This window comes from Paenibacillus sp. FSL E2-0190 (assembly GCF_037992965.1).
Lineage (GTDB): Bacteria > Bacillota > Bacilli > Paenibacillales > Paenibacillaceae > Paenibacillus_AQ > Paenibacillus_AQ odorifer.
This window is the reverse complement of sequence record NZ_CP150306.1, coordinates 1,037,590-1,152,932: the sequence shown is the minus strand read 5'-3', so window position 1 is coordinate 1,152,932 and position 115,343 is coordinate 1,037,590. Positions and strand designations below refer to the sequence as shown.

Sequence of the window (115,343 nt, the reverse complement as noted above, 5' to 3'; positions counted from 1 at the left end):
TGCGACTACTGTTCTGAAGATGTTAGGTAACCCCGTAAGCGAAGCAACTGAAATCAGAGGCTCTAGAGCGCAAGCACGTAATGAAGAACCTGTATGTATTACACCTTAAAGAATAAGCAGGTAGTCAGGGAATTTCCCCCGGCTACCTGCTTTTTTTAATATAAATCGGATTGGTTTAAATTTCTACACTCTCACCAGCTTTAAGTGGGAAACCTTCCACTCCCTCTTGGTGCAGGCGATCGCAGAAATCAGCACCATCCTGAGCAATATCCGGAAATGTATTGTAATGTAGCGGGATCACCTTATCCGCCCGCAGCCAGCGTGCGGCCAGCAAGGCGTCATCCGGTCCCATGGTAAGCATATCGCCTATAGGCAGAGCTGCCAGGGCAATCGCATTCCTTTCTCCAATGAGGCGCAGATCACTGAATAGCGCGGTATCCCCCGCATGGAAAATCGTCTTGCCCTCAATCGTCAATAAAATCCCCGCGGGTTGTCCAGCATAAATCCAAGAGTCGCCCTCCTGAATGGATGAGGAATGAAATGCCTGCGTAAATTTCACAGTCATCCCGGCATAGGTATGACTACCACCTATATTCATGTGCTTTACCTGTGCACCCTTCACCCGGCAATATTCGGCAAGCTCAAACACCGCAAAGATCGGACAATCATTCTGCTTGGCAATTTCGACAGCATCTCCAAAATGGTCAGAGTGGCCGTGAGTAAGCAGAACGGCATCAACGGAAATATCGGCAGGTGAAATACCGGAGTTCGGATTGCCTGACAAAAAAGGGTCAATAATAACCTTCACGTTCCCCGTCTCTACCAGCAGAGCTGAATGTCCATAATAAGTGATTTTCATGGTTATCTTCCACCTCCAGATTCATATAGTTTAGTTTACCCTATATAGCGCTGAGGTTCATAGATCCACCAAATTTATTTATAAAAAGTATGATTGCCAATGGTTTTAACATAAGTCTGTGTATGATGTACGGTCAGATCCTGTGCAAGTTTTAGCGACAAGAAAAAGTAAGTATTATCGGGAACTTCCTTTACTCCGGAGAGTGCAGCATTCACCGCTTTTATACTATCATCGTTAGGCTTCACACGGTTAAGACGCCCGTTAGCTACAGGGCTGAACTGGCTCTTCTGATAAATAACCTTATATATCGTGTCGGGGAAATTGGCTGACCGCAGCCTATTCAGAACAACGTTGGCAACTGCCACCTTGCCCTTGTACGGTTCACCTTCCGCCTCTGCCATTACAATTTTTTGTAGCAGAAGCAGTTCTTCTTCGGATACAGCGTAGCGCCGGGTTGCTTTACTTTGCTGCTCCTGGCTTAATAGCTCTGTCCGAGAGAAGTACAATGTTGTGAGGGGATGTTTCTGAGAAGCCGAGACTGTCTTCGCTGTCGCCTGACTACTCTTTGTTGCTGTTTCCGCCAATTGCGACGCTTTTTGCGCAGCTGACTTGGATTGTACTACATCAGCCTTCACCCGAATAATGGAAACGTTCGATGTGTTTTTTGTGTTTTTTTGTTTTAATTTTTTTACACTAAGCCATTCCACACCCTTCGCCGGTTTCCAAGCGGAACTTAAAAGACTGAATGTGTTATTAAGCTTATTGGCTTGTGTAACTTCAGTAATGCCCCTCGTAATGCTACTCGTTATACTAGACTTCGATTCATCTTGCAAAAGAGAAAGTACGGATGCACGGCTAGTGGATTGCAACTTATCCATCTGCACCCTGTCCACCTTCCCTTCCGCAACTTGTTCGGGTTGCAATAAGCTTATGGCAGAGAAACACACTAGTATAACGCCAACGAGCAACGCAATATAGCGGTTTTGTTTAAAAATTAACATGATATTCCTCCTATTTCACGGCACATTCCTATTGTATGTAACCGAAAACGGAAGCTTTGAAAACTTTATTATCGATTTTAAACTGTAAACTTTTCAATAATTTCATACATAGGAATGGCATACATTCTGGTAGCATACAACACAAAACTATCAATCGTCCAGTCTCTCTGATAGTTTTTTAGGTTCCAATCATCATCCAATTTCAGTAAATTTTCCAGCAATTTATCATCATATGAATTTTTTCCCCGGTACTTTCGAGCCACGGTAAGATGCGGTTTATAGGCCCTGGATTCGCCTGAAAAACCTAGTGGAAACTTCGCTGAATGCACTCTGGCAGCTAATTGATTTAATGCCTCTATTTCGCCGGAAACCCCTATCCACAGGACTCTTGGGGAAGCTGGAAGACCAAATGTGTCCCATTTGTCCAAAGAGAGATTGAAGGGTCTGCCTTGCCCCGCAGTCTGCCTCAAGGATTTCACTAAATCTGGAATTTTGGCCTTTGGGGTATCTCCTAAAAATTGCAGGGTAATATGATAATCTTGCGGATTTGTCCATTTAGCAAAATCAAAATTTTCAGATAGCTTTGAACATGCCTGCGCCACTATTTCTTGCAGCTCAGAAGGTAATTTCACAGCTAAAAAAAGCCGTTCTAATTCGTTCTCTGATGCTTTAGCATCCATGGTCAATTTCACCTTCTCCAATAGATTTGGTATTCTTAACCTATAACATGATCCATATCCATTAAACCACAAAGTAGGAGGAACTCATCATGACTAAGTCTATAGTATGTCTACAACCACTTACATCTCAGCAGCAGGAAAGGATCAAAGCGGCTGCCCCAGGCTATACATTTACACAAGGAGACGCAAAAAATCCGGATTTGCAGCTGCTTGCAGAAGCAGAAATTGTAATTGGCTGGGCAAAAGGTATTTCGGATACACTCCTTCGCCCCGAGTCCTCCCTTCGCTGGGTTCAGTCCTGGTCTGCTGGTATTGAGAAGCTTCCACTCGATCGTCTTAAGCAACAAGGAATCCTGCTCACCAGTGGGAGCGGAGTTCATGCCGAACCTATTTCTGCGGTAATCTTCGGGTTCATACTTCTCTTCACCCGTAATTTGCATACAGCTGTACGCAATCAGCAGAACCGGATTTGGAAATCTGATGGCAGTGAAAGCGAGCTGTTCGGTAAAACAGCCGTAATAGCTGGAACTGGAGCGATCGGCAGTGAAACCGCCAGAATTGCTAAAGCCTTCCGGATGAAGACTATCGGTGTCAGCCGTTCCGGTAAGCCAGTCGCAGACTTTGATCAAATCTATACAACAGATCGTTTATCCGAAGCTGTAAGTCAAGGCGATTTCATCATCAATACCCTTCCTATTACCGATGAGACCAAGCATTTATTTAATGCCACCAGCTTCTCCGCGTTTAAAGAAGGCTCCTATTACATTAACATTGGCCGGGGCGCAACTACCGATACAGAGGCGCTGATCGACGCATTGAATCGCGGACAACTCCGTGGCGCTGGGTTGGATGTTTTTGAGACCGAACCCCTTCCGCAGGATCATCCGCTTTGGTCTATGGAGCAGGTTATCATCACTCCACACTCCGCTGGAATTACAGATCAATATGCTGACCGGATCGTTAATATTTTTACCGAAAATGTGAAGTCTTACTTATCATCAGGCACGCCTTCTCTAAACCTTGTTGATTATGACCGGCAATATTAATAATAAGCTTTACAAAACAGGAACATCTGTTCTATAATAAGAAAATCCAAAGTTATCCATAAAGAGAGGGTTAGTGCAATGAAGGTCACGGTCACAGAATTTAACGAACAATGGAGTCTAATGTTCAACGAAGAAGCTCAGAAGATTAAAGATATCTTTGCTGATGCCCTCGTTGATATTCACCATATCGGCAGCACTTCTGTTCCCGGACTCAAAGCGAAACCAATCATAGATATAATGCCAGTAGTACGAAATATCGAAGCTGTAGATGAGTTCAACCAGCAAATGACAGCACTTGGTTATGAATGTATGGGTGAGTTCGGTATCAGTGGCAGAAGATATTTCAGAAAAGGCGGAAATAGCAGAACCCATCATGTTCATGTCTTCCAAATGGATAATAAGATAGATATCGGTCGTCATCTGGCTGTAAGAGACTACCTTCGATCACATCCGGAGGCGGTTAAACAGTACGGAGATTTAAAAGATACTCTTGCCAAACAATTCCCAGAGGATATTGGAGCTTATATAGACGGGAAAGAAGAATTTGTGGTTAATCTTGAAAAAACTGCATATGAGTGGTATTTAAATCAATAATCCTTATAAAAATAGCCCCTGCTGTTCATTTAGATGATCTAAATGAACAGCAGGGACTACTTGTCTAAGAGCCTCTAATCCAAATCATAAATCGAGCCGACTTTCAGTCCGTACAGCTCATTATATATTTTCTCTGCAAAAGCATCAGTCATCCCTGCGATATAATCAATCACCATATGCTCCCAAGTCCAAATCGGCTTTGCCTGCTTCTGATCTTTCTCAAAGCGCTGCAGCCAATCCGATGGAATAATGGCTTTAGATGTCTGTGGATCCAGAAATGCTCCCCATAGTCGGCGCAAAATCCACTCACTACGTTTCTGCAGCCGCTGCACACGCAAATCACGGATCATAGTGACCCATGCGAAGCTTTTCAACACACTGACGGTCCGCAGCATATCTTCATCTTCTTTTCCTTCCTTTATAAAGGTGACCTTCTTCCAGTCTCCATCTTGGATCACTCCCAAGCTTGCGACAAAGGTACTTACCCAATAAGCCTTAACTTCACGTCGAGTGCGGGAATAGTCGTTTTCACAGGTTGGCATTTTTTCCTTCCAAACCCGAAGAAATGAACTGAGCACTTCCTCGACCTTCGCGCGAATGCCTTCCTCTTCCCAGCCCTTCCAGAAGAAATCCTCGAGCGTGGTGATTTTCTCCACGATTAACCGTTGGATATAAGAATCATGCATAAAGTGTTCATGCACTTCAATTTTTCCGGCTTTAATCCCATCCTCCAGATCATGTGCAGAATAAGCGATATCGTCACAAAGGTCCATAAGCTGAGCCTCCAACGTTTTCTTACCTGCTGGTATTCCCCACTCTTTGCGGATCTCCGAAATATATCCCCATTCGTGCAGGTACATCCCCTTCTTCAGCGAGGTGCCGGGAAAAGGATACTTATTTATGCCTAGCAGCACAGCATCCGACAGATTTAGGCCATCAATATTTTCACGCTTCTCCAGAAACATAATCAGCCGATAATTGTGGGCATTGCCTTCGAAATGCTCATAACGTTGCTTCATCTGCTCATGGATCAGCAGCCGATCCACACCCGTTGCGCCTGATTGCAGCGCAGCTTCGTTAGTTTTCTTTTCAATAAGCTGTTCCAAAATATTATCCAGCACTTCTTCCCCTTTATGTCCAAAGGGAGGATGGCCAAAATCATGAGCGATAGCTGCGCATTCCACTACCTCTGGATCGATAACAAGACCCGGATTCTCCGCCTTAGTGGTTTCCACTTCTGGATACGATCGCAGCAGACTTTTCGCCGCCTCACGGGCAATCTGCGCAACTTCAAGTGAGTGAGTCAGACGCGTACGGTAATAATCACCCGTCCCTGCTCCGAATACTTGTGATTTACCTTGTAGCCTACGGAAAGTAGGCGAATGAATCAGGCGTGAATAATCACGCTCATAAGCAGCTCTCGACGTTTCAAGGCGGGTAATCTCCGGATATTGCCGGTGTTCTCTTTTTTCAATAAGTGTCATATTCCCACCCCTAACCAAATGTCTGTATATAGTACTTCATTATAAGGCATTTTCATAACTATTTTCACATCAAAATACAAAGCTAATTTAATTATAAACGGGCATGTCGATAACTATGTAATCATCAGAAGCCAAAATGAATCTCATAACCTGTACATGAAGGATAGTAGAAAGAAGAAAGAGCACCAAAAAAGACTGGTTGTCTATACAAAACTTAAACTATGAATATACCGACCCCCAAAAGGAGCACTCTAAAATAAAAAAAACAGGTGAAATGATGAAAACTCGCAGCAAAATTATGATGATCACCCTTACACTCTTTTTATGCTTCACGAACTCTGCTCTAGGCAGTCCAAGCAAAAACCGCGACTACTACGAAAAAAGAGGAGACATGATTTGGGAAGTACATACTAACCAAAAAGTGATTGCATTGACGTTCGATGACGGTCCTGACCCTACTGAAACCGATCAAATCTTAAAGGTATTGAATCAATACCATGCGAAATGCACCTTTTTTGCGATAGGAAAAAGAATTGCAGCCTATCCAGAGGTAGCGAAACGAGTGATTGCTGAGGGGCATGAATTAGCTAACCATACCTACAATCACGTTTATTTTAAAAGACCTATTAATGAAGCCCAATTTGAGCAGGAGCTAAAATTGACCGAAGAAGAGATTATAAAAGTCTCCGGTAAACATAGTTCACTGTTCAGACCACCAGGCGGCATGTATGACGAGACCTTAGTAGATCTGTCTAACAATATGGGCTTGAAGCCAATATTATGGTCCTGGCATCAAGATACACGTGACTGGAATCGCCCAGGGGTATACAGTATTTCGAACAAGGTCATTCGAAATGCACGAAATGGAGACATCGTTCTGTTTCATGATCATGTGCACGGGCAGTCACAAACTAGAGAAGCGCTTAAAATTATTTTGCCCGAATTAGAAAAGAAAGGCTTTCGATTTGTCACTGTCTCTGAGTTGATCAAATTATCCAGTACACAGCAGGCTGGGAAACAACAATAGCCTAATTGCACAGGACTTCAAAATAGGGTAGTCTTGTCCTAATATGAAGTTCTGGAGGCTTTTGTGATGTCCGATAATACATCCTATACGACAGAGGAAATTGCCCGCTTATTAAAAATATCAAAATTAAAAGTATATGATCTAATTAAAAAAGGGGAGCTCCCCTCCTACCGTGTAGGAAAACAAATGCGCGTGGATCAATCCGATTTGGAGGCCTACAAACAAAATACACGGAGTGGGGTGTCTACCGCTAACCCTACTACTATAATGGGCCAGACTCCACCAGCAATACCCTTGGCCTTTTCCGGTACAAATCCAGCTCAAATGCCAGCACAATCTCCTCACCTTAAAGCTGTAGGACACAGCTTGGTGATTACAGGTCAGGATATGTCACTGGATATTCTAGCTACCTATTTAGAACGGGCTCTGCCTACTGAACGTCCTCTTCGTTCTTATGCCGGGAGTCTAGACAGCCTGATTGCCATGTATAAAGGGGAATCGGACATTGTCAGCACACATTTACTCGACGGGGATACTGGAGAATACAACCTACCCTATATCCGTAAAATACTCGTCGGATGTTCTTATGTTGTAGTTCGCCTGCTAACCCGAAGTGCTGGTTTATACGTACAAAAAGGGAATCCCAGAGGTATTCAGGAATGGTCTCACTTAGAGCAGGATGGACTCACGCTGATCAATAGAGAACGAGGCTCAGGTGCACGCGTATTATTGGATGAACAGCTTCGATTGCATGGCATTCCAGCAGCCAGCCTATCAGGCTATAAGAACGAGGAGAACAGCCATTTGGCAGTTGCCGGTAAAGTGGCCCGGGGAGAAGCTGATGTAGCTATCGGCACTGAGAAAGCCGCCAAGATTGTCGACGGCGTTGATTTTATTCCTATGATTCAGGAGTGCTACGACCTGGTGATGATTAAAAAACCGGAGCATGAGCAATGGATCGCTGCCGTGATTGAGATTTTGCGTTCACCAGCCTTCCAGAATGAGCTTAGATCCATTCACGGATATGATCTCACGGAAACTGGGACGATTATTTATGAGACTTAATGGTCGCAGACAGAAGAAGGAAGCAATCTGCAGAAGCGTTTAACTGCATTTCGTACAACTATATTTCTTTGAACAACTCGCAAATTAGATATAACTGTATTTGGTACACCTATTTCTTTTGATTTACTACCTCATAGGTGATTTTTCGCGTTTTAGTTGTATAGAATACAATTAAAGTTAGAACGTTCCCTTATGCAGACCGAATAACTGTATAGAATGCAGTTAACCTCACAGACTCCATCAAAATTTGGCGGCGCTAAAAGCTGACATCAAAGTCGCCGGGTTTCCACTTGCTCAGCATCTGCTCCACCGCCCGCTTCAAACCCAAAACACCAGACAGCAACTCTCCCATAACCGGAGAATCGCTGTCTGGTGTTTTTTTAAGAACGCCGATTCACAAACATCAGCATAGCGGCTGAAATAACAATAATTGAGCATACCCACATCCACGCGAGCGTCATATTGCCTCCATCTACCGCAACATAGATCGCTGTGGGTAAGGTTTGCGTACGGCCCGGAATATTGCCAGCTACCATGATGGTAGCGCCAAACTCCCCAAGACCGCGGGCAAAGCCAAGAACATAACCGGCTGCCAGCGACCGGCCCGCAAGCGGCATCGTGACATAGCGCAGTACCTGCAGTTCACTTGCCCCTTGTGCCCGCGCTGCATCTTCAAGATCTGCTTCTATCCCTTCGAAACCCGCCTTCACTGTGCGGTATACGAGTGGAAAAGCTACGACTACAGCGGCGATAACAGCCGCCCCCCATGTGAACAGGATCGTCTGCTCCGTCATCTGTTCATACCATCTGCCGATCCAGCTTCGTCGGCCTAAAATAACTAAAAGTACAAATCCTACGACCGTCGGCGGCAAAACGAGCGGAAGCAGCATTATAGTCTCTACCAGGCTGTGGCCGGGAAACTTCCGGCCTGCCATGGCCTTCGCAGCAGCTGTTGCCAAAATGAATACAATAATGCTGGTAATCACAGATATTTTTACGGAAAGCCATACCGGGGCGAAGAAATCAGTCCAGTTTATTTCCAACCTTATTCCACCCGCTTCTACTCGTAATTTCTATTTAAGGAAGCAGGAAGCCATAACTTACAAAGATATCATTAGCTTCCTTGCTCTGAAGGTAACTATACAACTCCTTAGCTGCCTTTTGATTCTTCGAGCTCTTCACGATGCCTGCCGGATAATTAATGGCTTTGTGTACATGGGGACCGACCGTCAAAGCGATTTTAGTTTTCTTTGAAGTAAGCGCATCTGTCTTATAGACAAAACCGGCATCGGCATTTCCTGTTTCTACATAAGAGAGAACCTGACGCACATCCTTGGCGAATACGAGTTTGCTTTGCAGCGGATCCCATACCTTTTTCGCTGCCAGCGATTGCTGAGCATATTGACCCGCCGGCACAGATTCAGGCTGCCCCACTGCCACCTTCTTAAAAGCTTTATCCGTAAGCTGAGTAATCGTAGTTAATTTGACCTTTGAATCTGAGGGTACAACTACAACCAATTGATTCTTAAGCAGAACCTTATGATCGGAGATAAGTCCACCTTCCACCAGTGCATTCATCTGTTTATCACCTGCAGAGAAGAACAGGTCCGCCGGGGCCCCTTGCTCAATCTGCTTTTGCAGAGTGCCGGATGCTGCATAATTAAAAACCAAATCAATATCGGGATGTTTCTTTTCATAAAGGAGAGCAATCTTATCCAGGCTGTCTTGCAAACTAGCCGCTGCGGAAACAATAATTTCGGTCTTCTTGGTGGCTGCTTGCACCTCTACACCTGAACCTGCAGATAAATTCACAACCAGAAGGATTGCCAATATCCCCATCACGGAGAGTGCCCATTTCTTAAACATTTCCATTCCTCCCAATTTCGTATGTATATATTTAGATGCTATTCTAGCATACAGTTTTTCGTTTTTCTATAAGTACAGTTGTGTTTGTATATGTTTAGTTATATATTGTTATAATTAGACAATATACAACGATGATTTTGGCTTTTTGCACACAAAAAAGATGCCTCTGACACCCCTAAATAGGGCTGCAAAGACACCTAACACGAATGATATTAATTCTTCACGTTAAAGCCCAGTACATTCAACATAATGGATAATCCACTCCCCCAGAAACCTCACCCGGATTAATATATTCATTTTTAAGAATCAAATGAATCTTGAGAATACTTTTCTTCTATATAAAATTGAACAAAGGTCAAATTCGAGGATAAAAATAACCCTGTAAATTATAATTATGTTATTTAATGTATGATGATATTATAAAAAGACTCACCAAACAAGAGAAATATTCTATAATTTTTGATTTGTAACAATATATGTAAACGAATATTTCATTTGAAGGTGAGAATCCATCTTATTTATATTGTGATATCCATTTCTCCAACTGCTGCCTGAGCACTTCACGATAATATAACGGCTCTATGATTTCAGCATCCTCTTCGAATCTCTTAATCCAGCGGACAAACGCAATATCTTGTTCCAACGCGACTTTAAAATAACAACACCGAGCTTGACGGTCTACTTTATTCGGCTTATAGGGCAGATCCTCTCTCTTAAGCCCTTCCATGATTCGCTCCGAAAATTTCACTTTAAACTCTACCTGCAAACTGTCGCGGTCAAGTGACCATTTTTGCTTCATAAAAGCTTGCAAATCAAATGATTCCTTTGAGAAGCAGCGGTTTAGTGGCTTCACGTTTGAAAAATCGTTGATATGATATGTACGAATAACACCCTGATGATGGCAAAATCCAATGAGATGATAACGATTTTCCAGTGGGACTAAACAATAAGGATCGATGGTTATTTCTTTCTCCTCCACTGCATTCTCACAATAATTCGCTTGAATACTCCTCTGCTTTAATAAAGCCTCCAATATAGGTGTTAAAAAAGATTGATGCTCCATCTGTGCACCGCTTCTTTCCAACCAGCTTGTACCTGCTTCTCTTCTTGCACGTTCTATCGTTTCTTCCCGCTCCGCCTTTCGCTTGTATTCAGCTGCAACTACTTTTTCATAAGCGCCTTCAAAATCGATAGGCAGAACGGGTTTAATATCTTCCATAATATAGCGTAGTTGCGAAAACGCAGACGCCTCTTCTTCCGACCAATCCAAAGGATAAAGTGCAAAATTGCCAATAAAAGCATAGCCTTTTCCATGTCCAAGGTGGGTTATAGGAATATGCATGGCGCTAAGCGCGTCCATATCCCGGTATATCGTTCTCTCGCTGTTGCCGCAGCGTTCCGCCAATTCACGGGCTAATATCCCTGGCTTGGCTTGAACAAGTGTAATAATGCGCATCAGTCGGATTAATCGGTCTGTCATATTCAGTTCCCCTTGATTTATGGTTAAATAGACCCATTATTTTATGAAAAAAAGTAATAGTGTGATAGAACTTTTTTACTATGTTACCACATTTTATATTACAATTCTTCTGATTATTTTCCGCCGAACCCGCTGACAAAACAAATTTATGTATAGGTCTTTTTTCGTCAATATGCATCTTCTAGTTGTATGTCCTATATCAATTTCCAGTAGCAGTTTTCCCCCGCTTCTGATACTCGAATCCAATCTGTTTATACAACATTTCGGCCTCTTTAAGTAGTAAAGGATCTCCAGAACGCACGGCTAGTAATAGTAATTTATCTGCGTGACGGCAAAGCATTTCATGAGCTTGACTATGTTGTCCTTCATTTTGCAACGTGGTTGCCTCCTCAATCGTTTCAGCTGTTTTTAACAATTCCAGATGTTTCTCTACGTGAAAGCAGCAGGTTTCACTCAGAACCTGAGTATGATGCGTGTATTCTAGCTCAAGAACCTTTACTGGAAGCTCTTGAACACGCTCTACGGTTGGCTTTTTATATTTCCACTGTAAGGAAAGAGCTTCATATCTACCTGCAATAGTAGTAGAGATATTGAATTCCAAAGCAATAAACTTTCGTTGCCCCGTTTTTATTTTGCCAAGCTTAAGAAGTAGCGATCTGCCCTCACCGACTTCAAACTCACACCCATACGAACGCTTAAAAGTTACATGGGGTTCAAGCCAAACCCGCAGCTCAATTTCACGCGCAACCACTTTATAACTGCTGGGTCGGCTGTGCTCTGCAGGTATACTCCCTTTCCATTCGACAAGCAAAATAACCTTACGATTGCCGCCTGCAAAAATACGATTTTGACTCCATGTGAATACGGGATGAATACTTTCTATCATTATTTCCACCTCTTTCTTTTTTTGGGTCTTCTATTAATGTACCAATAATGGCGGACAACTCCATGTCATGGAATGTATGTTCGGTTCTATATTATCGACAAAAAAAGAGTCATTCTACATGCTTAGTAGACTGACTCTTGTAAAAACAACTCCTTTTGTCTATTTATGACGAAAATTTTATGTTTTTTTCTCATCGACTCCCTAATTTAGTCTGCATTCGCTCTCGCTTGAAAAATAGTCCCAGTGCCCATTTGGCACACAACAGAGAAAATATAAAAAACAGTGTGGCCCAAAATATAGCGGGTATGGGAGTCATTCTTGCCAGATTGCTGGCATCTCCTGCACGGGACGGTGATACAGCAGCCGCGTATACCAAAAACAAACTTCCCATTACAGACTCCTCCAAGGTTAAAAAGGCCAATAACAAATAATAATATTTGCTGGCCTTCTTCCAAACCACCAGCATTAGAATATTTAGCGCAATAAATCCGCCCAACCACATCATGCCAAAGCTTCCTCGCACGTATAGCAGGAGCATAATCAACGCCACACCCGTAGCTAAGATAAGGCCCCAATCATGGCGTCCCTTACTGTATAAATAGAAGAGCAGAAGTGCAAATAAGGAGGCTAGCAAATAACCCGAGAGGGAAACTAATATTGCCTTGCCCCCTTCTTGAATAGCTGAATAGGTTACACCGCTATGATCTGCGTATAATTCAATCCTCAGCACACTACCCGACAGTAGTAAGGTCATCAGAGCATGACCAAATTCATGAATCATCGTGTCTAAATTCCGAAACAAAGATGAAAATGGGATCAATCTAGTCAAAAAAGCAGATCCGATCAGAAGCAATATTGTTTTAAGCCATTTGTTCAATCGACAGCAGCCCCTTTCGTCCAAAGTATACGATAAATAGTACCTCTTCTCAATCGAGATAATCACGGACTGATCGTGTTTAATAATGAGTAAACGAAAACCTTAAGGAGGTAAAAATTACTTTCATTATAAGCATTACCAGTCCCATGGCGTACGCTGTCAGAAGCTGTCAAGCTGTGTTAAAATAAAAGAACTACAAGCCTAAATTGGGTGGTGATTATATAGATGAAACAACATAAATCCCGAGCATATCTACAGCTGTTATATTCGCTCCTGTTCTTGCTGACGCTTACTGTATGCCTGCCAGCTCCTGTAGCAAAAGCTAATATATTCAGTGATATCTATAATGGAGTTAAAAATTTCTCCGAGCTGCCAAACGAAGTGAATGAATTAAAGGAAGGTTTTCAGCAAACCGCTGAAGAGCTTCAGCAGGCAAAGGATAAGCTCGCAAATACCACGCAGGAGATAGAAGCTTACCGGATACAGAACGAAAGCCTACAAGAGCAGAATCGCCAACTAACGCAGATGGTTGATGAATTAAAAAATGACAGGACGGCACGCGAAGAATATTATCACAAAATCAAAGTGACTATTTTTACAGGGATTGGACTAATCCTAGGTTATTTTATACTGATCCGTTTTATTCGTTTCAGCATGCTTTACCGTTCGCGAAAAGGCGACCGTCTGCGTTAGTCTTATGTATTCATTGAAGATCACAGTCACAGCATGAGGGAGATGAACTATGAACATCGATATCCAAGATGAAAGCGACAGTGGAAGCGGACAAGCCGTAGCCTTCTCCCTTGAGGAGAAGGAAGAGGTTCATGTACTCCATCCACAACAAATTATCGCTTATCAAGGTCCTTCCTCAGGACGAGCGGACAGATTTATGGATGTGAAGGGCATATACCGCAAGCGAAAGTTGATTCGTTCCGATATGGCAGGTCCTTGCCATTTCGTCGCCGCCCTTCCACCAGGCTATCGCATAAAAATCCTGCAGCTCGATGGCAAAAGCGATCTGCTGTACGACTTTAAGCATCTCTTCTTCTACAGTATAGGTATTACACTGGAGACCCGGGTGCTAAGCATGAAGAATGTGCTCGTTACACGGGACATTGTAAAAGTGAAATTCTCGGGCAATGGCATGATTGGCATACTGACGGAGGGTACGGTCTGTGAAGCTGTACTGCACCCGACCAACCCCCTTTATGTCGATGCAGGCAGCATTATTGCCTACCCTGAGAATGCCAAGCTGGAGCTCACCGTTTACGGCAACCATTTGGCTAGCCAGCATATGAGCTATCACTGGAAGATGACAGGTCACGGGCCTGTGCTGTTTCAGGCAGGACGTCAGAACCGCCGATTCGAAAGAGATAACAACGATGATGGAATTGTTAAACGATTTCTACGCGAGGTAGTTCCCTTCGGGGGTGTGTTTATTAAATAGTTGTGTTCAGCAGTAAAACAACAAAACAAAGAGCGCCATGCGTATCCTATACGCAGGTGCTCTTTGTGGTTCTATCCTTTATAAGAATGTTGTCTTAGGCGATAAAAGCATTCAACATCCAAGCATGTTTCTCAATGCTGCTTCTAATACCAATCAGCAGATCCGCAGTGGGTTGATCAGCCAGTTCTTCTGCAGTAGCAATCGCAGCCTGCAGTTCTTTAGAAACAGTTGTAAAGTCTCTAACCAGCTCCATTACCATACCCTTGGCATCTTCGCCGCCACGAGCTTCCTGTAAATCGGAAAGCTCCAGATATTGTTTCATAGAGGAGGCAGGTTGTCCACCAATAGCAAGCAGGCGCTCAGCCAAATCATCTGCATAACCAGCAGCTTCATTGTAGAGTTCTTCAAACTTCTCATGCAGCGTGAAGAATTGGGATCCGCTAACATACCAGTGATAATGATGAAGCTTTACCCCAAGCAGGAACCAGTTCGCGGTCTGGCGGTTCAAAGCAGCGTGCAGTTCAGTTTGGCTCTTTAGTTGTGTAGTCATTAATAAAACCTCCTATGGTTAATTTATTATATTGTATTTAGACTCGTTCTAAATCTATATACAATTTAACACATCCTTTTGCTTTTTGCAACCAACTCTGAAGATTTGCATGTTGCCGATTCTAGCATAACTTTTGTTATAACGCCTATTATCTCTGTCACACTCTGGATAACGTCCTCTTTCTAGACTTAAATCAAAGATATATTTTCCTCCGCCGTCTTCCCTTTCTGACTCCGGAAAAAAGCCCTCATCTCATCGCGTTTGCTCTTTGGACTTAAGACATATACAGTATCCCCTGGCTCAATGACGGTACTGCCATGGGGGGTGACAATGCTTTTATTCCGGATAATAGCAGTAAATAAGATATCATCTGGCAGTCCGATATCGGAGATTTTCTGCCCGGCAATGGGCATGTAAGGTTCAATTCCTATGTGGTTGAACTCGGAATCCGTCTTGCCAAGGGCGACCAGCTCCATCAGGGATGGCTGTGCTGAATCCTCTTGCCCCACCAGCTTCAACCGGGAAGCCAGCGGTGAAATGCTTGTTCCTTGAATCACTGCTGAGGTCAGCACGACGAAGAATACCACATTGAAGAACAGTCGGCCGTGGGGAAGATTAGCTAGCAGCGGATAGGTTGCCAGCACAATTGGAACGGCTCCGCGCAGGCCGGCCCAAGAAATTAGTGTTTTTTCACGAATAGAGAATCTGGAAAAGAGCAAGCTTATAAACACTCCTATTGGCCTTGCCACAACCATCAGAATGACGGACAGCAATATACCTTGCCAAGCCACCTCTGCCAGCTCCTGTGGAAATACCAGTAGACCCAGCAATATAAACATAAATATTTGCATCATCCAAGCAAAGCCATGACTAAAATTCATAATGGTTCGATGATACATCAGCTCGGAATTGCCAAGGGTAAGACCCATTACATAGACAGCCAGCAAGCCGCTGCTATGAACGAGTGCAGATAAGCCGTAGGTTAGGACAGCAAATCCAATTGCCAATACCGGGTAAAGTCCCGTAGAATCCAGGTTAATTCGATTGATAAGATATACTGCGACTTTACCAAGTACAATCCCTATCACCAAACCAACTGCCATCTCCCATATAAAGGACAGCACAAGTCCCCATATCGCCATATCCGGATGCTGAATCCATTCGATCAGCGATACTGTCAAAAATACCGCCATAGGATCGTTGCTGCCTGATTCCGCTTCGAGTGTCGAGGTCAGTCGTTTGTCAATATTCTTACCGCCTAATACCGAAAAGACCGCAGCCGCATCAGTCGAACCCACGATAGCTCCGAACAGAAAACTTTCTGCCCATGACACCTCAAGAATCAGCTTAGCGAACACCCCAACGATAGCTGTCGTTAACAATACGCCTACCGTGGATAAGGATAATGCCGGCCGAATAATAGGCTTGATATCCTTAATACTGGTCTGCATCCCACCTTCGAACAAGATAACAACCAGCGCAAAAATCCCGGCCATTTGTGTTAAGGAAGCATTGTTAAAAAAGATAAATTGACTCAGTACCATCCCCGCAGCAAGGAAAAGCACTAGAGCTGGCATTCCAAATTTAGTGGAGAATTTGGTGGAAAACACACCTACAAGTAAGAGAGCTGCCAGCAATAATATGATATTATCTGCAAGTTGGGTCACCGTTTATTCACTTCCCTTTCGCTTCTAGCTTAAAATATAAGCTTCCTTATTTATGTACGTTATTACCCTTATCCACCTCCTTTTGAGACATTGAATAATATAAGCAGGATTGAAGATTTCATCCGCTGGGGCTTATACTTAAAATAATTCCTTTCTACCCTACTCGTATTTACATATAAGGAGGCTGACTGTATATGCAATTGAGATTAATTAAACCTGCGGAGCTGGAGCAAGCCGCTCTTCTAGCCCATTCCATCTTTCGTAAAGCTGGCGACACTTCTATGAAAGAGCTGTTTCCGCTGATTTTTAGCCCTGGTTACACTCACTCTTATGCAGCCGTTGCCGAGGACGGTAACATCGCTGCTTTTATGGGATTGGTGCCCTCCACGATCCGCACTGGAGAAGCTCTCCTGAACGTGTTCTCCATCGGCGCGGTTTGCACAGATCCTGCTTATCGCGGCCAAGGACTAGCCGGTCAGCTTCTACAGCTATGCCAGACCCATGCTGCGAATGCCGGCGCATCGCTTATCTTTGTCTCGGGTGACCGCTCGCTGTATACCCGAGCGGGATGCGTACCGTTCGGCGGTACGCAATTTGCCGAGCTGAACGCAAGCTCGGCTGACGCACTTGCTGCCGCAGCAGGGGAAGAATGGACGCTGCGGCCCATGCAGCCGGGCGACTTCTTCGCCGTCAACCGGCTGCTGAATGAACGCGAAGCCGGACAGGTGTACAGTCCGGGTGAGCTGGCGCTGCTGCTGGGTGCCGAGGCTTACGCGGGTGTGCTGGGCTTGTCCCAGCGCACACTCGTAGCCGTGCGGAACGGCAGCATCGAGGGGTTCGCCGCGATGGCTGTGCCCGCGGCGGATGTGCCGGCGCCGAGCCCAGCGACGGCGGTGGAATGGGCCGGCCAGCCGCAAGCGGTAGCGGCGTTGCTGGCCAAGGCGGCTCTGTGCGGCGGCGTTGGCACGCTGCAAGTGCCTGTGCCGTGGCAGGAGCGCAGCCTGCTCGCGCTTCTGCGGGACGCCGGCGCCTCCTTAAGCGCCGGCGCGAACAGCGGGACGGTCTGCATCGCAGACCGGGAAGCGCTTTTGCGGCAGACGGAAGTATGCCGCAAGCGTAGCCTCGACTTGTCGTCTGTGGACGACAAGGAGCTGATCTCGCTGCTGTTTGATCCAGCGAGCCCGCTTCGCACCTCTGATTCCTTGGGGGAATCAGAGGCAATCCCTTTACCTTATATGTCAGGCCTCCATTTTATTTAAAGCACAAAAATAACCTCAGCGGGAGAACGATCCCGCTGAGGTTATTTAGTATGCTCTATTAACAGTTATATAAATTCAAATAATTGCTTATTCTCTGGAGTACACCTGTAGCTCTTGAATAGACCAATAATTCCCGCCGGCTCCGTTCTGTACAATTTTGACATACCTCGTCTTCACTTTAGAAAAGGATATCTTAGTAAGCTCTTTCGTACCTTTTCCAGACGTGAGTTTTTTCCAGTTTTGAGCATCGTCAGAAATATAGACTACATAGTCTCTTGGATAATCAAACGGTGATAACGTGCTATCCAAATCTATTCTTTCAATTTCATGTGCTTCACCCAGATCAATCTGAAAATACTCTCCGGATACCTGATGTTTTCCCGTATCCCAGCGCGTGCGCCGATCCCCATCGATAGCCAGACTAGGAGCTGATGCTGCCGTATTCACATTTGAGGATACCTTCCATTTAGTACGATCCAGAGGAACCAGTCCGGTGGCTGTAATCTGAACTTTATCGGACAGTAAATTAGAGCCGGATACCCTTACCGCGTAGGTATATAACGTCCCTTCACGTAAATTATGATCCGTATATTCTGTAAGCTTCACATCGGTGGCCACCACCTTCATTTCCCCGCCGCTACCTTCAGCGCGAAGCAGCTCATAGCTTGCTCCTAGGGCCTCCAACCAATTTAATTTTACAGCTAAACCTTTTGTTGCTGCGGCTTTGAATCCTTTAGGTGCCGACGGCTTTACTTCAGAGGAAGGCTGCAAAATATACTGCACAGCCTCTCCTGGAGCAAGGGTCTCCGTAAAGGTTAACGTAGGAGTAGCCTTTTTACCTGTTACATAACTTCTTGCTTTTTCATACGTATCCCCGTTTCCAAAACGTTCCCCTTCATACACCCCGTTTTTCGGCATAGTCACATTTACACTCACAGTTTGTGGAGTTGACTCAAAGTTAACGAAATTAACCAGCACCTTATTTGAGGTCGCTCCGCTTCCCGCAAGAGGCTTCAATGTAGAAGTATCCACGGCCCGAACATATACCAGCTTGTCGGCTAACACATCTTTGTTGGCAATTTGATAAGTTAGCGGAGCTCCATGTGTAGCATAGGCAAGACTGAGCCTTCTCATGATGCTGACACGTGAATCCTCATTTTCTTTTGTATAATAAATCTCTGTGGTCGCCGGATCATGCTCTTCTAAATTAAACCCGTATTTGAATAAACTGAAATCCTTAAAAAAAGCAGCATGCTGCACAAACATATCCGCATAACCAATATGTGCACGCATGATCCGGTCGAATACAGCCGCTGTCCGCTCCGTTGCCCCGTATTGATAGGCATCCACATGACTGTCCGAGGTACCAAATTCAGTGGTCAGCATTTTTTTGCCGAGTCCATTGTCTGCGCCAGTGAAGGTCTTCAAATTCTCAGTAAAGCTTCCTCCATTACTAAAAATATAAGAGTCACCGTAGGAATGTCCATTGGTCAAATCCGTAACCTTCTCCAGCTCCATACGTTGCTCTGGATCACGTTCCCAGCCATCCGGATCTCCACATTCCTTCCCAGCTCCCTTCTGATTACCACAGGAATCCTCACTGTAGCTCGGCCAATATGCCCAGCCCGGAGCAACAGTTTGTAAATGGGGCGCGATTTGCTTGCCCTTTTTATTCAGCCAGTCCGCAATTGCCAGGTTCACTGCCTTAGAACGATTGAATAATCCCGGCTCATTATCTACCTCATAATATTGAAAATAGGGGCTATATTGCTCAAAATAATCTGTCAGCTTTTTCTCCGCGTCAGCAGGCAACGATCCATCTGCCTTAAGCTTAATATCACCAGTATGCAAATACAAAGCAACCGCCTGCATGTTGTAATCCTGCAATACCTTGTAATATTCCATCATATCCGAGCAGGATCTCCCGACATCACTGGCACAGCTAGTACGCATCACATTCCCGCTATAAGCCATCCCTAGCCATTTGATAACATAAGGCAAGTGCGTAACTGCACCTTCATCGAAATAAAATTGTTTATTATTCACTACTGTTCCCGTCAGTGTATAGCTGCCATGGATAGGCTCAGAAATTGGAGCGTTAAGAGATTCTAAACGGAGATTATCCCAAGTCCACCAGGAATATTCGTCTTCTTTGTCACTGCAATATAAACAGCGAACCGTTTGCAGCTTCAATTCATTCGTTCCTATCTTCAATTGCTCCTTGGGAATATATAATTCATAGGTCTTTTGAAAGTTATATTCGCTTTCTGTGCCAGCAACGCCCGCAATTTGAATGATCCCCGACAATTGATGATTGGAGAACACACTCATTTGCGGCACGGATTTATAAGCATCCAGAATACCTACGCTAAATAAGACCCCATTCTCCGGGATCTTATTTAGCTGATAGGTGATCGTTAATTCCGGCTGGGTCTTTCCATTCAAGCCTGCAGGCAAGCTCTGAAGAGCCGATGATTTGAGCACCGAAGAAGTAACATTAAATTCCTTCTTGCTGCCAGAAGTGCCACTCGCAGCGAATTCAGCTGCTGAGCCATCATGTTGTCCCAGATTCCAGATCACAGTACCATCCGGTATTTCTGCTGCAGCATCAGTTCCTGCAGATAGTCTCGGTATATTGGCACCTACCTTATAATCGTTTGTCCTATTCGTTCCGAAGACAGAGACAGACAACAGAAACAAGACGGTTAATGCGGCGAATTTTAGTAATAACAGTAATGGTTTGTTTGCAGATATCTTATTTTTTCTATTAGATATTCTCCTCGTTATTCCCATCCATAGGTCCTCTCTTTCTTCCGGAATGTCTTACCCTATCATTTCATTAGATTAAGGAAGGAACAATGCCCCTTGTGGAATTACCTGCAGCTTCTGGCTGGAACTCTCCCATAGCAAACGAAGATTGGCATCTCCTTCATTCTCATAATATTCAATTTGGATATCATAAAGCGTTCCGGCTGTGAGTGGGATACTTCCTTTATGAAGGGTTGCACTTTGATTTTTCCAATTGTCGATGATCAGCTTTCCGTCAATCCAGACACGGACTCCATCATCAGAGGATGCCGAAATCGTATATTTTTCACTGAATTTGGGTTTGAGTTTCCCTTTCCAGCGTACAGAAAAGTGATCTTCATTTATCTCTGAGGCAGGAGACCCACCATGCCAATTAAAATCAATCTTACGGTCATTGCGGATAAGTACCGCTTCTCCCTCTAAATCAGTATTGTTATAGTATTCTCCAGTTAAACCCGTTAGGGTTACCGGAGTTACGGGTGCTATCGAAGGATCTCCTGTTGTGAGAACATAGTCCTCTCTTGATACTATAAACGAGTCTTTCATAAAGCTTTTAATTGACTGTAGTGTATTATTTTCTGTCAGTAATTTTCCCCAGGTCATCATATAGACCCATTTATTTTGTTTCTCAGTTAATACATCCGGGTTCGGCAGTTGCCCACTCTCCCCGATTCCGATAGGTTTACCCTCGGCCAATGCGAGCAGATCCTCATAGTAGGACTGTTTATAATCGTTATTGTAGATATCCGCAGCCAGAACATCGAGTTTATCCCCACCGGGATAATATGCAGCATATGGATCTGACCATTCATTCGGCGCATTCGGATTCCACACCCACAGTAGATTATTTAGCTTGTGTGTGTTTACAAAACGATCATAGACAATACTCCACAGCTCTGAAAAATTGTCCTTTTTCCCCCACCAAAACCAACCACCATTCATTTCATGGTAAGGTCGCCATAAGACCGGAACTCCGGCATCACGCAGCTGACCCAAATATCCAGCAACCTCGTCTAGATCTGAGATTAGCCTCTTATACTGAGCTGTCCCAGGTGTAACATAAGCATTAAATTTCTCTTGACTGAGACTTCTGTTTACATTGGACCACTCTGGAGAGGTTCCCGGTAAGCTCTGATGGAAGGTCATCGCTACAATGCCACCCTCTTGATGCCATTCAATTGCACTGTCTATAACAGCTTGCCGCTGTTCTGCGATCGTCTCTTCGGATTGATTATTAATCGCCCCTAATTCATAACCATGTAGAACAGCATTTTGTCCCGAAGTATTCTTCAGCTTATGAACCAGTTCATCTGGACTTTCTAGATAATCATGCTGGCCGGACAAGAGCCCTTTGCCACGTAGATTTACCAAATTACTTAGCAGTTGCTTGGCTTCTTCAGAAGCCGAAGGATTACTTGGTATAGCCGGAGGTAGGGAGGAAGAAACACTCATAGCCTTCGGAAGACTTTTAACCTCTCCCCAAGGCAGCAAGGAAAAAATAATAAAGACCGGTAACATAGTAAACAACAATCTGTTTTTCTTATAATATTTACGCAAATAAATCCTCCTTTCGGTAGCTGTACTGCCTCCACAGGTGTTAAAAACATACCTGTTATCGGACAATCGTCTTCTGACCTAATGAGGACTATAGCTTAGTAGCTCTGCAATAACGCAGAGCCACTAAGGATCGACCTTTAATTTTCATCAATCAGGAGACATCCGGAAGAAAAAGTGCACTTGCTGGAACTGTCTCTTTAGCTTGACTAGCACTTTCCCACATCAAGCGGACTCTCGCATCGCCTTCATTCTCGTAATACTCCACCTTGATATCATATAGCTGGCCAGCCTTCAGCGTTATAGTGCCCTTACGCTCAGTACCACTTTGCTTAGTCCAACTATCAATCACGGATTCCCCATTCACCCAGACACGGATACCATCATCTGAGGTAGTGTAAAATGTATATTGCTCATTATATAATGGCTTAATTTTACCGCTCCAACGTATGGAGAACCGATCAATCCCGAGGGCGGCATCCGGGGAGCCTTGCCGCCAATTGAAATCGATTATTGCATCAGTTCTGTTAAGAGTTGCTGCTCCCGACAATTGCATGTTGTTGTAATACTCTCCTGCAAGCCCCTTCGCGAGAGGAATTGCTGCCTCCCCCTCTTCTTCAGAAGGTGCCGGCGCTGGTGCGGCGCTAGGTGTCGGTGCCAGACCAGTATTTAATTTATCTCTGGTCAGGGTATAGTTGCTATTCATAAATGTTTTGATTGTGTCTGCACTGTTATTCTCGTAGAGCATTTTTCCCCAGCTCATCATATACGTCCATTTACTTTGCGATTGCTGAAGCTTCTCCAGATTAGGCATTTCACCATTTTCCCCGATCGCAATCGGTTTGCCTGCGGCTAGACTCAATAAGCTGTCATAGTATTTTTGCTGGTAATCATTTTCGTATATATCTGCTGCCAGAATATCTACTTTATCAGCACCTGGATAAGTTAGCGCATAAGGATCTGACCAAACATTGGGAGCATTCGGACTCCATACCCATAACAAATTATTTAATTTATGAACGTTAACAAAACGGTCATACATAATATTCCATAGTTTAGAAAAGTTATTTTTCTTCCCCCACCAGAACCAGTTCCCGTTCATTTCATGATAGGGTCTCCAAAGCACCGGAACGTTGGCATCGCGCAAGCTTTTTAAAGAGACGGCCACCTTATCAAGCTCAGCGATCAGATTGTTATATTGCTTGGTACCCGGTGTAACGTAACTATCGAACTCACTCTGGCTAAGTGTTTTTTTCACATTATCCCAGTCATAAGAGGTGCCCGGCAGGTTAGCATGAAAAGTCATAGCTACGATCCCGCCCGCTTTATTCCAGTTGATGGCGCTGTTCACCACATTTTGACGTTGCCAAGCCATCGTTGCTTCGGACTGGCCACTGATCGCACCCATTTCATAACCGTGAAGAGCCGCATATTGTCCGCTGGTTCCCTTCAGCATATTGTTAATTTCATCTGGACTTTCTAAATAGTCATGTTGACCGGCAATAATACCTTTTCCTGAGATCGAGTAAAAATAGTTAAGCAGCTTTACGGCTTCAGGTGAGGCACCTGGGGTAACTGGCGTTCCAGAATTTGAAGCAGCTATGACAACAGACGGCGAAATTCCAACAGCAAGCGGAAGTGCAGTCAGAAACAGGACGAGTGACAGAAATGCACCAAACAATCGATACGTACGGTAAGCTTTCAAAATAATCTCCCTTTCGGTAGCCAGGCTGCCACTCTTTCGAAGGCCCTATAGCTTTGCGTCCCTACCTTTCGATAGGTTTGCCTTTTCAATTTAAGAGAAATAATCTCTCTTACCGTAAGTATCGACGACAATTAATGATATATTTAGTGTTTTTATGACTTTTTTTGATAATTGAGTCAATTTACCTGTTTCAAGAAATTTTGAATTGGTTAAATAGATAGGTTAGACCTATGAAATGAATTGTTGTAGTTCTATATCATTCCAGTCTAAAGTAATACGTATGTTATCTTCTTCTACTAATTCAGACCCCGTCTGTACCTCTATAAACTCAACATCCGTCAAAGCAAGGATCGCGTGCTTCGTTCCTTCCGGTATACGTACCACGTCCCCAGCCTTCACATTATGTTTTTTCTCATTCAGCACAATACTTGCTTCGCCGCTGACGATTGTCCAAATTTCACTACGCTTGCGATGTAATTGATAGCTGATATTATTCCCCTCGGATATAAAAATCCGTTTGGTCAGCACTTCATTGCCTTCATCATATTTCACATAATCAATAACTTTGTAATGACCCCAACGGCGTTCCTCGTACATCGGTCTTTGTTCAAAGGTCTTCAGCACTTCTTTAATCCGTGGGCTCTCAGCTTTATGGGTAACTAGAATCCCATCCGGGCTAGCCGCAATGATCAGATCCTTCGCACCAATTACCGTAATCGGAATGTCCAGCTCATTAATCAAGCAAGTCCCCTCAGAATCCGCCGTCACAAAACCTTTTCCTACATGCTTGCTGCTCATTTCCTCTGTCAGCGTATTCCACGTTCCAAGATCCTTCCAGAATCCATCATACGGCTGCACCACAATATGTTCTTCTTTCTCCACCACTTCATAATCAAAACTGATGGAAGACAATAGCTTATACTGCTTCTGCAATTCTTCATATCCTAAAGGCAACCCTTTACGCTGCAAAATATCTAACAAGTACCCTAAGCGGAAGGCAAACACTCCGCAATTCCACAAGGCATTTTGCTCGATGAGCTGTTCTGCTTGTATGCGGTCAGGTTTCTCTTGAAAGTGACTCACCTTCATAAAACCATTTTCCCCCGCCTCTTCGGTGGTAGGAATAATATATCCGTATTTCTCTGAGGCATGTTCAGGAACAACACCCATTAGAGCCAGATTTGCTCCACTTTCCAGCATGGTCCCCTCAAGCATAGCTATGGTATCGAAAAAAGATGCTTCTACATAAGGGTCAACAGGCAATATTGCTACCGTCTCCGCTGGAGAAACACCTGCCACTGAATAAAGATAGGTAGCTGTTAAGGCGATAGCCGGAAAAGTATCCCGACGCTCCGGTTCAACGATAATCGGCACATGACTTCCCAGTTGGCTTTGTATCATTTCTACTTGGCCACGGCCGGTGGCCAGATAAGATGATTCTGCCATCCCTGCTTCCTCCAGCTGTCTCCAGACACGTTGTACCATGGATTCTGGTTCACCTTGAGGGCTTTCAAGTACCTTTAGAAATTGCTTTGAACGTGAGTCGTTGGACAACGGCCATAACCGTTTACCTGAACCGCCTGATAGAAGTACCATTTTCATAGAATGAACCCTCCTTGAATTATGGAAATCGAGCATATTTGAATTGTTATCAAAACGTCAGCTTCCACTTAGCCTTATTTCGAGCGGATGCACTAAAAAAATTTGTTAGGTAGAAACCACTCCAAGGGATTTTGGACTTCCGATCGCTGTTATCCTCAGATTTCCTGATTGAACCGCTTCTCGCGGTAGAAATCCGAGGATAGCATATGCTTTCGAAGCTAGCTTTCCTACGGAAATCTTTCGGGCGAACACTCCGTTTCTACAGTTCCAAATTCCCTTTCCGTTCTTAACCTAACCAACTTCTTCTTAATACTTGATCCGTGCGTACCGGGCTGTACCAGCCGGAAGCAAGCACGTTTTTCTAAAGATTTGTTTCTGCTCCGGGGGAGGCAGCTGCAACTGCAACAACTGTAAGAACAACTGCAACTACAAGAGCAAGACTAGTTGCCACCACAGAGACAATGACAACTACAAATGCTACTGCTACTGCGGTATATAATCAGAGTACCTAACTTTATAAATTGCTTAGAAACTTAAGATAAGGGAATGGAGTGACGGAGGGGGATTTTGGAACTGTAAGAGCGATAGCGTCCGCCTTTGTCTGCGGATTTCTACCGCTATCAGCGGTAAAATCAGGAAATCTGCAGACAACAGCGGCTGGAAGTCCAAACATTCTCTGGAGTCACGGCTCATCCCTAAATAGAAAAAACACAAGTTCAATCAATATAACTTAGATTAAACCGCTCCAGCCACACTAGCAGAATAACCGCTCAATCCACCCATCTGCGGGCGGCCGACAGAATGATAAACGAGGCCGGTACCCTCAATTTGCTCCTTGGAATACACATTGCGTCCATCGATCAGCACCCCATTGCGCATGCTTTTCGCCAGCTGATGCAGATCAATATCCTTGAGTAGGCTCCAATCGGTCAAGAGGCATACGGCATCGCTGCCCTCAGCCGCTTCCTCAGGCAGATTGCACCAGCGAAGCTGCGGATGATCATATTGCTGCCTGAAATTTGTAGCTGCGATTGGATCATATAGTTTGACTGTTGCCCCTTCAGCCACCAGTGCCTCAACAATCTCTCTGGCGGGAGCTTCGCGGACATCATCAGTATTAGGCTTAAAGGCAAGCCCCCATATCCCAATCGTCGAACCGCGCAGGCTGCCAAGTGATTCATGCAGCTTGGAGATGATCATAAACCGTTGTCCCTTGTTCACTTCGACTACAGATTTCAATAATTTGAATTCGTAATCGACGTTGCCCGCAATTTGAATGAGCGCATTAGTGTCTTTCGGGAAACAGGAGCCTCCATAACCGATACCAGCCTGCAGGAAGGATGACCCGATTCTTTGGTCCATACCCATTCCTTGTGCTACCTCGGTTACATCAGCTCCCACTTTTTCACAAATATTGGCGATCTCATTAATAAAGGAAATCTTCGTGGCCAAAAATGCATTCGAAGCATATTTGATCATTTCAGCACTGCGTATATCTGTTACAAATACATTTTCTGTGAAACCCTTATGAAGCTCGCGCATTGTTGGTTCCAGCTCTGGATTATCAAGGCCAATGATAATTCTATCAGGATGGAGGGTATCGCGAATCGCTGACCCTTCACGTAAAAACTCAGGTGCAGACACGATATCAAAAGAATGTTGGGTATACTTAGAGATCATTTGAGAGATTTTTTCATTTGTTCCTACTGGAACTGTAGATTTAGTCATTATAATTTTGTGCCCTTCCATCGCTTTGGCGATTTCAGCGGCTGCACCCTCAATGTAGGTTAAGTCTGCTTCACCGTTAGGCAATGATGGCGTACCTACAGCAAGAATGATAATATCTGAACGGCGCACCGACGCTTGGAGATCTGCAGAAAAAGATAACCGTTCCTCACGAAGATTCAGTTCAATCAGTTCCTCGATTCCCGGCTCATAGATGGGCGATTCCATCTGTTTCAGCTTCTTAATCTTTTCCTCGTCCTTATCCACACAGATGACATGATGTCCGCCCAGTGCAAAGCACACGCCAGATACAAGACCCACATACCCAGTACCGATTACTGTCAGCTTCATATAATCATCCTCCTTTTAGAAAATTGACGTACGCCTGCTCAACATACTGCTTGAACTTAACCATAAACGCCTGCTCATCGAATTTACGTGCATGCTCCATAATTTGATCGATATCCCAAGCGTAGGACTCTACCTCATAAATAGCCTTAAGTAGATCCTCCACTTCTTGATGCTGAAAGAACACACCATTTACATAAGGAATAATAGTATCTAGTGCCCCACCTGCTTGATAAGCAATTACCGGTCTTCCTGCAGCGTTCGCTTCCAGCGGTGTAATTCCAAAGTCCTCTTCTCCTGGAAAAATAAATGCTCTGCACTGTGCCATCATTCCAGTTACTTGTTCATCTTCTAGCCGGCCCAGAAACGATACATTATCCTTAGCCATGCCTTCGAGACGCTTGCGATCCGGTCCATCCCCTACGATATAAAGCTTAAGACCGTTACGATTGAAAGCCTCTACTGCCAGATCAATCCGCTTGTAGGAAACAAGCCGGGAGACAATTAAATAGTAGTCACCAATGGTAGAAGAGCTTGTAAACCGGGCTGTATTAATCGGTGGAAATATGACATCTGCATCCCGGTGATAATAATTCTGAATTCTCGTCTTCACTACTGAAGAATTGGCTACGAACTGATTCACATTTTTGGAAGTCCGTTGGTCCCACGTTTTGAGCTGCTGCATGTATACCTTAAGCATTTTTTTGAACAGCCCGGAATTCGACTGACGTTCCATGTAGGTGTCATAATCCCATGCGAAGCGCATAGGCGTATGGCAGTAACAAAGATGAAACGTATGTTTAGGAACTTGAATACTTTTCATAAAAGCACTGCTGGAACTCAGGACGATATCGAAACCGCGAAAGTCCAAATCACGGATGGCCATTGGATAAAGTGGCAGCACCCCTTTAAAATTGGTCTTTACCCCCGGAATCTTTTGCAGCCAGGAGGCACGGATATCCGCATCTTTGAGATTGTCAGTAAGGCGGCTTCCGTTAAAAACCGTTGTGTAGATTGGAGCCTCGGGATACATGTGATGAAAGACTTCCACCACTCTTTCCGCGCCGCCCATTTGGATTAAGTAATCGTGCGCTATCGCAATTTTCATGTGAATCATCCTCAAAGTTTTATGGAGCATCATCTTCAGAATTACCGCGTCATCTCATCTGTCAGGTGCCCGCCAACAAACCTTTATAGTAGTCAACGATGTCCTTGACCGTATTCTCGATAACAAAATGCTCTTTCACTCGTTTCATCCCATTGTCCGCCATCCGCCGTCTTTCCTCTGGGTGATCCAGCATCCATTTAATGGAGTCTGCCAGTATCGCCGCGTCACCAGGCTCTATCAGTAGCCCTGTCTCACCTTGAACTACAATTTCTACCGGCCCGCCTTCATTGGAGGCGATCACCGGCAATCCCGCTGCCATTCCTTCAACGATAACTTGGCCAAAAGGCTCAGGAGTTACCGAAGTGTGAATCAGTAAATCAGCAGTATTCATAAGGCCTTGGATATCATCCACATGCCCTAGCATGCTTACATTAGTAAGCTCGTCGTTTTTTATCTTTTGCAGCAATTCCTGCTTATAGGCCTCTTCTCCAAACAGAGCGTCTCCGGCCAGCCAGAATTTCACACGAGGTTCATTCTTAAAGCTTTTTGCGGCTTCCAGCACAATATGCTGACCTTTCCAATGCGCCAATCGACCAACTAGCAGTACGTTAAAATCCTTCTGGTCCCGCATACCGATCCCATTACCAATCGCTTTAGCGAAAGCGGAGTATACGACCAGCGTTTTTTTGGAACGCGGCAACTCCAAAGCATTCAGCGTAGAATGTGAATTTGCGATGACTCCATTGGGGAGCAGACGCGACAGCAAACGAATGCCTTTGGCAACGATTGGCTTTAAATAAGGAGCTCCAATATGATCCCGGATGTGCCAGATCAATGGAACGCCCGCTATTTTTGCAGCGATGGCTCCGTATAATGCAGATTTTAGGGAATTGGTGTGCACGCAATCTACCTTCTCCGCTTTTAAAAGCGGCGCAAGCTTGCGACCATAAGCCAACAGCTTGAAGGCTGCAGCAGGTGCTCCCAAGTTGACTGCATTTCTACCACGACTTCTGATGCTCTCATCCAGCGGAATAATACGGACATCCATTCCTTTTTCACGTAGCCGTTCAGCCAGGGCACCATCCTCAGCCAGGATTACCAGGGGATCGATCTGTTCTCCAATATGGGTAAGGATGTTAAACAGGGCAACTTCTCCACCACTCCATTTAGCAGTGTGATCTATATAGGCCACTCTAAGCATTACGTGGTCACCTCCTCTCCTAAAGCTTGTAGGAACACGGATTCTACTTGATCCGTAACATGCTCCCAGGTATATCTCTCCAGTACATGCTCCCTACATTCATCCCGGCTCGGAAGCAGTTTTCGATTGCTAAGCATATGGATCATGCCTTCAGCCATGTGGTCGCTACTTGAACTCTTAAATAGCAACTCCGGCCGGAAGCCTTGCAAAATTTCCTTATTGCCGCCAATCGGTGTAGCCATCACTGGCAATCCTGAAGATAAGGCTTCAACGGTAATCAAACCAAAGCCCTCCAATGCCTGTGAGGGAACCACGAACATGTCCGCTGCCTGATAATAAGAGGCCAGTTCATGATCAGGAATGTAGCCTAGCAGCCTTACCTTGTTGCTTAAGCCATAGTCGGCGATCTTTTCTTCCAGTTCCCCCCGCAACGGCCCTTTACCACCAATCAGCAGAATTGCATTTGGGAATCGCTCCGCAACTTGCTTCCAGGCTTCAAGCAGCTGGAGTAGTCCCATCCGATTGACCAACCGCCGGACAGTCAGCACGGTTGTTGCTCCCTCAGGTAAATTCAAGGTTCGGCGAATCGCCAATCGATTCGTAGCGGGGATAAAACGTTCCACATTAGCTGCGCCTGGAATCACAATAATTTTGTGTAGTGGCACTCCGTGCAGCTTATGGAGAATATCGCGGAACGTCTCACTAAGCACGATGAACTTATCCGCTAGCTTATAGGCTCTATGTTCAATGGATTTGGCGATGGTTGTTTTGACCCGGTGCTTAATGCCTTGGCCTTCGATTTTCATTTCTTCATTCCATGGGCCATGAAAAGTCATCACTACAGGAATCCCACGTTTCTTTGCTTCCAGGGCTGGACCAATACCATAAGGAGCAAAGTGAGTGTATAAAATATCTATACGGCCACTGCCCTCTCCCATCAGATCGGCCGCCTTACGCTGGAAAGCATCCTTACGTTTCCAGATCCCATCTTTTGGATCTCCGGCATTGTGAATAATCAATTCCTCAGGGGTAGCAGGCGTCTCTTGACTGCAAATCAGCGCATGCACCCGATTACGTGAGGAGAGTTGCTCGCAAACGGATTTGAAATACGTGTTAAGCCCACCCGGCTGTAGCGACGGCCAGCTAAGGCCTGTCGTCATAATGTTCAATCCGTCACTGTACGGCATAGCTTCTCTCTCCTTTATTCTCCTTCTCGGTCTGACTCGTCTTCGCATTGTGCTGAGTCAGCTTTCCCGATCTAATTAATTCGTAATGCTTGAAGCCGACCATGAATTCATACATGACCCAGAATACGGATACTCCGAAACCTGACATTCCCTTCTTGAACAACCCGTGTAAGAAATACTTTTGCAGGAAACGGGCTGGTGGTCTTAACAGCAGATGACTGACCCGAAATCGTTTGCCCTTGGCATACGCACTTTCAGCTTCCAAGTCAGTGTACTTATTGAAACGTGCCACATGATCGTTAATACTGCGGTAACCATAATGCCAGAGGGTTCCTGTCAAACGTATGGTTCGCTCTTCAGAGACCTCGGGCATCTCGTGCACCAAGCTATTTCGAATGCCATACGCTTTGCGGTTGTAGAGGCGCACTAGATATTCGCCACGATCCAGCCATCTGCCCATAAAATCACCGATCCGGTAGATAGAATAGGCAACCGATTGATCCATAAGCCCCGGTTTCAGTTCAAGAATACTCGCGGCCAACTCGTCGCTGACCACTTCGTCAGTATCAATAAGGAAGACCCAATCATGAACCGCGCGTTCTACTCCGAACTCCCTCTGTTTCGCATATCCGGGCCAAGGGTTGACGTATACACGACAATTCAAGCTTTCAGAAAGCTGTACTGTCCCGTCTTTGCTGCCTCCGTCAATCACAACCACCTCGTCGGCGAATAACCTGCAGGATTGTATGGCCTTAGATATTCGAACTTCGTCATCCTGAGCGATGATGACAGCCGATATTGGATAATTGCCTTGGCCGCCTACCACGCTTTTTACTGAATCCATGAAGGTTTCCTCCTTTATCTTTCGCATTATCCATTCATATCCATAGGTTTCTTGCGAATGTAAGAATTCATCGTCGTCTTCATCCACTGAATGTCCTCCCGGGTAATGAGCAGCCGCGGAAGTTTAACTTTTAAGGTGTACTTTATATTGAGAACAATGAAGAAAAATCGCAGGATTGCTGATGACAACATCGCTATCCCTGCTCCGAGTAAGCCAAATTTAGGGATGAGCAGGAACAACATTGGGATAACCAAAAGTAAGCCGAAACCTTGAAGCATCGAAACCACTTTTGGCTTGCCTAACGCCATAAATGCCTGCGCCAAAATGATCGTCCCTCCGCTAATGGTCACTTCAAGGAGCAATAAGCGAAACACGGTTAATGCCGCATTGAAGTCTTTGCCGTACATCAACGGAATTACTAAAGGGGCTAAGAGCATCAGGAATACTCCGCCAAGCATGGTGAAGGTCGTACTTATTCGGAAGGCTTTGAATGTTAACTCAACTGCCTGTTCTTTGGACAGCTCAGAAGCCTTAGGAAACAACACGATCGTAATTGAGCTTGAGAAAAAATTAACCATTCGTGATAGACTCACAGCCACTACATACAGCCCCAAATCAGCAGGTCTTAACAAACCGGCAATTACGATCTGATCGATATAGGTAGAGAAATTGCCAAGCAAGTCATTGCCGTAGGAACCAAGCCCGTAAGTAAACAATCTTTTTAAATTCTGATAGGCCCCTCTCATCTTCACCTTATAGGTACGAAGCAAGGAAATCGTCATTCCAATAAACAGCGGAGCTCCCGGAAGAAGATAGGCAACTGCAGTTGTAAATGGATTCATCTGATCCAGCGCGATCAATATCCCGATCATCGTCAGTGTAAGCAACGGCACTAGATAGCGAATCCAATTAAACCTCTTGTATTCGCCTCTGAATTGAAAAGCTGCATTGTTAATTTGAGAGATCACTATAATCGGACACAGAATCATAGACCACTGAGCAAAGGTCACGACCTCCGGACTGAAGGATTTCAGCCAATAAGGCAAGACCACGATACCTATAATCATCGCTATGACCCCAAAAATGGTACCGAGCAGCAATGCCATACGATAAAGCACTCCGGCATCCTCCGGATTTTTCTTAGCGTTATAGATGAGAGCTGAAGGAATGCCAAAGCTCATGCTAAACGCCAGAAACTGTGACCAGTTAATCATTGCCGTCTGTTCCCCACGACCTGTCGGTCCAAGATAACGTGCGGTCAGTACACCAGTTAACATGTTAATCAATAGGATCATGACACTGACAAACATAGTTTTTACGGCTGCCGAGCTGTTGTCCTTGCTCTTGGCGAACAGTCTAAAAGATGACCAGATTGTTCTAGCGGGGAGAGATTTTGCATTCAACTGCTGCATACGGTGTTCCCTTCCTTCTACTTTGAGTAATCTCCCTTGCGCTGAGGCCAAGACCGATCAGCATCCAGATTAAGTATCCCTTGAGTCCGGGAAACCCATTATCTGAAACTAGACTGACAATCGCACCGGTCCAAGTAGCTAACGCAAGTCGGGCGTAGGGCTGCAATTGGTCCCTGCTGATTACTCTAGCGAATATCTGTTTGACAACTGCGCCTAAAGCTCCGAAGAAGAAAACAGCACCCAGAACACCAAAGGTAAGCAGTAAAGCGATAACTCCGTTATCCATAATTCCGTACTCTCCAAGCTCGCCGTCATTACCAAGCTTAGTCCCTTGGCCTACACTACCAATTCCCTGACCTACTGGATTGGCGGCAACCATCGGCAGCATGTTTTGCCATAAGCTTAGCCGTTCATTATAAGAGTGATCTTCTTGAACAGAAGAAAGTGTCTCTACCCGAGCAACCAGTCCTTCGGCACCAGGCAATTTCGGCACAACCCAGAACAACGCAGCAGCCACAAAAACTAATTGGATCAAGGTTTTCCACTTTCCCTTAGAAGGAGAGGTTCCAATATACATGAGCAGCATCACCAGGAGTATCAGCCATGCCGCACGTACCAAAGTAGTCAGCAGGCAGATTACAACTAGCAGAACGCCGATCCAGCGCAATGTTCCCCGCCATTTTTTCTCCAGTATCATCGGAACTAAAGCAAACGCTAAGAAGGTTGCAGCCGGTCCGGGCGAATTCAGCGTAGAGAACACTCGGATTTCCAATGGATATGGATTTCCGATGGACATCATATCCGCATGTTTCATCCAGAACACATCCCAAGGTGGCACCGTCAAATACTGAACAATCCCGTAAATGGCAATTAGGACTGCAATATTGGCAAAAGCGGTAAGCAGTCGATCGATATCCTTCGGCTTGAACTTCGTGACGGCAAAGTACGGCAATAACAGCAGTGGCACAATATAATTCGCTAAGTCATAAACTGAGCCCATGCCATTCTTAGCCAAACCGATTAAAGCACCATAACCCAGCGCAACTGCGAACATTAACATGATCCGCGTGGAGGCTTTTTGAATATTATGAATCTCCTTCAGCAGCGGAATGATCAAGGTTACACCGGTTAACAAGGGAGCTAAGCTCAGCAAGGATACAGAGTGATACACTCCTTCTGACCAGTCAGCAATGCGGCGCAGCTCTGGAGCTACGGCCCAGATTAGCAAGGTATAAGCAACCAGCATTTTCGGTCTAAGTATGGCTAACAAGAAAGCTGGGAATAGGATGGCTGAGAGAATGGCTCCCTGCAGACTGTTCGATGAACTCAGCATCGCACTGGAGAAGCCGATGATCAGCGGAAGAGAGACACCTACAGCAGCAGTCCCCCCTATTAATCCAACTGTCTTGATGAACCTAAGTGATGGGGGCGTAAATACACTCATTCCAAGCCTCCTTCCTTCACCTTATCCCGCTTACGCAGTTCCTTAAGTAATAAAAGTAGAAATTGTGCATCGTCCACAAGATATCTTTTCCAGAGCCGGCCCGGCTCCTGGCTAAGCCGCCAGAACCATTCGAACCCTGTTTTTTGCATGAAGCTAGGCGCTCGTTTCACTGAGCCTGACAGAAAATCAAAGGTCGCTCCCACTCCGATCGATATCGGAGCTTGATAAGAGGTATAGTGGCGGTAAATCCACTTTTCCTGCTTAGGTGCTCCTACACCAACAAACACGATATCTGGCTGGCACTCTGTCAGCATTTCTATAATGCGTTCATTCTCCTCCTCATTGTGCTCGAATCCATAGGATGGAGAATAACAGCCAACCACATTTATTCCGGGATGTGCTGTTTTCAAATTCATCGCTGCCCGTTCCGCCACGCCTTCAGCTGAGCCTAAGAAGAACAGCCGGTACTTCCTTTGCTCAAAGGCGTTGCCCAATCGATTAAATAGATCCGCGCCGGATACCTTCTGCTTAAGCGGCTTGCCTAGCATTTTGGATGCCCAGATCAGTGGCATTCCGTCAGCAACAACTGCGCCTGCCTTCGAATATACCGTTTGAAATTCTTTATCCTTACGAAGCTTGATCACATGATCTACATTGCAAGTGAGGATATAAGACTGATTCCTCTCCTGAATGGTTTTATCAATGTAATCAAGCAAATCCATGAAATCATAGTTATCAAAATTGACATCGAACATATTCACTTGACTCATCGTATCACTTCTTTTTGTGGGGAATCGGTTGGCTGTGAAGATCGATACAGGCAGTTCAGGTACCAACAGAACGGAATAATAAATTGGACCGTCGACAGCGTGTTATCGGAGAATGAGTAGATTAAAAACGCTGCAATAAATAACAGATAATAAGGTTTGATCGGCGGAGCCAATGCTCTGTACACCAGAATAAATACAGCCAATAAAGAGAACATCAACAGAATAGCGCCAATATATCCCCCATCGAAGTAAAAGCGGATATACTCGTTGTGCGGAACTACAAAACCCTTATACAATGTTCCATCATTTGCTACCGTCACTGCTCCAAGCCCTCTACCAGACCAAGGAGAGTCCGCAGCCTTGTTTAAGAAATACTCCCATGCCTCTGACCTTCCTGATAAATCAACAGCCGTATCTGTCTGTCTCTCAAAGGAACGTTTCTCAAAATTATCGAGCTGCCAGAAAACGGCGACCATAATCAGGAAAAATGCACCCATCAACGGAATTAGCAGATAGGTTCTGCCCTTCAAATATTGGCGGAGAATATCATAGAAGTAATAGAGAACGGTAAGTCCAAGTGCCAATATAGGCCCTCTTGTTCCTGTTCCAATCAAGATAAAGAAATTTAGAACTAACATGATATAGAAAAAGCGTGCTTGCTGCGGATTCCGCTTCACCTCTATAAATGGAATCGCTACTCCCATAAAGGCCAGCATCGCTAAATGCGCAGGAATATTAGCCCCCTGAATCCGTACAGCGCCTGTATACTCGATGTTGAGAAAATTATGAACATGCGCAAGCTGCAGCAACAAACCAACCACTACACTAACAAGGGGAAGCATACAGATAATTTTGATTTGCAGCTCGGCTACATTCTTTTTCCAGTTGATTAATAAAAATACGAATGGAATGGATAGACCGATAAAAGCTTTAACTGCAATGGATGAGGTCATTTCCGGCAGCCAGATCGAAGACCCAAAGGTAATCACCAGCAGCGCTACCATTGCCCACAAGGGGTGACTCAGACGAAACCGCAAGCCATTGACCAGAATACAAGGAACAAGCAGCATCACGATAACCAATTTATAAAGGGACAGTATCTCCATTCCGAACATGCTGCCATCATATAAAAAGTTAATCGATATTGCCGTCGTGATTAGAACGAAATAACTGATCAGTTCAGGCCGTGAAATCGAGATTCCCAGCAAAATAATCAGAAGCACGGCAGCTATCGCAATCATCGGCTGGTAGATGACCGCCGTTCCAAAGAACAGGGCCGACATGAGATAGAGCATCCCGTATGGCAAAACATTTAATTTGGAGCCCCACTCAAAATTTGTCATGTTAATCCCTCACCCCGCTGCGGAATGCCTCTCCCGATTGAGAATCATATGAAGCGTTCCACGAATACTCTCCAGCCTGCATTTATTCAAAAGCCTTCTTCCTTTACTTCTTGAGAGGATAGAATCAGCCAGGATATACACGAGCTTAGCGGCTGTCTTTCCCACTAGAAGCAGCTTGCCTTTTAGTCCTTCGCTTTTCATAGCGTTAGAGATGCCTTGGCTATAATAGCGCCTCATAATCCAGTCTTCCGTCAAACGGGCCGCCGGCACGAAATGGTCAACCGCCATTTCCGGATGGTAGAGGATGGAATGCCCTTCTTTTTGAATCTGTCCGAATAACCAGGTCTCTTCACCAGAGAGCAGAGAATCACCCTTTCTTCCGAGATCTAGGGGAAAAAGACTGATGTCGAATACGAGCTTCCGCATCGCCATATTGGCCCCACAAGGATGAAGTTGCTTGGGATATTCCTTAATCCGGCTACCTAAATCAACAATCGTGTACGGAAGCTCAAAGGGTTTAATCAACCAGTCCGGACGTTTACTTTCAAATATCGGAGCGATTTTGCCTCCCATAGCCATGACCTCCGGTTTACTCTCGAAAGTACTGACAATCGTTGTTATCCAACGCTGGCAAGGTATCGCATCATCATCGAGAAAGGCAATCAGCGGCGATTTAGAAGCCAGAATTCCTGTATTTCTAGCCGCTGAAAGCCCCTGCATCGGCTCCATCATGTAGCGGATATCCACATCAGCTCCATGCTTTCCTATAAACTTTTTGACGCAAGCTTCAGTATCATCCTTGGAACAATTATCCACAACAATGATCTCCGCCTGCTCTAAGTGATCCAGCTTTAAAAGTGACTGAAGCGTCTTGATCAATAAAGGTGCTCTGTTGTAGGTACAGATGATAATGGAAAGCTTAGGAACGTCTCCGTATTCACGCATCGGCATTCACCTAATTTCCACATTATTAATAAGCATCTTTTGAACCGAGTAACATCAGTCCGGTTTTAGCAATGATTTTTAGATCCAGCATGGTGCTCCGAATATGGATGTAGGTTAAGTCCAGCTGTACCATTTCGTCGAAGCCGACACTGTTTCGGGCATTTACTTGCCAATATCCGGTACAACCTGGAGTAACCGTCAAACGCTGTTTGTCATAATCCGTATACTGAGCCACCTCTTCTGGCAGCGGAGGACGAGGACCGACCAGACTCATTTGACCTATCAGCACATTCCACAGCTGAGGTAGCTCATCGATGCTCGTCTTGCGCAGGAATCTCCCTATTTGTGTGATCCGCGGATCGTTCTTAATCTTGAACATGGCACCGCTCACTTCGTTATAGGCCATCAGGTTTTCTTTTAACTCCTCAGCGTTACTGACCATGGATCTGAACTTATACATCGGGAATTGCTTTTCATTCTTCCCAACCCGGTTTTGCCGAAAGAACACCTTTCCTTTCGGATCCTCCAGCTTGATCAGAATCGCCACGACAACAAATAATGGCATTAACACGAGAAGACCAAGAGCGGAAAAAAAGATATCGATCATCCGTTTCATTATCAAATAGGACTCTGCTTCTTTCCTTCTCTCATCGGTATGCAGCATGTAAAGTTTCGGCAGGACCGCCTCGTAGTCTTCCGGCAGTTTTTGCATGCTCATCCTCCTCATCTAAAATTTTGCGAACTCAACTTAACTACTCAAGCTGGTTTGTCCCATTTTATTCAGCCATTCCGCCATTGCATCCATCACCGGATAGCGCAAATCTTCGCTTTGCAGTGCAAATTCAAGTGTTGTCAAAATATATCCAAGCCGCTCGCCGACATCATATCTTGTTCCGTCAAAATTATAGGCATATACCCGTTCGCTCTGATTCAACTTCTGAATGGCATCTGTCAACTGGATCTCTCCGCCAGCGCCTTCTTCCATCAAATCGAGATACTTAAAGATCTTCGGCGTAAACACATACCGGCCCATGATCGCAAGATTGGAAGGTGCCGTACCTAGTGGCGGCTTCTCTACAAAATTGTTAACCCGATACAATTTACCGTCCTGCAAATCCGGTTCAATAATACCGTAACGATTCGTGAATTCATCAGGAATCTCTTGAACTCCGATAACCGAGTTTTGTGTTTCTTCATATTGATCGATCAGCTGCTTAAGGCAAGGTACGGCTCCTGTGACGATATCATCGCCTAACATGACACCGAATGGCTCATCTCCGATAAACCGTCTTGCACACCATACGGCATGCCCCAGACCCTTCGGTTCTTTCTGGCGGATATAGTGAATTTCTACCTTAGCTGAACGTTGAACCTCTTTAAGCAGATCCAGCTTTCCATCTTCCAGAAGCCTAGACTCCAGCTCAAACGCATTGTCAAAATGATCCTCAATGGCTCTTTTACCTTTACCAGTAACAATGATGATATCTTCAATACCGGAAGCAATAGCTTCCTCAACAATGTATTGAATGGTTGGTTTATTGATAATCGGAAGCATTTCTTTAGGCATGGCTTTCGTTGCAGGAAGAAAGCGCGTACCTAGTCCTGCCGCGGGTATGATTACTTTTTTTACCTTTTTCATCGCACTTTACCTCCTAAAAGTTTTGTGAGCATTAGCTTCAATGATTTGACTTCGAGCAAAACTTCCTTCGAAAGTATAAACATTTACTTCGCCTGGTTCATGGCAATTCCGATTAGATTAGAGCCGGTCTGTTCAAGCAGCGTCTTCGCTTTGCGAATCGATTCCCGTTTGGACTTTCCGTATCTGGCCACCAGAATCACGCCGTCCGCTTGAGGTGCCAATATACGAGCATCACTGAAATCGACTGCCGAAGGAGAATCCAGCAGGATCAGATCGTAGTTTTCTTTTAGTTCCTCAAGCAAAGCGGTCATTTTGGGGTTCCCCAGCAAATCCGGCGGACTAACATGAGTTTTTCCTGCCGGGATGACTGAAAGATTGGCTAAGTTTCCGAGGACTGCGATGTTATCTGCTTCCTCTTGCCCACTTAAATAAGCCGCAAGCCCGTCACTCCCCTCTACTTCAAACACGGTATGAAGACCGGGATGTCTCAGATTGCAGTCAACCACCGCTACCTTCTTGCCGTCCTGGACGAAAGAAACCGCGAGATTCGACAAGATTGTCGTCTTGCCTGCCCCAGCTTCTGCTGATGTAAAGAGCAGCACTTTTCCTCCGCCGCCCTGCGCTAGTTCAAGCTGACGTATATATGTGCGCAGTGATCGGAACGATTCGGAGATATGCGAGGATGGATTAACGTCTGTAACCAGACTCTTATTTAGCCGCAACATAAGCACCCTCCTTCACTCTGGTGTCGCCTGCCGCCTTACCCAAATCACGTTTGCGAATGGTTGCGATCGAAGCAATTACCGGTAGACCAAGGTCATATTCCGCTTCCTTTTCAGACCTTAATGTGCCGTTAAGTGTTTCCATCAGCAAAATAATTCCTAAGGCAGCCATAAGGGATACAACAAAGCTAATGATGAGATTCATCGCAAACCCGCCGTTCGAGGGCCCTGGAACATCAGTCGGATCGGCCGGTGTCAGCAAGGTAACATTGTCTACCCTCATCAGCGACGGCAATTCACGAATGAATGTCTGCGATACCGCATTTACGATCCCGGCAGCTTTGGTGTAGCTTTCATCCTGAACATTGAGGTTGATCACCTGACTCTTCTCTGAAGTTTTAATCTCAAGCTTCTGACTTAGTTCATCGGCCGTGAGACCAAACTCCGGGTGATTTTCTATTACGCTTTTCATGATGGTTGGTGATTTCATAATTTCCTTGTAACTCTCAATTAAATTCAGGCTAAAGCTCAAATCGTTAAGATTGTTGCTCTCGGGAGCTTTGGCAATGTTGTTGACAAGCAGCTGTCCGGAAGCGGAATAGACGGGTTCAACGAAGTTTTTGCTAACATAGTAAGTCGTAGCACAGGAGATCAAAACGAACACCATGATGAGCCAAAACCTTTTTTTAATCAGGTTAATGTAATCCAGAATCGTCTTTTCCACAGTAACCCTCCTTCCGCTAAAATTACATTCTGAAAGCATTCATGAAAGTTTCAGTTGTTGCTTTAATTCTATCAATCCACACCATTCGCCACATGGCTCATACCATCACTTTCCTCTTCACTTTGGAGTAAGACGTTATACCTCTTAAGAGGGGGATTAGGTATACTTTAGTGCCATATATAGGGCTGATTTAAGTTTTAACGCACAAAAAAACACGGACAACCTGTCCGTGTTCATGTACAATGCTTACGAATTATTTCAATTTTCACTCGTATGACATTTCATATTTGGTTAATCCGACAGCATTTGCATAAAGCGCTGCCTGTGTACGATCAGCCACCTGTAATTTTGCTAAAATCTGACTGACATGCTTTTTCACCGTAAATTCGCTAATGAAAAGACGTGAAGCAATTTCTCTGTTGCATGCGCCCTGTCCCAGCTCGATCAGGACTTCCTTTTCTTTGGGTGTCAATTCATCCGTTGGGCTGCTTCCACTCATGCGCATTTTATCTTCCATCAGACCAGGATCGTAATACTTTCTTCCCTTGTGCACCAATTGGATAGCAAACAGTAACTCCTCAGGCAACGCCTCTTTCAGTACATATCCATCTACCAGTACTTCTTCAGCCTTCAGGAAATCCTCTCTGCTCGCAGATGACGTCAACAAAATGAACTTACTAACGATACCACGAGCACGTGCTGTCTTAATGACATCCAATCCCGATTCATCTGCTAGCTTAAGATCAATCAATACGAGATCAGGCTGCGTCTCCTCAATCACAAGAAGCGCTTCTTGGCCATTCGTTGCCTCACCTGCAAACTGCACATTCGGCTGCATTGAAATGACAGATGCCAGTCCTCTTCTAACTAAAGGATGATCATCTACAATGACGATTTTCACAGAAACGACCTCCCGCCTAAAGTTTATGCATTCTTTAATTCAGCTACACCGACAGGAATCGAAATCATAATTCTTGTTCCTGTGCTCTCATTACTGGACAACTGAAAGTCGCCGCCGAGCGACTGGGTCAAATATTGCATATTCTTCATGCCAAGTCCGCTTACACTATCTTCAGATTCAATCCATAACAAATCAGTATCAAAACCAACACCATTATCACAAATCAATAATCGAATCCAAGTCGGCTTCAGAGACAGTTCTACCTCCACTCGACTGGCAGCGCCATGCCTGATGGCATTACCAGTGGCTTCGGAGATAATCCGAAAAAGCGCTTTGTGGTAAGGATAAGGGAGACTGAAATCATCGCCCGTTATTTTTAAATCAATATCAACATCATTTAACCTGGATAAGCTCTTCAAATGTGATCTTACCATGCCCAACCAAGTAGGACCGCCACTCTTCTTGGAGCTAAGACTGTAGATCGTGATCCGCAGTTCTTTAGCAACCTTTGTAGCAGAGTCATGAATAAGCTCAATTTGTTCTTCTAGCTCATGATCTGACATTCTCTTCCACGATTCCTTCAGCGAATGCGTCGCATACACAATACCAAAAAGGCTCTGCGATACACTGTCGTGCATTTCATCCGCAATCCGGTTCTGTTCGTTCGTGATGATCAACCGGTTCTCGATCACACCAAGCTCATGTCTTTCAAGAATATTCGCACTTAGCTCAGATAAGAATATCAATTGTTGAATATACCATCTGCGGCCTTCCAGCCCCTCTGTAGACTCCAGCTTGAGTCCAATCATCCCTACAAAACGGGTGCTCATCCGTACAGGCATCAGCAGGAAATCTCCTAATCCCGGCAGATTTCTAAAAATAGGCTCTCGCTGCAATCTCCATTCATGCTCATGTTTTCCCAGTTCTGAGAATAGGAACTGTTCCTCTTCCTGCTGCCAGCCGGTCTGCCTGCTCTGCGGAGCTGGTTCTCCGCTTTTCTTGGCGAACCAAAACAAAGCCTTATCCAGCTTCGTTAGCTTAACAACATAATCGGTGATCACTTGACCGATATTCATGAAATCATGTTGGCTTGAGGTTTCCACGATATGGTACAGGGATTTGATATGCTCCATCGTCTCTTTCGTGCGAGCATTCGATTCTTCACGTTGCCGCTTCATCCGATTAACGATCTGCATTATTATAACCGTAAGTACCAGTGTTAGAAACAGATTTCCATTTATAAATACAATTTCTAGAAAATTTCTGTTCGCAGAATTGATAAAAAAATAACAGAGCACCGCAAAAATACTGATGTAGCTTAAGAGCAACGACCATCCAAAATAAATGGACAATGAGCCTGCAGCAATCAATACAGGATTTAGCACATAAAGCCTAAAAGAGCTTTCGTACCCACCCGTAAACAAGGTCAATGCGATAATTCCCACCATCTCTATACTAACAGCCAGGACGAGAGTCTTCGGCCTGCTGCGTAGCCTTCGATAACAAAATGAGAACGTTTGTGCAAACATAACAAGTATAGCAATAATAAGTGATTTATAAATTATGGAAGGTCCCGTCTGATCTAGAAGATACATGAGTGATGTGAGGGACAATGAAAAATACCTGTAATACGCAATCAGTTTGTCTTCTGCAGTTGGTTTGATTTTCATCCCACCACCCTATTCTCCAGTTTTTTGGAAAATGCAAGATTGTACTGTGCTCGATAAAAGCATCATACATGAGAAAAATCACAATAACAAGTTGACATTTCCCATGTTTGCGCTTCCATTTGAAAAATAGTTACAAAAAATTTATTATTTTTTTAGTAGGTTTTATTACTAAAATTTGGAATTTTATCCACTATAGTTAATAAGAACTAACGTATTTATGTAATATTAATCCATAATTTTCAACATATCTTATAAAACGACAACAATTATACAAATTATAACAATTGCTGTTGGGACTCTAGTAGGATGATGTCGATTTAAATGTTATTCCGGCAAAGCTGGGGTGCGATCCCCATATATTTTTTAAATAAACGAGAAAAATAGAACGGATCATTATAATGAAGCATACTAGAAATTTCCTTAATTTGTAATGAGGTGTTGAAAAGCAACTTTTTGGCTTCTGCCATTTTTAGACGGTGAATATATTCATGAAGCGGGTATCCACTGCTGCGCCGAACAAGACGACGAAGTGTAGACATCGAAACATGATGTTTTGCCGCTATTTGTTCTAGGTCCATTTCACCATAAATGCATAAGTTCAGGTCTTCCCGAATCTGACGCATATAATCAGCGTGAGAATTCCAACTTTTTTCTTCTATTATAAAAGAACACTCCAGCAGCATTCTTTCGAGCAATAATGCTGCCCGATCCGCATCTACAGGTTCTCCGCTCTCCATCCGTTCCAGCACTTCTTCAAATAAGGTAGTAAGACCTACTATAGATTGGGCTTGAAAAACATTTCCCCCGGCTATGAGGCCCGATTCCAGCCATTCCGATACACGCGTGCCATTAAAGTTAATATAATACTCATCCCAGCTGCCTCCCGGTGGTGGACCAAAGTTATAACTGTAACCTGGGCGGAAAAAGTATAAGCTGCCTTCACGCACCTGCTGCTCTTTTCCCCCAATCTCCATGTAGGAGCCACTACCTGACACTATGTAAACAATGGCCCAGTGCTCAAAAACTACACCTGAACGGAATAACGTTCTTCCTGGCAGATGTCCTGCCTGTCCCACCCTTATATTCTTGAGCTTCAGCTTGGAGGATTCAACCTTGGGATCAATAATTCTTATTGGATATGGACTGATCATATAATCCATGTGCTTGGACATTATAGGCATTCCTCCCCTTGTTTAGTAGTGATAAGGTTATTGTGAAGATGATCATATTCTACATGAATAAGAGGTGTCCACGCTATGCTTAATCATTCTACACTACTGCTTTTCCCTAATCCGCGTGAAATCACATTGTCACAAGGCTCCTTCCATTTCCCAACAAGCGGAAGCATCGTGCTTCCTAATATGGAAGAACAATCTGCCATGCCAGCTGCACGAAAACTACAGGAAGTAATTGCACAAACATTGAATCTGCAGCTGACTTTATCCATTGGCTTACGTCCAACCGTTGTATCTGTCTGTAACTTTAACTATGTGCCATTATTGTCTGCACAGGCCTATGAGATTGTTGTCGAACAGAAGGGTATCGTTGTCTCCTATAGCTCTCCTGTAGGCGCTTTCTACGCAGCAGCAACCCTGAAACAAATCATAGAACAAAGTGGAAAATCTATACCTCAGTTGCATATTCGCGATGAACCTGATTTTGGAGCCAGAGGCCTGCTCATAGATATCAGCCGCAATAAAATCCCGAAGCAAGAAACCTTGTACCGGATCATTGACCTTATGGCTGATTTGAAGATGAATGAACTTCAGCTATATATAGAAGGTGCTCCGTTCGCTTATGAATCCTTCCCTCAAGTCTGGGAGCTTGAAACCCCAATTACCGGAGAGGAAATCCTGCTTCTGGATGCCTATTGCAAAGCACGTTATATAGAGCTTGTTCCCAATCAGAATAGCTTTGGGCATATGGAGGGCTGGCTTTCTCGTCCAGAATTCAACGCTTTAGCTGAAATTCCCGAAGGCTTTATGCTTCCGAAGAATTTGTATGCGCAGGACGTTTATCCAGAAGGCTTATTTATGCACCCTGGTACTTTTGATACCGAAGATCCTGCTGTACTACCTCTGCTAGACAAAATGTTTGACGATCTGCTGCCCTACTTTAGCTCCAATCAGTTTAATGTAGGCTGCGATGAGACCTATGAACTCGGCCTTGGTAAAAACAAAGTTCTGGCTGAAACACAAGGCAAAGGTCAACTCTATTTATCATTCCTGCAAAAAATTTATGAATTGGTTACAAAACGTGGCAAAACGATGCAATTCTGGGGCGATATCATTATCCAGCATCCCGAACTGATTCCTCAGCTTCCTAAGGATATTATTGCTATGGAATGGGGTTATAGCGCGGAGCATCCCTTCGAGTCCGATACGCTCAAATTCCGTGAAGCAGGTATTCCTTTTTATGTCTGCCCAGGCACCAGCTCATGGAACTCCATTACAGGACGCACGGACAATATGTTAGCCAATCTGCGCAGTGCAGCTATTCATGGCAAAAACAACGGCGCTATCGGTTATCTCATTACCGATTGGGGAGATTTTGGACACTGGCAGCATCTGCCGGTCAGCTATGCCGGCTTCGCCTACGGCGCAGCCCTATCCTGGAGTGTAGATCATAATCTGGAAGCAGATACTGCACAGTATTTAAATAGATTTATTTTTGCAGATCGTTCTGAGGGAATTGGCCAGCTGCTCCTGGATCTCGGCAATTACTATCAGCTTGAATCCAGTATCAACCGTTCGAATGATGCAGAAATGTCCCTGCTGCTGCGTACCCATCTGGACAATTTCCTAATCATAGAGAAGCTTACTGAGGAACACTTCAATCATCTCGAAGAATATCTGCTCTCCATTGAGGCGCGGCTATCGGGGCTAGATCTTCAATGCGAGGATGCTGCTCTTGTGCTGAAAGAATTGAGTAATGGCATCCATTTCGTGAAGCATGCTGTGCAGCTTGGCAGAATCAAGCTACAGTTGACATCAGCACCAGATTCGCTTGATCCTGCGCTGATTACGAAGCAAATCAATGATCTTGATGTACTCCTTCACCAATATCGTCTCTTGTGGACGGAACGCAACCGGCTCGGCGGCTTGGAGCAAAGTATCTCGAAACTTCAACGCCTGCGTAGTCAATATGAAGCATTAAAATCAGAGCTCTCCGCATCCGTAAGTTCCTAATCCCTCTTATTAAGATTCTCTATATAGCTGCTGTTGGGTAATCGAACGTTGAACTAACGTTTTCGGTTCGCCCAGCGCAGCTCTTCATATTGATTCTCAAGCATCTCCCGCTCACGTTGCTCGTGTTGTTCCCTGCCAATTCCCTCCTGCTGGCTTTCCTCATCCTCATAGATTCGCCATAGGTCAGAGAACAGATAGTCTTTGATTTCTACCACTTTTCCCTGCAGGATTCCGTTTATCCAAAAAAGTCCTGTGGAGGTACGCATAACCATGCGGCCATCCGGTGTTTCCGCCTTTTGACCCATTCGAATCGCCATAAGCATTTGGCCGAAAGTATACCATTCCATATTTGCTAATACCTCCTAAATTTTAGTTGTAATGGAATAAAGAGAAAGCTATAATCAGGGCAAAAGAACCATTTTCGTAAAAATTTTATAGGAGGGTTGTTATGGATTGGCTAAATGACTACGAAGATGAACTACGCTTGGTATTCCAAGAAAGCAGACGGATTATTTCCAAATTTCCAGAGCCTCTAAATCAACAAGGTATGTCCTATCTTGAGCATTTTAACGTATTTAACGCTGAAAGCCACAAAAACTACATATGTTATCTTTTACCCTTTTGGCTGCAGAAGGGATGCGGAATCTCTGCAGAGGTTACTCGCCAGATGTCGATGGGCAACGTCTTTTTTATGTTGTATTTCTTCATACAGGATGACCTGATGGACAGCCAAGAATCCTCCGCATACGAAAAATTGCCCTTGGCAAATTTGCTTTATGTCGAATTTTTAAATATCTACCGGATACTATTTCCGGAGCCATCCGCTTTCTGGATCTTATTTAATCGTTATATCATGGAGTGGGCAGATAGTGTTAGCAACGAAAATACCAGTGACTATTTTCTTAATGATCGGGTCAAAATTGCCTATAAAGCCAGTCCGCTCAAGCTATCCAGCACTGCTGCCCTTCTGATGTCTGGAAAGAGTGATTTAGTGCCGCAAGCTGAAGAGCTTATCCATTCGGTTTTGCTTACACTGCAAATGCTGGATGACTATGAGGACTGGAAAGAAGATTTATCCGCAGGCAACTATAATTGTCTTCTCTCCCTAACTCGCAAACATCTGCCAAACAGCAGTGCAGCTAAACTCACTTCGCAAGAGGTCGAATTTTATCTATTCACTGCAAATGGTCTACATACCTATACGCAATTAGCACACGACACACATAACAAAGTTACAGCTTCCGACCTTGATGCCCCTCATCTTATCGCGTTCCATTCCATGCTAGTAAGTAACTTACAGCAGATCTCTGATTCCATCGAAGCGGACAAGCAGCTCTTGCTAAACGGAGGATTATATCATTGGTTGTCAAAAAATGTCCATTAATTCTATTATTTTGTAATAAAAAGAATAGTATTAGTAGTTTTGCTATGTTATATTATTAAAGGTAAATATATACAATTTGGGAAGGGTGATTATTATGTCAGAAGCAATTCTTAGAAATCAAGTCATTCAAAAGGCATGGGAAGATCCAAGTTTCAAGAAAAGACTACTCTCAGACCCAAAAGCGGCTCTCCAAGAAGCACTAGGCGTAATCATTCCCGACAGCGTTACCTTGAAAGCCGTTGAAGAAGGCTCCAACGAATTCTATCTTGTAATTCCACCAAGTCCTACTTCCGATGTATTGAAGGCAACCGCAGCACCACGCGGTTCGTGGTAAGACAACAAGATTAACCCCCTAAGGAGTGAGAATCATCCGGAGCTTCTGCCAATGGCAGTATGGTGATGGATTCGGTTCCCACTCCTTTTTTGCTTGTGAATTTCACTTTACCTTGCATAGCTTCGATGATGCGGAAAGTGACCATTAATCCAAGACCAGTCCCTTTATTCTTTTTAGTGAAATAAGGCTCTCCCAATCGGTGCAGGACATCCGCGTCCATCCCTTCCCCGTTGTCTTTGATATGAATGATTACGTTCTCCTCTTCCGCATACACCGACATATAGATAAACCCTTCGTCACGGAAAGATTCAATGCTATTTTTGATAATGTTGATGAAGGCTTGCTTAAACTTTGAGGAATTCCCCTTCACCCATAATTCGCCCGATACATCGAGAATCATTTTCCCTCCATTTAAATGACAAAGCGGCTGCATAATACTCTCAATATGCTTAAATTCATTATACAAATTCAGACTGGAAATCGTCTCAAATTCCGGTTTTGCGAAGGTTAAGAAATCCGTAATGATCCCGGAAGCACGATCCAGCTCACTAAGGGCCATCGACATAAATATTTCCTCTTCACCAACGGATTTCTCGCTAAGCAGCTGAAGGAAACCCCTAGTTACCTGGAGTGGATTCCGCACTTCATGAGCAACAGATGCAGCAAGCTCGCTAATAATTTCCATTTTTTCTGAACGCTGCAATTCGTTGTTAAAACGCTCTAATTCTTTAGAATAGTTAACAACCTGTTGATGGCTATAGGCTAGTCTTCGCTCCAGAATTACGATCAAGGAGATTATGAAGGCAACAATGCCCCACTTCCACAAGAATAAATCATAGTTCCCCTTATGAATGTAATACCACAGTAACTCTGACACTACAGTAAATGCAGCCGTTCCAAAGCCAATGGCAAAAATGATAGCGTCCCTATTCCCTTTAAGCGAAAATATAATCACACATACGATCAGCAAGATGAACTGAAGGATGAGGATGAACCCGATAATAGTGGTGGATACAAAATAATAAAACTCAATATAGCTATTATTCGATAGAAAATTGATCAAAAGACATAGCAAACAAAATGAGGAGTAAATGACTTGAAATTGACGAAAACGACGGACGATCGCATATTTTCCACTGCCAAATATTTTTTCAAATAAAAGAGTAAGCGCCGGTAAAAGTGAGAATAAAGCCAAATCAAGAAATACATTACTAATCGCGCCTAAATCGCTGTAAAAGGTATAAATAAAAGGAGAATAGGTTATCGAGAGAATTCCGGTTGAACCTATTACAACGGCTAGTGAAGCCACACTGGAAAAATAGTCCCTATTAATGTATAGAGAGCTTATAAATAGAACGATAGCCACAAGAAAAAAAGCACAGCCCAAAATCACATCGCTGAGTCCATTTTTAATATAATCATTGATTAACAGGTTGTGTTCACCGATCACTACTTCATTTTTAATTCCGATTCTATCCTGCAGCGTTTCAGTCCAAATGTATAATGTTTTCCCACTATCGCTTTGACTCAAAGGCAACAACAAAGAATAGTTATCCTTAATATAATTACGATCTTCCTCGAAGATCAAACGGTCGTTCACATACACCTTCACATGAAGAGCATATAAAGTATCAATGTAGATTGAAGGGGAGATATAACTAAAGTTAGGTATGGAAATACGAGTCCAAGAAGTGGATACGCCTGATGGCAGATGTGGGATTTCCTTCGTAGCATTCACATTTATCCAATACTGCTGGTCATTATTCTGTGGAACCTCTATGCCGCTGTTTTCGGTTCCATCGCCCCATCTCATCTGCCAACTGGTAATTTCTTGGGATGGATATGGGGTCGCTGCTGATACAACAATTGAACTATATCCTATCAGAAGGAGAGTAAGAGCTATTGCTATATGTAGGACTTTAATCATCAAGCGCATATATGCACCTCAGAAGTAAGTATCAGAAACAATATTCTGTCTGTACTACTTCGCTCAGCCCCTCACTCTTTCCTTCTAAAAAACGGAATTATCATAAATTACTTCTAAATTCTTCTAAGTTCTGGTATTTTTACTATAATTTCAGTCCCTTCCCCTTTCTCACTGCGAAACTCAGTGCATCCCTCCATCGCCTCAATAATCCGAAAGGTTACCATCAGTCCAAGCCCCGTTCCTTTGGTCTTATTGGAGTAATATGGTTCCCCTAACCGAGCCAGCTCATTCCGGTTCATCCCTTCCCCATTATCATGAACACTGATTATTATATGTTTTCCAGCCTTCCAGGCTGTGACTTTAATCAGCCCATTGTCCTTTAAAGCTTCGATGCTATTTTTGAGAATGTTGATAAACGCTTGCTTGAACTTGGCAGATGATCCAGTAACGTAAAGTCCTGGCTGCAGATTAAGTTCAATGACGCCCCCTTGCAGATTCGCTAACGGAGAAAGAATACCCGTCACATGCCTCAACTCTTCGGACACATCAAGCTGCTCTACGGTTTCAAGTCCTGGTTTAGCGAAGGTTAGGAAGTCTGTAATAATGAGCGTAGCTCGATCCAGTTCTGTCACTGCCATTTGCAGATATTCCCGCTCCTTTTGATCTGAACGCTCCCCAAGAATCTGCAGAAACCCCCGGGTAACCTGCAATGGATTCCGTACTTCATGGGCAACCGAAGCTGCCAGCTCACTAATAATCTCCATCTTCTCCGAGCGCTGCAAATCATTATTGAACTTCTCAAGCTGATGGGAATATTCAATAAGCTGTTCATGGTTTCGAGTAAACCTTCTTCCCAGAATGACGATTAAGGCAATTACGAAAATCACCATTCCCCATTTCCACCAATATAATTGATAGGATTGCCCCGATGCATAGAACATGACCAGTTCACTAAGAGACATGAAAGCAAATATTGAGAACCCTGAAGTAAAAATAACAGCATCTACATTGCCACGATTCGCGTGTATAAACGCTAAGCTGATCAAAAGTATAATTTGTACAATCATAAGGATACCTAGCACACTCGTAGTCATCAATCGATAAAAGTCATCCACCTGGTAGGACAAAAGAATATTAATAACCATTAGGGAAAAACAAAATACAGAATAGACAATTTGAAACTTACGGAAACGTGTAACGATTCTCTTTTTCCCTGGACCAAATATTTTCTCAAAATAAAATGTAAAGGATGGCAAAAGCGTATATAAAGCTACATCAAAGAAAACAAGTACGATCTCTCCATAATCGCCGAGGATTGTCGGCAGGAACGATGAATACGTTACCACTAAGACGCCAATGGATAAAATAATCAGCACCAATAGATATCCGCCTGAAAAATAGCCTTTTCTCATGAATAGCGAGCAGATCAGCAGTACAATCGCAATAAAAATAAGCGTCGTTCCAATGATCAGATCCATTAAGCCCTGCTTTACATAAACAGATAACAGCTCATCGTATTGGCCTACTCTTATTTCGCCGTGGATCCCTAAGTCTTTGCTGCCACCATGGGTCCATAAATATAGCTGTTGTCCTCCAACACTTTTGGACAGAGGAATGAAAACCTTACTGCCATTGAAATTAAAATCTTTTCCGGAATCATATATTAATTCGTTATTTAAATAAGCCTTAACATTATTTCCATATACTTTATCTATGAATAACGCAGATTTATCACTAATTTGTGGTAAAGTAAACCGCAGCCAGGCTGAGGTTGCTCCACTTGGAGTCTCTGGGCTTTTCCCATGAGGCATAACACGAGTCCATTCTTCATCAAGAGCTGCCACAGCTTCTTCAATATGATCTATTTCTATACGTTCAAATTTAATCTCCCAATTGGGCAGCGTAGAGTCTGATGATTCAGCACTCACTATCGCCGTACCAAAAGGAACCATAGCGGTCAGCAGTAGAATTAATAAAAAAGCAGCCGCTATATTGAGCTTTGGCAACTTCATCGTAGCACCTCAGTAATTCATTAGTTGTTTAAACGTTCATATATGCTTCTTAATTTCGACAAGCTTCGCACTATCCCTGCCTATTCTTGTAAATTTTCTCGAAAAAGAACGTTTTTCATCGGCTTTTGCTTTCACCCATTTTTTACTAATCCAATATAGACATACCCATTTATTGGATCAGCGATTCGATCATGGTCAAACGGGTAAAGATAAACATAGGAAGTTCAAATTTTATCATAAAAAAGGAGTGAACGGCTATGGATAGTTCACCAAATAAAACTGAAGCTGACTTTGAATATGAACGTTATATACAAGCTGATATGGATGAAGAGGATATTGTTGATGATGACGCAGATCCTGTCTTGGTTGGCGATAAATACTTGGCAGCAGATATTGGTTTAAACTCACCTAAGGATGTAATCGAAAGAGATGAGTTGGTGGAATCCGATGCATATCTAGCCGCTGAAACCGCAGGATTAACCCTAGATGATACGGATTATACTAAGGATGAGGAACTCTTGGAGATGGAAGAAGAAGATCAGCCGCTGGAGGATGTTCCAGATGCAGACGATGTATATCCAAATTCCATTATTGACCCTGCCTCCCCGCCAGTGGATGTTATGCCGGGAACAGACGTTTTGAACGGTTCGCAGGGAGAATAGCAGCTTAATATGAATAAAGCCGCCGGGCTGTGAGCCCGGCGGCTTTATGTTGTTTCTTCTAAATAACGACATGCTCAATGAGGTAGCAGTTAGCTCTGCATCGTTGTTGGCTGTTCTGCGGGACGAGCAGCGGCGATTTGTGCTTCCAGCTTGCGGGTCTTAACCAATATCGCTGCTACCAGCAGCATCACTCCATTGATTACAAACACCCAGCGAATTGGAATAAACGCGCCCAATAAGCCGCCGATAATCGGTCCAGCCATCGTCGCAAGCTGAGATGCCGCCTGATTCAGGCCAAAGGCCCGTCCACGGAATCCCGGCTCAATTACTTGTACAATCATAGCATTCACTGATGGCAGCACACCTGCATAGAACAAGCCGTAAGCAAAGCGAAGGATAGCGAACTCTACATAGCCCGAAACAAAAAACTGCAGAATATTACCGATGCCGCCCCCGATCAGTCCAATAAATAAGATCATCCCAAAACCTTTTCGGCTGCCGAGTCTGCCCCACTGCGGAGCCATCAGCACCGTAGCAATCCCCACAGCGGAGAATACGATTCCCGAGCTTAGCGAGGCACTATTTTTGGAGATCCCCATGTCCAGTAGATAAATTGGGATTAACGGTTCCAGAATCATAACGGAGAAGGTACTGATTCCCGCCAGCGAGAGCAAAGTAATAAAAGCTCGGTTACTTCTCGCTTCCCTGATATCATCACTTACATGTGACCTTGGAGCCGAACGGTCGAAGTTCTCCTCTTTTGCAAAAAAAGTAGCAATGAGCGCTGAGATAAGTACAATACCCGCTGAGAATAAAAAAGCAATCCGGTTGCTGGTATAATAGCTCACTACACCGCCAATTAATGGCCCAATAATACTACCTGTCGCTCCGGCTGTAGACATAATACTTAAAGCGTACCCCGTCTTATGCTCAGGTGTATTGGTGGCTACCATTGCAATAGCTGCTGGAACAAAACCGGCAAGCAGTCCTTGCAGCACACGCACAATCAAAAAAACATAAGGATCATGTACAAAATAATTAATAAGGTATAAAGCTGCCAGACTAAAACCCGAGCGAATAAGCATCGGTTTCCGACCATACTTGTCGGCTAGCGAACCCCAATAGGGAGAGATTAAAGCGCTGGCAAGAAAGGTTATTCCAAAACTAACCCCTGACCAAATCTCCAAATGATTTGAAACCCCAAGTTCGTCGCTCAAAAAAATGGAAAGGAAGGGAATCGAGATCGAATAAGCTGTACTACAAAAGAAAACCCCTACCCAAAGCACGATCAAATTCCGCTTCCACGAAAAGAGCATCCTATGCACATCCTTTCTCGATGTTCTCTTTGGAAACATCCTACCATTGTAAACTTCTTTTTAAGATGTGCCAATCCCAGAAGTCATAACTGACCTTTGCATGTAATAGGACAAAGGAGGTATTATGGGAAGTACCTACGAGATTATTCAATAAAAAGGAGAGATTATTTAGTGAAGTCTACATCAACAAAATCCGCTATTCTTCTGATCATGTTATGCCTGGTCATGGTTATTGCGGCAGGTTGCGGTAACAAACCAAACAATAACAATGCAAGCAGTAATAATGGAAGCAGCGGATCAGCACCTGGGGAAGGTGCAGCCCCAACTGAAGGCGTTCCTTCAGCTACGGCAAGTCATCCCTTAGTAACCATTGAAATGGAAGACGGGGATATCATCCAAGCTGAGCTATACCCTGAGGTTGCCCCTAACACCGTAAACAATTTCATCTCACTTATTCAAAAAGGATTTTATGATAACACTATATTCCATAGAGTAATTCCTGACTTCATGATTCAAGGCGGCGACCCTGATGGCACAGGTATGGGAGGCCCGGGTTACAGTATCGCCGGAGAGTTCTCTGGCAACGGGTTCACCAATAACCTTCTGCATACAGAAGGTGTTCTATCCATGGCAAGATCACAGGCTCCTGACTCTGCCGGTTCCCAGTTCTTTATTATGGATGCAGCTTACCCTAGTCTAGATGGAAGCTACGCCGCTTTTGGTAAAGTAACTGAAGGTATCGAAGCTGTAAAAAGAATTGTGAGCCTGCCTCGTGACGGTTCTGATCGTCCAGATGAACCACCAGTCATGAAAAAGGTGACGGTCGACACCTTCGGCGTCACTTACCCAGAACCGCAAAAGGTTCAGTAATTAGGAATAAGCAGAAACCACGTTACCGTCCTCGAAAGAGAATAAACGTTTCTTGTAGAAATAAAAGAGCATAAAAAACTCGGCAGTCCCTCCGAAGTTGTAATCGGATGGAGCTTGCCGAGTTTTTTTACAGCTTATCCCCGCAGCGATCTTCTGCTAAGTGCATGTTGACCATTACGCAGGAAGGTGCTGCGGCTATTTCTTAATAGCGCTATCCGGTCCTCTGCAAGCTGGTTCGCAGCGGCATAAGTAGGTATTCCGTTCAAACGGGAAATTTCCATTACGCGGGTAATATTGTCGTAAATCTTCGCCACCTGCTTAAAGGCACGTTCCTTATTATAGCCGTTCAGCTCGTCCGCAATATTAATGACGCCACCTGCATTAATCACGTAATCTGGAGCATATACAATCCCCATCTCATGAAGTGCATCACCATGCGAGGAATCCTTCAGCTGATTATTAGCAGCTCCTGCAATCACTTTCGCCTTGATTACCCGTAAGGATTCATTGTTAATTGTCGCTCCAAGAGCGCAAGGAGCATAAATATCACAATCTACACTGATGATATCGCCTGGATCTACAGCCTTGGCGCCATAGGCCTCTACTGCACGTTGAACGGCTGGTTTATGGATGTCCGTTACGATAAGCTGTGCTCCTTCTTCATGAAGATGTTTGCACAGTGTAAAGGCCACGTTCCCCACGCCTTGAACAGCTACTGTCTTCCCTTCAAGCGAATCACTGCCAAAGGCGGCTTTAGCGGCTGCCTTCATTCCTTGGTAAACACCGTAAGCCGTTGCTGGTGACGGATTGCCCGAAGAACCGTACGTAGGTGAGGTGCCAGTAACATAATCTGTCTCTTGATAAATAATGTTCATGTCCTCTTCCGTAGTCCCTACATCTTCAGCAGTTATGTACCGTCCATTTAAACCTTGTATGTATCTTCCGAAAGCACGGAACATGGCTTCATTTTTATCCTTCTTGGGATCTCCAATGATTACTGTTTTCCCACCACCCAAATTCAGGCCGGATACTGCATTTTTATAGGTCATCCCTTTTGCTAATCGAAGCGCATCAACAATAGCTTCCTCTTCCGTAGCATAGGTCCACATCCGTGTTCCACCCAGTGCTGGTCCTAGTGTCGTGTCATGAATCGCGATGATCGCCTTTAATCCCGATGCCTTATCCTGACAAAATAATAATTCCTCGTAGTCGTCCCGTTCCAATGCTGCAAACAATTCCATTTCCAATATCCCCTATCCCTTTGTCATATTCCTCATGCTGGTTCAAAGTTCATGCAATTGGAAGAGGATCAGTTGGATCCCCTCCCAAAATATTGTAGCAGAATACGCCGTAAAACAAAAAGAACTCATGTCACCATCTTAACTACTGATGGGGCATGAGCTCTTTTTATCCAATCTACTCTCATAGACAGGATTTCTATTGTACAAAATACAACGCAACTGTCAAAATGCTTTACAGTTTAGCAATTGTCTCTGTAAGTACCGGTACGATTTGCGATTTACGGGATACTACACCCTTAAGAAGTGCTTTATTGTCATCAAGCTTCACGTTGTACGCCTGTTCTACTGCACCTGCAACACGGCCCAGAGCCAGACCCACCGAATCGTTGTTGAGGATATCAGTAACTACGAACAGGAACAGATCCAATTCTTTTTCAGCAATAATGGAAGTCAGTGCAGTTTCCAGTTCAGCCTGCTTGGAGAGTACATCATTAACGTCGACCGCGTTCACTTGGGCGATTTCTACTTTGTATTCACCCATTTTGAATTCCTTAGCATCCAAGGAGATCAGTTGAGCGATACTCTTGTCGCTAAGATCAGCACCAGCCTTCAGCATATCAAGGCCGTAGCTTTCTGCATTTACACCAGCGATTTCAGCCAATTCGCGTGCTGCAGCTACATCTTCAGCGGTGCAGGTTGGAGATTTAAACAGTAAGGAATCAGAAATGATTGCAGACAACATCAATCCGGCGATGTCTTTAGGGATAGCTACACCGTTTTCTTTATACATTTTATTAAGAATAGTAGCAGTACAGCCTACTGGCTCAGCACGGTAGTATAACGGATGTGCAGTCTCAAAATTAGCGATCCGGTGATGGTCGATAACTTCAATTACACGCACTCGATCAATGTCATTCGCACTTTGCTGGCGTTCATTATGGTCAACAAGAATAACCTGATTAGCTTCTCCAGCTACGTTCTCTACCAGACGAGGAGCCTCTACTCCGAAATGATCAAGCGCAAATTGCGTTTCACCACTAACGTCTCCCAGGCGAACTGGCTCAGCATCCCAGCCTAATTCTTTTTTGAGTGCTGCATAAGCAATTGCCGAACAAATAGTATCCGTGTCCGGATTTTTGTGTCCAAAGACCAATGTTTTTTCCATTTCCAATCTCCTTACTATGTTTTAGTGAGATTAATATACCATACATTGATAGCGGCTTCCAGATTGTGCGTGCTGAAAAAATGCTTTAGCCTCTCCCACCTACGGTTGTTCACGTCTGTTCTTTGGAAGCGGATCTGGTTTGGACTCACCATGCAGCGGTTCATTATCGGAGAAAAGATCGGGATTCTCTTTTAGCATCAGGCTTAAAATATCCGTCGTTTCTACTGTTCCACACACTCTAACTAGTGCATCCCCGAAGTTCCCCTTACGCATGGCACCGCCTTCCTCAAGCTCGCGTTCCACTTTCCAAAAATGCTCCGACCAAGAGAGACCACAATGTCTGCGAGAAGGCACCATGATTTCATCGCCACCCGGCGTCACCGTATATAATTCCTCATGACTATCCGTCATTCTGCCCGGAATATCCACCCACTCTTCAATACCGTGAATGAACGTATTCCGCCGCAGATCGACGCCCAGCAGTACTATTTCCGCCTTCCGATCAAGCAGCTTGCCCCACACTGAACCACGGGCGCATGGCGTATCCCAACGTTCATCCCCTGCAGTAAACGCCTCAGCATCAACACCCAAAGCCGCTACAGAGTGAGTCGGATGCCAAGAGCGGACAACACTTGGACGTTTTCTGAACAGCTCCGGTAATATCCCTACACAAGATGGGGAATCTTGAACAAAGAAGCGCGGATTATCCGCATTAATATAAGCCCATGTATGCGTTGGCAAAACAAGCAACCCATCCTTCATATATTCACTGAGTGCATCCAGCACCGTGTTCGCGCCTCCTTCTACTTCGCCAACACTTTTTAACGAGGAATGAACTAGAATGGTCCCCCGTGGATCAATCCCTAACTCCTGTAATTGTTTCATCAAGCTTGTTGTTGTGTGCACTATACTCTCTCCTTATGTATGAATTAAATTTCATGAAACATTAATATCCACTTGCAAAAGTTTCTTATTACTATTAAAATTATAGTAACTTAATAATATTCACCAAAGATTCTATCGATATATTAAAAATAAATTAAAATAATCCACAAACCCAAAGCATTTACAAGGAGGTAACTACCATGAGTTTAACGTTAAAAGGACTTCACCATGTCTCAGCTATTACAGGCAAAGCACAGGAGAACTTTAAGTTCTATACAGAGGTACTCGGACTGCGTCTCATTAAAAAAACAGTAAATCAGGATGATATTTCAGTGTACCATTTATTCTATGGAGATGAGAAGGGTAATCCCGGAACCGAATTAACCTTTTTCGAGCTTCCGATGGCAGGCCGCAACCGTGAGGGCAATAACAGCATCTCCGCGCTCTCCCTTCGAGTGCCAAGCGATGCCGCACTTACCTACTGGGAGCAACGCTTCACCGAGCTTAACGTGGAGCATGGGACGATACAGGAACTTGGTGGACGCCAGACTTTATCCTTCCGCGATCACGAGAGCCAACGTTTCATTCTCGTATCCGACGAAAATGATAACGGTGTTGCCGGCGGTACTCCTTGGGCTAAAAGCCCAGTACCTGCCCAATATGGCATTGTAGGCTTAGGACCCGCACATCTCACAGTAGAAAGTGCAGAACATACAGCGGTAGTGCTGGAGCAGTTGCTCGGCTTCCGCCGTATAGGAACCTACCCTTCAACAGTTGCCGGTCAGCCAGATGTGCTCGTATTCGAGACTGGTGAAGGCGGATCAGGTGCTGAGGTTCATCTGGAGGAACGCAATGATCTGGAGCAAGAGCATTTGGGACGTGGCGGGGTACATCACGTCGCATTCCGCGTAGATAATGAAGACGAATTGAAGCAATGGATCGAACACATCCGCCAGGCACAGCTTCCTAATTCCGGTTTCGTCGACCGCTTCTACTTCCGTTCCCTCTATTTCCGCGAGCCTAACGGCATCCTTTTTGAGTTGGCTACAGACGGACCAGGCTTTGCTACAGATGAGCCTATGGAAAGTTTAGGTGAATCCCTTGCGCTGCCGCCATTTCTGGAATCGAAACGCCAGCAAATCGAGGCTTATCTGAAGCCGCTGGATACTCGGCAATAAACCTCTTCAGGTTACTAAATAAAAGGTGTGAGCCGCTTATGCGCTCACACCTTATTTTTTTATTGAAGGTTAGTAGCTTTCCCTACAATATCTAGTAGCTCCGACAGGTTTCGGATTTCGTATTTTGGCTGAACGCCGGACTCATTAATCTTCCCTAGCGGGTTAAACCAGCAGGTATCAATCCCATAATTAATTCCGCCTTGAATATCAGAGGTTAAGGAGTCACCCACAATCAATACTTTTTCCTTATCCTCAATCCCCAATTTGGCAAAAGCATAATCAAAAATCCCCGTCTCTGGCTTCTGACATCCTGCCTCCTCTGAGATAATGATCTGCTCAAATGTATCACTCAGCAGCGAGCCTTGGATTCTGGAAGTTTGCACATCCTTGATTCCATTCGTGATAATCGCCAGGCGGCAATCTGCAAGCTCTCCGCATAGCTCGATTGCTCCCTGCATCAGAAAGGTTCCTTCGCCTAAGAAACGTAGATAGGCCTCACTGAATGTTTCAGGATCAAGCTCAAGCGCATGTGCAGCAAACAACTGATTAAACCGCTCTACCCGCAACGCCGCAGATGAAATCCTTCCTTGTTCTAGATCCCTCCACAATGCGTGGTTAATCTCTTGATAACTGGCAGCATAATCTGCTGCACCTGTGGGCATCCCAAAGTGTAGAAAGGCATTAGACAACGCGTGACTTTCTGCCATTCCATAATCAAACAACGTATCGTCGGCATCAAATAAAATAACATCGTATTTCATAAATATCCCCCAAAGGCTTTTCTCAACAAGGTACTACAGCGTTGCTGGCAAGTCAACTTCACACCCCTCACGACAAAATTTTACTTTTTTAAGGTAGATTTAATCGATCTGTGGTATTTTAAAAAGAAAACGGTGGTGAGCGTCATTTTATACGTTTTATCATTTCTAATGTCATTTCTTATCGTCTACTTTCTAATTCCGCCGCTCGGCAAGCTTGCTTTTCGGCTTGATTTTGTGGACAAGCCTCGGCAGGACGTTGAGCGTAAAATTCATAGAGAGCCCATTCCGCTAACGGCCAGCTACGCCATATTCATCGGATTTTTTATCACTTATCTGGTGTTCGCGCGTGATTTCTCCATGGAGACTGTCGCATTATTTGTAGGTGGCGTACTATTGCTGACCATAGGCACGGTGGATGATTGGTACAAAACGAAAGGCAAAGATTTCCCAGCTCTGCCCAAGTTAATTGTACAAGTTAGCGCAGCGATCCTGGTTTATGTTTCTGGCAACGCCTTTACCGGATTCTACAATCCATTCTCAGGCGATTATATCGTTTTGCCTGTCATTCTATCGTTTCTGCTGACGATTATCTGGATCTTCGGTGTAACCACAGTTATTAATTTCTCGGATGGCATGGACGGTCTGGCTGGTGCCTTGACGGCCATTTCGGCGATTACGTTATTTGTTGTCGCACTGGCAAAAGGGCAATCCTCATCTGCCATTATGGCAATTTCACTGATTGGCGTTACGCTTGCTTATCTGCGCTACAATAAGCCGCCCGCCAAAATCTTTATGGGCGACGCCGGGGCAACCTTTCTCGGCTTCATCCTAGCGGTAATTGCACTCGACGGAGCGTTCAAGCAAGCCACCGTCCTGTCGCTGTTCATTCCGATTCTGGCGCTGGGCGTACCGATCTTCGACAACATTTTTGTCGTAGTCAAACGTTTCATCCAAGGCAAGTCCATTTATCAAGCCGATGCCACCCAGGCTCATTACCGCCTGCTTCGGGCAGGCCTGAACCAGAAGCAGGTCGTTGCCGTGCTTTGCCTGATTAGTGTTTGCCTATCCTTATCCTCTATCATTCTGCTGCTGATTGAGACCTAATGTATTAGGGACTAAGGGCATGTCTCATATACTGAGACTGCCCTTTGAAGTTATAAAAGGAGCAAGATTCCGATATGGAATCTTGCTCCTTTTATATTTGAGGGTAGCGAGAGATAGCTAAATGCGAGAGTTTGCCAGAGCTTGCGGGATCTGCGGGATCTGCGGGATCTGCAGGATCTGCGGGATCTACGGGATCCACAGCGATCCACAGTGATTCACAGCGAACTCTCCAGCCTTTATCCTTACGGACTCAGGCGCCGTTATTTGTAGATTTTCGGCCATTTAGTGGTGTTTTCGGACTCCAAAGACACTATCACACCAAATCGGACGCATTTTCAGTCAATTTCCACCCAATAGCTGCATTGGAGTCCGATAGCACGCAAATTAGAGTGATTTGTTACTTTTAACGACTCCTGTGTCCTTTAGCACCCTACCTCCGAATACATCAATCACCCATCGTTCTCTTGCGTAAACTCGGCTAATCTGCGATAAATCCCAACTATCTCTTCCATCGGCATTCTAACTAATCCGCTAGAAGAGGGTGCAACAAATTCACGGACACCATCTACCTTTGGAGGCACGTCCCCTTGAAATCCCCAGTTAGCTTTTGTTCTGCGGCTAAACTCTGTATACACACCCTTACCTACAAAACAGGCGACTTGAGGCCGATATTTCTCCAGCTTGGAGCGAAGCATTTCCCGACCCTCCTGGTATTCTTCACGAGTAATATCGTCGATTCCCCGTGTGGGACGGGCAACAATATTTGTAAACCCATAGCCCAGCTTAAGCAAGTCCCCATCCTCAGACGCATCATACAACCGGGGAGTAAGTCCAGACTGATGTAATATTCTCCAGAAATTATTCCGCGGATTCGCGTAATGATGTCCTACCTCGCCAGAACGGATACTAGGATTGAACCCAATAAATACAATCTGTAATCCGTGATCTAAGTGATCTGGAATTTCATCCATGTTATTATGCCTCCTAACCAAACGTCGATCTAGTTCAACTTACGGGGTATACACCTTAAGACAGGACGGCGGTATATGACCTGCCAACCATACCTTATTACCCGCCTTATAAAAGGTTACACCCATTTGACCCGCTCTAATCGTATCAACGGTTAACAATATCAATTTCCCTCTGCGACTTCCGGCTAAACTGGCAAAATGAGTCCCTTCAGACAAATGAACATACTGCCGTCCCATCGATTGGAGCCCCTCCTCCAAAATCACAGAAAGCACACCAGAATGAGTTCCGTGAAAAAGTATAGCAGGCGGAGTCCCCGGCCCATAAGTGATTTTTGTATGGCTATGCCCGTACCGGGCTTTGATCCGGTCGTCAATGATTTCCAATCGTTGCTTGTCACAATCTGCGACCACTTGCCGAATATCTCCCACAGTCACCTCTGACCATCTAGGAGTGCTTACAATAACAGACAGTAAATCATCCAACCTACAGGAACCATCCTCTGGATCCAAAATAAGACCATATTGCTCCGGGGTATGCCGAAGCAGCTTAGTCATAAATTTACTTAACGACACTTCCGCTGTATTGCTTAACATTATATTTTCACCTCAATTTTTCCTATTTATATTATTCTACAGTAAAGGATCTCTTCGAAGCAGATTCCAGAGGCATTACAGCAATCACACATCCATGTATTACCTCTTACTATGCAAAAAAGACCATGGACTCTATCGTCCATGGTCGGGCTTCACCTAAATACAAAACTCCTTACCAGTTAATACAGCGATGTTATTTTACCGGAACGAATATACTGGTTCAGAGGCTGATCTAAAAGTTCCATTTCATCCTTCTCCTATCTCCAAAAGCATAATCCACTATCCAGTTTATGTCAACCAGTAGTCTTTTATCTGTAATCTTTTACTTACCTTATTCTAAACTTATTCTTAACTTATTCTTAACTTATTTCAGCAATGCTTTCAATTCAGGCGTCATATCCGATTCTTTTAACATTACGAAATCGCTATAACCCTCTTTGTACATCAACTTCACAATGTAGTTGCCATTCTCAACACCATAATGGAAATGATGGTCCAAAATATCTGTTAATAATGTCTTATCCTTCGTAACAGCCGTACGATTCTTTTCGCGTGCAAGCGCTACTCTTTGTTCAGGACTAGTAGGGTTCTTAGGTGTTTGCTCGTCCATATAATCATCTTTTATAATCTCTGCCGATTGGATATCTTCAGCTGTTATTCGTATTTTATCGGCATAACCTTTTTCGTTCATCCACTTTTCAAGCTCATGGAAAGAAGATTTCCATGGATAATTATAACCATAACTTGAAGAAACTTGATTGCTGTCCTCTTTTGCCTTTACCTCTGTTTGGATATTAGCCACATCAGGTATTCCATCCTTATCTATCTGTACTTCGTAGGACATATTCAAAATTTCGCGTTTGATAATCTCCTTTAGCTCTAAAATTTCCCCAGGATCAGAGATCGCTACTTTTTTATTCCTGTTAGTAACCCACATATAATCCAGGTCTTTGTCTAAGAGAGCTAAATTATACTTTTCATACTTGTAAGCTTCGGTATCCTTAACCGCCTTGAGCTCTGATTCAAACCCCTTATTAGGGATCCAGTATTCCCTCACTAGCTTGTGACCATTCTCCAATTGATAAGCCAGAGTAAAATATTCATAAACGTATTGTTGTGAGGTAAGTTCTGGACGTACCGCAACTACCGCTTGATGGAGTTTACGGACAGCTTCTATATAATCTTTATCATCGGAAAAAGGGTTCTGCCCCATGTAGGGTGTAGTGTACAAATCATCCGTTGGGGCATACAACCGGTAGTTAGCTCCCATATATACACCGCTAATCTTATCACCGGAAGGCACTCTAGCTTCATACCCCGTAACACTTGATACTGGGATATACAGAAATAACCCTATCATTACCGCATAAACTGCAAACTCAGCTACCATTTTACGCGTCATAATCTGCCATGTTTTCCGAACAATCATTTCTGCGGCGACATAACCAATAATGGCTCCGATGGCATATCCACCAATCACCCAGCCCATTTGCTGTTGCTTCATTTGCGCAAAATAATTACCGACAATAAGCATGGCACATAACATAACCCCTGCTTTAAACAGTGGGTTGAAATATCCAAAGGCAATAGCCTGACCCGCTTTTTCCGTATTACGTTTACGGTATAACAGGTACGACAACCCGATAAATAGAAGTGCCAATACCCCATAAATCCATAATTCTGTATTGGTGAAGGGTTTGCCGGTAAAATAATACACGATATGAACAAAAGGAGACCATATCTGCGAAATAGAATCACGCAAGTTAGAGTTTGCATTTGCATATCCATAAAGATACATAGCTAAATGGCTGTGGATTAATGAGATCAGTACAGCAGGAAGAATAAGCAAAATATAAATGATAATTCCCTGAAGAATAGATTGGCCCGTACATATTCCCACAAAAACACTAAAGCAAAAGAGGAACAAAGTCAGAATACTAACTGTAATACACCATTGCCAAATATCTGCGCCTTGAAAAATATAAAAATTACCACTCCACGGCTTAACAACGGCAACCACCCCAGCAGTTAACCAAACAGGCAGCAATAGTAAGGTAAGTCCACTCGTCAGATGAGCTGTAAATATATGCTCTCTGCGTAAAGGCAGGCTATGCCAAAGATCTGCGGGTGATTTTGCCTGAAGGTATCGGAATAAGAATAGTCCTGCGGCAACTGGGATCGTAATGATAAACAAGGCTTGCACACTACCAGCTATGCGAAATAAATGATCAACTTCCTGCGGTTTTGCATCCGGATTGCTGCTCATGAAGAGCTGTAATGGAAGTGCAAATAATAAGCCGAGTGCATATATAATCCCTATCCAGCCATGCTGGCGGAAGTTCTGGCGAAAAATACTGCTATTAAAGTAGTAATGGCTGCGCATCATATCCGACATCCCCCATTTCATAAATAAAGATCTCTTCTAACGTTAATGGAAGCAAATCGAATACGTATGGCTCGTACACCTGAAAAGCCGCTTTGATCCGTTCACGATCCCCTTTTACAATATATAGGTTCACACTTCCCCGGCGCTCTTGATGCAGAACTTGTAACTTGGCAGCTAACGGAATCTCATGCCGTTCATCTCGGAACGCCACTTGAATCTTATGTGTATCCGCCTTAAGATCATCCAGATCCTTCTCAATCAACATCTTCCCACCATGCATAATCCCGACATGATCGCACAGATCTTCAATCTCACGAAGGTTATGGGAAGAAATGATTACCGTCAACTCGCGTTCAGCAACCTCCTGAAATAGCAGGTTTTTGATCTGACGCCGCATCACCGGATCTAATCCGTCAATCGGTTCATCCATAATCAGCACATCCGGCATACAGCTTAAACATAACCAAAATGACGCTTGCCGCTGCATCCCTTTGGAGAAACGACTGAGTTTGCGTTTTTTATCGAGCTGAAATACGGTTCCCAAATCTTCAAAACGCTTCTGATTCCAGCTCGGATAAATCGAGCGATAGAAGGCTGCCATTTGCAGCATGGTGGATTGTGGGAAAAAGTAAGGAGCATCTGGCATAAAAATAACCCGTTGCTTAGTCGTCGGGTGTTCGAAAACCGCTTCACCATCCACCCGCACGGTCCCCTTATCTGGAGAGTAGATGCCCGCCAATGTTTTGAGCAGCGTTGTTTTGCCCGCGCCATTAGAGCCGAGCAGCCCATAAATTGTTCCTTTATGTACCGTTAAAGAGATATCGTCGACTGCCTTCTCGCCTTGAAATAACTTGCTGACTCCCCGAATCTCAATCATCACTCTTCCCTCCTTCTCTTTGCTTCTCCACTTGTTGGTACAAAGAACTAATCTCAGCTGCGGTGAACCCAAGGTATACCGCCTCCGCCATCAGCCTCAGCAACTCGTTCCGGACTTCCGCTTTTTTGATCGCATTTTGTTCTTTTTTCACTGGGGCTACAAAACTTCCTTTCCCCTGTAATGAATAGATATATCCCTCACGTTCCAATTCACGGTAAGCCTTCTGAATCGTATTGGGATTCACGGTTAGCTGCTGGGATAACGTCCTTACAGAAGGTAGCTGTTCATCCGTCTGCAAAATACCATGCAGAATCATCTCCTTGACCTTATCGGTCAGCTGCTCATAAATCGGCTTCCGACTACGAACGTCCAGTTCGAACATAACCTTCCTCCTTCCACTATCTTGCATTAAATCCATTATGATGTGTACTAACTGTACTACTATTATTAATACAGTTTTATTTATATGTCAACAAAAAAATCCCCAAGATTTTCCTTCGGGATTTATCTATTCCTTGCTATTAATCAAAATTACGTCCGATCGCGCCGAGCCAATCTCGTCCACAGTAGTTTTAGGACCCTGATGACGCTAATTTCTGCTTATAAGGTCATCTGAGTCCGATTGCGCCAAGCTAGCCTTGTCTCCCGGGGCTTTCGGACCCAGATGACGCTATTCGCACATTTTCCGCCTTTTGAGCGAAGTTTCGGACTCCACTGCAGCTATTGTCTAGAAAGACGCTCATTTCGGGCGTTTTTCACACCAATAGCGACTTTGGGGTCCGTTACCACTCCAAATGCCGCTAATTCATGCTTTTAAGCTCATCTGAGTCCGATCGCGCCGAGCCAATCTCGTCCACAGTAGTTTTAGGACCCTGATGACGCTGTTTCCCGCTTTTAAGCTCCTCTGAGTCCGATCGCACCGAGCCAACCTCATCCCCCGTAGCTTTCGGACTCAAATGACGCTATTCGCACATTTTCCGCCTTTTGAGCGAAGTTTCGGACTCCACTGCAGCTATTGCCCAAAAAGACGCTCATTTCGGGCGCTTTTTACACCAATAGCGGCTTTGGGGTCCGTTACAACTCCAAAAGCCGCTGTTTCCCGCTTTTAAGGTCATCTGAGTCCGATCGCGCCAAGCCACCCTTGTCTCCCGGGGCTTTCGGACCCAGATGACGCTATTCGCACATTTTTCGCCTATTGAGCGAAGTTCCGGACTCCAGTGCAGCTATTGCCTAGAAAGATGCTCATTTTGGGCATTTTTCACACCAATAGTGGCTATGGGGTCCCTTAGAATTCCAGATACCGTTGATTCCAGCTTTTAAGGTCACCTGAGTCCGTCGCACCGAGCCAACCTCATCCCCCGTAGCTTTCGGACCCAGATACCACTATTCGCACATTTTTCGCCTATTGAGCGAAGTTCCGGACTCCAGTGCAGCTATTGCCTAAAAAGACGCACATTTCCGGGCATCCGCTACAATAAACCTCCTAAATAAACGCAAAAAAAGAGACGTCCCTAAGCCATTTTGGCTTTAGAGACGTCCCTTTGAGTATTAGTGTCTGTAATTAAGCATACCAGCCCCATACGAAGATGAAGAGCGTACCGAATATCGTAACTAGACCAACGAATAAGGCATAGGCGATATTGATGTAAAGTTCTTTCTTGGTATCTGCTGATTCACCAATATGCATGAACAGGAAGAGCTGCAAGGAAGCCTGAATGAGGGCTGTAACAAGCAGGATAGCCATGTTCGCAGTGTTGGATAGATCAAGGTAGATTACAGCAAGTGCAGCCACAGAAAGGACAAGAGAGGCTAAGAAACCCATCACATGGCGAATTGGAAACAATTGCTTCATCATGCTACATCAGTCCTTTCAGATAGACGAAGCTGAAAATAAAGATCCAGACAACGTCCAAGAAATGCCAGTACAGCGAGAAGATAAAGGATTTATTGGCCGTAGCCGGATTAATACCTTGACGCTTCAACTGGATTAGAATAGCCGCACCCCACAGGAAACCGAACGATACGTGAGCTCCGTGTGTTCCCAGCAGTACAAAGAGACTGGATAGGAAACCACTGGTTTGAAGTGTAGCCCCTTCGTGAACATAAGTGACAAACTCCGTGATTTCAATACCAAGGAAGCCGAGACCCATTAGAAGGGTTAGTCCGAAAAAGACCATCATGGCTTTTTGGTAACCATGCCGCATGGCATGAACTGCAAGACCAATCGTGAACGAACTTGTCAGCAGCAGCAATGTTTCGATCATTACTGGACCAATTTCGAAAAGATCCGGCCCGCTAGGGCCGCTGGCAAAACGGTCTACCATTACAAAATAAACAGTGAACAACGTAGCGAACAGTGCAATCTCCGCTCCTAGAAAAACCCAGAAGCCAAAGATTTTATTACTATTCTCTTCTGTTGAGTATTCAAGCGGCTTAGACGCATCTATTTTCATACTGTCTCACCCCGCAATTTCTTTTCAGTAGCAATAACTTCTTCTGCTGGGATGTAGAATCCGTGATCCCGATCAAAGGACATAGCAGCTAGAACAATGAGGATACCTACTCCAGAGAGGATCGCTGGAATCCAAAGACTGAAGACCAGAGAGAACCCTGCAATGAAGAAGATAACACCCAGAACAAATGGTTTTCCTGTGTTGCTAGGCATATGAATCTTAGTAATCTTATCTTCAAAAAGCGGTACTTTATCTTGTTTAGCAGACCAGTAAGCATCGCGTGTTTTTACATTTGGAACCACTGCGAAGTTGTAAGCTGGAATCGGGCTTTTCGTTGCCCATTCCAAAGTACGTGCATCCCACGGATCTCCATCAGTATCTCTTGGTTCGTAACGAGTACTCCAGTAAATGTTATAAACCAGGATTACAAATCCAATAGCGAGACCGATCGCACCTACGAATGAGACCATACTCAGCGGGCCAAATCCGGTATCCGCAGAATAGGTGTATTGTCGGCGGGTCATACCCTTAAGTCCGAGAATAAACAGCGGGAAGAACGATACGTTAAAGGAAATGATAATCCACCAGAAGGCATGCTTGCCAAGACGTTCATTCAGACGGAAACCGAATACTTTAGGGAACCAGTAATGGAACCCTGCGATAACGGCGAAGACCGCACCCGGAATAAGAACGTAGTGGAAATGGGCAACCAGGAACATCGTATTATGGTACTGGTAATCGGCACTGGCCATAGCCAACATGACACCTGTTACCCCACCAATCGTAAAGATCGGAATAAAGGCCAGGGTGTATAGCATAGGTGTCGTAAAGGTTATTCGCCCTTTTCGTAAGGTAAATAGCCAGTTAAATATTTTCACACCTGTTGGTACGGCAATGGCCATGGTTGTAATCGAGAAGAAGCTGTTAACCATAGCACCTTGACCCATTGTATAGAAATGGTGAGCCCATACTAGGAAGGACAAGAGGGAAATGATCAACATACTGAATACCATGGATGTATATCCATACAGGTTCTTTTTAGAGAAGGTGGCGATAATTTCACTATAAATACCGAATGCCGGTAAGACAACGATATATACTTCAGGGTGACCCCATACCCAGAACAGGTTGGCCCATAACATATCCATACCGCCATTGGCCATCGTGAAGAATTGAGAGCCGAACAACCGGTCGAACATCATCAACGCGAGTGCAACCGTAAGCACAGGGAATGCGAATACGATAATTACGTTGGTGATCAATACGGACCAAGTAAACATCGGCATTTTCATCAACTTCATGCCTGGTGCACGCATTTTCAGAATCGTTACAATAAAGTTAACGCCTGTGAGGAGCGTACCAATACCTGAAATTTGTAGTGCGAGCGAGTAATAGTTATTACCCACCGTTGGACTGAACTCTAGACTTGCTAGCGGGAAATATGCGGACCAACCAGCATCTGGCGATCCCCCGATAACAAACGAAATGTTAAGCAGCATAGCTCCAAAGAAGAAGAGCCAGAAGCTGACAGCATTCAGACGCGGGAAGGCAACGTCTCTAGCACCGATTTGCAGCGGAACGATAACATTCATCAGACCGATAATAAACGGCATGGCCATAAAAAGGATCATAATCAAGCCGTGTGTTGTAAATACCTCGTTGTAATGCTGTGCGTCAAGAAATTTCATGTCCGGGGCTGCTGTTTGCAGCTTCATCATAATAGCGTCAACGCCGCCGCGGAAAAGCATAAGCAATGCAGCGAGGATATACATAATCCCAATACGTTTGTGGTCAACAGTAGTCAACCATTCGCGCCATAAATATCCCCATTTTTTAAAATAGGTCAGGCCGACGATAATCCCGATTGTAGCCAGAACAATACTTGCCATAGCTCCGTATATCAGGGGTTCGCCGTGGACCTTAAATTTATCCCAATCCATTAGGAATCGCTCCTTTCAAGTTGTTCAATTAACATTGACTAGTGTCCGTCATGTGTTGTGCTCTCTTCTAATGGAGAACTAGGTGTCGGCTCATCCAGTTCTGGATTAGGCTCGGTGTTGAATTCCGTCTCGCTGGATGGTGCTGGAGTCGGGTGAATTTCTTTATTATCCTGATGCTCCATACTTCCGTTATCCGTATCCATTTCAGTGCCACCATTACTCATATGGTCACCATGGCTTCCCGGAGGCGGGCTAAAGGATAAGTGAGTATTCGTATACGTTTTACGTCCGACATGTTCCATTTCCAAAAGACCTTTAAATTCATCTTCCGTCAGTGGACCCGCCGTTTCTTTAACGTCTTTCACCCATTCCTGATAGTCCTTATCTGTCATCGCAAGTGTTTCAAACTCCATGTGGGCAAAACCCTTACCATTAAAGTTCGCATTTCTTCCGACATAAGAACCTACAGTATCAGCTGAAAGATGCAAGGTTGTGATCATGTCGCTCATCGCGTATTTTTGTCCTCCCAATTGTGGGATCCAAAGACTTGAGATCGTACCGAAAGAATACAATCTGAACTCTACAGCGCGGTGAACTGGAATGTTAACGTAGTTTACTGTTTCGATACCTTCTTCTGGGTAGCTGAAATGCCATTTCCAGTTAGAGGAGGAAGCATAAATTACAAGCGGTTTCTGATCTTTATAATCCGCTGCAACATTTTCTACATCTACTGTTGTTTTGACGGTGACTACGGAGAGGAATGCCACGATAATAATCGGAATGGTAATCCAGATAGCCTCCAGCCATTTGTTTCCTTCCTCGTGAGGAGGAATATAATCTTCGTTGCTTTTTTTAGCACGGTATTTCAAAAGCACAAAGACATATAAGATGTAGACAACTGCCAGAACGCCGAGCATCATAACAATGGAGAGAATGATCGTGTCAGATAAAGTTCTTGCAGCCGGCCCCTTCGGATTCAGAACAGCGATTGAACTGCATCCTGGCAAGAGTAAAATTAGGCTGAGAAATAAAGCGTATAACGGTCCCTTTTTGTTCATGCTTAAGCTCCTTCCTTCAATACTTCTTTTATTAACCCTCAACATTAACCTTTATATATAGTAAGAATTTATGGAGAAGAAAGCAAAAGACTTATTTTTCCATTTATCCTAAAAAAGACCTTAATAATGGCGAACAAGTTAAATATGTGTGATCAATTTGTTACAAGTTTCTAATAGTATGATAAAGATCACTGTAACGGCGCTGTTTATAGGTTGAAAAATTCCGTTCAAACTTTGTTCAATAGTTTACTAAAGTTGCTAATTTAGACACATCTATTCTGCGCAAAACGGGGTGATTTTAACCATTTTTTGTTGATGCGCCAGTATTTAGCCGGAGTCGCGTGCTTTTTATGATTGTGGTTGAAATCACAGTTAACTTCTAAAAGGTAACAAATTATTCTGCTGGGGGTTACAATCTCTCAAATTTCATTCTATCAATGTATGATAAGGTAATAGACAAATATACATAGATAGGAGATTTTTGACGATGTCTTTAAAGAAAGTATGGCTATTATTAATCGTATTATTCATTGGTTCCGGATCAATACGAGCGATAGATTCAGTGAATGCAGCAGGTGCAGGCTCCCTTAGGTTAGGTGTGAACGATAAGTTAACAACTATTGAAGCAGTTTCGGTAAAAGATACCTATTACGTTCCTCTACGTGATCTATCACAGGAACTTAAGTTAACGCTAACTGGAGTGAGCGATGGGATAAAAGTTACAGGTCAGAACAGATCAATCAAACTGCTGAATGATCATGCAACAGCTACTCTAGGCGATGGAAAGACCATATCCATGAGTACATTTTTGAAAAACGGAAAAACAATGGTTCCACTGAAATTGACCTCTTATCTTGGTTTTGGAATTTCTTTTAAAGCAGATCAATATTTATTGCGTGTAAAAGATGGCTCGGCTACATTAGATGATGCAACATTTGTAAGTAAGTTTAAAAAGGAATTGAAGCCAAGCGCAACTCCTGGAACTTCTACGCCAACTGTTGGGAAGCAAGGTAAGAGCGTATACCTCACCTTTGATGATGGGCCAACGGCTACAACTTCTACATTGCTTGATATTTTGGCAAAATATGATGCGAAGGCAACTTTTTTCATGATCGGACCGAATATGAACCAGCATACTGCGCAAGTGAAACGGATTGCGAATGAAGGACATGGTCTCGCATTGCATGGAATGACGCACCGGAAAGAGAAGTTTTATGCTTCACCTGCGGCTGCGCTGGGAGAGATGGATAACGATAATGCCATTTTGAAAAAGATTACAGGTCAAAGCACTACACTGATTCGTCCTCCTTATGGAAGCAAGCCTTATTTCACAAAGGCCTTTAGAGATAAAGTCTTGGCTCAAGGTTATCATCTGTGGGATTGGAACGTGGACTCAGAGGATTGGAAATACAAGGATGCTAGTACGACGATCTATAATTCGGTAATGAATCAGGTTCATAAGCTGCAGAAATCGCAGACCAATCCAGTGATTCTGATGCATGATCAAAAAGCTACACTTAAAGTACTTCCGCGTATCTTAGAGTCATTGAAAAAAGAAGGCTATACATTCCACGTCATTAGCTCAGATCTGAAACCTCTGAATTTCTGGAAGGATACACGCTGAGTTTTTCAAAAAAATCAAGAGGGAATCCCAACAGCTGTGAACTAGCTGTTGGGATTCCCTCTTTTTTCAGGTCTTGATCTAAACACTAATTTTTGTTTAATCCAACCACATTCATGCTCCCGAGTTTTTCTATCGGACCCAGATGACCTTAATTGCTGGATTTCCCTATTTTCAGGATGCTATCGGACCTCATAGCCGCTATTGGTGCAAAAAACACCAGTTATTAGTGTTTTCCACACCAATAGCTGCATTGGAGTCCGAAACTTTGCTCCTATGGCGATAAATGGGCAAATAGCGGCTACTGAGTCCTAAACTCCACTCCCAAGCCACTAAATGAGCGAATGGCGTCTGCTGTGTCCGATAGCCTATGGGGATGAGTATGGGCCCACGCTATCGGACGCAGATGACCTTAATTGCTGGATTTAGCTATATTTCAGATGCTATCGGACCTCATAGCCGCTATTGGTGCAAAAAACACCAGTTATCAGTGTTTTCCACACCAACAGCTGCACTGGTGTCCGAAACTTTGCTCCTATGGCGATAAATGGGCAAATAGCGGCTACTGAGTCCTAAACTCCACTCCCAAGCCACTAAATGAGCGAATGGCGTCTGCTGTGTCCGCCAAACCAGTTGGGATGAGTATGAACTCACGCTATCGGACCCAGATGACCTTAATTGCTGGATTTAGCTATATTTCGGATGCTATCGGACCTCATAGCCGCTATTGGTGCAATAACCACCAGTTACCAGTGTTTTCCACACCAATAGTTGCACTGGAGTCCGAAACTTTGCTACAAAGGCGATAAATGGGCAAATAGCGGCTACTGAGTCCGATAGCATATGGGGATGAGTATGAGCCCACGCTATCGGACTCAGATGACCTTAATTGCTGGATTTAGCTATATTTCGGATACTATCGGACCTCATAGCCGCTATTGGTGCAAAAAACACCAGTTATCAGCGTTTTCCACACCAACAGCTGCACTGGTGTCCGAAACTTCGCTATAAAGGCGATAAATGTGCAAATAGCGGCTACTGAGTCCGATAGCATATGGGGATGAGTATGAGTCCACGCATCGGACTCTAATGACCTTAAACTGGGGAATATCAAGTAGACAGTGTGTTTGAAAAACTTGAGATCAGCCGGGAACACTAGGGTTACGGGTTACGGGTTACGGGTTACGAGGTACAGGGTACGAGCATACCGATCATCTCCAAGGTTTTTATTGTTTCCACGCCTCCGTCTTTCCACTAGTGTCGCTGGAGATCACATAGCATATGTTTGCCCGCAACTTGCTGGGACCAGCTTACGTCTATACGCTCCTGCTGCTGAGACCAGCTTACGTCTATACGGTCCTGACCTGCTGAAACCAGCCTACGTCTATACGCTCCTGACCTACTGAGACCAATTTACATCCCTCCCCCTTGACCAACTGAGATCAGCTGGCTCGCACTTGCTCCCAATCTACTATAACCACAAACAGCAGAGCAGCGATCTCCGTTACTGGAGAACCGCTGCTCTGCTGGTTTTAACAATATTATGAAGCCTATAGTTTGAAGCTGGACAATGTCTTTTGCAGATCTTCTGCGAGCACCGCTAAATACTGAGCTGAAGCCGACATTTCCTCCATTGCGGATAGTTGCTCCTGACTCGCTGCACTTGTGTCCTGAACACCTTCTGCACCTTTACTAGATATAACGTTGACCTGTTCCATAGCTGCTGCAACACCTTGTGATTCCATGGCCACATGAGCAACCGCTTCTCTAATCTCCGCTGTCTGTAAGGTAGCTTCTTTAATGGAAGTCTGAATCTCATGAAAAGCTTGAGATACCAGATGACTTTGAACTACGCCATTGGTGACTAGCTCAGTACCCAAAGCCATGGATTCTACTGCGCTTTCGGTTTGCTTTTGAATATGTGTAATAATATCTGTAACCCGTAAAGAACTATTTCTAGTTGCTTCCGCCAGATTACGAATTTCTCCAGCAACTACAGCAAATCCCCGTCCATGCTCACCGGCCCGTGCTGCTTCTATAGAAGCGTTGAGCGCAAGCAGATTCGTCTGTGTAGCAATACCGTTAATCGTTGTAATAATTGTATTAATCTCTTGTGACAATGTCCCTAGATTAGAAACAATCTCCTGACTCTGAGTTACACTGAGGTCAATTTCCTTCATCTGCACAATGATTTGGTCTACAGCCTCTACTCCACGATCCGATGAACCGGAAACTACTCCCATTAGATCCGACATTTCATAGCTGCTGCCCTCTACGGCTGCAATATCATTGGTCATTGCTTTTATGGAACGTGTTGTACTGTTAATGCTCTCTGTCTGTTCATCAAATCCCGCAGCAATCTCTCCAGAAGATACAGCGATCATTTGTGAAGCCAATGAGGTCTGCTCAGCACTAGCGCTCATCTCTTCCGATGAAGCTGACAGCAGTTCTGCACTCTCTGCAATCCCTTGCATCATCTTCCGCAAGCCCTGCAGCATATTGTTAAATGAACTGTTAATTTGGCCGATCTCATCCTTAGCGGTGTACGTTGCTACCACGGTCAAATCTCCATCTTCTGCCCGCTTCATTAGTCCTTGCAGTTCTTTAAGGGGTTTTGTTATCAGTCGAATAATTGCAATACTAATTACGAAACAAATCACCCAGGCGAACGTAATCATTATAGTATTGTTTACCCGCATGCTTTTAGCGGTTGCCATGGAATCTGAATTGTGTTCATCAGCATCTTTAAGCAAAGAATCACTAATTCCTTTAAGTAGGTTGATCATTTTTTCACGGGATTCGTTAAATTCGCCTGAAAATACTTTATAGGCCTCTTGATTATGATTACTATCAGCAATCTTTATAATGTTATCCCGCTGTGCACGATAATCTGGCAAAAAGGACTCATACTCTTTGATTTTACTTACAATAGCAGGATCATTATACTGAATCGCTTTCACCTTGTTCATAAGTTCATTATTATCCTGAACCTTCACTTGGATACTCTCAGAAAGTTCTTTGTTTTTGCTGGCATTTACGCTAATCAAACGCTCCAAAAGATAGGATTCAATAGCCCGATTATTCGTACGCATCTGCCCTACGTAAGAAACAGGCAATAAATTTTCATTATATGTCTCATTTGTTTTTTCGGCCATTTGGGTCATCGTAATGATGCCTATGCCACCTACAACATTAACCATGATTACAGCGAATACCAAAAGCAACCCTATTTTGTATTTCACTTTCAAATTTTTCATCTACACTCCGCCTTCACATTATCTTATGATCTATCTATTTTTATCGGTCGGAAGGGCTAAGAGTTTGATGATTTTTTAAATATTGTGTCGAATAAAAGTATATATTGTCATAAAACGACTTTCCTCAAATATAAAAAGGACGGGCACCCGATCCGCTATTACTCCGAATCCCTGTGCCCGCCTACTCAAACTTCCTCTTCCTTATTCTCCAGAGGTATAGTACCAGTACAAAGTATCACCGTTCTGCAAAATATAACTGTCTGCACTGATGCTTGGATCCGCATCCCGGTTCGTTTTATACTTCCATCCGCTGCTTGGGCCTCCATCAAATTCAGCCAACCCGTCAATAGATTTCACGTAGATGCTTCCAGCGTTGCCGGATGATACTACCTTAGTCCCTAATTGACTGACTAGTAAGCTATAAGCCGTTTCGCCCTCTTTTAGAGCTACTGTTGTACTGGCTAGGATGGTTCCTTTCCGGCTATCTCCAATCACTGAGAGGGTAGCGGTAGCTTTTGCTGGAGCAATAACAGACGATCCGACAGTCAGAGACTGAGTATAACGCGCTACGCTCGGTACGCTGTCTTTAGCATAACCGGTAACAGTCAGTGTATAGCTATTTGCCGGGAGACCCCCATCAACAACAGCTACACCTTGTTCATTCGTGATTACCTTCTTATCACCAATCGAAACCTGCACACCTGCAGCTGGTGAGGTAACCGGATCAGAAGTGAAGCTGTCCTGATTCCACACCCACTTTTTCTGTGAAACCTTTACAGTAAAAGCTTCATTAGCTTTTGGCTGTGATGGGGTAAGCACCACAGCATCTACAACCTGTGTATTTTCTCCTGCATAATAGACAAGCACACGATCGGATTCCTGTAGTTCGAACGCATCCATACCCACACTTGGATATATCCACTCCCCGCCGCGTGATACCACGAAGCTCCACCATCCGTCGTAAGTACCTTGCGAAACTCCATGGATACCTGATACAAAGTTGCCATAAGACGATTTGGTGATATCTACTTTAAAATCATCGGTAGACCCTAGTTGTTGCAATGCTTCAAGGGCATTGGAGGCTTTTAAAGTCCCCTCACTAATCAACCCTTCCGGGCCTTCAACGGTAAGCGAAGCTGTTACATTCTTAGAAATCACCTTTAGAGCTTTTGTATATTTAGCAATCGTTGGGGCTTTGCCTTCACGGTAGCCAGTTACAGTCAGTGTATAGTCACCTGCGGGCAGATTTCCTGAGAATACGGCCTCACCTTTAGCATTCGTCGTTACCTTGTGAGCTCCAATTTGGACCTGAACACCCGCAGCTTTTGCAGTTACAGGAGAGGAAGTATTCGTAGCAGCGTCCCATTTCCACGTCTTACTAGTTACAGTGACGGTAAAAGAATCGCCCTCTTTAAGATTTGCTTTGGAAAGCGTAACGGAATCCACAAGCTTAGTGTCGTCTCCGGCATAATAAACCAGTACCTGATCTGAATCTTTAAGTACAAAATCACTCATGCCTACATCGGGATTAATCCATTTTCCGTCACGCGATACAACATACATCCATCCGTCATAACCACCAAAGCTTCCAGCAGCAATATTTCCGATGCCAGTCACATAACTGCCCGAAGGATTCGTGATCGGCAAGTTCGTTTGAAGCGCCAGCTTCTCTAACGCTCCAAGTGCGTTGCCAGCATAGGCGTACCCTTGTGCCAACGTGGCCTGTGGTCCCTCAATCGTTACTGGAGCGTAGATGAGTGAGCTCTGAATGGAGGATTTGGAAAAATCGTATAGCTTACTGTTGCTTCCTTTATACAGCAAATTATAGGCAACCAGCGCCTGAAGCCCTTGCTCTGTCGCCAGAGTATTACTGCTTCCACCACGGCTATGGGTGAAGCTACCATCAGCTAGACGATAGCTGAGCAGGTTCTCCATTAGATCCACTTTGTTTTTGGTGTATTCTAATCCACTAGGATCAACTCCGAAGGATGTGAGTCCAAGGATTGCTTGTGCGCTACTTTCAGCACTGTCACCGTAACCCCCATGGCTATCTTGAGCTGCAGATAACCAAGCTACGGCTTGTAGCCCTGCTAAGTAGGCTTCGGGATTATTTTTATGTGCCGCCAGAGCCGTCAAGGTTATCGCTGTCATATCAGGCTCACTTGCGCCTGAGGTTAGTGCAAAGCCCCCATCCGGATTCTGTTTGGAGAGAATCTCCGTAAGGAGCTTATCCGCCGTCCATTTCGCGTCACTTGGGATATTATATTTACCAGAATCCAGCGCAAGTAAAGCATATACCGGATTATTAAGCGTCTGTTCACTGAGCTTGCTATTATTATAAATTTTCTCAATCAGATTATAGCCAGGAGTCGTTCCGTTACCAGCAAAGCTAGTAGGATCTGCACCAATCGCTCTCACTGCGAGCACGATTCGAGCATAATCGGTTACATTGGTGAAATCGCCAGCTGCATCCTTTACTTTTTTCTCAAGCTCTGAAAGGTAACTAGCCGGCAGCTTGTACCCTCCTTGCGCTAATCCAATGGCTTGCCAATCCGATTGCACGCCACCTTTCAAGAGATATTCTGCAGCCGCATAAGTCGCATCCGCAACATTAATCCGCTCCGCAGCAGTTGCCTCCAGACCGGCGCCAGCGCTCGCTTCTGCAAATATTTGTCCTGCCGGAGCAAGAGATGTTCCTAGAATTGAAATGACCATGAATAAGGCCAGCCCAAGTGCTACAAACTTGGAAGACATGATTTTCTTCATTGTTTAACCTCTTTCTGTATAAGAATGGGTACTGCCGGGAATAAGATGCATAACATAAAGACCGCCCCTTTGGAGGGCGGTCAGGGAAGATTACAAATCGAGGCTGCGGCGCTTGCTTCCTGCCAACAGTCCATCTGTATATGTTCCACATTCTTACCCCACGAAGAATAGAAACGCTCACGAAAAAGGCAGGTCTCCTGGCTAATGCTTCATCGCTGTTCTTCACCTTCCCACCCTACCTTCGGGGCAGTGGTTTATAGAAGAAACGCTCCGCACATACAGTGGCGGGACCGCGCCGGACTCTTGCACCGGACTTCCCTTTTAAGCAGACGACTAGATTGATAGAGTCTGCACCTTTTCCAGTATGTAGTATCTTATTTTGACATCCATAATCATATCTATTAATACATAGCATGTCTATAGAAAAGCTTAGTATGGGCAGCAAAAAAATGAACAGCAATACGCCACCTTCCGGTAGTTATTGCTGTTCAGAAAGCTTGTTATTCGACTGTTCCATCCGGACTTGCAGTCGGGGAGGGTTCAGCACTTGAATCAGAAGCTGGTGGAATATTAGGGTCGGGATCTACGATCAATGTAAATCTTCCGGCTTTGATCATACTTTTCTCTAGAATTGTCGCTCCAGGCTCCAATGTAACCTCAACCTGATAGGAAGGTTGTTCACCTTCAGTCACAGCTGTTGCGGAAGGCAACCCAGTGCTGTCCTCAGTATTAGAGGAAGGCGTAGGAGACGGAGATGCATCAGCTACAGCATTAGTAGCATCTGCACCTTCTGCTGTTCCTCCAGTAGTGCCAGCGGCATCTGACTCGTCAGCAGCGTTTCCCTCATCCGTCCCATCCGTTGACGGCACTGGACAAGTCCCATTTGTAGCAGCGACCTTAAAGCTTTTATCTATCTCTGTAGACGAAGACATTAAACTAATCTCAGTCGGTTGAAACTGCACACAGTCATCTGCACTTGCGAAGGTGAACACCAATATGCTGCTCCCCTTATCTCCTTCGACGCTCTGATCCTTCAAGTATACTGAAGCTGGAGGCAGCATATTGCCTGCACTCTGAACAGGGGTCGGCTCAGGGCTTGTCCCCGGCAGAGCCGTCTTCGTATCATCCGGACGCAGCATACTGAATACGATAATTGCAATAATCACCAGAATACCCGTAATGGAGCCGGAGATTAAGAGTCGAAATCGGCTGCGGCTGATCCAGCGCGCCAGCGGGGAAGCCAGTTGGGAACGGGCTTCATTGTACACATTTTGCAGAGCAGGCCGAGCTGCCGCGACATAGTTCTTTCGGAATTCCCGATTCTTGAACGCTTCACGATCACTGCTCAGGAAATACTTCAGAATCGCCTTACGGTAACCCGGTTGCAGCTTTTTATTCGAAACCGTAAATAAAGGATTGCCTTGCGACCAAGCAAAAAACCGATAGATGATTTCTTTGTCGGAACCGGCTTTACGCTTTAACAGCTCCAGAAGCGCATCGTAATCCAGCGGACCCCCTTCACGCTGAGTTGTGTAGTAAAAGGCTAGCGGAAGCCGTTCAAAGGGTTCCAGAACACGCGCCTCTTTTAGCAAACGACGACCCAGTAGCTGCACATCGTCTAGTTCCTGCGGAGACAATCCTGTAAAAATCTCCTCATTCGGCTTCTCTTCACCAAACCAGCGGTAAGCGGCACGCAGCGCATTCTCTTTCTGCTTGCTAATCCTATCCAGTGGCGGCTGCCAATCGACAACATTACCATACCGTAAAAAAACTACCTCCAGAAGCTCCTCCTGCGTCATATCAGAAAGCGATAAGCGGTTCAGTAAGAATCTATCTGCTGAAGCAGCAAGATCCTGCATTAGGGAGAGTGCCTTAGGAGCAACTCCTGTTCCTTTGCGGCGATCTTTTTCTGCCTTATCTACAATTTCATGAATTTCCGCCACAGAAGCCACCGGATCATGCTCCAGCTGGAGCTTTTCTAGCAAATAATCCTTCACAGCATTTTGAGCAAAAGACTGCTCTAACGCCACTGGCAGGAACCGCCCCCAATGGAGCACAAAGCTCAGAATATCCGCAGATCTGGACGCCGCAGCTAGTCTTGATTCCATATAAGGCTCAAGTAGCTGCTTACGGAAATAAGTTTCAGACATCACGCGCTGGAAGTAAGCTGCACTTAACTCATCATTACTCTCAATGATCCCGTAAGCAGCACTCAAAATATCCTTGCGGCCCGCTTCCACACTATGAAGCATCCCATTGATGAAATAATCCACGATTCTGACCCTGTAATTGTGATCCTTAAGTACAAAATACTCTTTAAAGCATTCCATAATCGCCGGATCTGGCACATTTCTTTGCCGAATCAGATCAAATTCCCGGTCAAACCGTTCTAAGAAAATATCATTCAAGCGGATTCTAGAATGAATTGCACCGTCTGGTTTAAGGTAAGAAAGCAAACCACTTAGCACCGCACTCTTGTTTTCCGTATATAAATGCTCGTTCCCTTGCTCAATCTCATAAAATATAGCCAGCTCATTATAGAAAGAAAGGGATAGCTTGTGCTCAGGACTCTCTCCACGGAGAATCTGATCGGCGAAGCTTACGAAGTCGTTAATATCTCCTGGATTCAGCAGTAATAGCTTCCACACCAAATCAGCATAAAGCTGGCGGGTCTCGCCAAAATCGACATTCCCCATCCGTCCGGAAGCCAAATCAAAGGTATAATCCTTCTCAATACTGCGGTCACCGGGACGAAGTGAACCTTTTTCCACAAAGCTAAGATGTATATATTTACGGCTTTGCGGTTCATTCGCATACGTAATCACGCCTAATCTACGGCGGAATTCATACGGCAGCACGCTATACAGAATTTCTGTAAGCTCCACCGCCCGCGCGGACAACTCGGTGATAGGTACGTTTAGAGCCACATAGATTTTTTTCTTACCTGCTACAGAGAGCATTACGGCTTGCAATAACGCCTTGAATATCCCTTCATCAATCCCTAACAAGCGTAAGCCTGCGATTGGATCAGGGCTGCGGTCTGTGCGAACAACTGGAATAGAGGGCAGCTCCGGCAAGGTTCCACCAAGCTCTCCCGTATAACGCTCTGCAAAATCAGCATGCAGCCAGTCTCCATAGCTCTGCACAATTTCTTCGGAACGTGAAGCAGGAACTACATAGTTATGTGCAAAAAAAGCGCTTCGTTGGCCTGTGAAATCGGCCGCTTGATAACGACTAAGCCCAATAACTGTATCCCCGTTCTCAGCATGAAATAGGTGCAGCGCACCAGGATATGCAGCCTCATCCTTCTCTCCACGTGCGGTTAACTCCGCAGGAGCATCGTAGAGGCAGAAGGGATGAAGGATTTTTTTCACAAAATTATTGTCTAGACTATCTGATTTCGCTACCGTATCGAAGCCTTCTGTGGAACGAAACACTCCGCGACGTTCGCGGGTGTACATCTGTTGGGCGATTGTTGACCCTGAGAAAACATTCACGGGCCGTCGCTCCCCTCAATATACTTCAGCTTATGCAGCAGCCAAATAAAAGGCTCGTCTACACGAATCGGGCTTACTACACCCTCAATCTTTTGATTCACAGGATTACTGCCCAACGCAGATACTGCAAAATAACCCGTATTCGCGAAATAAACATCCATCGTATCTTTAAAGGGTCTGTCCACCTTACCAATAAATCTGCGAATTTCCCCGTCGATATTATGGAACTCGTCCATGTTTAATGTTTTGCGGTGAACATAGTTATTGAACACATTGCTGTTGGACTTGATGTAATCGCCATCCTCATCCTTCAGCGAATGCAGCATATCACTTTTGGCAAGCACAACCGCTGTTGGAATGTCTGTCTTACTCTTTTCCTGATAGGCAATAAAATCACCGAACATCGTCAGCACCACATCGCGCGGCTCGTCATATTGTGAGACCCATTCTCCCGGGCGGTCACCGATGTTAATATGAATCTTTTCACGGATAGAACGGATTTGCAGCGGATCGACCATAAACAAAATACCCGCAGAGTTCTTGATATGCTGACCATGAAGTCCAAGATAATCCTGATCCACCATACCCTCACCTGCTACATCAAAGAATACAAGTGTCAGTGGCGGTTTATTTTCATCCTTAAAGACAAATTGAAAGATAAAAGGCTCCTGCATTTTTTCCTTCTGTGTAGAAGCCAGCAGATCTCCACGCTCAAAAAGCGGTTCTTCATACAATGTACGGAACTTACGGCTAATCTCTGCATTAAGCGGCATACAAGCGGCATCAAAATGACCTGCTGTAGTATGTTGCAATGTGTGGATCAGCGAGGTCATATACACCGATTTCCCGACTTGGGATGCCCCGATAATCGAGATGATGTTACTTGGCACCTTCCCGGCAGTCACCGGCAGCTCATTATGGCAGGACGGGCAAAGCCGTCTGCGCGTAAGCACACCGTAACGATCCGTAAGCCCAGTTAACACATGATCCGTGTAATGATGATATTCTTCCGGAATATCCGCCGGGTTGATAATCGCTTCTATGTCATCTACCGTATCAAGCCCAAAGCGCTCACGGTATTTGTTCAAGGCGTCATCCTCACCCAATGCGTAATTTTCATCGTCCTCCCGGCTGTGCATAGCCCGAAAGACGACATCCTCCGGAGAGAACTTGGTGAAGCAATACGGACACACTATATCGTAAAAAAGCGGCCGCGGCTCCGGCTGATTCTTTTTCATAAAACGGCTAAAAAAAGACATCTACTCATCCTCCCAAAAGTTGTATCTACGTACTTGCTATGAACGCCACTGCTCATTACCCGCTTGTACGTGTAGACCGAGTCTCACTCCGGTACCAATTCGTAATAAAGCCCATATTTCTTGCCATCGGTGAAAAAGATGCGTACAAAATCATCCTTACCGATTTCAATCGGCGGAAGTACATTGCGTCCAGGAGCGAAATCCTGAACGAAGGGAAAGAGAATACCATCCTCTTTCCCTGCCGGATGCCCTCCACGTTTCTTGACATAACAGAGGACATCCCGTGCCACGGGCACTTCTGCCGTAATCGCCATATGTACGGTCTTTTGTTTTCCGAATAAGGCTTTTTTTTGTTGAATGGAATAATAGATCCGGGCTTTGCCTGCACTGACCATCACCCGGTTCACACCATCATTTTGCCTCACCAGGGCAGTCTCACCGTTCTCAGCAAGGCGAGCAAATATCGTATAGGATATCAGGCCGATCTCATCCAATCGATCACGATAACCATTGTTAGATTTGTATTCCTCACGAGTGTAGAGCTTCATCCCGATCGGCGGATCATCTCCGGTTCCCATGTCAGCCGCTTCTGCGGAGGTTTTGTGGATGTACACCGCCTGCACGCCGTCCGGCCAGCGCCATCTCAGCGTACAGAATCGGTCATCCACTTGGGATGTCACATCCGTTATTCCCGGAGCGGAAGCATTAACCTCGGCGTACCTCATTACTGTAAACCCCTTTCCGCTACACTAGAATCCTTTGCTGTTCCGGCTTCTGCGCCGACCCGGAAAGTTATCCGATGCTGGTGCAGGCGCTGCGTTATTGTTTCTTCTATTGCGATAAATACGTCCTTCTCCTACCGGAATGACGCCTGTAAATAATGCAATAATAGCAGCTAATATAAGAACAGCCAGAAGACGAATAAGACTATCTGTAAAGGAGTCACCGCTAAGTCCAAATTCCAGAATCAGTCCTGCGAACAAGCCTGATATTACGCCGCCAATCCCAAAGCTTTTAGCCAAATGACGGTTATCAAACATAATTCCCAGACCTAATCCAAGCGCAGCTCCCATCAACATCAGTGACAAAATACGAACCGCAGCATAATAAGGACTGTCTGCCGTTGAATCACTGCGCTCAGTTAGCAGCGTCCGATCTCCCAGACGGTCATAGATCTGCTGGAACACATCGCCCAGTAGGGCTGAATCCTTGACATCATAATAGTGTCCGCCTGTCACTCTCGCAATATCCTGCAACAGCTGAGTGCCTGCTGGATCATTCAAGCCCAGACCAATGGTATTCACGGCAATACCGCGCTCTACATAAGCCTGCAACTCTCTTGTGGTATCGAAATTACTCACTCCGTCAGACAACAAGATGACCATGGCTCCTTGGTCTTTTTTGCCGTCACTGTCAATCTCCTTGAGTGCCTCCGAGACCGCACCGCTAATATTCGTGCCGCCTTCGGTTGGCTGCAGATTATCGATTGCAGTCAGCACCTTCTCACGATTCTCCGAATTTGAAAGTGGCGTTAAAGGTTGGACAACTACAGCTTCGTTGTTAAAGGTCACCACGGCTACCTTATTGTCAGTGTCCATTTTTGTAATTAACGCTTTTGCTGCGGAATACCGGCTATTATCGGGATCACTCTGTGTCATACTGCCTGAGTCATCGATAGCCATTACTACATTCTTAACTGGTCTGGCTCCGCCAAAATTCAGCTCATAAACAAACTCCGTTAAGGCTCCAACACCAAGTGCAAGAACAATCATCAGAGGCAGCAGCTTCCACGATAACCCCAGATAGCGCTGCTTCCATGAAGCTCCGTTCAGTCGTGGCGAGATCATCTCTGCAAGCAGGCAGCCTACACCGACTCCCATCGCCACAATGGCAAAATAAATACCCACAAGCAGGATGGAAGGCAGATCGTTATACCAGCTTAGCAGCCATTCGCCAAAAAGAAAGGCGACCCCGCCGCCGATCAGACTGAAGAAGAGCAGCAGCAGATTGATTTTTCTCTGCATCGTTATACTTCCTTTCCGGGTAAAATCTGAATTGTACTCTTATCCTTTAAACATTCCGGGGGTTATGCTGCCTGATAAACGGGCTACCCGGATGTGTTATCATCCCCCAGATTGCACTTTGTGCAATAGAATGGAATAGGAGAAACATCTATTTCTATTCTATTGCATAGTGTGCAGTGGAAATAAGGAGAAATGTCCCTATCCCGGAACTCTAATTAAGCGTTATATCCGATGACTCTATTGCACAAAGGCAATAAAGGGACTCAAAGTGAGGGGACCTATCTATTACGCCATCAGCGCATCTCAGGAAGCTGATCTTCACTCAGCCCATGGAGCTGATAGCCATTCTGAGCATAAGTCTCATAATAGACCTTACCGTTGCGATAATAGAGCAGGTCCTCTAAATGAAAGCCGCCCATCAGGTTTAGCTTCTCCACTCCGCTCCTCCGCTGCTCATGCACGAATCCTAACCGGTAAATCCGGGTTGTCTCATCTACTCCAAAGGCGTAGCGTAGAAACTCTGATGAACTGTCTCCAAAGAAATATTTCTCCTCATGACGATGCTCTTGCGTATATTCGAATAACCGAACATTAATGGCCGCGCCCTCTTCTAAATTATGATACAAGCGCTTGAACAGCTCTTCCCTCGATAGAACCTGACGATTCTCATAGGCTGCCGCAACATTTGCACGCCGCAGAAGCTCTTCCTCAAAAGATAAATTGAAAGGTTCTGCTGTCAGCAGCTCCCGGCGGCAAATATCAATCAAACGCTCAATCACAGCTTCTTTCCCTTGTTCTAAGAGCTTGGAGATACTGCCCATGTACTTCTCACTGAAGAATATTCCAGGTCCACGCCGGGTTTCGATATCCTTCATCACTTCTTCTGTGACTACGCGGTAGTATTCCATTACGTTCTGGCCCGTTGTTTCGTTTGTTCGCCCGATGCTGTCCATAACAGTAATACGCAATTCTTCCTCCAAAGTCTCCATAGCTTTCACACGAGCCATACTTTCCATATGAAGCTGCTCAAGTGCAGATTCCAAACGACTGCATAGGGCAAGCTCACTTTCTAGGCCCAATAGTTCATATTTTTTGCCATATACGGCTGAGAATAAGTAATGAATGAAGTTACGTACTGTTCTTTTGTCAAAAAGCGGCACACGCTGGAACGGCTGGCGCTCCACGCTTTCTGCGTAAAGGTCCTCAAGCTCCTCCTGCATGGAGAGAATCGCGGAACGTAAGCCTGCCATATGCTGACGTAAAAGATGGAGCACACTTCCGGCTTCATCACGATCTGCCGTCCACTCCGCAAGCTGATAAAAGCTTACCGCTGGCGTAGATGTTTCCTGTGCCGCCAGCATAGTGCGCCATTGGCGTAATGGATTCATTCCCTCTACTCTCCGGTTTGACTCTGCCACAAAGTTATTGCGGAAATAAGCTTCGCCCCCGTCACCGAACAACTGCCGTTCAGCTTCACGAAGTGACAGCTGCTTCAGTTCATTATAGGAAGGGCGTCCGTGACTCATTAACCCCGTCATTTCATTCAGGCCGTCTTTCTCCGGAAGTAGCTGTACCGCGTGTTCCCGCAAGCTGTCAGGGTCCAGCCCTAACAAAGCCTGCCGTTCACGTATAGTCCACGAACTGCCCTCACGCATATCGGAGACAAGCCGCCGGAACGCATGATACAGCACCGCCAAAGCAATTTGAACATTAGGTCTTCTTACCCCGGAAAAGCCAGCAGAGGCGTAGCCTTGTCTTCCAGTGCTGCCCCTGATGCCGCTTTTGAAGGTCATATTGTTATATCCGCCATGACCAGTAGCCTGATCAGAAGCCGGGCGGACCCGATTTTTGAGCAGACTAATATGAGAAATAATCTCGTAGTTGTCATCCATACCGTGTGCAGACATCATACCGCGCTCATTCTTATCGGAGAGCAGATACACAAGGTCAAATAATGCGGAAGGACCATGGGCAACTGGAATCGACAGACCGTCTTCCGTCACAAGTAACGGCGCATTAAACTTATAGTCCGTAGCTTGCATTCTGTCCAATTCACGCAGAAAAGCCAGCCCTACTGAGCTGGAATATCCAAAATTATCCCCTTGCTCCCGCTCATTGATCAGAGCGTAGAGATCTGTCTGTACGGACTTAAAGGACTGGCCGAGTACAGCACGAGCCAGCAGTGTAATTTCCGGCAGCAATACATTAAGCGGATCATCAACCCGCGTAATGATAGAGAGATGGATGACGTCAAAAGATGAATATAGACGTCCATAATCCGCTATACTGTTGCTCAGCCGCCGGATAACTTTATTCATTTCAGCAAGATAACGTGTATCCTCATGAAACTTGCGGTAAAGTTCATGACGCACAGTGCGTGAATCTGACCCTGCCGTTTCCGGCAAGGCCATGGCCAGCACCCGGTCTTTTCCTCCCGCAACAGATCCACTTATACTTCCGTCTATTCCCTCTTTTGCCGCACCTGACACAGCATGTAATGCCATAACACCGCCGGCGTTATCCCATTTTCGTTCGCAGCTATCCAGCACCGGACCGATGGCCGGAGCAACCTTGTCACCTACGAACAGAAACAGGGCAGGGTAATGGATGCTGCTGCGTCCATCCCCTTTGCTGCGCTGTGCCTCTTCCTGTACCGCATATTGTTCACCATAAGATAATGCCTGTGTTTTGATCATAGGCCTATTTCAACTTTCTGCGGATACTGCCGAGCTTGCTAGTCATGCTCTTGTAAAATCCGTACATCTCATCGCCGCTCTCATACTCTACCCGTTCGTACTCCAAGCTGTCGCGTGCTTCCAGGAATGATACATACAGTCCTTCCAGCTTATAGAGCAGCGGGGTAACGTCTTCAGCGGCAGTCATTTCACCTGCACGACGTGCTGCCTTACGCAGCAGTACGCTGCGGCTCTTCTCATCCAGCTCCCGGAAGTGCCGATACACGGCATACTCTACGTAGCTGCGCTCTTTCATCAAATTAGCAAACGGCTCCCAAGCGTCCTCTTCTTCATCACGGTCATAAACATAGAGTGCACCTTTTTTGATAATGCTGTCTGTATACAGAGCTTCAATGAACTGATCCATCCACTTATCTTCGTCCAGATATTGATGAAGCACACCTTCAAGCTCAGCGGCTTTGGCAGTCAGTTCAGCATATTTAGCCAGCTCCACACGAACACGTGAAATCAGCTGCGGTGAACGAATGAGATTCTCCTGCGCCATGTCCTTGTTGATGCTGCCAAAGATATCTTTAATGCCTTCCCGCTCCAAGCCCTTCTCACGCAGGCTCTTCAGCTCATCAACCGCCTTCTTCACTTCACCGAGATTTGGGCGTGTGGATTGCAGCTGCATATCGAAACCGTTCAAAATGGCGTCCAGATCAAAAGGTTTAGTGAACACAACAGAATATCTGTTACTTGTGTTCTCATCTACACCCTTTTCAATAATGACTCCACTTGCCAGCGCTTTTGCAAAGTCTGCACGCACTCTAGCGTTATAATCACGTACACGAGAATTGACGTAAGTGTCACCCCATGATTTTTCCGGAATCGGAGAAGGCAGGTACGTCCAGTTGTTCTTATCCGTCATCACGAGATGGCGGCCGATCCCTTCCTTGTCGAGAATGGTCCGCTCATAGTTTTCTTCAAACACCCGCAGCGGCGTGTATACGAAAAGTGGCACACCGTTACGTGTATTAAGCCAGAAAATACGGTTTTTCACTTGGCTTTCCTTGATCGTAAATTGCGATTTGCCAAGCGCATTATTCTGATAATTACGAATCCCTTTTAGGATACCCGGCGCTTTTACAGGCACGGAAACGAAACCCCATGATGGGAAATGTAAGCTGCCTGAGCTATTGCTAAGGTGGAAGGTAGGCACAGCCTCTTCGTCCAATTTACCGGCAATAATCCGCTCAACGAATTTATCCAGCGGCTCTTCATGGCCGAATTTCATCACAAGGAAATCCTCCATCGAACGGGTAATCAGATCCCCAAACTTATCGCTAAGGAATTCCGAAATTGAGCGAACGATATCAATCTCCTGCTCTTTAACCCAACGTCCGGAATGCTTCAGCATTTCACGGGTGAAGTCACGAATCAGGTCGTCGCCGTCCTTCTGATCCATAATCTTGGAGATGGTCGCCGAAATATCCGGCACGTTCACAATGTTCCAATAATAAGTTTTGTTTCCTTTATAGTCTGCCTGCTCTTCGCCATTGATAAGGATGTCCCCGTTCTTGGCAAAAATCGAGCTAAGCGCACTAAGAATCTCTGTAAACACACCGTAAATCCGGCTGTTCTCATCGTTTAATAGCTCATATAAGTCCTCGTAAAATTGAATCATTTGTTCAGTGCGTTCTACATCGGCGTGCAGCCAATACTCATTGATTTTAGCCTCAATATAGGCATTTTTCTTCTTCTCTTTGGAGACAAAAGCACTGCGGGCATCGCTCAGCTTCTCATCCGCACTGTCCTGCGCCGTCTCAATATCACGTGGCAAACGCAACAAGCTTTCACGTAAAGCCTCAATATAAGACTGAATCAGCTTCAAAATACAGAAGCCCTTCTCGGTATACAGCAGGCGGGAAACGTAGAACGGTCCTTGCTCTGGGTGCAGGAAGATGCGCTCCAGCTCTTCACTGAAACGTCCCACAATTTCGCCAGGCAGCTGCTTTTTCGATTTGATATATTCTTCACGGGCACGAGCCAGGAAGTTCTGCTCCAGCTCTGTATCCATACTTACCACTTGATTCTTAACAACATTGGCATGGCTCAAGCGTTCGCTGTTCTCGTAGCCTGGCAACGGCTCAGGCACACGGGATTCAAACGTCTTAATCATACTGTCGAGATCAATCCCAAGCTTACGTGCGAATTTCTCTACATCCTCTTGACCTGGCGCCTGCTGGAACATTTTTTCCATTTTATCAAACAAGCGGAAGGCCAGATAAGTCGTCATTTCCTCAATCGGAAGCACGGCAGACGAAGCACCGATAATGTTGTACTCATAGTTAGCTGGATAAGTCTTATTCATCTGCGCAATATTGGTGCGGATATTACTGATATAATCATGGATGGCGAATTCTTCACCAGACTGTTTTTCTTCACTTGCCATAAAGTTCGTGATGTTCTCAGCCGTTACGTTCATACAGTAATCATACGCATTCTCCAGCAGCTTACCCTCGGTATTCGTTGCAGAGATCAAATGACATAGATTAAATGGAGGCAGCGGTGAATTTACCGTCAAAATATTACCGTATTGCTGCTGGAACCGCTCACCACGACTGTCCACATTCATCCAGTAATCCAGCTCTTTTAGCGCTGCATAACCGTTCTTGCGAATATATTCACGCGTGTGCTCGCTTAGACTTTTATTAGACAGGTTCACGTCAGGTGTAAAGAGATAACCCAGTGTGTTCACACGGTCAATACCGGCTGATCCATAGTCACGTTCAATAATACCGCGCACGATATAGGCAATATCCAAGAAAGCCCCACTGCCTGTACCGCCCGACAGACCTGTCAGGAGAAAGACCATCAGCTTTTTGTTAGTGCCTACGGATAACGTCTTGATCTTCTTATCAATCGCGCCTACAACCTGATTAATCTTGGTGAACAAAAGCAGACGTCCAGCCTGCCGCACACCAGCAGCACCATTCATACCATCTGTAATACTCAGCTCAGGTGACAGCCAATCCGTAATATAGGAATCGAGGATACTGCGGTTCTGCAACAATCCGCCGATTTCGGCATTCGCCAACAGTACAAATTCATTTTGCGGGTCCAGCCCAATGCCTTTGTATTTTTTTCCACGATCCTGTTCATTCGTCTCAAAAGCTAGAAATTCCACATTATCCGGCTTGTCCCGTTTCTTCTTGGATATCGGATCCTCCGGCAGCTTAAAGCGGCGGTTAATCTGATATTTAAGACGCAGCAGGGCATCAATGCCCGTGCCGCCTAGTCCAATGATCAGGATCGGATTATCAATCGTATCCACCCTGATTTTATCGCTGACAATCCCGCCGCCTAGTGATACATCCAATTGCTGTATATGCTCTCTTACTACTGGTTTCATATGCTTATCCTCCTAAAAGTTTTGCGGAAGCTGTACTTCAGATATCTTGCAGCAAAACTGTTTCTGCGGCATACATTGCCATTGCCTACTATACTAAATATTCCAGATAAATCGTCTTATCTACCGTCTGTAGAGATACTGAAACGCGGTCCCCACTCTTCAGTTCAAGACCACGCGAAGCATCCGCAGCACGTCCGGATCTCTCCACAGTAACACCTTCTCCGCTGCGTAACAGCAATCGGTCATTCTTAGCCGGTGTGAAAATAACAGTTTCGCTCTCCTTCAGTTCAGGCGCCAATTGCAGCAGCTGATGAAGGGTGAACTTGCCCTTGAAGCCTGCAAGCTTCTTATATTGTGGGTAGGTCTTCTCACCCGTATTGCTGTCTTTAACCTCTACTACCAGCTGTCCAACAAAACCACGTGCCGATTTCTTATTCAGCACATACCATGCTGCACCCGCTGCCAGCACTAAAAGAATGCCCCCTATAATGTAATACAGGGTTTTGGATGAGGCTTCCTTCAGGGGTTCTTCGTTGCCAGTCCCTGTAGAAGGTGCTGTTGTTGCTGCTCCGCCTGTCTTCGCGCTGATCTGGACAGGTGCACTTTCCCGATAAAAGCTGCTTTCCTCTGCCCGTACCTTCAACTCGTAGTTATGGCTTTCTTTTACCTCAAAGGTACCCTTGAAGACAGCTCCGGAGTTATCCAGTTCGATTTCTTGCACATCACCTGTATCAATATCTGTAGCAAGCAGTACCGCCTTCATATCTTGATACAAATTACTGAGTGTTACCTGAGTACCGTTGCTGAACAGATGCGAGGTGATGTCGATTTTATCACCCTTTTTATAGGTTGCTGATGGCAGCGCATCGATCTTAAGCTCCAGGTCATAGTTAAAGACTAGATTAATATCAATCTTATCCTTTGGCACACCTTTAACCTGAAGTTTCCAATCTCCTTCCTGCGGTGACAGTAGCTTAATCAAGCTATAAGTAGAAGACTTGGACAGCAGGACATTGTTTGAGGGGATCGCAACTTCTTTCCCTGACGGGTCCGTTAATTTCGCTGTCACAGGCTGTGAAGACATAATTGAGATATTGGCTTCCAAAACACTGCCGTTAGGCACGTTGACGGTCACGTCCTGATAATCGCCATTTGCAGTAATCGACTGCACAGGCACTACCTTCAGCTTCAAATGGCTGGCAAAAATCTCACTCAGGATTTGCGGCAGATCGTCTGCTGAGTCCGTCGAAAATGCTTTACCACCCGTCTCGTTGGACAGGTCGGCGAGGCTTTGTTTATTCAGCTTGCCATCTGCATTAAGTCCAATGGTATAGATGGGATAGCCATTTTTTTTGGCAACCTCTACGGCCGCCTTCAGCTCTTTATCTGATTCACTTTGCGTCCGGCCTGTCGCTTTGTTGAAATCGTTATTGCCGTCAGCGAGCATTACAATGATAGGCTCATGGGAAGGGTCACTTCCATTCTGCAGAACCTTTACAGCTTCCTCTACGCCAATAGCGATATCGGTGTAAGCTCCTCGGTCCAAACCATCAATAAAATCCTTCAAATCCTGCTTATCGCTCTCCGAGCTAATTTGCAGCAGGGCCTTTTCCCGTTGCACCTTGTCGGTATAGGCAACAATACCTACTTTATCACCTTGGGTGGATAACATATCTATGAACATTTTCATCGCTTCGTTGGCGATTTTGTTCTTGTCACTAGTCTTCATGGAGTTGCTGACATCAATAAGAAGCACAGCGTCAATGTGAGATTGCGCCGACGTTGCCGCATAGGCCTTAACAGCTGCAAAAGGCGAGGCAGCTAGACAAAGAGCCAGGAGCAATGCCGGAAAGATACGTAGAAAGAGAGTCTTGGTTGTTCTAATACTTTGATATTTACGAAGCATAAATAGGGCTCCTCTTGTGTTATATTAGGCACATATGACAGGTTCAGCACTATCGCTAAAATCTGTAAATAGCATGCCATTATGATATAATTAAACCTTGTAAACTTCAACTTTAGGACCGCCGGACCCAGTGCATTGATGCATAGAAGATTATCATTCTAAAAGCCATCTGGACTGCAGAGCGTCCATGAGAAAGGATTGTTCCATGATTTCATACGTCATTCTTGGGATTACGTTCCTAATTGCCGTAATTCAGATTTCCATTTATGCCGCACATCAGCGCAAACCACTGACACGTGATGATATTAACGATCGACTGCTAGCCGCTTTGAACGGAGGCGATAAAGGCCGTGAATAAGAAAAGACCCGTTACCTTCCGGCCTTTCAAGGCCCCGCGTTACGCTTATGACAAGCTGCGCATCTGTCGCCACTGCGGGCGGTATACCGCTCTTGGCGAAGACCGCTGTGGCAAATGTGGCAGAGCCTCACTTATTGCTGTAGAGCAGCACGCAGCATCACTAGCCAGACGGAAGATGCATACCCGCCTACTATTCATCTTACTGCTCACACTAGCCTCTGTCTATTTTGGAAATAGCATCCAACAAATGATATTGTGTGGTGCCGGGGGTCTTGTGCTTGCTGGACTATTGTACTATACGCAACGAAAAGTAAGGCAGAACGAGAATCTTCGTTCTCTCAATGAGCTGCTTGGTCGTGGGATCGGCATCATCAAGGAAGGGCTGGAGGTCAACCGTCAGGAAGCTGTCTCCGTACTCCGTGAGGATGATGTTCTTGCCTATGAGAAGCTGCGGGAGCTCTCCATCCTGCTTCGCGGCGACCGGATCGCGCGGCAGCGAGTGGCTTTGCTGCATGGATTTTTACTCCGCAAGGATATGGATCTAGAACTGGAGCAGCTTCTTCTAAAAGACTTCGAACCACTGCTAGCCGAATATATCGGCGAGATCGCTAAAGTCCGTCCCGATCTCATTAAGGATCGTACACTACGCTACGTGAAGAACTATGAAGTGGAGATTCGCCAGATGGCTAACGGCTTAACCATCCTTACGAGCGTTGCAGGAGCGGCGGTAAGAATGAAGCGTTATGCCCTGCTCTACTCCAATATGATTGGCCGATACGTGCAAGATCTGCCCAAGGACCGTTTCTTGCGGTTGTCCAAACTCATTGCTGCGAATCCCCATGAACCTTGGAACGGCTTAGACCTCAGGGTAGCTGACATTCGTGAAGCCAAATATCGCTGGGACCCGGAGGTCCAATAGACCTGAAAGCTAAGATGAACCAATATAAAGCAAACATCCTTATTGATGACAACCAACCGTTTCTCAAAGAAATATAAGGATGATGTATACCGTAAAACTTATACTTTCTTAGGCTTTCTTATATTTTGAAAAAAGAGGCTACTCTATATGACGTTCAAACAATTAATAACCCTGCGAAACTTTATGATCATTTTGTGTATATGCATGCTTGTGCTGCTTGGACAGAAGGTTTTTCTCATCGCAGATAAAATACAATTCACCAAAGAAGCCGACCGTCTCTACGCTGCCGGGGATCTGATTAATGCAGAGGATCAGTACCGTCAAGCAGCGGCCAACTATTCCATTGATTATCAGGAAGAAAGAGTCGCAAAACGTCTGGATGAATTAGCTCCAATCACAGATATCCGCAAAGTTCTGAATGTTTTGGTAGCCTCTACTAAGGAGGAAGCAGCGACTAAGGATTTTGCCGGATTTATGAAGAGCTATCAAGCTCTGCTCAGTTTAAAAGCTACATATATGAAGCCAGACGGTCCCTATGAATCCTATTATCGCCAGTTATCGTCGGCCTCAGGCATTTCAGACCAGTTCACCTCTTATTTCCGTCAGTTTAAGGAGCAGTTCCTTGCCGAGCTTGCCCAGAACCAGAGCGGAGGGGTGAGTAATGAAGAGAACTTTAAATGGAATCTTTTGCAGATTCCTGATGCTTATTATGGAAGTGCAGCTTCCAAAGAGGATTTACTAGCCTCAAAGTTTAAAAGCCATGATACAGCTATATTAAAATCCTTAGCAGGAGCAGGAAACTTTACCGGCATGCTGGAAAGCACCCTGTCCCTGATGAGTGCTTATAGCCAGCATAATTACGAAGCTCCTTGGGTACTTCAACAAGCAGAAAGCAGCGGGAAGATCATCCTGAACAAAGATCTTGAAGGTGACAATATCACAGCTTTTGCTGGGCATGCTGTAGCTTATCGTAATTTTGCAGGATCGGCAGGCATCACGTCATCCAAGGTGCTGACTTTGATCGATACTAGTAAGGCTAAGCTACTAAAAAACGCCAAACGTCTGACAACTAAAGGTCAATATGCTGAAGCGATACAATTATACGGAGAGCTTGCTCCGCTAGAAGATACTTCGACAAACATTGCCGCTGCTAGGCTGGCCTGGAATATTGCAGAGCCTGTTCGCCTCCTTCCTGGCGGTGAAGAGCAAGGTAAATACGACAACGTCATCTCCCACAAAGGACTATTAGGTACAAAAGTGATCGTCGCCGGGACGGATAACAATGGCGTGCTCTATTATGCCGCGATGAATAACGACGACAATGTGGTCACATTAACAGGAAACAGCTTGCCACGCTTCGAGAGTCTGCGCAGTCTTACTTTTAATGAACAGTTGGCAACCTCTTCAGGTGTACCTGTGGTTTTAGCCCAATCTGAGGTTGAAGGTGGACGCACCCTTTTCACAGCGTATGAGATGAAATCAAATGGTATTTCACAGTTATTTTCTTTAGCTGGCGATAGTTATGAATTGCAGCCGGATGACTCTATTCTCGTGCCAAATGCGGATCTTGGAGACGGTGTTGACGGGCAAACGGCACTTTACCGTAAAGTAGACGGCAGCTATCAATTCGCGGAGATTGTTCAGGAGTATGCTGTAATCTCAGCTGCGGATCTTACCACTCATCCTTTTGAAAAGGTCTCTTTTCATTGTGAGATCATCGTAGATAACTTCGGCAATAGTCTTGCTTACTCGGATGGGATTTATATTTTGCTCCAAGGAGAAGTGGGTTCCGTTACAGGTAATGCGTTAATTAGTGGCCAATATCAGAATGGATATGAGCTCGTTGGAACAGACATAGGCGAGCAATATGTGCCTGTGTTTATAGTGGAATCCGTAGGTAGCATGAGCTTTGGGCGGTAGGAATTTGGGATACAGGATACGGCATACGGCATACGGGATAACCTTGTCTTTGTGTCGGCTCGACGATCCTGTAAGCTCCACCACTTATAGCAACTAGCGTTGGACAGCGCTTCGATGGTTAATAGGTACGTAATGCCATGAAGATCACATAGCTCGTTAATCATTCGTAATTATCCTGTAGTCTAAGTCTCATTAATTTACCTATTGTGGATGTTTTTAACAAACCATTGAACTTTCAAGTAATCTGCTCTAGACGCTTTCACACCATTGGTTACGCATCATCCCTTATGTGATCTACGTTTGATGTAACATCTTCAAGCAAATTTGCCATTGTTAGCAGTACCTGTTGCTAGACAAAAAGACACTAACCGGGGGTTGGTGTCTTTTTTTCCATGTACTAGCAGTCTATGGATAGATGAAAAAAATCAAAAAGTAACCTGTTACGGGATAATGTCGTATTGCATTAAGCACGGTGACTTTTACTCAGCTACTCAATTGGCACTTTTAATTTCTGAAGCACTTCTATATAGGTTTCACTTAACCATTTTTTGATGAAATCAAATTCAAAGGTTTAAATCGGTGTTCTCGTTTACATAGAGCTCGCTGGGTTCAATTCGATGTTGGTGAGTATGCAACAGCTCTGGCAAACGCCCCATCCGCTCAGCCAAACGGGATAGCTTTTGCTCATGAAAATTAGATAATCCCGTATGAATCCGGTCTTGGAAAGGCTCAAGCCATCTTGTTTCCAGGCTGTCAGAACCAAAATAAACCCCGAGCAGAGAGCCTGCTGTTGCTCCAAAACTATCCGTATCGTTGCCTTGCATCACCTGCTTGCATATCCCGTCACCGACATTGTCTGCAAATCGAAATGTATTAATTAAGGTACCTATTTCCTGATAAACCTGACAGTGACCATAATTTGCATACTTATGGTTAATGCTCTGATAAGCTTCCAGCCAGTTATCTGCATTCGCTACCCTCTGCAGGCAATCCTGAGTAATCTCATAGAATCGGCTCCTTCTAGGTACGAATTGCAGTGCAGTACTTATTATTTTAATAGGATCGCGCAGTACTTGCGCAACTGCAATCGCAGCGGCGATGAACATCGTGGCGTAGATCCCCGTCCGGCGATGTGTAAAACTTGCATCACGCCAAGCTAGCTCAGCGGCAAGAGCGGGTTGACCGGGGCAGGCATAACCGTAAGCATCTGCGCGAATCGCTGCTCCGCATAGTTCTGTATCTTGCACCATGAAGTCGGGCCAAGCCTCTATTTCAGAATGATTGAATAGTTCTCTATCATGCTCCAAATAGCTAATCCCCGATCGAAGCAAGATGGTCCTCTCCGGCCCCCAAGTAGTACTTATCGGAAGATGATTTATCCATAAATCTCTTAAATTTCTTTTCGTAAAACCATCGCCAAATTGTTCTAACGCCATCATTCCCATTAATGTGTAATTGATATCATCATCAGGTGCCACATAACGAATTCGCCCCCGCGTCGTCTCAAACCAAGACCAATGTCGACGATCCAAAGCATGGAGAACTTCATCAGAAATGTAATCATTCAGTGGCCATTCCCCTACAGAAGTTAAAGCTTTACGCAATTCCGACAAGCTGGGGTTTACCTCAATCGGTTTGCCTAGCATTGAACCACAGACTGAAGCGAGGAATCCCGCCTCTACACGTTTGGAGCTATCCTTAAGATTCAAGATTCCGACTTGGCCTAAAGGTCGAGCCGGATCGCATTCCTGCCATATCTCTTCTAAATCGTTTGGTTCATAGTAAGGCCAATTGTCCCTCATTGGAATGTCAGCCAAGCTATGAGCGAATTCCAGATAGGCATCGTAGCTTGCGGGAAGCTGTTCCAGCTTGGCTAAATAACCCGAGGTTAGATGCCCCTGTGCAAATTTATTGCGTAAAATCCCCTCTAATTGACGTTTAAGAAATGCGAGTGATGGCAGCATGCTGTATCTCCTTTGTCCGTTTATTAATCTACGTAAAATAACTTCTACATGAGAATGTAAACGATGATTGATGGAAAGCAGCCCATCCCATCGCCTTCATTATAAGTTTAAATAAACGAGCATGCGATGATAGAAATAACAGTAAAAGCAATAAGTTTAATAGACTATTAAATAGGGAAAGACACTCTAAAAAACCCTCCAATGGGATGCCAAATGAATCGTCACCCTTATGTCCTTCATTTTTTCGATTACGGGATTACTTGTTGCGTTCAATTAGCTTATTACTTTGCCTAATGAGATCGAATGTAATGGTTTATAGCATACACTGTATCCACCTAGTGAACATTTATAATGAGTAGTCAAGCAACTATAGCGACTTGGGTGTACATATACGAAGCAGACAACTTTGAACGACTTGGGTAAACAATCCCTACGGATAGTACGCTCCTTCTGCTGACCATGAGAATGGGAACTCCTGTCTGGTCAGTTTTTTTGTCCAAGAGGTGTGGGTAGCCCGTCTATACTCTTTGTGTTTTTCTCTTGTCTATATTCTCTCAGCCCTGCCTCACCCTTTTGGATAGACCAACGCTGCAACGTATCCCGCTCACCCTCATAACTCATGAATGGGACCGAAAATCCGCAGGAAGTCTGTACTTTATGAACATCTATCAAAATGATCTGTCTAGCTCCAGGCAGAGATGTAAACAATGGGGACAGTGTTTCCCATTCTGCTGATTCAGGCAAAAACACAGCCCCTGTTCCATACAGTCTTAAAATATTAGGCGGCCCCTCAAACGCACAAAACATAACCGTCACTCTTCCATTTTCCAGCAGATGCGCGCTCGTCTCATTACCGCTGCCAGTCATGTCTAGATAAGCCACCTGATTAGGAGACAATATCCGAAAACAATCATGTCCCTTCGGCGAAAGGTTAACATGCCCATCTTCTGAAAGCGGCGCCGACCCTACGAAAAAAAGATGCTGCCGAAGAATAAACTCTTCATGTACAGGTAGTATAGCGGTAAATTGTTTTCCCATTTGGCATTCTCCATTTCTGTATATTTGTGTGTTGGCTAATTGGTCATCTCTACTCAACTCTATCGGATCCGCCGACTCAATGAGTTCCATGAACTACATGAACTACATGAACTACATGAACTACATGAACTACATGAACTACAACAGCTTCACCAATCATCTCAGTTCCATCAACCACATTTGCTTAACTAACTAGCTTTGCCGACTACATTAACTTCTATAGTTACATTAGCTCTATCAACTCCGTTAGTTTCACCAACTGGATCAGTTCCAAAAGTGCATTAACTCCATTAACAATACCCACTCCAATAGCTCCTCCATCAAACTAACTTTGACTAGGTCCAAGCGGCGTTTGCCGCTAATGTAGGGCATTTTTGTCTCTCTTTATTGCTACTTTGGCTCGGGGCGGCTAATGTAGAGCACTTTCGCCTCTCTTTCTTGCTACTTTAGCTCGGGGCGGCTAATGTAGAGCACTTTTGCCTCTCTTTCTTGCTACTTTGGCTTGGTGCGGCTAATGTAGAGCACTTTTGCCTCTCTTTCTTGCTACTTTGGCTCGGTGGAGCAAATGTAAGGCATTTTTGCCTTTGTTTCTTGCTACTTTGGCTTGGGACGGCTAAGGTAGAGCACTTTTGCCTCTCTTTCTTGCTACTTTGGCTCGATACCGCTAATGTAGGGCACTTTTGCTCTTATTTCTGACTAATTCGACGTTATGCAGCTGATGTAGAGTATTTTTACCGTACATTTCCGCCACTTTGGCCCAACCCAGCAAATCTACGGGATTTTTACCGTACATCCCCGCCACTTCTGCCCAATCCAGCAAATCTACGGGATTTTTACCGTACATCCCCGCCACTTCTACCCAATCCAGCAAATCTACGGGATTTTTACCGTATATTTTTCCGCAGACACATTAGTTAAGTATATATACTCTAGGGCTTTTCTTATGTCTCCCCCCGTCTGCCTAAATGCAAGCCTCAGCAAAGATTAACAACACATCCCGAGAATTTTAAGCTGTTTATATTCTCTTCCACCGTCAAGTAACCCTTCTCCCCGGTACCTGGCCGTCAGCAAAAATAGGGACTGCCTCTCGGCAGCCCCCCTTTCTCTCGCAAGCTGCTTGATACTACTATCAGAAGCAACTCCCTTAAATCCCTTTTTCCCTTTAAAACACATCCCTTTAAACACTTTTCTATAACACTTCCTATAACACTTTTCCCTAAAAAATCTCCCGCTTAAGCACTTAACCCACTAAGCACACAAAACCATCCTTCCCCTATCTATTCAATCGCAATATAAATCTCAACCTGCGTGTCAGCAGGGTCGAAATTCCGTGAATCATAAATCTCAAAATCCCCCGTGTAAGTTCTTACCTCCCCAGACTCCTTAAAGTACGCCCAAATCTCCCCCCACGCTTGCGCGACTACTTCAAATACCGGACCTTTTTTCGTCTTAAAAACCATGTATTTGCTCTCCGGTACAGCCGCATAGGTGAACTGGTTTTCCACTAGTTCGCTTTCCTCTAGCTGCCTTCCCTCTATATGTCTCTCCTCAGCTACTTCATGCCCGATCACAACGGTATACGCTCCGCTCGCATCACTCTCATAATCCGTATACAAAGCATAGATATACTCAGGATTTACCGTAGCTATCTGCCCCGCAATATTACTCTGAAAATAAGTTTCCCACAGCTGCGACAAACCTCCATCAGGTCCCATTTCTGCTTCATTAGTTGTGCGTATGCTAACCCCCGCCAAGGTCATTTTTGCTTTCTCTACAAAATAAGTATTCATCCATTCTCCCTCATTTCCTGTGATTGAACTTAGTATACACAGGCAAAGTGGACATCTGTCTGTCCAGTTCGAATAGATTGATTTCATTCTGGGTTATAAAGACCCCTTTAGGGTAATTAATAGTATGGAACTACACTCGAAGGGAATGACTACAGCATGTCAAAAATCAAATTAGCTGTCATCTACTACAGTGCCACAGGAACTAACTACCAGCTAGCACAATGGGCCGCGGAAAGCGCAGAAAAAGCAGGAGCTGAGGTAAAACTGCTGAAGGTGCAGGAACTGGTCCCCGAGGACAAAATTCAAGCAAATCCAGCCATGAAAGCCCTAGCTGAAAAAACAAAAGATATCCCAGTCGCCACACCCGACGATATAGTCGAAGCGGATGCGATTATTTTCAGTTCCCCAACCCGTTACGGTAACATTGCTTCCCAGATGAAGCAGTTCATTGATACAACCGGTGGCATTTGGGGCAAAGGACTAACAGTAAACAAAGTCGTCAGCGCCATGAGCTCAGCACAGAACCCGCATGGTGGACAAGAAGCTACGATTTTGGCACTCTATACGTCGATGTATCACTGGGGAGCCATTGTTGCAGCACCCGGTTATACCGATCCAGTCACATTTGGTGCGGGAGGCAACCCTTACGGAACAAGTGTCAGTGTAGATGGAGACGGTAAAATGATCGAAGATCAGGATCGGATCCGTGACGCTGTTTTTCATCAAGCGAAGCGTACCGTTGAAGTGGCCGGCTGGGTCCAGGCAGGCAAAAACGCCAATAATCAGAACTAGCTCAGCTTAGTTAATATAACAACACCCCTCGGAGCTACTTGTGTAGCACTGCGCCGAGGGGTGTTTAATTTATATTTTAATTACTCTCCAGGGTATTTAAGCCCCCACTGTGCACGCACTTGATCCAGCAGTTTCAGAATCGCTAACGATTCATCCAATGTCATCACCGGACTCTCTGTAAGCCCTGCCTGAAGACAACGTCCTACTTCCTCCGCTTCAAAACAATATCCAATAGAAGCACGGTCGTCCACAAAGCTCTCTACCTTCTCATCTCCTATATAAAGCGCAGCCGATTTCGGGTTCACTAATGTACCCTCTACAATAATACGGCCTTCTGTGCCAAACACATGCGCTTCCTCCAACATGTTAAGACGAATACCACCGTTCAACGAAGCGGTTTTCCCGTTACCATATGACAACAGCATCGAGAAATGCTCGTCCACTCCAGTCTCACCTATGTGCACTGTGCTGGAAATAGACTCAGGATGAGGTCCAAACACCATGGAGGCAAAAGAAACCGGATAAATCCCCACATCCAGCAACGCACCCCCGCCCAGCTGCGGATTCAGCAATCTGCCTTCCGGATTCCAGTCGGTACGAAACCCTAGGTCTGCCTTCACCAAACGAACATCACCGATTCTACCCTCAGCAATCCATTCTCTAACCTTCACAATCGCCGGGATGTAGCGACTCCACATTGCCTCCATCAGGAATAGCTTATGCGTTTTAGCATAGGCCACAACTTCTTCCAATTCACCGCTGTTTACGGTAAAAGGTTTCTCACACAGGACAGCTTTGCCTGCACGCAGCGCCATTAAAGCATTTTCTTTGTGAAAAGGATGCGGCGTTCCAATATATACCGCGTCTACATTTGGGTCATTCAGCAATTCCTCATAGGTTGCATAGGCATGCGGAATCCCATGATTTTCAGCAAATTCATCGGCACTTTCCTGAGATCTTGACCCAACGGCATAAGCCACACCATTACTGGCATGCGCCAAATCAGTAACAAATTGATGAGCAATCCAGCCTGTGCTAATAATTCCCCATCTCACCTTGTAAGCGTTGTCCATTTTCATTTGCATGTTCCTCCTAATCCTTCTGCTAAGTCTCTTTAATTCTATCAGACCATTCTAATGAATGTATAGGAACTGATGCCAGCAAACACCACCGTCACCACCAAAATAGCAATATTCCAGATCTTGCTCAAGGCCGCTGAGTGCTCGTTAGAGCTTTGAATAAACGCTTTTTGCAAAAGGAATTGTAAAAGCTTCATGATTACGAATCCTAAACAACCCAGCCCGCTTTGCAAAATAACCTCCAGACTAGCTTTACTTACAAATCGATCAGCCATGTTCCCATCATAATGAATCGGCACGGTATCCGGCATTTTGGAATAAAGGAATAAATAAATAGCTACAGGAATCAAGGCCACCACACTGCTTAAGATCATCGTCAGTTTGGTTTTGAACAACGTTTTACCCTCCTTGTGCGGAAAAAAAATCTCCCCGTTATTCTCCTTCCACTTCAATCAGATATATCCCCTTCTTAAATCCACCGCGACGTTTAGCTTTCTCTGCACGTTGCTTCTCCAGCTCCACGCTATTGCTCCCGTGTGTCTCCGCCAGAGCCTGAATTACTTCCAGCATATCGGCAAGCTCCTCCAGAGCTTCTTCATCACTTGCTGCCTGTAAATATTCCTTCGACTCTTCTTGCAATTTTTTGCGTAGTTCAGTTATGTATTCTTTGGACTCTAATATCCTTGTGTTAAAATCTTTACCTTGAGAAGCTATCAAATCGGGGATGCCGTCACGCACTAGCTTTTCATATACAGGCATTTAAGCTCTTCCTTTCTTCTATATTATATTATATCTCCCTTCAATCCGGCTTTGATTCCATCACTAGACGTTCTACAAAAGGAAGATCTGCCGGAGCAAACATGAACTGATCCAGTTCAGCCGGAAGCACCCACCTATGTTCGTCGTGATCGACCAGATCAATTACACCTCCCTGATACCGCGCTTTCCAAGCAATCAATTGGATCTTTATCTCTCCATAGTTATGCTCGTTCATGCCAAAGCTCTCATAGGGAAGGATTGTGATCCCCATCTCTTCCTGAAGCTCTCTTTGCAGACACTCTGCGATGCTCTCATCCTGCTCTATTTTGCCACCAGGAAATTCCCACAGACCTGCCTGCGATTTACCTTGCCGCCGCCGGGCAATAAGAATCTGCCCTTCTTCATTATGTATAATTGCTGCCGCCACCTTGATCACAAAGACACCTCCAATATTGCTAGTTATTCGACAGATACTACTATTAAAACATACAATTCATTCCAAACCAAAGAGACTCTCCCAAAAGCCAACACGGCCTGGGAAAATCTCTTCAGTACAGTCTCTCTATAAATTTCACAGCAGCGTTATCCTTACGAAAGAGCTACTATTTTGTCAGCACAAGCTCCAAACGAACCTCAAGATTATTTTCTGTATCCAGTACAACGGTGTGGGGATTGCTTAGACCAAAGTCAGAAAAGGCCACTGTTGTCGTTCCCGACAGCATCAACTGTCCCCCGCTATACGCCGCTTGCGACTGAAAGGTGACGTCCTTTTCTACTCCTTTTACGGTAAGCGTCCCCTGCATTTCAACAGGCACAGTTGCTCCTTCAGTCCATTCTGCCGGCAGCTCCGAAAATGACTTCACTACAAACGTGGATTGTGGAAATTCCGTTACGGATAGAAAATCCTCTCCTTTTACATGCTCGTCCCGTTGGCTATTGCCAGAATCCAGAGCGCTCATATCCACTGTCCCTTCCCCGGCCATCGAAGTAGAATCCTCTATATTTACCTTCCAGGTACCCTGAACTTTGTTGTCTACGAAGTTTACTGTTTCTTTAGAGGTCGTCACTGACCAATAGACTTTAGAGGTTTCCGCAAGGGTCCAATCCCCGTTTAATTGTTCGGCTGTGACCGCCACCCCTGCTGATGCTCCAGTGTTATTTGTTGTCTCTCCAGCATCTGCTGTGGTTGCTTGATTTGGAATCACGGACTCGATCTCTACATTATTGCCCAGCGATTTATCCAGTAATGTATAACCTGTGACTACTCCTACGATAATAACTCCTGCAGCGATCAAGGCTATTCTTTTTCTCTTCATCCTGTTCCCTCCAATATTCATAATTTCTGTATGCTTTCAAGCTCGTCCCTCATTCTAACAAAGCAATATGTCGGGAAGAAGTCAGAGCAGAACGGGCTATGATGTGTTAAACTTGTCGTAAATTTTATGGACTGGAGGTACTCCAATTTGACGAAATCCATTCTTGTTGTAGAAGATGAAGAAGCCATCTCTAGGGTCCTCAGTGCTTATCTGAAAAAAGCAGGCTTTCAAGTCACCCGTGTAGCTGATGGACGCGCTGCGCTGGAGTCTTTTGCTATATCTCCTCCTTCATTAGTATTACTAGACATCATGCTGCCAAACATGGACGGCTTTGAACTGCTTAAGCTCATCCGTGAAAAAAGCAGCTGCCCTGTGATCATGCTGACGGCAAGAGATGGGATCAATGACCGGCTAGCCGGCCTCGACGGTGGTGCGGATGATTATATGTCTAAACCTTTTATTCCCGAGGAGGTGGTAGCACGCGTGAACGCTGTCTTACGCCGTCCCTCGCAGTGGTCTGATGGCAGCCGTAAACGGCATTATGGCAGTTTGTTTATCGACTTCACAGCACGTGCTGTCTTTTTAAATGGGGCTGAGCTGAGTCTTAGTCCTCGGGATATGTCAGTGCTGTTATTTCTCGCTGAAAGACCTAATCAGATTTGTACGCGTGAGCAATTAATAGAATTTGTATGGGAAATGGATTATGAAGGAAGCGACCGGGCGGTAGATTTGTCGATCAAAAGACTACGCCAAGCGTTGTCGCACTGGCCAACTAGTGAGGGGGAAATCCGTACCCTAAGGGGGACGGGATATCAATTATGGACAACTTAAAGAGAAACAACGCCAAACGTACCTCTATCCTTTCTTACTGGACGATACGTTATTTGCTCATTATTAGTGTAGGCCTGCTCCTCACAGCTTTAGCTACATTATGGTGGATCCGTCAGGAGGCTATGAGCAATCGTCTGCAGACTGCGGGGCTTTTGGCACAGGAGATTGCAGATCGCAGCTTAAATATGGAAGGCTCCATTGAAATCAGCCAAAATCTCGAAAAACTGATCGAAGACCGGAAGCGGTTTTTCAAGTTAACCATAGAGATGTGCGTGATCATTACTGATCAACAAGGTCAAATGCTATTCTCCCTGCCACCTCTAACTGACAAGGAAATGAGATATAAGCTAAATGATAGCTTGAACGACTCCCGCAGTCCGGAGTTCAAAGCTGCTGTGGCTCCCATAAATTCGGATGACAAAACACTGGGACAGGTTATTGTCCTGCAATCCAAAAAATCACTGCGGCATATTCCACAGGAGGAGATCATATTTTTCTCCATACTGCTGCTGTTTCTAATCATCTTAAGTTGGCTAACCATTTACCTCTTATCTCGTAAACTGGCAAAACCCATTCAGAAGGTAGTCGAGGCAGCGGCTCAAATCAGCCATGGCCGTTATGATATCGTTCTAGATAAGGATGCTAAAGAGCGGGAAATTCATGAGCTGATGATGTCTTTTGAAGAGATGGCAGGCAAGTTACAGCAATTTGAGCAGTCTCGAGCCGTAATGCTGGCCGGAGTCTCCCATGAGTTGAAAACACCCGTAACCTCTATTAAAGGCCTGGTGCATGCCGTCCGCGAAGGGGTCGTTGAAGGTGATGAAGCTGTGGAATTTCTGGATATTGCCCTGCTGGAGGCTGGGCGGTTGCAGCGAATGGTAGCCGACCTTCTGGATTACAATGCCCTGACTGCAGGAATGGTTTCCGTTCGTCACGACCGACTCGATGCCGTACCACTACTATCAGAAATCGTATATCAATGGAAACTGACACAGGCGGAAGATGTTGCTGAACCCGTGCTCCATATGCCGATCAATCCCTTATTTTTGCGTGGGGACTCCCTTCGTATCCAGCAGATTATCGTCAATCTACTTAATAACAGCGTACAAGCCAAAGCTCCGGATCGAAAGGTGCAGCTTACGATAGACCTGCTGGAGCAGCAAGGTCATGGCTTTGCCGAAATCCGTGTTCAAGATAATGGGCTTGGCATCTCATCCAATCATAGTGAGCATGTCTTCGAAGCCTTCTTCCGGGGCAGCGATAAGCAGAGCACACTGCGTGGTCTAGGACTCGGCCTAACCTTCAGCCGTCTGTTGGCCGAATCTATGAACGGAAGCCTCGTGCTTGAGGAGCACTCAGACAAAGGCTGCACCTTCGTGCTGTCTCTGCCGCTTGATGATTAAAAAATAGTCTACGATCCATCGACATGGTATAATCATGTGCACAATCACACCGAAAACCGGAGGCTGTATATGCTTACTTTTGAACAAAAATTAGCGATTCTCGACTCTTACCCCCAGCTGGAACGCAAAAATGTATCCCTTGGGCGCGTGAACTATCACTACGAGGAAAGCCAGCATGATAAGAAAACCGTGGCTTTTCACCTGCATCCAAATGGTAATGGCTATGTGTTCGCAGGCTTACTGCGGGGCTACGAGACAGACGATAAGGGCTTCGTGAATATTCGCGACTACTCGGAATCCGAGCTGCGCAGTTTGCTGGATGCCTCCATCACCTCACTGTCTATTTACATTCCTGATGCTCCTGTAGCCAGCAAAAGAAAGAAAAAGGCTGCGGCAACTGCCGATACACTCTGGACTAATGATGAGGGCCAAACCCTAACCCTAAAGCTTGAGGATGATTTATGGTATGTCTATGCCGACCTCAATCTGGAGATGGCGTTTGAAACGCTTGAGGAAGCTAAAGAATATTTAGCGGAAGAGGGATTTACAGCAGCGCAGGAGTAATTGTCAGACTTTAATCTACACACTCACAACAAAAGAGGTGTCTGAGCAGCCATTTATTTTGGCCGTTCGGACACCTCTTTTCTAATAAAACGATCCTTAATATACAGGTTCCGTATATATGTAACTATAAATACCCAAATCGAGCTCAGAAACCACTTCATAATCTAGTTGGAATTCTATAGTCTTATTTGATAGACCTCCTACAAAATAACTGCCCTCCACAACCAACCTATCCTTCCCTCCAACTGGGGCGACCAAGATCAGCTGTTCAGCTTTATTGGCTGGGATCACAAAGTTTTGCAGCCCACCCGTCTGATCTTGAATATATTTACGGACAGACACGAGGTTACTGCCTAATTCCGAGAGGCCGGAATTGTTGTTCCGCCATACATCAAGCGCATCTTGTTGGGATTGGTTGGAACTGACACACGCCTGATTAACTGAAAATTCCGGGATTTTATATATATTCCCGCCAATATTATCGATAACTACTTTATGGGTTACTTCCGTACAATTTTCAATTTTCAGAGTCGGCATGGGGTCCTTTTCCTTTGAGAATGTCTTTATGATTTTTTGATCACCGGACTTAAAATTTATTGAGATGTCTTTATTATCCATGTTAGAAAATTCGAGCAAGCTATACAACTGATTATTTTTAATTCCGTAGTGCTTTACGATTATAACAAACCTGTTTCTCTCATCTGATAACGATTTTGATTGCTCTTGGCTTCCTACTGAAATTGTTCTGTTGACCGGGGCAATAATCTTCTCCTCGGCAACTGGTGAGGTTATGTAAATAGATTTTGTACCTTCATCCCAAGTGACACTACTACCCAACACTTCGCTAATAAATCTTAAAGGGACGAGTGTATTATTTTGAAAATTGATACCTTTTAAGACTTGCTCATGCTCTTTGGCGTTTACAATTACTCTTCCTTCCTTGACCAGATAAAAAATGTTAATATCCCCTTTAACCGCTGAGACCGACTTCGCATGATTATCCCATTTAATAGTTGCGCCTAAAGCTTCAAAGATCGCCCGCATAGGTACGTATGTAACTCCATCTTTCAGTATAGGACTTACATTAAAATGTAATTGCTTACCGTCCAAATAACATTTGAGATCACTGTCTTCCGCAAAGGCTTGACTTGAAGATAAAACAGCAAAACTTATCATCACCACAAAAAAAGTGATAATTTTTGAAGCAAAGTTGTGGTTTTTCATGTTCTTAATTTAGCTCCTAATCTAGAAAAATAAAAAAATTACAATGCAGACCTGAATATATCAAATGGCCAATCAAAATGTAAGTCTAAAAAGAAAACTACCAACGACACCCAAATTATGGTTAGATGAAGGAGAAGCCATATCCTAGAGGGAAAGAAGCGTGAACGCATATGAGTTTTGAAATCGTAGAGACCACCATACCGGACATCCAAGCCGCATTAGAAGCCGGAGAAATTACGTCAAAACAACTAGTTCTCATGTATTATGAACGCATTGCTGATCACGACAAAAACGGCCTGACGATTAACTCTGTACTGGAGATTAATCCTGATGCGTTGTTTATCGCAGAATCTCTGGATGTGGAACGGGCAATTAATGGCCCACGCGGCCCCCTACACGGGATACCTGTGTTATTGAAAGATAATATCAATACTGGGGACAAAATGCATACAAGTGCGGGTTCGCTGGCTTTGGCGAATTCTTTTGCCGGGGAAGATGCGTTTATAGTTACCAAGCTGCGTGAAGCCGGCGCCATTATTATGGGTAAAGCCAATATGACCGAATTCGCCAATTTTATGACGAACGGCATGCCCTCCGGTTACAGCTCCCGCGGCGGGCAAGTCCTTAACCCCTACAATATTTCTACGCCAACCGGCGGCTCTAGTGCGGGTTCAGCAGTAGCTGTCGCTTGTAATTTCTGTACGGTCTCTGTTGGCACAGAAACTTCGGGATCGATTCTTAATCCCGGTAATTTGGGCTCCATCATCGGCATTAAGCCAACCGTGGGGCTGCTCAGCCGTTCAGGAATCCTGCCGCTCTCCAATACACAAGACACCGCAGGCCCTATGGCTAGAACCGTTCATGATGCCGTGTTACTGCTAAACGCCATGCTGGGCAAGGATCAACGCGATGCAGCTATGGGAACAAATACAGGTAGAATCCACGAGGATTATACTGTATTCCTTGATCCGAATGGTTTGCAGGGCGCTCGAATTGGGATACCACGTGATTATTATTTTGAGGAGCTCACAGATGAGCAGCTTGCTTTGTTCAACGCTTCCGTCGACAGAATGAGAGAGCTTGGAGCGATCATCATTGATCCTGCGGATATTAAGACCGCCCGCGAAATTAGTTACTCTTCGGTGGTATTAAACGAATTCAAAACAGCACTGAATGCTTATTTATCTCATTTGGGCCCCGGAGCACCTATGCGAACCTTGAAGGATATTATTGATTTTAATCATGCACACCCTGTGGAGACTTTGAGATTTGGTCAAGCTACATTAATAGATGCGGAATATACCTCCTCCGGCACACAAAGCGAAGCTCAATATTTACGCCATCGTGCGACTGACCTGAAGCTGTGCAAGGAAGAAGGGATTGATGCCACTATGAAAGAATACAATCTGGATGCCCTGCTGTTCCCTGCCGATTTTGGCGCCAGAATTACTTCCAGAGCAGGATATCCGTCCATCGTCGTTCCTTCTGGATACACTTCGGCCGGCGCTCCCTTTGGTGTAACCTTCTCAGCAAAAGCTTATCAGGAGCCTACGCTTATCAAGCTAGCCTATGCCTATGAGCAGCATTACAAAGTGCGAAAAGCACCTTCGCTAAAAAGCTTCATTGATTAAACCTATTCCTGGAGCGGAACAATACCTAAATGCCTGTTTCCCTCATGGGACAGACTCCATGTACGCACTTCATAGCTACGAATACCAGACAGCACGTAAGGATCTTTTTCGGCAAGGAGAACGGCTTCTTCGCGTGAGTTCGCTCTTACAATAACCATACCGCCAGGACAATCACTAAAGGGACCACACAGCACTAATTGTCCTTTACGGTCCAGCTCTTGTAAATGCTTAACATGACCACGAATAATCTCCATGTCTCTACGGTCTTGATTCGTCGGGCTAAGCAAAATAACATAACAAATATCTGCTTGATTGACCTCACTCATCCTATTCTCCGCCTCTCGTTCAAATAGAAATTAAAGCCCGTAACGGTGATTTCCCAATGCCGATTCGGGCTTTTTTATTTCGCGATGTCTTCGTTCGCAGCTTTATTCATAATCTCGCTGATTTTCTTCATCGGCAATATTTTGAATCTCATCAGAATGAATAAGAAACAGCTCGTAGTCCCCCTCTGCATGCAGCTTCAGCGCTCGTTCTTTAAAAAACTTCGGGCTGCCTTCCGCCGCATCCTCATCATAAAAGAGCAATATCCCGTCACTTTTGCGGAACAACAAGTCATCTCTGGCCCTGAACTGCCAGCTGCCGTCATAAGGGGCATTACTGACCGCCCTGCAAAAGTCCGCACCCGCAATAATACGTCGGTATTCCTCCTGCTTCTCTTCCTTCCACTTCTCTTCCTGTCCAGTATGCGCCGTAATGATCCCCAATTTCAATTCAGGATATTGAGTCTTGAGTTCACATACCACCTCACAAGCCCAAAGATCGACACCATACTGGCCGGGGGTAATAATCCATTCGACGCCTTCTTCAATTAGCGGCTTTAATCTGTTAGACAGCGCCTTTTTGATATAAGGAATTCCCGGATGCTTATTGTCAAAAATACCGAGCTCATGCGCACGGTAGCCTGTTACGAGTAAATTCTTCATGTACTGCCTCTTTCCTGAACGTTGGTTATCTCTTACCATGACTTACCTCTGTAGAGTTTTATCCCACTTATATGATTATTATATAGCATTTACATGATCTATTTCTTTAGGCAAACTTTCAGCTGATCTTAAGCAACCTTTCAGAACCGTCTGATATATTTCTCCTAATCAATCTAAAACTATTAAGGAGAGAAAATAAATGAAGAAATTAATACCGATTATGATCTCAGGAAGTCTACTCACTTCTCTACTATTGGCTGGCTGCAGCACCAATTCGGAGTCCGAAGGAACAGCTGTTACTAATAACCAAGCGAGCACAACACCCGCAGATAACACTGAGGCACAGCAATCTCAAGGAAACGGCAATCAACAAAACGGCAGACCCGGCATGTCCATGAACTTCGGCAAGATTAAGAGTATTAGCGACAACACAATTACAATCTATACGTCAGAAATGCCTTCCCCGCCCGCACAAGGCACTGGAGATACGGCTGGAGCCGATATGCAGAACGGCCAGGCTGGTACTCCACCGGAAAGACCCGAAGGTGATCAAGGCTCAGAAAACGGTACACCTCCAGAGGGGGGAATACCGGAAGGCGGAGCCCCTGACGGCGGTGGACAAGGTGGTGGACCACAGGGCGGCGGGATGCAGCAAACCTTCTCCGAGGAAACCACAGATATTACAATTGATGCTGATACCAAAATTGTAACGGTGACCTTTGACAATGGCACGCGTCAGGAGAACACGATCAGCTTAGCTGACCTGAAAGCTGATGACATTATCCAATATACGCTTAAATCAGATTCCACTGTGGCGGAGAGCATTACCTTAAGCAGCGGAAACCCCGGCGGATCCGCTCCAGACGGTAGCACAGGCAGCAGCAGCTAATCAGTTTCTTCACAACAAAAAAACTTTCCGGGGACAAGCTATGCCCGGAAAGTTTTTTAAAAATCGTATACTATAAACTATTTTTTATCCGACAAAATCAATACTCCACGACCCGGTACAACTGCTGAACCACTGATTACATTACCTGTCAGTAGATCAGTACGCTCAGCTGCCCCAATATCCGCGCTTAAATCCCCGGCAGTGTGGTTCAGTAAGAACAAGTAAGATACGTCATCCTTCACACGTTGAACAGATTCGATACCTTCCGGTGCAGTTACCAACGGCTGAATGTTCTTTTCGGCACATAGATTCGCTAGGAATCCTTGTAGGAATCCTGCTTCTGGACTTGTCGCCACATAATAAGCTTTACCTTCGCCAAATTTATTCACAGTCAACGCAGGCATTCCTTTATAGAAATCAGAACCGTACTCTGCCAAAACTTCTGCCCCTTCGGCATGGATCAGATCGCAGAGCAGATCACATTTATAAGAACCACTCAAGCTACCCCACGTTTTATCCAGCACGAGCTCATTGCTCATACCTGGCAGTAATGCATCGATTTCCTCTGCCCAAATTCCAAGCACTTTACGCAACTCGCCTGGATAACCTCCAACCGTCACGAGGTCGTTCTCATTAACAATACCGCTGAAATAAGTCGTAATGAATGTGCCGCCCGCTTTTACAAAGGCTTCAACCTTCTCTGCAAAACCTGGCTTGACCATGTACATTACGGGTGCGATAACAATTTCATACTTGGACAGGTTCTCTTCGACCCCGATCATGTCGGCTTCGATATTTTGCTGATACAGCGCATCATAATATTTGTGGACTTCATTCACGTAATCCAAGGCAACCGACGGTCCGCTTGAGAGATCAAGCGCCCAACGATTTTCCCAATCGTAGATGATCCCTACTTTAGCTGCACTGCGCGCATCCAGTAGTTGATCTCCAAGCTGCTCCAGCTCTTTACCCAGCTCAGCACATTCACGGAATACCCGTGTGTGTTCATGACCCACATGCTCAATTACCGCTCCATGATACTTTTCACAAGCCCCTATCGAACGACGCAGTTGGAAGAACAACACAGTATCTGCACCACGCGCCACAGCCTGGTAACTCCATAGACGCATAACGCCTGGACGTTTCAAAGAGTTGTACGGTTGCCAGTTCTGCTGGCTCGGTGTTTGCTCCATCAGCATGAACGGTTGGCCATTTTTTAATCCACGCATAAGATCATGTGTCATTGCTGTAAAGCTGACCGGTGTGTCCAGTGAAGGATAGTTGTCCCAAGAAATTACATCCATATGCTTGGCCCACTCAAAATAATCCAGCTCCGGATAAAAGCCCATCAGGTTCGTTGTAACAGGTACGTTAGTGCTGTGTTCTTTGATCGCTTCGTATTCGATTTTGTAACATTCGAGCAAGCTATAAGACATAAAACGGCGATAGTCCAACGAGATTCCTTGGAAGTTAGTACGGTTACCGTTCCATTCTTCACTCAGCTCATTTGGCACCACAATTTCTTCCCAATCATAAAACGTATGTCCCCAAAAGCGTGTATTCCAAGCCTTGTTCAAAGCATCCAGCGAACCATAACGCTCCTTCAACCAGACACGGAAGGCAGCAGCGGACTGTTCGGAATAATCATAGCCACCATATTCATTAGAAATATGCCAAGCTACCAGTGCCGGATGATCCTTGTAGCGTTCTGCCA

At 45.0% G+C, this 115,343-nt stretch carries 96 protein-coding genes and 2 riboswitches (2 of these 98 only partly in view); of the genes, 25 read left to right on the top strand and 71 right to left on the bottom strand.

From position 1 onward, the window contains the following. Positions 1-109: the 3' portion of a glycosyltransferase gene (locus NST25_RS04890; protein ID WP_076129244.1), read on the top strand. Its footprint begins 1,079 nt before the window's first position; only the last 109 of its 1,188 coding nucleotides appear in the window; its start codon lies beyond the left edge, outside the window; the stop codon is at positions 107-109. Positions 110-175: 66 nt separating this feature from the next. Here the strand turns inward: NST25_RS04890 and NST25_RS04885 are convergent, their stop codons facing one another. From NST25_RS04885 to thpR, 3 genes are all read right to left on the bottom strand, one after another. Then, a complete protein-coding gene (locus NST25_RS04885) occupies positions 176-859 on the bottom strand; it encodes a metal-dependent hydrolase (RefSeq protein WP_340393414.1) in 684 nt (227 codons plus the stop codon). A 74-nt stretch (positions 860-933) separates the two neighbouring features. After that, on the bottom strand, positions 934-1,860 hold the full coding sequence (locus NST25_RS04880) for a cell wall hydrolase (protein WP_340393413.1): 927 nt from the start codon (positions 1,858-1,860) through the stop codon (positions 934-936). 77 nt (positions 1,861-1,937) lie between these two features. Next, a complete protein-coding gene (gene thpR / locus NST25_RS04875; protein ID WP_340393412.1) occupies positions 1,938-2,540 on the bottom strand; it encodes an RNA 2',3'-cyclic phosphodiesterase in 603 nt (200 codons plus the stop codon). An 89-nt stretch (positions 2,541-2,629) separates the two neighbouring features. Here thpR and NST25_RS04870 point away from each other — a divergent pair, with 89 nt between their 5' ends. Both NST25_RS04870 and NST25_RS04865 read left to right on the top strand, forming a co-directional pair. Next, positions 2,630-3,586: a D-2-hydroxyacid dehydrogenase gene (locus NST25_RS04870; protein WP_076129248.1), complete on the top strand. Its 957-nt coding sequence runs from the start codon at positions 2,630-2,632 to the stop codon at positions 3,584-3,586. A 78-nt stretch (positions 3,587-3,664) separates the two neighbouring features. Beyond that, positions 3,665-4,180 (top strand): GrpB family protein, encoded by a 516-nt coding sequence (locus NST25_RS04865; RefSeq protein WP_340393411.1) that lies wholly within the window; start codon positions 3,665-3,667, stop codon positions 4,178-4,180. A 74-nt stretch (positions 4,181-4,254) separates the two neighbouring features. Here NST25_RS04865 and dgt read toward each other — a convergent pair whose 3' ends face one another. Further along, positions 4,255-5,664: a dGTP triphosphohydrolase gene (gene dgt / locus NST25_RS04860; RefSeq protein ID WP_038568916.1), complete on the bottom strand. Its 1,410-nt coding sequence runs from the start codon at positions 5,662-5,664 to the stop codon at positions 4,255-4,257. Between the two features lie 277 nt (positions 5,665-5,941). Between dgt and NST25_RS04855 the strand changes: the two genes are divergently transcribed. Beyond that, positions 5,942-6,691, top strand: coding sequence for a polysaccharide deacetylase family protein (locus tag NST25_RS04855; protein WP_076129284.1), 750 nt, complete (start codon positions 5,942-5,944; stop codon positions 6,689-6,691). Between the two features lie 66 nt (positions 6,692-6,757). Then, positions 6,758-7,756: a helix-turn-helix transcriptional regulator gene (locus NST25_RS04850; RefSeq protein ID WP_076304994.1), complete on the top strand. Its 999-nt coding sequence runs from the start codon at positions 6,758-6,760 to the stop codon at positions 7,754-7,756. Positions 7,757-8,136: 380 nt separating this feature from the next. Here NST25_RS04850 and modB read toward each other — a convergent pair whose 3' ends face one another. From modB to NST25_RS04825, 5 genes are all read right to left on the bottom strand, one after another. After that, complete coding sequence (modB, locus tag NST25_RS04845; RefSeq protein WP_340394359.1) at positions 8,137-8,793, bottom strand: molybdate ABC transporter permease subunit; 657 nt, start codon at positions 8,791-8,793, stop codon at positions 8,137-8,139. A 40-nt stretch (positions 8,794-8,833) separates the two neighbouring features. Further along, on the bottom strand, positions 8,834-9,622 hold the full coding sequence (gene modA / locus NST25_RS04840) for a molybdate ABC transporter substrate-binding protein (RefSeq protein WP_076129253.1): 789 nt from the start codon (positions 9,620-9,622) through the stop codon (positions 8,834-8,836). Positions 9,623-10,136: 514 nt separating this feature from the next. After that, entirely contained in the window at positions 10,137-11,102 is a 966-nt protein-coding gene (locus NST25_RS04835; protein WP_076129254.1) for a WYL domain-containing protein, read from the bottom strand. A 199-nt stretch (positions 11,103-11,301) separates the two neighbouring features. Continuing rightward, complete coding sequence (locus NST25_RS04830) at positions 11,302-11,988, bottom strand: hypothetical protein (protein ID WP_076307053.1); 687 nt, start codon at positions 11,986-11,988, stop codon at positions 11,302-11,304. A gap of 190 nt (positions 11,989-12,178) precedes the next feature. Beyond that, positions 12,179-12,865, bottom strand: coding sequence for a M50 family metallopeptidase (locus tag NST25_RS04825; RefSeq protein ID WP_076194197.1), 687 nt, complete (start codon positions 12,863-12,865; stop codon positions 12,179-12,181). A 225-nt stretch (positions 12,866-13,090) separates the two neighbouring features. On the opposite strand from NST25_RS04825, the gene NST25_RS04820 reads away from it, so the two are divergent. Further along, entirely contained in the window at positions 13,091-13,558 is a 468-nt protein-coding gene (locus NST25_RS04820; protein WP_076129257.1) for a hypothetical protein, read from the top strand. Positions 13,559-13,607: 49 nt separating this feature from the next. Further along, complete coding sequence (locus NST25_RS04815) at positions 13,608-14,312, top strand: AIM24 family protein (RefSeq protein WP_339171692.1); 705 nt, start codon at positions 13,608-13,610, stop codon at positions 14,310-14,312. A 94-nt stretch (positions 14,313-14,406) separates the two neighbouring features. On the opposite strand, the gene NST25_RS04810 is transcribed toward NST25_RS04815, so the two are convergent. Both NST25_RS04810 and NST25_RS04805 read right to left on the bottom strand, forming a co-directional pair. After that, positions 14,407-14,862, bottom strand: a complete 456-nt coding sequence (locus NST25_RS04810) for a Dps family protein (RefSeq protein WP_076129259.1) — start codon at positions 14,860-14,862, stop codon at positions 14,407-14,409. A gap of 188 nt (positions 14,863-15,050) precedes the next feature. Further along, the gene (locus NST25_RS04805) at positions 15,051-16,529 is read right to left on the bottom strand and encodes a potassium/proton antiporter (protein ID WP_076137164.1); all 1,479 of its coding nucleotides are present in this window, start codon (positions 16,527-16,529) and stop codon (positions 15,051-15,053) included. A gap of 194 nt (positions 16,530-16,723) precedes the next feature. Between NST25_RS04805 and NST25_RS04800 the strand changes: the two genes are divergently transcribed. Next, complete coding sequence (locus NST25_RS04800) at positions 16,724-17,788, top strand: GNAT family N-acetyltransferase (protein WP_340393409.1); 1,065 nt, start codon at positions 16,724-16,726, stop codon at positions 17,786-17,788. An 87-nt stretch (positions 17,789-17,875) separates the two neighbouring features. On the opposite strand, the gene NST25_RS04795 is transcribed toward NST25_RS04800, so the two are convergent. The 21 genes from NST25_RS04795 to NST25_RS04695 all read right to left on the bottom strand — a co-directional run bounded on the left by NST25_RS04795 (position 17,876) and on the right by NST25_RS04695 (position 44,612). After that, on the bottom strand, positions 17,876-20,581 hold the full coding sequence (locus NST25_RS04795; RefSeq protein ID WP_340393408.1) for a discoidin domain-containing protein: 2,706 nt from the start codon (positions 20,579-20,581) through the stop codon (positions 17,876-17,878). 51 nt (positions 20,582-20,632) lie between these two features. Further along, positions 20,633-22,153: a glycosyl hydrolase gene (locus tag NST25_RS04790; protein ID WP_256718998.1), complete on the bottom strand. Its 1,521-nt coding sequence runs from the start codon at positions 22,151-22,153 to the stop codon at positions 20,633-20,635. A 151-nt stretch (positions 22,154-22,304) separates the two neighbouring features. Further along, entirely contained in the window at positions 22,305-23,855 is a 1,551-nt protein-coding gene (locus NST25_RS04785; protein ID WP_081392563.1) for a glycosyl hydrolase, read from the bottom strand. A 12-nt stretch (positions 23,856-23,867) separates the two neighbouring features. Next, a riboswitch (cyclic di-GMP riboswitch) is annotated at positions 23,868-23,947 on the bottom strand. Positions 23,948-24,083: 136 nt separating this feature from the next. Further along, positions 24,084-25,457, bottom strand: a complete 1,374-nt coding sequence (locus NST25_RS04780; RefSeq protein WP_076129262.1) for a sugar phosphate nucleotidyltransferase — start codon at positions 25,455-25,457, stop codon at positions 24,084-24,086. A 735-nt stretch (positions 25,458-26,192) separates the two neighbouring features. After that, entirely contained in the window at positions 26,193-27,533 is a 1,341-nt protein-coding gene (locus NST25_RS04775; RefSeq protein ID WP_076129263.1) for a UDP-glucose/GDP-mannose dehydrogenase family protein, read from the bottom strand. A 4-nt stretch (positions 27,534-27,537) separates the two neighbouring features. After that, positions 27,538-28,638 (bottom strand): glycosyltransferase, encoded by a 1,101-nt coding sequence (locus tag NST25_RS04770; protein WP_036676592.1) that lies wholly within the window; start codon positions 28,636-28,638, stop codon positions 27,538-27,540. A gap of 61 nt (positions 28,639-28,699) precedes the next feature. Continuing rightward, the gene (locus NST25_RS04765) at positions 28,700-29,839 is read right to left on the bottom strand and encodes a glycosyltransferase family 4 protein (protein ID WP_036676593.1); all 1,140 of its coding nucleotides are present in this window, start codon (positions 29,837-29,839) and stop codon (positions 28,700-28,702) included. Further along, positions 29,839-31,026, bottom strand: a complete 1,188-nt coding sequence (locus NST25_RS04760) for a glycosyltransferase family 4 protein (RefSeq protein WP_036676596.1) — start codon at positions 31,024-31,026, stop codon at positions 29,839-29,841. The genes NST25_RS04765 and NST25_RS04760 overlap by 1 nt, the downstream gene beginning before the upstream one ends. Next, a complete protein-coding gene (locus NST25_RS04755; RefSeq protein WP_038568901.1) occupies positions 31,013-31,870 on the bottom strand; it encodes a glycosyltransferase family 2 protein in 858 nt (285 codons plus the stop codon). Before NST25_RS04755 ends, NST25_RS04760 begins: the two co-directional genes overlap by 14 nt. Before the next feature lie 26 nt (positions 31,871-31,896). Beyond that, positions 31,897-33,282, bottom strand: a complete 1,386-nt coding sequence (locus NST25_RS04750) for an oligosaccharide flippase family protein (protein WP_076129264.1) — start codon at positions 33,280-33,282, stop codon at positions 31,897-31,899. Beyond that, positions 33,248-34,726, bottom strand: a complete 1,479-nt coding sequence (locus NST25_RS04745; protein WP_340393407.1) for an O-antigen ligase family protein — start codon at positions 34,724-34,726, stop codon at positions 33,248-33,250. The genes NST25_RS04750 and NST25_RS04745 overlap by 35 nt, the downstream gene beginning before the upstream one ends. Beyond that, a complete protein-coding gene (locus NST25_RS04740; RefSeq protein ID WP_036676606.1) occupies positions 34,723-35,496 on the bottom strand; it encodes a WecB/TagA/CpsF family glycosyltransferase in 774 nt (257 codons plus the stop codon). Before NST25_RS04740 ends, NST25_RS04745 begins: the two co-directional genes overlap by 4 nt. Next, positions 35,493-36,839, bottom strand: a complete 1,347-nt coding sequence (locus tag NST25_RS04735; RefSeq protein WP_036676609.1) for an O-antigen ligase family protein — start codon at positions 36,837-36,839, stop codon at positions 35,493-35,495. Before NST25_RS04735 ends, NST25_RS04740 begins: the two co-directional genes overlap by 4 nt. A gap of 9 nt (positions 36,840-36,848) precedes the next feature. Continuing rightward, positions 36,849-37,784: a glycosyltransferase gene (locus tag NST25_RS04730; RefSeq protein ID WP_036676610.1), complete on the bottom strand. Its 936-nt coding sequence runs from the start codon at positions 37,782-37,784 to the stop codon at positions 36,849-36,851. Positions 37,785-37,809: 25 nt separating this feature from the next. Then, positions 37,810-38,502: a sugar transferase gene (locus NST25_RS04725; protein WP_076129267.1), complete on the bottom strand. Its 693-nt coding sequence runs from the start codon at positions 38,500-38,502 to the stop codon at positions 37,810-37,812. A gap of 30 nt (positions 38,503-38,532) precedes the next feature. Further along, on the bottom strand, positions 38,533-39,423 hold the full coding sequence (gene galU / locus NST25_RS04720) for a UTP--glucose-1-phosphate uridylyltransferase GalU (protein ID WP_042185171.1): 891 nt from the start codon (positions 39,421-39,423) through the stop codon (positions 38,533-38,535). Between the two features lie 83 nt (positions 39,424-39,506). After that, positions 39,507-40,148 carry a CpsD/CapB family tyrosine-protein kinase gene (locus tag NST25_RS04715; protein ID WP_076129268.1) on the bottom strand — a complete coding sequence of 214 codons (642 nt, stop codon included), beginning with the start codon at positions 40,146-40,148 and terminating at the stop codon, positions 39,507-39,509. Continuing rightward, positions 40,132-40,869 carry a Wzz/FepE/Etk N-terminal domain-containing protein gene (locus NST25_RS04710; protein WP_076129269.1) on the bottom strand — a complete coding sequence of 246 codons (738 nt, stop codon included), beginning with the start codon at positions 40,867-40,869 and terminating at the stop codon, positions 40,132-40,134. Before NST25_RS04710 ends, NST25_RS04715 begins: the two co-directional genes overlap by 17 nt. A gap of 265 nt (positions 40,870-41,134) precedes the next feature. Continuing rightward, positions 41,135-41,770 carry a response regulator transcription factor gene (locus tag NST25_RS04705; RefSeq protein ID WP_036676623.1) on the bottom strand — a complete coding sequence of 212 codons (636 nt, stop codon included), beginning with the start codon at positions 41,768-41,770 and terminating at the stop codon, positions 41,135-41,137. A 23-nt stretch (positions 41,771-41,793) separates the two neighbouring features. Then, entirely contained in the window at positions 41,794-43,440 is a 1,647-nt protein-coding gene (locus NST25_RS04700; RefSeq protein WP_076129270.1) for an ATP-binding protein, read from the bottom strand. A gap of 317 nt (positions 43,441-43,757) precedes the next feature. Continuing rightward, the gene (locus tag NST25_RS04695) at positions 43,758-44,612 is read right to left on the bottom strand and encodes a helix-turn-helix domain-containing protein (protein ID WP_340011985.1); all 855 of its coding nucleotides are present in this window, start codon (positions 44,610-44,612) and stop codon (positions 43,758-43,760) included. Between the two features lie 84 nt (positions 44,613-44,696). On the opposite strand from NST25_RS04695, the gene NST25_RS04690 reads away from it, so the two are divergent. Further along, the gene (locus NST25_RS04690; protein ID WP_340393405.1) at positions 44,697-46,628 is read left to right on the top strand and encodes a glycoside hydrolase family 20 zincin-like fold domain-containing protein; all 1,932 of its coding nucleotides are present in this window, start codon (positions 44,697-44,699) and stop codon (positions 46,626-46,628) included. Between the two features lie 53 nt (positions 46,629-46,681). Here NST25_RS04690 and NST25_RS04685 read toward each other — a convergent pair whose 3' ends face one another. Further along, positions 46,682-46,975, bottom strand: coding sequence for a hypothetical protein (locus NST25_RS04685; RefSeq protein WP_076137149.1), 294 nt, complete (start codon positions 46,973-46,975; stop codon positions 46,682-46,684). Positions 46,976-47,076: 101 nt separating this feature from the next. Between NST25_RS04685 and NST25_RS04680 the strand changes: the two genes are divergently transcribed. After that, entirely contained in the window at positions 47,077-48,012 is a 936-nt protein-coding gene (locus NST25_RS04680) for a hypothetical protein (protein WP_340393404.1), read from the top strand. A gap of 94 nt (positions 48,013-48,106) precedes the next feature. Further along, entirely contained in the window at positions 48,107-48,346 is a 240-nt protein-coding gene (locus NST25_RS04675; protein ID WP_170914256.1) for an NHLP leader peptide family RiPP precursor, read from the top strand. Between the two features lie 10 nt (positions 48,347-48,356). On the opposite strand, the gene NST25_RS04670 is transcribed toward NST25_RS04675, so the two are convergent. Both NST25_RS04670 and NST25_RS04665 read right to left on the bottom strand, forming a co-directional pair. Then, positions 48,357-50,273 (bottom strand): sensor histidine kinase, encoded by a 1,917-nt coding sequence (locus NST25_RS04670; RefSeq protein WP_256717070.1) that lies wholly within the window; start codon positions 50,271-50,273, stop codon positions 48,357-48,359. A gap of 113 nt (positions 50,274-50,386) precedes the next feature. Continuing rightward, complete coding sequence (locus tag NST25_RS04665) at positions 50,387-52,285, bottom strand: sensor histidine kinase (protein ID WP_076309546.1); 1,899 nt, start codon at positions 52,283-52,285, stop codon at positions 50,387-50,389. Between the two features lie 257 nt (positions 52,286-52,542). On the opposite strand from NST25_RS04665, the gene NST25_RS04660 reads away from it, so the two are divergent. Continuing rightward, positions 52,543-52,947 carry a hypothetical protein gene (locus NST25_RS04660; protein WP_051490926.1) on the top strand — a complete coding sequence of 135 codons (405 nt, stop codon included), beginning with the start codon at positions 52,543-52,545 and terminating at the stop codon, positions 52,945-52,947. 89 nt (positions 52,948-53,036) lie between these two features. On the opposite strand, the gene NST25_RS04655 is transcribed toward NST25_RS04660, so the two are convergent. Continuing rightward, a complete protein-coding gene (locus NST25_RS04655) occupies positions 53,037-54,263 on the bottom strand; it encodes an MFS transporter (protein WP_340393402.1) in 1,227 nt (408 codons plus the stop codon). Positions 54,264-54,473: 210 nt separating this feature from the next. Between NST25_RS04655 and NST25_RS04650 the strand changes: the two genes are divergently transcribed. Further along, complete coding sequence (locus NST25_RS04650; RefSeq protein ID WP_051491160.1) at positions 54,474-55,133, top strand: peptidylprolyl isomerase; 660 nt, start codon at positions 54,474-54,476, stop codon at positions 55,131-55,133. Between the two features lie 134 nt (positions 55,134-55,267). Here the strand turns inward: NST25_RS04650 and NST25_RS04645 are convergent, their stop codons facing one another. The 3 genes from NST25_RS04645 to NST25_RS04635 all read right to left on the bottom strand — a co-directional run bounded on the left by NST25_RS04645 (position 55,268) and on the right by NST25_RS04635 (position 58,445). Continuing rightward, positions 55,268-56,374, bottom strand: coding sequence for a Glu/Leu/Phe/Val dehydrogenase (locus NST25_RS04645; protein WP_248547923.1), 1,107 nt, complete (start codon positions 56,372-56,374; stop codon positions 55,268-55,270). 232 nt (positions 56,375-56,606) lie between these two features. Continuing rightward, on the bottom strand, positions 56,607-57,539 hold the full coding sequence (locus tag NST25_RS04640; protein WP_076129278.1) for a manganese-dependent inorganic pyrophosphatase: 933 nt from the start codon (positions 57,537-57,539) through the stop codon (positions 56,607-56,609). A gap of 99 nt (positions 57,540-57,638) precedes the next feature. Beyond that, positions 57,639-58,445, bottom strand: a complete 807-nt coding sequence (locus NST25_RS04635) for an AAC(3) family N-acetyltransferase (RefSeq protein ID WP_340393401.1) — start codon at positions 58,443-58,445, stop codon at positions 57,639-57,641. A 179-nt stretch (positions 58,446-58,624) separates the two neighbouring features. Between NST25_RS04635 and NST25_RS04630 the strand changes: the two genes are divergently transcribed. Continuing rightward, positions 58,625-59,602, top strand: coding sequence for a ring-cleaving dioxygenase (locus NST25_RS04630; protein WP_076129280.1), 978 nt, complete (start codon positions 58,625-58,627; stop codon positions 59,600-59,602). A 59-nt stretch (positions 59,603-59,661) separates the two neighbouring features. Here the strand turns inward: NST25_RS04630 and NST25_RS04625 are convergent, their stop codons facing one another. Continuing rightward, a complete protein-coding gene (locus NST25_RS04625) occupies positions 59,662-60,363 on the bottom strand; it encodes a YjjG family noncanonical pyrimidine nucleotidase (RefSeq protein ID WP_340393400.1) in 702 nt (233 codons plus the stop codon). 168 nt (positions 60,364-60,531) lie between these two features. Between NST25_RS04625 and NST25_RS04620 the strand changes: the two genes are divergently transcribed. Beyond that, positions 60,532-61,467 carry an MraY family glycosyltransferase gene (locus NST25_RS04620; protein ID WP_076129282.1) on the top strand — a complete coding sequence of 312 codons (936 nt, stop codon included), beginning with the start codon at positions 60,532-60,534 and terminating at the stop codon, positions 61,465-61,467. Between the two features lie 449 nt (positions 61,468-61,916). Here the strand turns inward: NST25_RS04620 and NST25_RS04615 are convergent, their stop codons facing one another. The 9 genes from NST25_RS04615 to qoxA form a co-directional block, all read right to left on the bottom strand. Continuing rightward, on the bottom strand, positions 61,917-62,438 hold the full coding sequence (locus NST25_RS04615) for a mismatch-specific DNA-glycosylase (RefSeq protein WP_076129577.1): 522 nt from the start codon (positions 62,436-62,438) through the stop codon (positions 61,917-61,919). Positions 62,439-62,477: 39 nt separating this feature from the next. Next, positions 62,478-63,032 (bottom strand): RNA 2'-phosphotransferase, encoded by a 555-nt coding sequence (locus NST25_RS04610; RefSeq protein ID WP_340393399.1) that lies wholly within the window; start codon positions 63,030-63,032, stop codon positions 62,478-62,480. A gap of 364 nt (positions 63,033-63,396) precedes the next feature. After that, entirely contained in the window at positions 63,397-65,439 is a 2,043-nt protein-coding gene (locus NST25_RS04605) for a hypothetical protein (protein WP_340393398.1), read from the bottom strand. Then, complete coding sequence (locus NST25_RS04600) at positions 65,393-66,295, bottom strand: ABC transporter ATP-binding protein (RefSeq protein WP_036680830.1); 903 nt, start codon at positions 66,293-66,295, stop codon at positions 65,393-65,395. The genes NST25_RS04605 and NST25_RS04600 overlap by 47 nt, the downstream gene beginning before the upstream one ends. Next, complete coding sequence (locus NST25_RS04595; RefSeq protein ID WP_076129581.1) at positions 66,288-66,677, bottom strand: GntR family transcriptional regulator; 390 nt, start codon at positions 66,675-66,677, stop codon at positions 66,288-66,290. Before NST25_RS04595 ends, NST25_RS04600 begins: the two co-directional genes overlap by 8 nt. 1,179 nt (positions 66,678-67,856) lie before the next feature. Beyond that, entirely contained in the window at positions 67,857-68,147 is a 291-nt protein-coding gene (gene qoxD / locus NST25_RS04590) for a cytochrome aa3 quinol oxidase subunit IV (RefSeq protein ID WP_036680878.1), read from the bottom strand. A gap of 4 nt (positions 68,148-68,151) precedes the next feature. Further along, positions 68,152-68,748 carry a cytochrome aa3 quinol oxidase subunit III gene (gene qoxC / locus NST25_RS04585; RefSeq protein WP_042124373.1) on the bottom strand — a complete coding sequence of 199 codons (597 nt, stop codon included), beginning with the start codon at positions 68,746-68,748 and terminating at the stop codon, positions 68,152-68,154. Next, on the bottom strand, positions 68,745-70,688 hold the full coding sequence (gene qoxB, locus NST25_RS04580) for a cytochrome aa3 quinol oxidase subunit I (protein WP_076129582.1): 1,944 nt from the start codon (positions 70,686-70,688) through the stop codon (positions 68,745-68,747). Before qoxB ends, qoxC begins: the two co-directional genes overlap by 4 nt. Positions 70,689-70,726: 38 nt before the next feature. Beyond that, complete coding sequence (gene qoxA, locus NST25_RS04575) at positions 70,727-71,746, bottom strand: cytochrome aa3 quinol oxidase subunit II (RefSeq protein ID WP_036680822.1); 1,020 nt, start codon at positions 71,744-71,746, stop codon at positions 70,727-70,729. Positions 71,747-72,233: 487 nt separating this feature from the next. Between qoxA and NST25_RS04570 the strand changes: the two genes are divergently transcribed. Beyond that, positions 72,234-73,370 (top strand): polysaccharide deacetylase, encoded by a 1,137-nt coding sequence (locus NST25_RS04570; RefSeq protein ID WP_076309544.1) that lies wholly within the window; start codon positions 72,234-72,236, stop codon positions 73,368-73,370. A gap of 1,547 nt (positions 73,371-74,917) precedes the next feature. Here NST25_RS04570 and NST25_RS04565 read toward each other — a convergent pair. From NST25_RS04565 to NST25_RS04525, 9 genes are all read right to left on the bottom strand, one after another. Further along, positions 74,918-76,624 (bottom strand): methyl-accepting chemotaxis protein, encoded by a 1,707-nt coding sequence (locus tag NST25_RS04565; RefSeq protein ID WP_076185021.1) that lies wholly within the window; start codon positions 76,622-76,624, stop codon positions 74,918-74,920. Between the two features lie 201 nt (positions 76,625-76,825). Further along, positions 76,826-79,390 (bottom strand): DUF4430 domain-containing protein, encoded by a 2,565-nt coding sequence (locus NST25_RS04560; RefSeq protein ID WP_340393397.1) that lies wholly within the window; start codon positions 79,388-79,390, stop codon positions 76,826-76,828. 169 nt (positions 79,391-79,559) lie between these two features. Further along, positions 79,560-79,763, bottom strand: a riboswitch (cobalamin riboswitch). 127 nt (positions 79,764-79,890) lie between these two features. Then, on the bottom strand, positions 79,891-82,887 hold the full coding sequence (locus NST25_RS04555; RefSeq protein WP_340393396.1) for a glycosyltransferase: 2,997 nt from the start codon (positions 82,885-82,887) through the stop codon (positions 79,891-79,893). Further along, positions 82,884-84,146, bottom strand: coding sequence for a hypothetical protein (locus tag NST25_RS04550; RefSeq protein ID WP_076129587.1), 1,263 nt, complete (start codon positions 84,144-84,146; stop codon positions 82,884-82,886). Before NST25_RS04550 ends, NST25_RS04555 begins: the two co-directional genes overlap by 4 nt. Before the next feature lie 83 nt (positions 84,147-84,229). Next, positions 84,230-84,871: a beta-mannanase gene (locus tag NST25_RS04545; RefSeq protein WP_076099551.1), complete on the bottom strand. Its 642-nt coding sequence runs from the start codon at positions 84,869-84,871 to the stop codon at positions 84,230-84,232. A gap of 24 nt (positions 84,872-84,895) precedes the next feature. Next, complete coding sequence (locus NST25_RS04540) at positions 84,896-86,170, bottom strand: VWA domain-containing protein (protein ID WP_339246573.1); 1,275 nt, start codon at positions 86,168-86,170, stop codon at positions 84,896-84,898. A gap of 293 nt (positions 86,171-86,463) precedes the next feature. Further along, positions 86,464-88,866, bottom strand: a complete 2,403-nt coding sequence (locus NST25_RS04535; protein WP_340393395.1) for a transcription initiation factor TFIID — start codon at positions 88,864-88,866, stop codon at positions 86,464-86,466. Between the two features lie 4 nt (positions 88,867-88,870). Continuing rightward, positions 88,871-92,260, bottom strand: a complete 3,390-nt coding sequence (locus NST25_RS04530; protein WP_076194441.1) for a tubulin-like doman-containing protein — start codon at positions 92,258-92,260, stop codon at positions 88,871-88,873. 88 nt (positions 92,261-92,348) lie between these two features. Then, positions 92,349-94,166 (bottom strand): vWA domain-containing protein, encoded by a 1,818-nt coding sequence (locus tag NST25_RS04525; protein WP_076185016.1) that lies wholly within the window; start codon positions 94,164-94,166, stop codon positions 92,349-92,351. Between the two features lie 205 nt (positions 94,167-94,371). On the opposite strand from NST25_RS04525, the gene NST25_RS04520 reads away from it, so the two are divergent. From NST25_RS04520 to NST25_RS04510, 3 genes are all read left to right on the top strand, one after another. Further along, positions 94,372-94,524, top strand: a complete 153-nt coding sequence (locus NST25_RS04520; RefSeq protein WP_155986556.1) for a hypothetical protein — start codon at positions 94,372-94,374, stop codon at positions 94,522-94,524. Then, positions 94,517-95,443, top strand: coding sequence for a hypothetical protein (locus NST25_RS04515; RefSeq protein WP_340393394.1), 927 nt, complete (start codon positions 94,517-94,519; stop codon positions 95,441-95,443). The genes NST25_RS04520 and NST25_RS04515 overlap by 8 nt, the downstream gene beginning before the upstream one ends. 147 nt (positions 95,444-95,590) lie before the next feature. Further along, positions 95,591-97,363, top strand: a complete 1,773-nt coding sequence (locus tag NST25_RS04510; protein WP_340393393.1) for a hypothetical protein — start codon at positions 95,591-95,593, stop codon at positions 97,361-97,363. Between the two features lie 563 nt (positions 97,364-97,926). On the opposite strand, the gene NST25_RS04505 is transcribed toward NST25_RS04510, so the two are convergent. From NST25_RS04505 to NST25_RS04490, 4 genes are all read right to left on the bottom strand, one after another. Continuing rightward, positions 97,927-99,327, bottom strand: a complete 1,401-nt coding sequence (locus tag NST25_RS04505) for an ADP-ribosylglycohydrolase family protein (protein ID WP_076302824.1) — start codon at positions 99,325-99,327, stop codon at positions 97,927-97,929. 483 nt (positions 99,328-99,810) lie between these two features. Continuing rightward, positions 99,811-100,365 carry a pyridoxamine 5'-phosphate oxidase family protein gene (locus tag NST25_RS04500; protein ID WP_076185012.1) on the bottom strand — a complete coding sequence of 185 codons (555 nt, stop codon included), beginning with the start codon at positions 100,363-100,365 and terminating at the stop codon, positions 99,811-99,813. A 664-nt stretch (positions 100,366-101,029) separates the two neighbouring features. Next, complete coding sequence (locus NST25_RS04495) at positions 101,030-101,209, bottom strand: hypothetical protein (RefSeq protein ID WP_340393392.1); 180 nt, start codon at positions 101,207-101,209, stop codon at positions 101,030-101,032. A 433-nt stretch (positions 101,210-101,642) separates the two neighbouring features. Then, positions 101,643-102,155 carry a GyrI-like domain-containing protein gene (locus NST25_RS04490; RefSeq protein WP_340393391.1) on the bottom strand — a complete coding sequence of 171 codons (513 nt, stop codon included), beginning with the start codon at positions 102,153-102,155 and terminating at the stop codon, positions 101,643-101,645. A gap of 156 nt (positions 102,156-102,311) precedes the next feature. On the opposite strand from NST25_RS04490, the gene wrbA reads away from it, so the two are divergent. Beyond that, the gene (wrbA, locus tag NST25_RS04485) at positions 102,312-102,947 is read left to right on the top strand and encodes an NAD(P)H:quinone oxidoreductase type IV (protein WP_076138996.1); all 636 of its coding nucleotides are present in this window, start codon (positions 102,312-102,314) and stop codon (positions 102,945-102,947) included. A gap of 80 nt (positions 102,948-103,027) precedes the next feature. Here the strand turns inward: wrbA and NST25_RS04480 are convergent, their stop codons facing one another. The 5 genes from NST25_RS04480 to NST25_RS04460 all read right to left on the bottom strand — a co-directional run bounded on the left by NST25_RS04480 (position 103,028) and on the right by NST25_RS04460 (position 106,101). Further along, positions 103,028-104,020 (bottom strand): Gfo/Idh/MocA family oxidoreductase, encoded by a 993-nt coding sequence (locus NST25_RS04480; protein WP_076282134.1) that lies wholly within the window; start codon positions 104,018-104,020, stop codon positions 103,028-103,030. Between the two features lie 50 nt (positions 104,021-104,070). Beyond that, positions 104,071-104,421, bottom strand: coding sequence for a DUF1648 domain-containing protein (locus NST25_RS04475; RefSeq protein WP_081391932.1), 351 nt, complete (start codon positions 104,419-104,421; stop codon positions 104,071-104,073). A 37-nt stretch (positions 104,422-104,458) separates the two neighbouring features. Beyond that, complete coding sequence (locus NST25_RS04470; protein ID WP_076129598.1) at positions 104,459-104,785, bottom strand: nucleoside triphosphate pyrophosphohydrolase; 327 nt, start codon at positions 104,783-104,785, stop codon at positions 104,459-104,461. Positions 104,786-104,825: 40 nt separating this feature from the next. Further along, positions 104,826-105,221 carry an 8-oxo-dGTP diphosphatase MutT gene (gene mutT, locus NST25_RS04465; RefSeq protein WP_076185009.1) on the bottom strand — a complete coding sequence of 132 codons (396 nt, stop codon included), beginning with the start codon at positions 105,219-105,221 and terminating at the stop codon, positions 104,826-104,828. A 166-nt stretch (positions 105,222-105,387) separates the two neighbouring features. Beyond that, complete coding sequence (locus NST25_RS04460) at positions 105,388-106,101, bottom strand: YceI family protein (RefSeq protein ID WP_076129600.1); 714 nt, start codon at positions 106,099-106,101, stop codon at positions 105,388-105,390. A gap of 147 nt (positions 106,102-106,248) precedes the next feature. On the opposite strand from NST25_RS04460, the gene NST25_RS04455 reads away from it, so the two are divergent. From NST25_RS04455 to NST25_RS04445, 3 genes are all read left to right on the top strand, one after another. Next, a complete protein-coding gene (locus NST25_RS04455) occupies positions 106,249-106,932 on the top strand; it encodes a response regulator transcription factor (RefSeq protein ID WP_232061150.1) in 684 nt (227 codons plus the stop codon). Then, positions 106,920-108,335 carry a HAMP domain-containing sensor histidine kinase gene (locus NST25_RS04450; RefSeq protein ID WP_076129601.1) on the top strand — a complete coding sequence of 472 codons (1,416 nt, stop codon included), beginning with the start codon at positions 106,920-106,922 and terminating at the stop codon, positions 108,333-108,335. The genes NST25_RS04455 and NST25_RS04450 overlap by 13 nt, the downstream gene beginning before the upstream one ends. A 69-nt stretch (positions 108,336-108,404) precedes the next feature. Next, on the top strand, positions 108,405-108,899 hold the full coding sequence (locus NST25_RS04445) for a hypothetical protein (protein ID WP_076099543.1): 495 nt from the start codon (positions 108,405-108,407) through the stop codon (positions 108,897-108,899). Between the two features lie 96 nt (positions 108,900-108,995). Here NST25_RS04445 and NST25_RS04440 read toward each other — a convergent pair whose 3' ends face one another. Continuing rightward, positions 108,996-110,123 carry a copper amine oxidase N-terminal domain-containing protein gene (locus NST25_RS04440; RefSeq protein ID WP_340393390.1) on the bottom strand — a complete coding sequence of 376 codons (1,128 nt, stop codon included), beginning with the start codon at positions 110,121-110,123 and terminating at the stop codon, positions 108,996-108,998. 170 nt (positions 110,124-110,293) lie between these two features. Between NST25_RS04440 and NST25_RS04435 the strand changes: the two genes are divergently transcribed. Next, positions 110,294-111,754: an amidase family protein gene (locus NST25_RS04435; protein WP_340393389.1), complete on the top strand. Its 1,461-nt coding sequence runs from the start codon at positions 110,294-110,296 to the stop codon at positions 111,752-111,754. 2 nt (positions 111,755-111,756) lie between these two features. Here the strand turns inward: NST25_RS04435 and NST25_RS04430 are convergent, their stop codons facing one another. Together NST25_RS04430 and NST25_RS04425 are read right to left on the bottom strand one after the other, a co-directional pair. Continuing rightward, positions 111,757-112,080 carry a YciI family protein gene (locus NST25_RS04430; RefSeq protein ID WP_051491142.1) on the bottom strand — a complete coding sequence of 108 codons (324 nt, stop codon included), beginning with the start codon at positions 112,078-112,080 and terminating at the stop codon, positions 111,757-111,759. 102 nt (positions 112,081-112,182) lie between these two features. Next, on the bottom strand, positions 112,183-112,740 hold the full coding sequence (locus NST25_RS04425) for a DUF1273 domain-containing protein (RefSeq protein WP_036680784.1): 558 nt from the start codon (positions 112,738-112,740) through the stop codon (positions 112,183-112,185). A gap of 199 nt (positions 112,741-112,939) precedes the next feature. On the opposite strand from NST25_RS04425, the gene NST25_RS04420 reads away from it, so the two are divergent. Beyond that, positions 112,940-113,629 carry a hypothetical protein gene (locus tag NST25_RS04420; protein ID WP_340393388.1) on the top strand — a complete coding sequence of 230 codons (690 nt, stop codon included), beginning with the start codon at positions 112,940-112,942 and terminating at the stop codon, positions 113,627-113,629. 77 nt (positions 113,630-113,706) lie between these two features. On the opposite strand, the gene NST25_RS04415 is transcribed toward NST25_RS04420, so the two are convergent. Continuing rightward, positions 113,707-115,343 carry the 3' portion of a beta-galactosidase gene (locus NST25_RS04415; protein WP_340393387.1) on the bottom strand. Its footprint extends 394 nt past the window's final position, so only the last 1,637 of its 2,031 coding nucleotides appear in the window; the start codon falls outside the window, past its right edge; the stop codon is at positions 113,707-113,709.

Bases quoted from the DNA above. Each gene is read 5' to 3' on its own strand.
- NST25_RS04885 (WP_340393414.1), bottom strand. From the start codon at position 859: ATGAAAATCACTTATTATGGACATTCAGCTCTGCTGGTAGAGACGGGG.
- NST25_RS04880 (WP_340393413.1), bottom strand. From the start codon at position 1,860: ATGTTAATTTTTAAACAAAACCGCTATATTGCGTTGCTCGTTGGCGTT.
- thpR (WP_340393412.1), bottom strand. From the start codon at position 2,540: ATGGATGCTAAAGCATCAGAGAACGAATTAGAACGGCTTTTTTTAGCT.
- NST25_RS04870 (WP_076129248.1), top strand. From the start codon at position 2,630: ATGACTAAGTCTATAGTATGTCTACAACCACTTACATCTCAGCAGCAG.
- NST25_RS04865 (WP_340393411.1), top strand. From the start codon at position 3,665: ATGAAGGTCACGGTCACAGAATTTAACGAACAATGGAGTCTAATGTTC.
- dgt (WP_038568916.1), bottom strand. From the start codon at position 5,664: ATGACACTTATTGAAAAAAGAGAACACCGGCAATATCCGGAGATTACC.
- NST25_RS04855 (WP_076129284.1), top strand. From the start codon at position 5,942: ATGAAAACTCGCAGCAAAATTATGATGATCACCCTTACACTCTTTTTA.
- NST25_RS04850 (WP_076304994.1), top strand. From the start codon at position 6,758: ATGTCCGATAATACATCCTATACGACAGAGGAAATTGCCCGCTTATTA.
- modA (WP_076129253.1), bottom strand. From the start codon at position 9,622: ATGTTTAAGAAATGGGCACTCTCCGTGATGGGGATATTGGCAATCCTT.
- NST25_RS04835 (WP_076129254.1), bottom strand. From the start codon at position 11,102: ATGACAGACCGATTAATCCGACTGATGCGCATTATTACACTTGTTCAA.
- NST25_RS04830 (WP_076307053.1), bottom strand. From the start codon at position 11,988: ATGATAGAAAGTATTCATCCCGTATTCACATGGAGTCAAAATCGTATT.
- NST25_RS04820 (WP_076129257.1), top strand. From the start codon at position 13,091: ATGAAACAACATAAATCCCGAGCATATCTACAGCTGTTATATTCGCTC.
- NST25_RS04815 (WP_339171692.1), top strand. From the start codon at position 13,608: ATGAACATCGATATCCAAGATGAAAGCGACAGTGGAAGCGGACAAGCC.
- NST25_RS04810 (WP_076129259.1), bottom strand. From the start codon at position 14,862: ATGACTACACAACTAAAGAGCCAAACTGAACTGCACGCTGCTTTGAAC.
- NST25_RS04800 (WP_340393409.1), top strand. From the start codon at position 16,724: ATGCAATTGAGATTAATTAAACCTGCGGAGCTGGAGCAAGCCGCTCTT.
- NST25_RS04795 (WP_340393408.1), bottom strand. From the start codon at position 20,581: ATGGGAATAACGAGGAGAATATCTAATAGAAAAAATAAGATATCTGCA.
- NST25_RS04780 (WP_076129262.1), bottom strand. From the start codon at position 25,457: ATGAAAATGGTACTTCTATCAGGCGGTTCAGGTAAACGGTTATGGCCG.
- NST25_RS04775 (WP_076129263.1), bottom strand. From the start codon at position 27,533: ATGAAGCTGACAGTAATCGGTACTGGGTATGTGGGTCTTGTATCTGGC.
- NST25_RS04770 (WP_036676592.1), bottom strand. From the start codon at position 28,638: ATGAAAATTGCGATAGCGCACGATTACTTAATCCAAATGGGCGGCGCG.
- NST25_RS04765 (WP_036676593.1), bottom strand. From the start codon at position 29,839: ATGCTTAGAGTGGCCTATATAGATCACACTGCTAAATGGAGTGGTGGA.
- NST25_RS04760 (WP_036676596.1), bottom strand. From the start codon at position 31,026: ATGCCGTACAGTGACGGATTGAACATTATGACGACAGGCCTTAGCTGG.
- NST25_RS04755 (WP_038568901.1), bottom strand. From the start codon at position 31,870: ATGGATTCAGTAAAAAGCGTGGTAGGCGGCCAAGGCAATTATCCAATA.
- NST25_RS04750 (WP_076129264.1), bottom strand. From the start codon at position 33,282: ATGCAGCAGTTGAATGCAAAATCTCTCCCCGCTAGAACAATCTGGTCA.
- NST25_RS04745 (WP_340393407.1), bottom strand. From the start codon at position 34,726: ATGAGTGTATTTACGCCCCCATCACTTAGGTTCATCAAGACAGTTGGA.
- NST25_RS04740 (WP_036676606.1), bottom strand. From the start codon at position 35,496: ATGAGTCAAGTGAATATGTTCGATGTCAATTTTGATAACTATGATTTC.
- NST25_RS04735 (WP_036676609.1), bottom strand. From the start codon at position 36,839: ATGACAAATTTTGAGTGGGGCTCCAAATTAAATGTTTTGCCATACGGG.
- NST25_RS04730 (WP_036676610.1), bottom strand. From the start codon at position 37,784: ATGCGTGAATACGGAGACGTTCCTAAGCTTTCCATTATCATCTGTACC.
- NST25_RS04725 (WP_076129267.1), bottom strand. From the start codon at position 38,502: ATGAGCATGCAAAAACTGCCGGAAGACTACGAGGCGGTCCTGCCGAAA.
- galU (WP_042185171.1), bottom strand. From the start codon at position 39,423: ATGAAAAAGGTAAAAAAAGTAATCATACCCGCGGCAGGACTAGGTACG.
- NST25_RS04715 (WP_076129268.1), bottom strand. From the start codon at position 40,148: ATGTTGCGGCTAAATAAGAGTCTGGTTACAGACGTTAATCCATCCTCG.
- NST25_RS04700 (WP_076129270.1), bottom strand. From the start codon at position 43,440: ATGAAAATCAAACCAACTGCAGAAGACAAACTGATTGCGTATTACAGG.
- NST25_RS04695 (WP_340011985.1), bottom strand. From the start codon at position 44,612: ATGTCCAAGCACATGGATTATATGATCAGTCCATATCCAATAAGAATT.
- NST25_RS04690 (WP_340393405.1), top strand. From the start codon at position 44,697: ATGCTTAATCATTCTACACTACTGCTTTTCCCTAATCCGCGTGAAATC.
- NST25_RS04685 (WP_076137149.1), bottom strand. From the start codon at position 46,975: ATGGAATGGTATACTTTCGGCCAAATGCTTATGGCGATTCGAATGGGT.
- NST25_RS04680 (WP_340393404.1), top strand. From the start codon at position 47,077: ATGGATTGGCTAAATGACTACGAAGATGAACTACGCTTGGTATTCCAA.
- NST25_RS04675 (WP_170914256.1), top strand. From the start codon at position 48,107: ATGTCAGAAGCAATTCTTAGAAATCAAGTCATTCAAAAGGCATGGGAA.
- NST25_RS04670 (WP_256717070.1), bottom strand. From the start codon at position 50,273: ATGATTAAAGTCCTACATATAGCAATAGCTCTTACTCTCCTTCTGATA.
- NST25_RS04665 (WP_076309546.1), bottom strand. From the start codon at position 52,285: ATGAAGTTGCCAAAGCTCAATATAGCGGCTGCTTTTTTATTAATTCTA.
- NST25_RS04660 (WP_051490926.1), top strand. From the start codon at position 52,543: ATGGATAGTTCACCAAATAAAACTGAAGCTGACTTTGAATATGAACGT.
- NST25_RS04655 (WP_340393402.1), bottom strand. From the start codon at position 54,263: ATGCTCTTTTCGTGGAAGCGGAATTTGATCGTGCTTTGGGTAGGGGTT.
- NST25_RS04650 (WP_051491160.1), top strand. From the start codon at position 54,474: ATGTTATGCCTGGTCATGGTTATTGCGGCAGGTTGCGGTAACAAACCA.
- NST25_RS04645 (WP_248547923.1), bottom strand. From the start codon at position 56,374: ATGGAATTGTTTGCAGCATTGGAACGGGACGACTACGAGGAATTATTA.
- NST25_RS04640 (WP_076129278.1), bottom strand. From the start codon at position 57,539: ATGGAAAAAACATTGGTCTTTGGACACAAAAATCCGGACACGGATACT.
- NST25_RS04630 (WP_076129280.1), top strand. From the start codon at position 58,625: ATGAGTTTAACGTTAAAAGGACTTCACCATGTCTCAGCTATTACAGGC.
- NST25_RS04625 (WP_340393400.1), bottom strand. From the start codon at position 60,363: ATGAAATACGATGTTATTTTATTTGATGCCGACGATACGTTGTTTGAT.
- NST25_RS04620 (WP_076129282.1), top strand. From the start codon at position 60,532: ATGTCATTTCTTATCGTCTACTTTCTAATTCCGCCGCTCGGCAAGCTT.
- NST25_RS04615 (WP_076129577.1), bottom strand. From the start codon at position 62,438: ATGGATGAAATTCCAGATCACTTAGATCACGGATTACAGATTGTATTT.
- NST25_RS04610 (WP_340393399.1), bottom strand. From the start codon at position 63,032: ATGTTAAGCAATACAGCGGAAGTGTCGTTAAGTAAATTTATGACTAAG.
- NST25_RS04605 (WP_340393398.1), bottom strand. From the start codon at position 65,439: ATGAAATGGGGGATGTCGGATATGATGCGCAGCCATTACTACTTTAAT.
- NST25_RS04600 (WP_036680830.1), bottom strand. From the start codon at position 66,295: ATGATTGAGATTCGGGGAGTCAGCAAGTTATTTCAAGGCGAGAAGGCA.
- NST25_RS04595 (WP_076129581.1), bottom strand. From the start codon at position 66,677: ATGTTCGAACTGGACGTTCGTAGTCGGAAGCCGATTTATGAGCAGCTG.
- qoxD (WP_036680878.1), bottom strand. From the start codon at position 68,147: ATGAAGCAATTGTTTCCAATTCGCCATGTGATGGGTTTCTTAGCCTCT.
- qoxC (WP_042124373.1), bottom strand. From the start codon at position 68,748: ATGAAAATAGATGCGTCTAAGCCGCTTGAATACTCAACAGAAGAGAAT.
- qoxB (WP_076129582.1), bottom strand. From the start codon at position 70,688: ATGGATTGGGATAAATTTAAGGTCCACGGCGAACCCCTGATATACGGA.
- qoxA (WP_036680822.1), bottom strand. From the start codon at position 71,746: ATGAACAAAAAGGGACCGTTATACGCTTTATTTCTCAGCCTAATTTTA.
- NST25_RS04570 (WP_076309544.1), top strand. From the start codon at position 72,234: ATGTCTTTAAAGAAAGTATGGCTATTATTAATCGTATTATTCATTGGT.
- NST25_RS04565 (WP_076185021.1), bottom strand. From the start codon at position 76,624: ATGAAAAATTTGAAAGTGAAATACAAAATAGGGTTGCTTTTGGTATTC.
- NST25_RS04560 (WP_340393397.1), bottom strand. From the start codon at position 79,390: ATGAAGAAAATCATGTCTTCCAAGTTTGTAGCACTTGGGCTGGCCTTA.
- NST25_RS04550 (WP_076129587.1), bottom strand. From the start codon at position 84,146: ATGTCTTTTTTTAGCCGTTTTATGAAAAAGAATCAGCCGGAGCCGCGG.
- NST25_RS04545 (WP_076099551.1), bottom strand. From the start codon at position 84,871: ATGAGGTACGCCGAGGTTAATGCTTCCGCTCCGGGAATAACGGATGTG.
- NST25_RS04540 (WP_339246573.1), bottom strand. From the start codon at position 86,170: ATGCAGAGAAAAATCAATCTGCTGCTGCTCTTCTTCAGTCTGATCGGC.
- NST25_RS04535 (WP_340393395.1), bottom strand. From the start codon at position 88,866: ATGATCAAAACACAGGCATTATCTTATGGTGAACAATATGCGGTACAG.
- NST25_RS04530 (WP_076194441.1), bottom strand. From the start codon at position 92,260: ATGAAACCAGTAGTAAGAGAGCATATACAGCAATTGGATGTATCACTA.
- NST25_RS04525 (WP_076185016.1), bottom strand. From the start codon at position 94,166: ATGCTTCGTAAATATCAAAGTATTAGAACAACCAAGACTCTCTTTCTA.
- NST25_RS04520 (WP_155986556.1), top strand. From the start codon at position 94,372: ATGATTTCATACGTCATTCTTGGGATTACGTTCCTAATTGCCGTAATT.
- NST25_RS04510 (WP_340393393.1), top strand. From the start codon at position 95,591: ATGACGTTCAAACAATTAATAACCCTGCGAAACTTTATGATCATTTTG.
- NST25_RS04505 (WP_076302824.1), bottom strand. From the start codon at position 99,327: ATGCTGCCATCACTCGCATTTCTTAAACGTCAATTAGAGGGGATTTTA.
- NST25_RS04500 (WP_076185012.1), bottom strand. From the start codon at position 100,365: ATGGGAAAACAATTTACCGCTATACTACCTGTACATGAAGAGTTTATT.
- NST25_RS04495 (WP_340393392.1), bottom strand. From the start codon at position 101,209: ATGTACGGTAAAAATCCCGTAGATTTGCTGGATTGGGCAGAAGTGGCG.
- NST25_RS04490 (WP_340393391.1), bottom strand. From the start codon at position 102,155: ATGAATACTTATTTTGTAGAGAAAGCAAAAATGACCTTGGCGGGGGTT.
- wrbA (WP_076138996.1), top strand. From the start codon at position 102,312: ATGTCAAAAATCAAATTAGCTGTCATCTACTACAGTGCCACAGGAACT.
- NST25_RS04480 (WP_076282134.1), bottom strand. From the start codon at position 104,020: ATGGACAACGCTTACAAGGTGAGATGGGGAATTATTAGCACAGGCTGG.
- NST25_RS04470 (WP_076129598.1), bottom strand. From the start codon at position 104,785: ATGCCTGTATATGAAAAGCTAGTGCGTGACGGCATCCCCGATTTGATA.
- NST25_RS04460 (WP_076129600.1), bottom strand. From the start codon at position 106,101: ATGAAGAGAAAAAGAATAGCCTTGATCGCTGCAGGAGTTATTATCGTA.
- NST25_RS04450 (WP_076129601.1), top strand. From the start codon at position 106,920: ATGGACAACTTAAAGAGAAACAACGCCAAACGTACCTCTATCCTTTCT.
- NST25_RS04445 (WP_076099543.1), top strand. From the start codon at position 108,405: ATGCTTACTTTTGAACAAAAATTAGCGATTCTCGACTCTTACCCCCAG.
- NST25_RS04440 (WP_340393390.1), bottom strand. From the start codon at position 110,123: ATGAAAAACCACAACTTTGCTTCAAAAATTATCACTTTTTTTGTGGTG.
- NST25_RS04435 (WP_340393389.1), top strand. From the start codon at position 110,294: ATGAGTTTTGAAATCGTAGAGACCACCATACCGGACATCCAAGCCGCA.
- NST25_RS04430 (WP_051491142.1), bottom strand. From the start codon at position 112,080: ATGAGTGAGGTCAATCAAGCAGATATTTGTTATGTTATTTTGCTTAGC.
- NST25_RS04425 (WP_036680784.1), bottom strand. From the start codon at position 112,740: ATGAAGAATTTACTCGTAACAGGCTACCGTGCGCATGAGCTCGGTATT.
- NST25_RS04420 (WP_340393388.1), top strand. From the start codon at position 112,940: ATGAAGAAATTAATACCGATTATGATCTCAGGAAGTCTACTCACTTCT.